The sequence below is a fragment of the Trichococcus sp. TS_SC_9 genome (assembly GCF_056156325.1).
On the sequence record NZ_CM149591.1, the window covers coordinates 2,925,909 to 3,041,251 of the forward strand.

Annotated in this window: 115 protein-coding genes and 4 other annotated features (2 of these 119 cut by a window edge); of the genes, 10 read left to right on the forward strand and 105 right to left on the reverse strand. The window is 46.4% G+C overall.

Annotated elements, in window-relative coordinates; genetic code table 11:
- From AC0J5I_RS14150 to AC0J5I_RS14235, 18 genes are all read right to left on the reverse strand, one after another.
- Positions 1 to 146 carry the start of a ribosomal-processing cysteine protease Prp gene (locus AC0J5I_RS14150; RefSeq protein ID WP_086985390.1) on the reverse strand. It extends 190 nt beyond the left edge of the window, so the window shows 146 of its 336 coding nt (coding positions 1–146); it begins with the start codon at positions 144 to 146; its stop codon lies beyond the left edge, outside the window.
- A gap of 14 nt (positions 147 to 160) precedes the next feature.
- Positions 161 to 469 carry a 50S ribosomal protein L21 gene (rplU, locus tag AC0J5I_RS14155; RefSeq protein ID WP_086628296.1) on the reverse strand — a complete coding sequence of 103 codons (309 nt, stop codon included), beginning with the start codon at positions 467 to 469 and terminating at the stop codon, positions 161 to 163.
- A 16-nt stretch (positions 470 to 485) separates the two neighbouring features.
- Positions 486 to 559: a sequence feature (ribosomal protein L21 leader region), on the reverse strand.
- Between the two features lie 191 nt (positions 560 to 750).
- On the reverse strand, positions 751 to 1,431 hold the full coding sequence (locus AC0J5I_RS14160; RefSeq protein ID WP_107995897.1) for an amino acid ABC transporter ATP-binding protein: 681 nt from the start codon (positions 1,429 to 1,431) through the stop codon (positions 751 to 753).
- A 15-nt stretch (positions 1,432 to 1,446) separates the two neighbouring features.
- Positions 1,447 to 2,082 (reverse strand): amino acid ABC transporter permease, encoded by a 636-nt coding sequence (locus tag AC0J5I_RS14165; protein ID WP_086941783.1) that lies wholly within the window; start codon positions 2,080 to 2,082, stop codon positions 1,447 to 1,449.
- 32 nt (positions 2,083 to 2,114) lie between these two features.
- Complete coding sequence (locus AC0J5I_RS14170) at positions 2,115 to 2,915, reverse strand: amino acid ABC transporter substrate-binding protein (RefSeq protein ID WP_475301218.1); 801 nt, start codon at positions 2,913 to 2,915, stop codon at positions 2,115 to 2,117.
- Between the two features lie 30 nt (positions 2,916 to 2,945).
- Positions 2,946 to 3,743, reverse strand: coding sequence for an amino acid ABC transporter substrate-binding protein (locus tag AC0J5I_RS14175; protein WP_475301222.1), 798 nt, complete (start codon positions 3,741 to 3,743; stop codon positions 2,946 to 2,948).
- Positions 3,744 to 3,847: 104 nt separating this feature from the next.
- Positions 3,848 to 4,098: a binding site (T-box leader), on the reverse strand.
- 79 nt (positions 4,099 to 4,177) lie between these two features.
- Positions 4,178 to 4,702, reverse strand: a complete 525-nt coding sequence (mreD, locus tag AC0J5I_RS14180) for a rod shape-determining protein MreD (RefSeq protein ID WP_475301226.1) — start codon at positions 4,700 to 4,702, stop codon at positions 4,178 to 4,180.
- Positions 4,702 to 5,556: a rod shape-determining protein MreC gene (mreC, locus tag AC0J5I_RS14185; RefSeq protein ID WP_475301229.1), complete on the reverse strand. Its 855-nt coding sequence runs from the start codon at positions 5,554 to 5,556 to the stop codon at positions 4,702 to 4,704. Before mreC ends, mreD begins: the two co-directional genes overlap by 1 nt.
- A 46-nt stretch (positions 5,557 to 5,602) precedes the next feature.
- Positions 5,603 to 6,616, reverse strand: coding sequence for a rod shape-determining protein (locus AC0J5I_RS14190; protein WP_107996023.1), 1,014 nt, complete (start codon positions 6,614 to 6,616; stop codon positions 5,603 to 5,605).
- Between the two features lie 336 nt (positions 6,617 to 6,952).
- Complete coding sequence (cspD, locus tag AC0J5I_RS14195; protein ID WP_086628303.1) at positions 6,953 to 7,153, reverse strand: cold-shock protein CspD; 201 nt, start codon at positions 7,151 to 7,153, stop codon at positions 6,953 to 6,955.
- Positions 7,154 to 7,343: 190 nt separating this feature from the next.
- Positions 7,344 to 8,033, reverse strand: a complete 690-nt coding sequence (radC, locus tag AC0J5I_RS14200) for a RadC family protein (RefSeq protein WP_199903007.1) — start codon at positions 8,031 to 8,033, stop codon at positions 7,344 to 7,346.
- A 60-nt stretch (positions 8,034 to 8,093) separates the two neighbouring features.
- Positions 8,094 to 8,753, reverse strand: a complete 660-nt coding sequence (locus AC0J5I_RS14205; RefSeq protein WP_086985395.1) for an HAD family hydrolase — start codon at positions 8,751 to 8,753, stop codon at positions 8,094 to 8,096.
- A 1-nt stretch (position 8,754) separates the two neighbouring features.
- A complete protein-coding gene (locus AC0J5I_RS14210) occupies positions 8,755 to 10,065 on the reverse strand; it encodes a bifunctional folylpolyglutamate synthase/dihydrofolate synthase (RefSeq protein WP_475301240.1) in 1,311 nt (436 codons plus the stop codon).
- A gap of 95 nt (positions 10,066 to 10,160) precedes the next feature.
- The gene (locus AC0J5I_RS14215; RefSeq protein WP_107995903.1) at positions 10,161 to 12,809 is read right to left on the reverse strand and encodes a valine--tRNA ligase; all 2,649 of its coding nucleotides are present in this window, start codon (positions 12,807 to 12,809) and stop codon (positions 10,161 to 10,163) included.
- A gap of 65 nt (positions 12,810 to 12,874) precedes the next feature.
- Positions 12,875 to 13,099, reverse strand: a binding site (T-box leader).
- A 44-nt stretch (positions 13,100 to 13,143) separates the two neighbouring features.
- Positions 13,144 to 13,638, reverse strand: coding sequence for a thiol peroxidase (gene tpx, locus AC0J5I_RS14220; RefSeq protein WP_475301247.1), 495 nt, complete (start codon positions 13,636 to 13,638; stop codon positions 13,144 to 13,146).
- 84 nt (positions 13,639 to 13,722) lie between these two features.
- The gene (thiI, locus tag AC0J5I_RS14225) at positions 13,723 to 14,937 is read right to left on the reverse strand and encodes a tRNA uracil 4-sulfurtransferase ThiI (protein WP_475301251.1); all 1,215 of its coding nucleotides are present in this window, start codon (positions 14,935 to 14,937) and stop codon (positions 13,723 to 13,725) included.
- A 29-nt stretch (positions 14,938 to 14,966) separates the two neighbouring features.
- Positions 14,967 to 16,103: a cysteine desulfurase family protein gene (locus AC0J5I_RS14230; protein ID WP_475301256.1), complete on the reverse strand. Its 1,137-nt coding sequence runs from the start codon at positions 16,101 to 16,103 to the stop codon at positions 14,967 to 14,969.
- A 174-nt stretch (positions 16,104 to 16,277) separates the two neighbouring features.
- Complete coding sequence (locus AC0J5I_RS14235; protein WP_107995907.1) at positions 16,278 to 17,996, reverse strand: septation ring formation regulator EzrA; 1,719 nt, start codon at positions 17,994 to 17,996, stop codon at positions 16,278 to 16,280.
- 415 nt (positions 17,997 to 18,411) lie between these two features.
- On the opposite strand from AC0J5I_RS14235, the gene rpsD reads away from it, so the two are divergent.
- Positions 18,412 to 19,023, forward strand: a complete 612-nt coding sequence (gene rpsD, locus AC0J5I_RS14240; protein WP_086985403.1) for a 30S ribosomal protein S4 — start codon at positions 18,412 to 18,414, stop codon at positions 19,021 to 19,023.
- A 126-nt stretch (positions 19,024 to 19,149) separates the two neighbouring features.
- Here rpsD and AC0J5I_RS14245 read toward each other — a convergent pair whose 3' ends face one another.
- The 10 genes from AC0J5I_RS14245 to AC0J5I_RS14290 all read right to left on the reverse strand — a co-directional run bounded on the left by AC0J5I_RS14245 (position 19,150) and on the right by AC0J5I_RS14290 (position 27,678).
- Positions 19,150 to 19,779, reverse strand: coding sequence for a DUF1054 family protein (locus AC0J5I_RS14245; protein ID WP_475301262.1), 630 nt, complete (start codon positions 19,777 to 19,779; stop codon positions 19,150 to 19,152).
- Between the two features lie 81 nt (positions 19,780 to 19,860).
- Positions 19,861 to 20,823 (reverse strand): siderophore ABC transporter substrate-binding protein, encoded by a 963-nt coding sequence (locus tag AC0J5I_RS14250; protein WP_475301266.1) that lies wholly within the window; start codon positions 20,821 to 20,823, stop codon positions 19,861 to 19,863.
- 19 nt (positions 20,824 to 20,842) lie between these two features.
- Positions 20,843 to 21,604 carry an iron ABC transporter ATP-binding protein gene (locus AC0J5I_RS14255; RefSeq protein WP_475301270.1) on the reverse strand — a complete coding sequence of 254 codons (762 nt, stop codon included), beginning with the start codon at positions 21,602 to 21,604 and terminating at the stop codon, positions 20,843 to 20,845.
- Positions 21,601 to 22,563, reverse strand: a complete 963-nt coding sequence (locus AC0J5I_RS14260) for an iron chelate uptake ABC transporter family permease subunit (RefSeq protein WP_475301273.1) — start codon at positions 22,561 to 22,563, stop codon at positions 21,601 to 21,603. Before AC0J5I_RS14260 ends, AC0J5I_RS14255 begins: the two co-directional genes overlap by 4 nt.
- Complete coding sequence (locus AC0J5I_RS14265; RefSeq protein ID WP_475301277.1) at positions 22,560 to 23,513, reverse strand: ABC transporter permease; 954 nt, start codon at positions 23,511 to 23,513, stop codon at positions 22,560 to 22,562. The genes AC0J5I_RS14260 and AC0J5I_RS14265 overlap by 4 nt, the downstream gene beginning before the upstream one ends.
- A 240-nt stretch (positions 23,514 to 23,753) precedes the next feature.
- Positions 23,754 to 25,262 (reverse strand): helicase HerA-like domain-containing protein, encoded by a 1,509-nt coding sequence (locus tag AC0J5I_RS14270; protein WP_107995913.1) that lies wholly within the window; start codon positions 25,260 to 25,262, stop codon positions 23,754 to 23,756.
- A gap of 160 nt (positions 25,263 to 25,422) precedes the next feature.
- The gene (locus AC0J5I_RS14275; protein ID WP_107995914.1) at positions 25,423 to 25,971 is read right to left on the reverse strand and encodes a cysteine hydrolase family protein; all 549 of its coding nucleotides are present in this window, start codon (positions 25,969 to 25,971) and stop codon (positions 25,423 to 25,425) included.
- Positions 25,972 to 25,982: 11 nt separating this feature from the next.
- Positions 25,983 to 26,675 carry a 5'-methylthioadenosine/adenosylhomocysteine nucleosidase gene (locus AC0J5I_RS14280; protein WP_107995915.1) on the reverse strand — a complete coding sequence of 231 codons (693 nt, stop codon included), beginning with the start codon at positions 26,673 to 26,675 and terminating at the stop codon, positions 25,983 to 25,985.
- 33 nt (positions 26,676 to 26,708) lie between these two features.
- Positions 26,709 to 27,116 carry a hypothetical protein gene (locus tag AC0J5I_RS14285; RefSeq protein WP_107995916.1) on the reverse strand — a complete coding sequence of 136 codons (408 nt, stop codon included), beginning with the start codon at positions 27,114 to 27,116 and terminating at the stop codon, positions 26,709 to 26,711.
- A gap of 1 nt (position 27,117) precedes the next feature.
- On the reverse strand, positions 27,118 to 27,678 hold the full coding sequence (locus tag AC0J5I_RS14290) for an NUDIX domain-containing protein (protein WP_107995917.1): 561 nt from the start codon (positions 27,676 to 27,678) through the stop codon (positions 27,118 to 27,120).
- A 211-nt stretch (positions 27,679 to 27,889) separates the two neighbouring features.
- Between AC0J5I_RS14290 and AC0J5I_RS14295 the strand changes: the two genes are divergently transcribed.
- The 3 genes from AC0J5I_RS14295 to AC0J5I_RS14305 all read left to right on the forward strand — a co-directional run bounded on the left by AC0J5I_RS14295 (position 27,890) and on the right by AC0J5I_RS14305 (position 30,340).
- Positions 27,890 to 28,609, forward strand: a complete 720-nt coding sequence (locus tag AC0J5I_RS14295; RefSeq protein ID WP_475301295.1) for a 5-bromo-4-chloroindolyl phosphate hydrolysis family protein — start codon at positions 27,890 to 27,892, stop codon at positions 28,607 to 28,609.
- A gap of 11 nt (positions 28,610 to 28,620) precedes the next feature.
- The gene (locus AC0J5I_RS14300) at positions 28,621 to 29,844 is read left to right on the forward strand and encodes a toxic anion resistance protein (protein ID WP_107995919.1); all 1,224 of its coding nucleotides are present in this window, start codon (positions 28,621 to 28,623) and stop codon (positions 29,842 to 29,844) included.
- 244 nt (positions 29,845 to 30,088) lie between these two features.
- Positions 30,089 to 30,340, forward strand: coding sequence for a GlsB/YeaQ/YmgE family stress response membrane protein (locus AC0J5I_RS14305; RefSeq protein WP_107995920.1), 252 nt, complete (start codon positions 30,089 to 30,091; stop codon positions 30,338 to 30,340).
- Positions 30,341 to 30,511: 171 nt separating this feature from the next.
- On the opposite strand, the gene cspD (AC0J5I_RS14310) is transcribed toward AC0J5I_RS14305, so the two are convergent.
- The 38 genes from cspD (AC0J5I_RS14310) to AC0J5I_RS14495 form a co-directional block, all read right to left on the reverse strand.
- Complete coding sequence (cspD, locus tag AC0J5I_RS14310; RefSeq protein WP_107995921.1) at positions 30,512 to 30,712, reverse strand: cold-shock protein CspD; 201 nt, start codon at positions 30,710 to 30,712, stop codon at positions 30,512 to 30,514.
- Between the two features lie 280 nt (positions 30,713 to 30,992).
- Positions 30,993 to 33,773, reverse strand: coding sequence for an isoleucine--tRNA ligase (gene ileS, locus AC0J5I_RS14315; RefSeq protein WP_475301306.1), 2,781 nt, complete (start codon positions 33,771 to 33,773; stop codon positions 30,993 to 30,995).
- A 290-nt stretch (positions 33,774 to 34,063) separates the two neighbouring features.
- Positions 34,064 to 34,726 (reverse strand): DivIVA domain-containing protein, encoded by a 663-nt coding sequence (locus AC0J5I_RS14320; protein WP_107995923.1) that lies wholly within the window; start codon positions 34,724 to 34,726, stop codon positions 34,064 to 34,066.
- 29 nt (positions 34,727 to 34,755) lie between these two features.
- The gene (locus tag AC0J5I_RS14325; protein WP_107995924.1) at positions 34,756 to 35,535 is read right to left on the reverse strand and encodes a YlmH family RNA-binding protein; all 780 of its coding nucleotides are present in this window, start codon (positions 35,533 to 35,535) and stop codon (positions 34,756 to 34,758) included.
- Positions 35,536 to 35,574: 39 nt separating this feature from the next.
- The gene (locus AC0J5I_RS14330) at positions 35,575 to 35,862 is read right to left on the reverse strand and encodes a YggT family protein (protein ID WP_086985419.1); all 288 of its coding nucleotides are present in this window, start codon (positions 35,860 to 35,862) and stop codon (positions 35,575 to 35,577) included.
- A gap of 12 nt (positions 35,863 to 35,874) precedes the next feature.
- Entirely contained in the window at positions 35,875 to 36,348 is a 474-nt protein-coding gene (locus AC0J5I_RS14335; protein ID WP_107995925.1) for a cell division protein SepF, read from the reverse strand.
- Between the two features lie 23 nt (positions 36,349 to 36,371).
- Positions 36,372 to 37,055: a YggS family pyridoxal phosphate-dependent enzyme gene (locus AC0J5I_RS14340; RefSeq protein WP_475301320.1), complete on the reverse strand. Its 684-nt coding sequence runs from the start codon at positions 37,053 to 37,055 to the stop codon at positions 36,372 to 36,374.
- Positions 37,056 to 37,057: 2 nt separating this feature from the next.
- Entirely contained in the window at positions 37,058 to 38,347 is a 1,290-nt protein-coding gene (gene ftsZ / locus AC0J5I_RS14345; protein ID WP_475301325.1) for a cell division protein FtsZ, read from the reverse strand.
- 45 nt (positions 38,348 to 38,392) lie between these two features.
- Positions 38,393 to 39,709: a cell division protein FtsA gene (ftsA, locus tag AC0J5I_RS14350; RefSeq protein WP_107995928.1), complete on the reverse strand. Its 1,317-nt coding sequence runs from the start codon at positions 39,707 to 39,709 to the stop codon at positions 38,393 to 38,395.
- Between the two features lie 254 nt (positions 39,710 to 39,963).
- Complete coding sequence (locus AC0J5I_RS14355; RefSeq protein WP_475301331.1) at positions 39,964 to 40,908, reverse strand: cell division protein FtsQ/DivIB; 945 nt, start codon at positions 40,906 to 40,908, stop codon at positions 39,964 to 39,966.
- 18 nt (positions 40,909 to 40,926) lie between these two features.
- Positions 40,927 to 42,027: an undecaprenyldiphospho-muramoylpentapeptide beta-N-acetylglucosaminyltransferase gene (gene murG / locus AC0J5I_RS14360; protein ID WP_475301335.1), complete on the reverse strand. Its 1,101-nt coding sequence runs from the start codon at positions 42,025 to 42,027 to the stop codon at positions 40,927 to 40,929.
- A 15-nt stretch (positions 42,028 to 42,042) separates the two neighbouring features.
- Positions 42,043 to 43,431: a UDP-N-acetylmuramoyl-L-alanine--D-glutamate ligase gene (gene murD / locus AC0J5I_RS14365; protein WP_475301337.1), complete on the reverse strand. Its 1,389-nt coding sequence runs from the start codon at positions 43,429 to 43,431 to the stop codon at positions 42,043 to 42,045.
- 18 nt (positions 43,432 to 43,449) lie between these two features.
- Entirely contained in the window at positions 43,450 to 44,415 is a 966-nt protein-coding gene (gene mraY, locus AC0J5I_RS14370; protein WP_107995932.1) for a phospho-N-acetylmuramoyl-pentapeptide-transferase, read from the reverse strand.
- 69 nt (positions 44,416 to 44,484) lie between these two features.
- Positions 44,485 to 46,644, reverse strand: coding sequence for a penicillin-binding protein (locus AC0J5I_RS14375; protein WP_107995933.1), 2,160 nt, complete (start codon positions 46,642 to 46,644; stop codon positions 44,485 to 44,487).
- Positions 46,641 to 47,024: a septum formation initiator family protein gene (locus AC0J5I_RS14380; RefSeq protein WP_107995934.1), complete on the reverse strand. Its 384-nt coding sequence runs from the start codon at positions 47,022 to 47,024 to the stop codon at positions 46,641 to 46,643. Before AC0J5I_RS14380 ends, AC0J5I_RS14375 begins: the two co-directional genes overlap by 4 nt.
- 95 nt (positions 47,025 to 47,119) lie before the next feature.
- Entirely contained in the window at positions 47,120 to 48,070 is a 951-nt protein-coding gene (rsmH, locus tag AC0J5I_RS14385; RefSeq protein ID WP_107995935.1) for a 16S rRNA (cytosine(1402)-N(4))-methyltransferase RsmH, read from the reverse strand.
- An 8-nt stretch (positions 48,071 to 48,078) separates the two neighbouring features.
- On the reverse strand, positions 48,079 to 48,510 hold the full coding sequence (mraZ, locus tag AC0J5I_RS14390; protein WP_086943378.1) for a division/cell wall cluster transcriptional repressor MraZ: 432 nt from the start codon (positions 48,508 to 48,510) through the stop codon (positions 48,079 to 48,081).
- 256 nt (positions 48,511 to 48,766) lie between these two features.
- On the reverse strand, positions 48,767 to 49,810 hold the full coding sequence (locus tag AC0J5I_RS14395; RefSeq protein ID WP_107995936.1) for an LTA glycolipid anchor biosynthesis glycosyltransferase, IagA/BgsA family: 1,044 nt from the start codon (positions 49,808 to 49,810) through the stop codon (positions 48,767 to 48,769).
- 32 nt (positions 49,811 to 49,842) lie between these two features.
- On the reverse strand, positions 49,843 to 50,220 hold the full coding sequence (locus AC0J5I_RS14400) for a DUF3397 family protein (RefSeq protein WP_475301351.1): 378 nt from the start codon (positions 50,218 to 50,220) through the stop codon (positions 49,843 to 49,845).
- 150 nt (positions 50,221 to 50,370) lie between these two features.
- Entirely contained in the window at positions 50,371 to 50,550 is a 180-nt protein-coding gene (gene rpmF / locus AC0J5I_RS14405; RefSeq protein ID WP_086628343.1) for a 50S ribosomal protein L32, read from the reverse strand.
- Between the two features lie 60 nt (positions 50,551 to 50,610).
- The gene (locus AC0J5I_RS14410; RefSeq protein WP_159072195.1) at positions 50,611 to 51,168 is read right to left on the reverse strand and encodes a YceD family protein; all 558 of its coding nucleotides are present in this window, start codon (positions 51,166 to 51,168) and stop codon (positions 50,611 to 50,613) included.
- Positions 51,169 to 51,262: 94 nt separating this feature from the next.
- The gene (locus tag AC0J5I_RS14415; protein ID WP_107995938.1) at positions 51,263 to 51,967 is read right to left on the reverse strand and encodes an aspartate/glutamate racemase family protein; all 705 of its coding nucleotides are present in this window, start codon (positions 51,965 to 51,967) and stop codon (positions 51,263 to 51,265) included.
- A 41-nt stretch (positions 51,968 to 52,008) separates the two neighbouring features.
- Positions 52,009 to 53,226, reverse strand: a complete 1,218-nt coding sequence (locus tag AC0J5I_RS14420; RefSeq protein ID WP_475301360.1) for a carboxylate--amine ligase — start codon at positions 53,224 to 53,226, stop codon at positions 52,009 to 52,011.
- Positions 53,227 to 53,368: 142 nt separating this feature from the next.
- Positions 53,369 to 54,586, reverse strand: coding sequence for a nucleotidyltransferase (locus AC0J5I_RS14425; protein ID WP_475301364.1), 1,218 nt, complete (start codon positions 54,584 to 54,586; stop codon positions 53,369 to 53,371).
- Positions 54,587 to 54,622: 36 nt separating this feature from the next.
- Complete coding sequence (locus tag AC0J5I_RS14430) at positions 54,623 to 55,366, reverse strand: class I SAM-dependent DNA methyltransferase (RefSeq protein WP_475301367.1); 744 nt, start codon at positions 55,364 to 55,366, stop codon at positions 54,623 to 54,625.
- Positions 55,363 to 55,728: a ribosome silencing factor gene (gene rsfS / locus AC0J5I_RS14435; protein ID WP_107995942.1), complete on the reverse strand. Its 366-nt coding sequence runs from the start codon at positions 55,726 to 55,728 to the stop codon at positions 55,363 to 55,365. Before rsfS ends, AC0J5I_RS14430 begins: the two co-directional genes overlap by 4 nt.
- Positions 55,728 to 56,342, reverse strand: a complete 615-nt coding sequence (gene yqeK / locus AC0J5I_RS14440; RefSeq protein ID WP_475301372.1) for a bis(5'-nucleosyl)-tetraphosphatase (symmetrical) YqeK — start codon at positions 56,340 to 56,342, stop codon at positions 55,728 to 55,730. The genes rsfS and yqeK overlap by 1 nt, the downstream gene beginning before the upstream one ends.
- The gene (locus AC0J5I_RS14445; RefSeq protein WP_107996025.1) at positions 56,329 to 56,955 is read right to left on the reverse strand and encodes a nicotinate-nucleotide adenylyltransferase; all 627 of its coding nucleotides are present in this window, start codon (positions 56,953 to 56,955) and stop codon (positions 56,329 to 56,331) included. The genes yqeK and AC0J5I_RS14445 overlap by 14 nt, the downstream gene beginning before the upstream one ends.
- A 77-nt stretch (positions 56,956 to 57,032) precedes the next feature.
- On the reverse strand, positions 57,033 to 57,344 hold the full coding sequence (yhbY, locus tag AC0J5I_RS14450) for a ribosome assembly RNA-binding protein YhbY (protein WP_086628351.1): 312 nt from the start codon (positions 57,342 to 57,344) through the stop codon (positions 57,033 to 57,035).
- Between the two features lie 22 nt (positions 57,345 to 57,366).
- Complete coding sequence (gene yqeH, locus AC0J5I_RS14455; protein WP_107995944.1) at positions 57,367 to 58,494, reverse strand: ribosome biogenesis GTPase YqeH; 1,128 nt, start codon at positions 58,492 to 58,494, stop codon at positions 57,367 to 57,369.
- Entirely contained in the window at positions 58,487 to 59,014 is a 528-nt protein-coding gene (locus AC0J5I_RS14460) for a YqeG family HAD IIIA-type phosphatase (RefSeq protein WP_107995945.1), read from the reverse strand. The genes yqeH and AC0J5I_RS14460 overlap by 8 nt, the downstream gene beginning before the upstream one ends.
- Positions 59,015 to 59,641: 627 nt before the next feature.
- The gene (thrB, locus tag AC0J5I_RS14465; RefSeq protein ID WP_107995946.1) at positions 59,642 to 60,511 is read right to left on the reverse strand and encodes a homoserine kinase; all 870 of its coding nucleotides are present in this window, start codon (positions 60,509 to 60,511) and stop codon (positions 59,642 to 59,644) included.
- 81 nt (positions 60,512 to 60,592) lie between these two features.
- Entirely contained in the window at positions 60,593 to 61,882 is a 1,290-nt protein-coding gene (locus tag AC0J5I_RS14470; protein WP_475301380.1) for a homoserine dehydrogenase, read from the reverse strand.
- A 190-nt stretch (positions 61,883 to 62,072) separates the two neighbouring features.
- Positions 62,073 to 62,303 (reverse strand): YkuJ family protein, encoded by a 231-nt coding sequence (locus AC0J5I_RS14475; RefSeq protein ID WP_086628356.1) that lies wholly within the window; start codon positions 62,301 to 62,303, stop codon positions 62,073 to 62,075.
- A gap of 110 nt (positions 62,304 to 62,413) precedes the next feature.
- Positions 62,414 to 63,280: an NAD(P)-dependent oxidoreductase gene (locus AC0J5I_RS14480; protein ID WP_475301384.1), complete on the reverse strand. Its 867-nt coding sequence runs from the start codon at positions 63,278 to 63,280 to the stop codon at positions 62,414 to 62,416.
- Between the two features lie 119 nt (positions 63,281 to 63,399).
- Positions 63,400 to 64,593, reverse strand: coding sequence for a glycosyltransferase (locus tag AC0J5I_RS14485; protein ID WP_234402603.1), 1,194 nt, complete (start codon positions 64,591 to 64,593; stop codon positions 63,400 to 63,402).
- A gap of 237 nt (positions 64,594 to 64,830) precedes the next feature.
- Positions 64,831 to 66,561, reverse strand: coding sequence for a phosphoenolpyruvate--protein phosphotransferase (ptsP, locus tag AC0J5I_RS14490; protein WP_107995950.1), 1,731 nt, complete (start codon positions 66,559 to 66,561; stop codon positions 64,831 to 64,833).
- 1 nt (position 66,562) lies between these two features.
- Positions 66,563 to 66,829 carry a phosphocarrier protein HPr gene (locus AC0J5I_RS14495; protein WP_068559983.1) on the reverse strand — a complete coding sequence of 89 codons (267 nt, stop codon included), beginning with the start codon at positions 66,827 to 66,829 and terminating at the stop codon, positions 66,563 to 66,565.
- A gap of 398 nt (positions 66,830 to 67,227) precedes the next feature.
- Between AC0J5I_RS14495 and AC0J5I_RS14500 the strand changes: the two genes are divergently transcribed.
- Together AC0J5I_RS14500 and AC0J5I_RS14505 are read left to right on the forward strand one after the other, a co-directional pair.
- On the forward strand, positions 67,228 to 69,426 hold the full coding sequence (locus tag AC0J5I_RS14500; protein WP_475301396.1) for an ATP-dependent Clp protease ATP-binding subunit: 2,199 nt from the start codon (positions 67,228 to 67,230) through the stop codon (positions 69,424 to 69,426).
- 155 nt (positions 69,427 to 69,581) lie between these two features.
- Entirely contained in the window at positions 69,582 to 69,857 is a 276-nt protein-coding gene (locus tag AC0J5I_RS14505) for a DUF1827 family protein (RefSeq protein WP_107995952.1), read from the forward strand.
- A 96-nt stretch (positions 69,858 to 69,953) separates the two neighbouring features.
- Here AC0J5I_RS14505 and AC0J5I_RS14510 read toward each other — a convergent pair whose 3' ends face one another.
- From AC0J5I_RS14510 to AC0J5I_RS14530, 5 genes are all read right to left on the reverse strand, one after another.
- Entirely contained in the window at positions 69,954 to 71,531 is a 1,578-nt protein-coding gene (locus AC0J5I_RS14510; protein ID WP_107995953.1) for a peptide chain release factor 3, read from the reverse strand.
- Positions 71,532 to 71,744: 213 nt separating this feature from the next.
- Positions 71,745 to 73,130 carry a hemolysin family protein gene (locus AC0J5I_RS14515; RefSeq protein WP_475301400.1) on the reverse strand — a complete coding sequence of 462 codons (1,386 nt, stop codon included), beginning with the start codon at positions 73,128 to 73,130 and terminating at the stop codon, positions 71,745 to 71,747.
- A 176-nt stretch (positions 73,131 to 73,306) separates the two neighbouring features.
- Complete coding sequence (locus AC0J5I_RS14520; RefSeq protein WP_475301404.1) at positions 73,307 to 74,665, reverse strand: FAD-dependent oxidoreductase; 1,359 nt, start codon at positions 74,663 to 74,665, stop codon at positions 73,307 to 73,309.
- Positions 74,666 to 74,845: 180 nt separating this feature from the next.
- Positions 74,846 to 75,949, reverse strand: coding sequence for an AI-2E family transporter (locus AC0J5I_RS14525; protein WP_475301408.1), 1,104 nt, complete (start codon positions 75,947 to 75,949; stop codon positions 74,846 to 74,848).
- Positions 75,937 to 77,013, reverse strand: coding sequence for a M42 family metallopeptidase (locus tag AC0J5I_RS14530; RefSeq protein ID WP_475301411.1), 1,077 nt, complete (start codon positions 77,011 to 77,013; stop codon positions 75,937 to 75,939). Before AC0J5I_RS14530 ends, AC0J5I_RS14525 begins: the two co-directional genes overlap by 13 nt.
- Positions 77,014 to 77,166: 153 nt before the next feature.
- Here AC0J5I_RS14530 and AC0J5I_RS14535 point away from each other — a divergent pair, with 153 nt between their 5' ends.
- Complete coding sequence (locus AC0J5I_RS14535; protein WP_475301415.1) at positions 77,167 to 77,604, forward strand: GNAT family N-acetyltransferase; 438 nt, start codon at positions 77,167 to 77,169, stop codon at positions 77,602 to 77,604.
- Between the two features lie 297 nt (positions 77,605 to 77,901).
- Here the strand turns inward: AC0J5I_RS14535 and mgtE are convergent, their stop codons facing one another.
- The 5 genes from mgtE to yjbM all read right to left on the reverse strand — a co-directional run bounded on the left by mgtE (position 77,902) and on the right by yjbM (position 82,895).
- Positions 77,902 to 79,272, reverse strand: a complete 1,371-nt coding sequence (gene mgtE / locus AC0J5I_RS14540; RefSeq protein WP_268811291.1) for a magnesium transporter — start codon at positions 79,270 to 79,272, stop codon at positions 77,902 to 77,904.
- Complete coding sequence (locus tag AC0J5I_RS14545) at positions 79,253 to 80,182, reverse strand: RluA family pseudouridine synthase (protein ID WP_475301421.1); 930 nt, start codon at positions 80,180 to 80,182, stop codon at positions 79,253 to 79,255. Before AC0J5I_RS14545 ends, mgtE begins: the two co-directional genes overlap by 20 nt.
- Before the next feature lie 261 nt (positions 80,183 to 80,443).
- Entirely contained in the window at positions 80,444 to 81,397 is a 954-nt protein-coding gene (locus AC0J5I_RS14550) for an NAD(P)-dependent oxidoreductase (RefSeq protein WP_475301425.1), read from the reverse strand.
- A 2-nt stretch (positions 81,398 to 81,399) separates the two neighbouring features.
- Positions 81,400 to 82,230 (reverse strand): NAD kinase, encoded by an 831-nt coding sequence (locus AC0J5I_RS14555; protein WP_475301429.1) that lies wholly within the window; start codon positions 82,228 to 82,230, stop codon positions 81,400 to 81,402.
- Between the two features lie 32 nt (positions 82,231 to 82,262).
- Positions 82,263 to 82,895 (reverse strand): GTP diphosphokinase, encoded by a 633-nt coding sequence (gene yjbM / locus AC0J5I_RS14560; protein WP_107995962.1) that lies wholly within the window; start codon positions 82,893 to 82,895, stop codon positions 82,263 to 82,265.
- 294 nt (positions 82,896 to 83,189) lie between these two features.
- Here yjbM and AC0J5I_RS14565 point away from each other — a divergent pair, with 294 nt between their 5' ends.
- Positions 83,190 to 83,783 (forward strand): CYTH domain-containing protein, encoded by a 594-nt coding sequence (locus AC0J5I_RS14565; protein ID WP_107995963.1) that lies wholly within the window; start codon positions 83,190 to 83,192, stop codon positions 83,781 to 83,783.
- Between the two features lie 363 nt (positions 83,784 to 84,146).
- A complete protein-coding gene (locus AC0J5I_RS14570) occupies positions 84,147 to 84,845 on the forward strand; it encodes a DsbA family protein (protein WP_475301439.1) in 699 nt (232 codons plus the stop codon).
- 51 nt (positions 84,846 to 84,896) lie between these two features.
- Here AC0J5I_RS14570 and pepF read toward each other — a convergent pair whose 3' ends face one another.
- The 4 genes from pepF to spxA form a co-directional block, all read right to left on the reverse strand.
- Complete coding sequence (pepF, locus tag AC0J5I_RS14575) at positions 84,897 to 86,714, reverse strand: oligoendopeptidase F (protein WP_475301442.1); 1,818 nt, start codon at positions 86,712 to 86,714, stop codon at positions 84,897 to 84,899.
- A 79-nt stretch (positions 86,715 to 86,793) separates the two neighbouring features.
- Complete coding sequence (locus AC0J5I_RS14580; RefSeq protein ID WP_475301445.1) at positions 86,794 to 87,960, reverse strand: competence protein CoiA; 1,167 nt, start codon at positions 87,958 to 87,960, stop codon at positions 86,794 to 86,796.
- 453 nt (positions 87,961 to 88,413) lie between these two features.
- A complete protein-coding gene (locus AC0J5I_RS14585) occupies positions 88,414 to 89,076 on the reverse strand; it encodes an adaptor protein MecA (RefSeq protein ID WP_234402605.1) in 663 nt (220 codons plus the stop codon).
- 218 nt (positions 89,077 to 89,294) lie between these two features.
- Positions 89,295 to 89,693: a transcriptional regulator SpxA gene (gene spxA / locus AC0J5I_RS14590; RefSeq protein ID WP_086985466.1), complete on the reverse strand. Its 399-nt coding sequence runs from the start codon at positions 89,691 to 89,693 to the stop codon at positions 89,295 to 89,297.
- Positions 89,694 to 90,082: 389 nt separating this feature from the next.
- On the opposite strand from spxA, the gene trpS reads away from it, so the two are divergent.
- A complete protein-coding gene (gene trpS / locus AC0J5I_RS14595; RefSeq protein ID WP_107995967.1) occupies positions 90,083 to 91,075 on the forward strand; it encodes a tryptophan--tRNA ligase in 993 nt (330 codons plus the stop codon).
- A gap of 81 nt (positions 91,076 to 91,156) precedes the next feature.
- On the opposite strand, the gene AC0J5I_RS14600 is transcribed toward trpS, so the two are convergent.
- The 25 genes from AC0J5I_RS14600 to pepA form a co-directional block, all read right to left on the reverse strand.
- Positions 91,157 to 92,164, reverse strand: coding sequence for a lipoate--protein ligase (locus AC0J5I_RS14600; protein ID WP_107995968.1), 1,008 nt, complete (start codon positions 92,162 to 92,164; stop codon positions 91,157 to 91,159).
- Positions 92,165 to 92,220: 56 nt separating this feature from the next.
- The gene (locus AC0J5I_RS14605; protein WP_475301458.1) at positions 92,221 to 92,961 is read right to left on the reverse strand and encodes an MBL fold metallo-hydrolase; all 741 of its coding nucleotides are present in this window, start codon (positions 92,959 to 92,961) and stop codon (positions 92,221 to 92,223) included.
- A 236-nt stretch (positions 92,962 to 93,197) separates the two neighbouring features.
- The gene (gene hemG / locus AC0J5I_RS14610) at positions 93,198 to 94,628 is read right to left on the reverse strand and encodes a protoporphyrinogen oxidase (RefSeq protein WP_475301461.1); all 1,431 of its coding nucleotides are present in this window, start codon (positions 94,626 to 94,628) and stop codon (positions 93,198 to 93,200) included.
- 118 nt (positions 94,629 to 94,746) lie between these two features.
- Positions 94,747 to 95,832 (reverse strand): M42 family metallopeptidase, encoded by a 1,086-nt coding sequence (locus AC0J5I_RS14615; protein ID WP_475301464.1) that lies wholly within the window; start codon positions 95,830 to 95,832, stop codon positions 94,747 to 94,749.
- Positions 95,833 to 95,943: 111 nt separating this feature from the next.
- Positions 95,944 to 96,303, reverse strand: coding sequence for a 50S ribosomal protein L20 (gene rplT, locus AC0J5I_RS14620; protein WP_086628381.1), 360 nt, complete (start codon positions 96,301 to 96,303; stop codon positions 95,944 to 95,946).
- Positions 96,304 to 96,357: 54 nt separating this feature from the next.
- Positions 96,358 to 96,558 (reverse strand): 50S ribosomal protein L35, encoded by a 201-nt coding sequence (rpmI, locus tag AC0J5I_RS14625; protein ID WP_086628382.1) that lies wholly within the window; start codon positions 96,556 to 96,558, stop codon positions 96,358 to 96,360.
- Positions 96,559 to 96,588: 30 nt separating this feature from the next.
- Entirely contained in the window at positions 96,589 to 97,092 is a 504-nt protein-coding gene (gene infC / locus AC0J5I_RS14630) for a translation initiation factor IF-3 (protein WP_086628383.1), read from the reverse strand.
- Between the two features lie 44 nt (positions 97,093 to 97,136).
- Positions 97,137 to 97,268: a sequence feature (ribosomal protein L20 leader region), on the reverse strand.
- Positions 97,269 to 97,353: 85 nt separating this feature from the next.
- Positions 97,354 to 97,854, reverse strand: coding sequence for a 2-amino-4-hydroxy-6-hydroxymethyldihydropteridine diphosphokinase (gene folK / locus AC0J5I_RS14635; RefSeq protein ID WP_475301470.1), 501 nt, complete (start codon positions 97,852 to 97,854; stop codon positions 97,354 to 97,356).
- Positions 97,855 to 97,858: 4 nt separating this feature from the next.
- Positions 97,859 to 98,227: a dihydroneopterin aldolase gene (folB, locus tag AC0J5I_RS14640; protein WP_107995973.1), complete on the reverse strand. Its 369-nt coding sequence runs from the start codon at positions 98,225 to 98,227 to the stop codon at positions 97,859 to 97,861.
- Positions 98,220 to 99,044 carry a dihydropteroate synthase gene (gene folP, locus AC0J5I_RS14645; protein ID WP_475305749.1) on the reverse strand — a complete coding sequence of 275 codons (825 nt, stop codon included), beginning with the start codon at positions 99,042 to 99,044 and terminating at the stop codon, positions 98,220 to 98,222. The genes folB and folP overlap by 8 nt, the downstream gene beginning before the upstream one ends.
- Before the next feature lie 40 nt (positions 99,045 to 99,084).
- Positions 99,085 to 99,642: a GTP cyclohydrolase I FolE gene (gene folE, locus AC0J5I_RS14650; protein WP_106450871.1), complete on the reverse strand. Its 558-nt coding sequence runs from the start codon at positions 99,640 to 99,642 to the stop codon at positions 99,085 to 99,087.
- 18 nt (positions 99,643 to 99,660) lie between these two features.
- On the reverse strand, positions 99,661 to 100,851 hold the full coding sequence (locus AC0J5I_RS14655; RefSeq protein WP_475301473.1) for an amidohydrolase: 1,191 nt from the start codon (positions 100,849 to 100,851) through the stop codon (positions 99,661 to 99,663).
- Between the two features lie 156 nt (positions 100,852 to 101,007).
- The gene (thrS, locus tag AC0J5I_RS14660; protein WP_107995975.1) at positions 101,008 to 102,942 is read right to left on the reverse strand and encodes a threonine--tRNA ligase; all 1,935 of its coding nucleotides are present in this window, start codon (positions 102,940 to 102,942) and stop codon (positions 101,008 to 101,010) included.
- A gap of 427 nt (positions 102,943 to 103,369) precedes the next feature.
- Positions 103,370 to 104,296, reverse strand: a complete 927-nt coding sequence (dnaI, locus tag AC0J5I_RS14665; RefSeq protein WP_475301479.1) for a primosomal protein DnaI — start codon at positions 104,294 to 104,296, stop codon at positions 103,370 to 103,372.
- The gene (locus AC0J5I_RS14670) at positions 104,296 to 105,729 is read right to left on the reverse strand and encodes a replication initiation and membrane attachment family protein (RefSeq protein WP_475301482.1); all 1,434 of its coding nucleotides are present in this window, start codon (positions 105,727 to 105,729) and stop codon (positions 104,296 to 104,298) included. Before AC0J5I_RS14670 ends, dnaI begins: the two co-directional genes overlap by 1 nt.
- Positions 105,729 to 106,271 (reverse strand): transcriptional regulator NrdR, encoded by a 543-nt coding sequence (nrdR, locus tag AC0J5I_RS14675; RefSeq protein ID WP_107995978.1) that lies wholly within the window; start codon positions 106,269 to 106,271, stop codon positions 105,729 to 105,731. The genes AC0J5I_RS14670 and nrdR overlap by 1 nt, the downstream gene beginning before the upstream one ends.
- Positions 106,272 to 106,366: 95 nt before the next feature.
- Positions 106,367 to 106,966, reverse strand: coding sequence for a dephospho-CoA kinase (coaE, locus tag AC0J5I_RS14680; protein ID WP_107995979.1), 600 nt, complete (start codon positions 106,964 to 106,966; stop codon positions 106,367 to 106,369).
- 6 nt (positions 106,967 to 106,972) lie between these two features.
- Complete coding sequence (mutM, locus tag AC0J5I_RS14685; protein ID WP_475301490.1) at positions 106,973 to 107,857, reverse strand: DNA-formamidopyrimidine glycosylase; 885 nt, start codon at positions 107,855 to 107,857, stop codon at positions 106,973 to 106,975.
- Positions 107,858 to 107,894: 37 nt separating this feature from the next.
- Positions 107,895 to 110,546, reverse strand: coding sequence for a DNA polymerase I (gene polA / locus AC0J5I_RS14690; protein ID WP_475301493.1), 2,652 nt, complete (start codon positions 110,544 to 110,546; stop codon positions 107,895 to 107,897).
- Positions 110,547 to 110,567: 21 nt separating this feature from the next.
- Positions 110,568 to 111,113: a MaoC/PaaZ C-terminal domain-containing protein gene (locus AC0J5I_RS14695; RefSeq protein WP_475301496.1), complete on the reverse strand. Its 546-nt coding sequence runs from the start codon at positions 111,111 to 111,113 to the stop codon at positions 110,568 to 110,570.
- Positions 111,114 to 111,480: 367 nt separating this feature from the next.
- Positions 111,481 to 112,812 (reverse strand): UDP-N-acetylmuramate--L-alanine ligase, encoded by a 1,332-nt coding sequence (murC, locus tag AC0J5I_RS14700; RefSeq protein ID WP_475301498.1) that lies wholly within the window; start codon positions 112,810 to 112,812, stop codon positions 111,481 to 111,483.
- 238 nt (positions 112,813 to 113,050) lie between these two features.
- Positions 113,051 to 113,746: a hypothetical protein gene (locus AC0J5I_RS14705; RefSeq protein WP_475301501.1), complete on the reverse strand. Its 696-nt coding sequence runs from the start codon at positions 113,744 to 113,746 to the stop codon at positions 113,051 to 113,053.
- A 101-nt stretch (positions 113,747 to 113,847) separates the two neighbouring features.
- Positions 113,848 to 114,462, reverse strand: a complete 615-nt coding sequence (ytpR, locus tag AC0J5I_RS14710) for a YtpR family tRNA-binding protein (RefSeq protein ID WP_475301504.1) — start codon at positions 114,460 to 114,462, stop codon at positions 113,848 to 113,850.
- Positions 114,463 to 114,515: 53 nt separating this feature from the next.
- The gene (locus AC0J5I_RS14715) at positions 114,516 to 114,827 is read right to left on the reverse strand and encodes a thioredoxin family protein (RefSeq protein ID WP_107995986.1); all 312 of its coding nucleotides are present in this window, start codon (positions 114,825 to 114,827) and stop codon (positions 114,516 to 114,518) included.
- A gap of 14 nt (positions 114,828 to 114,841) precedes the next feature.
- Positions 114,842 to 115,343 carry the 3' end of a glutamyl aminopeptidase gene (gene pepA, locus AC0J5I_RS14720; RefSeq protein WP_107995987.1) on the reverse strand. The gene runs 575 nt beyond the window's last position, so 502 of the gene's 1,077 nt are visible here — the last part of the coding sequence; the start codon falls outside the window, past its right edge; the stop codon is at positions 114,842 to 114,844.

Consider the following 115,343-nt stretch of genomic DNA (forward strand, 5'->3'; position numbering starts at 1 on the left):
TCCACGCTATTCACAGTTTCGATGGCCAGTACGGAAACAGCGGCACAGATAATATCTTCACCTGCTACTCCATACCCGGCATGTCCCGTAATCTCGAAAGAAAGCAGGTTGCCATGGTCATCTTCTTTAAATTTCACTTCAATCATGTTTATTCACACTCTTATGCTTTGATTGCGTCAATGATTACTTTTGTATAAGGTTGACGATGACCTTGCTTGCGGTGTGTATCTTTTCTTCTCTTGTATTTGAAAGTAGTTACTTTCTTTTCTTTGCCCTGTTTTTCAACAGTGCCTTCTACAGAAGCACCTGTTACGAATGGAGCGCCAATTTTGGTTTCTTCTCCACCTACAAATACGATTTCATCAAAAGTTACTTTATCACCAGCTTCAGCATCTAATTTTTCAATGTAGATCGCTTGTCCAACTTCAACTTTTAATTGTTTACCACCTGTTACGATAATTGCGTACATATTCTCTGCACCTCCTTATTTTACTTAGACTCGCCAAACGAAGTGCCCTTTAAGGTCTTATGACTCCCATTCGTGCGGTTGTAGCCGTGGTGCGCACATTTACAACATTAATAGCTTATCAAAAATCGGGCCTCAAGTCAACCTAAATCAAAACATTCGGCAAATAAGGCGCCATTTACCTCACGGAGGACCAAAAATAGTAAAAGAAACAGGGCAGCTGCCCTGTTTCCTGTTTGGACTGTCCAATTTTCTGCGGACATACCCTAGTCTTCACAATATCCTTAACGGTTCTTGACGAATTCACTTGAGGATACGATCCGGGTACCATATTGTTGCCCGAACTCGATATCATGCGTAACGATCAGGATACCGGTTCCTCCTGCTGCAATTTCCTGGATCAGCTTTCCGATGCTGTCGGAAGATTCACGATCAAGCGCAGAAGTCGGTTCGTCAAAACAAAGCACGCGCGGATTCAACATCATTGCCCGGGCGATCGCAACCCTTTGCTTCTGGCCTCCGGACAACGTCGACGGCATCGAATTCAATTTGTCTTCCAATCCCATTTGTTCCAACAATCCAGCTGCCTTCGCCGTCAACTCTTCACGGCTGCCCAATTTTTGTGCAAGCGGCGCCTCCAGCAGATTGTCCAGCACAGTAAGGTTCGGGAACAAAGCGTAATCCTGAAACACCATGCCGATTTTATTTTGGTAAAGACGCCTTTGTTTGCGGTCCGCATATTCTGCGCCCTTCAAACCTTGTTTGCACAAGACAGCATCCTCAATCGAAATGGTGCCTTGGTCTGCTTTTTCAAGATTGTTGAGCAAACGCATCAATGTTGTTTTACCAGTTCCGGAACGCCCTACAAGCACAACGATCTCATTGGAATCGATGTGGAAAGAAAAATCATCGATTACGGTTATGTCATGATAAGACTTTTTTAAATTCATCGCATTTAATAACATGATTGCCGCTCCCCCCTAAAAGTTCCCTTTGGATTCAAGTTTATTCAGCAGCACCGTAATGACAGCCGTAACGGATAGATAGACGATACCCACAGCCAAGAAAGGCACTAACGAGGCATATGTATTCGCAGCAATTTGCCCCGCGCGCAACAGTTCCCCGAGACCGATGACATAAACCAAAGATGTATCTTTTACTAGCGCAATCACTTCATTCCCTACAGATGGCAATACAATCTTAGTGACCTGCGGAATGATGATTTTGAAAAACCCTCTGACCTTACCGATACCCAACACCGAAATGGCCTCGAACTGTCCTTTCGGAACAGCAGTGATACCTCCACGGAAGATTTCCGCATAATAGGCAGCGTAGTTGATCATATATGCCAAAATTGCTGCCGAAAAACGATCCAACGTAATGCCTATCAGCGGCAAACCGAAGAAAACAAACATCAATTGCAACAGCAATGGCGTCCCTCTCATAATGAAGACATATATCTGGATCAGAAAACCCAGCCACTTCGGTCCGTAAACCCGGATGACGGCAATCAGAAATCCTAATGGAATGCTGGAGATCCCTATGATGAAGAACAACGTAAGTGTCATCTTCAAGCCGTCAAGCAATGATGGCAGTATCGTCTGTATCAAGTCCATTTCATAAACCTCTTTCTTACCCTATATTTTCGTTATTCATTATAGAACCATTTGTCGTATATTTCATCGAAGGTTCCGTCGTCCTTCATGTCGGCCAAAGCTGCATCGACACGCTCCTGCAAGTCCGTGTTATCCTTTTTGAAGGCAACCGCCATCTCGTCTTCCCCAAAGTTATCAGCCAGGACACGGTAGATGTCTTTACCGGACTGCTTCATGTAGTAACGCCCGTAGACTTCACCGACGACGATAGCATCCACGCGGCCCGATTCCAGGTCGCTGAAGGAATTGTTATTGGAAGGATAAAGCACCAGATCTCCGCCCAACTTTTCAAATATCCCTGATGCATCTTCCATGATTTTATCCACTGAGCTGGAAGATTGTTGCGTCGAAACCAACTTCCCTTCCAAGTCCGCTTTCGTTTGGATTTCGCTGTCCTTCAAGACGATGATGGATTGCGCATCCACGATGTACGGTTCGCTCAAGAGCACTTTTTCAGCCCGTTCCGGCGTGATGGCATAGCCATTCCAGATCATGTCGATGTTACCCGAATCCAATTCGGTTTCCTTCATTGCCCAATCAATCGGTTGAAAAACCATTTCGGCTCCGATCCGTTCACCGACCTCTTTCGCCAGATCGACATCGAATCCAATGATTTCATTATTGTCATCACGGAATCCCATCGGCGCAAACGTGTCATCCAAACCTACAATCAGCGTTTCCTCAGCAACAGCTTCCGAGCTGGCGGAAGCGTCATCAGCAGTACCGCCGTTGCATCCAGCCAACAACAATAAACCCGTTCCGATTAAGGCAGCTTTTTTTAGCTTATCCAACATGCGGCTTTCCTCCTTCAACAAACAATAATGTTATTCAGCGAACCAAGTTGTGTAGATTTCATCGTACGTTCCATCTTCACGCATGTCATTCAGCGCTCCGTCAATCGCTTCTTTCAGTGCGACATCTTCCTTGCGGAGACCCACACCATATTCTTCATCGCCAAAATTATCGGTAAGAACGACATACTTTTCCTCACCTTTCTGCTTCATTGTGTAACGGCCCAATACTTCATCAACGACGATTGCATCACTGCGGCCGCTTTCCAGGTCGTTGAACACGTCATTGAAGGTAGGGTACAAAATAGCCGTGCCCCCATCAAACTCAGCGCCAATTCCCGTTTCGTCGGCGTTGATGGCATCGTATGCTGCAGATCCTTGTTGCGTCGCGACGACTTTCCCAGCCAAATCGGCTTTTGTTTCGATATCACTGTCTGCCATTGTGACGATGATTTGGCTGTTGTTCAGATACGGTTCTGTGAAAAGTACTTTCTCTTTGCGCTCATCCGTGATGGTATAGCCATTCCAGATCATGTCGATGTTCCCGGAAGCCAATTCGGTTTCCTTCATTGCCCAATCAATCGGTTGGAAAGTGATTTCCACATCCAAGCGTTCAGCAACCTCTTTCGCCAAGTCGACATCGAAACCGACGATTTCGCCGCTCTCGTCTTTGAAGCCCATCGGTGCAAAAGTATCATCCAGCCCCATCACCAATGTTTCTTTGATTCCTAAAGCTTCCGATCCGGTTGCGGAAGAATCTTCAGCAGCTCCTCCACCGCATGCAGCCAATAAACTTGTAGACGCCAACAACATTAATGCTAATTTTTTCATATTCTTCTCCTCCATATATGTGTACTTTTTTATTACCGTATTTTGTGGTGGCCCCTCATCAAGCCATTTCCAATAAAAAAAGCCCTCTAACTTCCTGCTGAAAGTTAAAGGACGATTGAAGTCGTGGTTCCACCTTTTTTTGCGGCATCTTCACAGAAACCGCCTCATAACGTTCCTTTTGAAACGTCAGTGCTGTAACGGGCACAACCGAGTCAACCTACTGAGGGCAGCGGATGCTGTCTTTTCGGCATTCTTGCTCAGAGATGTGATTTCACTGATCGCTATTGTTTGCTCGCACCACCCGCAAACTCTCTGGAAATAGGCAAAAGTTACTTTTTCTCTTCATTGCATTTAGAATTTAAGACAATAATACCACAGCGTTCGTTAAATGCAAGTATTTCATTAAAAAAAGTCTCATTTATTTCTCATCCTGTTCAATCATACATCCAGGATACAAGCTTAAACAAGGGATAATAAATTACAATGAACAACACAATATTCAACACGATTGTGGGTCCCAGCCGTTCTGAAGCGAAGGTGCTGAAATCAAGCTGAGTAATGTCCATCAAGCTGTAAAAGCCAAAAACGAATGAATCTACCGCTACAATTGCCAGGATGAACAACAAGGCCAACACAAAAACATTTTCCGTCAAATATTTCTGCATTTTCTTCACGAAATACACGATCACCGCAAAAGCGACTGCGTACACGCCCAAAATCCCGCTGTAGTAACTGTCGAACAACAGCCCGAACAGAACCGCGTAGAACTGCATCGGCTGCTTTGGGAAATAGTAGGAAAAAAGCACGAACCCGAAAAGCGCCAGGTGCGGCACGAGGATATACTCTTCACTGACGAACTGGCCCGGGAAGGCGTTGATCAAAAAGCCATCCAAAATCAAAAGCAAGTAAAGCATCACAGGGATGAAATAAGTGTGATGTAAAGATCTGTTCTGCACCATCACTCACCACTCCCGCTCAGCCGTTTGATGACCGTCACGAAGCGGATATTATAAACCTCTCCGGCGGGCTCAATCGTAACTTGCTTGAACAAGCCGTAGCTGTCCATGGATACTTCTTTGACGGTTCCGATTAACAAGGCGCTTGGCGAAACGCCGCCCAAGCCTGAAGTGATCACACTGTCGCCCGGATTGATTAGCGCATCAGGGGCAATCTGGGACATGGAAAGCATCTTCGTGTTCTCATCATAGCCATTGACGATGCCATGAACGGGACCGGATTCCGTTTGGATTTCAGCAGACACCCGGTTGGTCGTATCGTTCGAAGTAGTCAACAAGAGAACTTTCGCGCTGGTTGAATTGACTTCGGATACACGGCCGATCAGACCGTTTCCGGCCATCACCGACATGTCGACCTCTACCCCATCCTGTGATCCTTTGTCGATGACGATTTGGTTCAACCAACTGTCCGGGTTGCGGGATACTACAGAAGCATTGATTTGCTCATATTCTGATAAAGTGCTTTTTAATTCAAGTTCTTCCTGCATCCGTGCATTTTCTTGCTCCAGATTATAGACTTTCACTTGCAGCTCATAAACGGTATCAATTTTACTTTTTAAAGATTGATTTTCTTCATACGTATTCATCAGGTTATCGACTGAATCAACAAAATTCGCCACTACTTCCGCCGGCTTAGAAAATATTCTCGCAATGGAGCCTGTCACATCGTTCCCTACTTGTTGCGGTATCGATGTATCTTCTCTGTTGTTCGTAAGAGAATATGCTATCAAGCTGATAAAGGTGATCACACTGATCAATAGGATGATCAATTTTTTATTGTTAAAAAACTGATTCACATTGACACCTCATTTCGTACATCACTTTCAATTACATTCATTATGCTTAATGCCTTAAATTTTTACGCTTGTACACGTTGATATTCTTCAATGTTTCGCCTGTCCCGATGGAAACACAATCCAATGGGTCGTTGGCGATAAATACAGGAACTTCTGCTTCCGCTGAAATGACTTCAGCAATGTTCTTCAACAAAGCGCCGCCGCCTGTCAGAACGATGCCATGGTCAATGACGTCAGCAGATATTTCGGGAGGGGTCTCTTCCAGCACTTCCCTCACGGAAAGGATGATGTTCTCGACCACATCATGAATCGCAACCGCTACATCCTCAGCATGGATTTCTAAAGTTTTGGGCAGGCCGTTCACCATATCCCGGCCTCTTATTTCCATGGAGCCGTAAGAAGCTGCCTGTTCGATGTCGGCACAGCCGATTGTTATTTTGATGTTTTCGGCAGTGCGCTCACCGATCAGCAGACCGTATTTTTTGCGTATGAATTGAATGATTGCCTCATCCATACGATCACCACCGGCTGTGCTTGAGCGGCTTGTAACGATTCCACCAAGGGAAATCGTCGCGACATCCGTCGTCCCGCCACCGATGTCCACCACCATATTGCCTGTAGGTGCATGCACCGGCAGTCCCGCTCCCACCGCCGCGGCGAAAGGCTCTTCTATGATGAATGCTTCTTTGGCGCCGGCTGTCCGGGTAGCATCAAGAACTGCCCGTTTCTCGACTTCCGTCACACCACTCGGTACGCAGACCATCACATATGGTTTTATGAATGCATTCCCAGTCGCTTTTTTGATGAAATACTTCATCATTGCGACAGTTGTATCGTAATCCGCAATGACGCCTTCTTTCATCGGGCGCGAAGCCACAATGGTGCCGGGCGTCCTGCCAAGCATCTGGAAAGCTTCTTCCCCAACGGAAAGAATCTCCCCCGTATGGATATTTTTTGCGACGACAGAAGGTTCTCTGATCACGATGCCCTTGCCGGCTATGAAGACGATCGTATTGGCCGTACCTAAATCAATTCCGATGTTTTTACCTTTAAAATTCAAACTTACCAAGTACTTCTCATCCTTCCGTCTGATTGACTACAAACTCTCCCACAAACAAATTCTTTTCTATTTTACCACAAACCGGAACAAGAAAAACATCAATGTAACAAACAAAAGAAAGAATTAATCTATTTGACAGGAAAGCCGTCGTTCAGTAATACTGTCGTCAAATATTCATTCCCATTGACACAATATGACTACACGATTCACAGTGAATCCGCCAGTTGGTCAGCATTCCTTGATGAACATCGGATACGCGACAAACCAATTCGCTTGGCATTTAAAAAGGGCCCGAGACAGTGTCCCGGACCCTTTGATCGTTTAAGTTAAGGAATATTAGATTTTTTCTACGTTAGAAGCTTGCGGTCCACGGTTTCCATCAACGATTTCGAATGAAACTGCTTGTCCTTCTTCTAATGATTTGAATCCGTCGCCTAAGATCGCTGAGAAATGTACGAATACATCATCGCCGCTTTCGCGTTCGATAAATCCAAAACCTTTTTCTGCGTTAAACCATTTTACTGTTCCTTTTTCCATGAAAAATTCCTCCTCGTGCAAAGCACTAAAAATGTGATTCTTGCTTTTGGTACGATAGGAATGTTCAAGACAATCTTTTCTTTACCAAACAAAAACACTAATATAATGATATATCAGGTTTTCCGATATTGCAAATTTTTTGCCATCAGATTTTCATTTTTATCTGTGGAAATACTGGCGGCAATAGAAACTAAATGATCCCGTATTCACGCAGGCTGAGATAATCATCGACCCCGATGATGAAATGATCAAGAATCTCAATACCCATCATTTCTCCGCATTCCACCATCCGGCGGGTAAACACCAAATCAGCTTCAGAGGGATCCGGATTCCCGGAAGGATGATTGTGAGCGAGGATTATACGCGCCGCGGCAAACCTTACCGCCTCACGAAAAATTTCGCGCGGATGCGCAACCGAACTGTTCAGGCTGCCGATGAATATCGTCTTCTTCTTGATGATTTCGTTCTTTGTGTTCAGATAGACAGCCACCACGTGTTCCTGCTGGAGGTCGCGCATCTCTTTCTGCAAAAGTGTTCCGGCGCTTTGCGTCGAGGTGATTGTACCGCTCTTCAATTGCGTGGCATTGGCTACACGGACTCCCAATTCGACACAGGCCTTTATTTCGATCGCTTTGGTTCGGCCGATTCCGTGGATCGAAGTCAATTCTTCCAGTGAGGCCAGCTTTAAAGAATGCAAATCCTCGAACTCATTCAGCACCCGTAAGGCCAACTGCATAACATTGCTGTCCCTGGGCCCTGTACGCAGAATGATCGCCAATAATTCATGCGTCGCTAGGGCTTTTTCTCCAAATTGATCCAATCTTTCACGCGGGCGCGAGGCTTTCGGAACCTCCATCAGCAGATTTGTTTCTTGCACCATCCTGTTTTACCCCTTTCCTTCCGTCTACTCAATAGATACGCAGGAAGGGGCGAAAACAGGTTATTTCTCTTTCAGCCAATCCATGACCGCGTGCAGGTCCGGCAAAATGGCCGTCGTTTTTGCTTTCGCTTCGTCATCCGGAACAATCAGATCGGGGATCATGATCACTTCAATGCCCGCATCATAAGCCGCACGGATGCCATTAAGCGAATCTTCCAGAATCAGACAATCCTCTTTCGGAATGCCGAGGGGTTTCCAGGCACTCAGGAAAATTTCCGGATCCGGTTTGGCGAAGGACACTTCATCCCCGCAGACTTGGTAGCGGAAATACTGCGAAATATCAGCCAATTCAAGGTAGAAGCTGACCTCCCTCCTTCGGCTGCTGGAAGCAACGACGCACACCACGCCTTCTTCCTTCAGAAAGGCCAGCAGATCATACAGGCCTTTTTTGATCGGAAGCCCCTGCTCGGAGGCGATGGTTGTCTGCCTTTTCTTCATTTTTCTCAGGAATCGCTCCGCTAGTTCAGCGTCACCGAAGTCGGAGGCCAATTCAGGCATCACATCCCTATCAGATCGTCCTACTTGTTTCAGGTAATAATCAAAGTCGAACGCTATCGGCAAAGCCAGCTCTTCAGCCAATTCACCTTGTGCCTGGTATCCCAACGTTTCCGTATCGAACATCAATCCATCCATATCAAAAATGACTGCTTTTTTACGCATCTCAAAACTCCTCATTCTTTAATAAATAATGTCTTACTTCGGAAAGAAAATACAGTGAGCCTGTGATCAATAACAGGCCTTCTTCGGATTGCTTCGCCTTCAGATCATCGATTGCAATGCGCCAATCTTCATAGGCCGCAGCTTCGGATATGCCCATCCGCTCGCACAGTTCCTTAACCGATGCAGCTCTTGGGAAATCAAAACTGGTCACGTAAAGCTTGCTGTCAGGGATTGACTTAATCAACTGGCCCATTTCCTCCAGGTCCTTATCCGCCAACGCCGCCAACAGAATGGTGATGTCCTTATCCGAAAACTTCTTCTTGATCGCTTCAGTCAGAACTTCCATAGCCGGGATATTATGCGCACCATCCAGCATGACAAATGGTTCTTGCGAAACGATCTCCATCCGAACCGGCCAAGCTGTCCCGAGAAGCCCTGCTTTGATCGTGGTTTCCGAATAGTCTAAAACGTATTTTTGGCAGAACAGCAAGAAAGCTTGCAGCGCAGTGGCCGCATTATCGACTTGATGGCCACCCATCAAGGTTATTTCCAGGTTTTCAAAAGTGCCCAACGGAGAGGTAAAGTCAAAGACCTCATGGTAATCAGAACCCTCATGCCAATTGGAGACGCTGAAATCCGGGCCGAATACATGCAAGGGCGCAGCCTTTTTTTCCGCAGTGTCACGCATCACCGACAAAGCCTCTTCAGGCAATCTTCCAATGACGACCGGTGTCCCTTTCTTGATGATGCCCGCTTTTTGAAAGGCGATTTTCTCAATGGTATTTCCAAGAATATTGCTGTGATCTTTGCCTATCGTCGTGATGAGCGACAAATCCGGCTCGGCAACATTCGTGCTGTCGTAAAGACCGCCCAGGCCGACTTCCAACAATACGACATCGCACGGATGGGAGCCAAAATAGGAGAACATCATGGCGGTCACTACTTCGAATTCCGTCAGCGGACCCATATCCGTCAGGCCGATTTCCTCATAAAGTGCGTACAGAATGTTCGCTTGTTCCAATACGTCCTCATCCGGGATGTTCGCTCCATTCACGCCGATCCTTTCATTGAAACTGACGATATGCGGCGAGGTGAAGGTTCCCACCGTACAGCCAGCCGCCTTGAACAGGCTTCTTAAGTAAGCAACATTCGACCCTTTTCCATTTGTTCCGGCAATATGGATGGATCTGAATTTACGTTCCGGGTGATCCAGTTTTTCCATCAACCATTTCATCCGGACTATTCCCGGTTTAGGACCCATGCCTTTGCGGGAATGGATCCATTCCATCGCTTCTTCATAAGTTGCAAACATATACCGCTTCACTCCATTTCCATTTAAGAAGAACCCTATCCACAAAGGCGCTTGCTAATAGGGTTCTTCCTGTTCAATTCAATTTAATTCTATGGTCAAGCCAACTGTTCTTTCAGAGCAGCGATACGTTCTTCCACAGCCACGAGTTTATCGCGGTATTCCGTTTCTTTTTGTTTCTCCCCATCAATTACAGCCTGCGGTGCTTTGCTGATGAATTTTTCGTTATTCAATTTGCTTTCCACCCGGTCGACTTCTTTGGTCAATTTCTCCGCTTCCTTTTCGAGACGGGAAATCTCATCTTCCAATTTGATCAGACCCGCTAAAGGCATGTACACTTCTCCGCCTGAGAAAACGGCGGTGACAGCGTCGCTGGCTGCCTGGATGTGTAGACCTATTTCCAGCGTATCCGGATTGCAGAAACGGAAGATGTAGGATTCGTTGGCGCGGAAAATCGCTTCGGTCGCCTCGTCATTCACTTTCAGCTGCATCGGAACTTTCTTGGACAACGGTGTGTTCATTTCTGCGCGGACATTGCGGACGCCACGGATCAATTCGATCAGTTTTTCCATCGCTTCCTCAGCTGCTTCATCGATATAGCTGTCATCCGTTTCCGGATAGGCTGCCGTTACGATAGAATCGCCTTGATGCGGTACATTCTGCCAGATTTCTTCGGTGACGAACGGCATGACCGGATGCAATAAGCGCAAGACATTATCCAAAACATACGCCAAGATGCTGCGGGTTGTGCGTTTTGCCTCTTCATTTTCCCCTTGCAGAACTTCTTTGGACATTTCGATATACCAGTCACAGTAATCATCCCAGATGAAACGGTACAACAAACGACCTGCTTCACCGAATTCAAATTTCTCGAACAGATCCGTCACTTTTGTGATGGTCTTGTTCAGGCTGGAAAGAATCCATTTATCGGCGATTGTCTTTTCCCCTGAAATGTCGATGTCGTCGAAAGTCAGATCTTCCAAATTAAGGAGCACGTAACGGCTGGCATTCCAGATTTTGTTGATGAAGTTCCAGGATGCATCCATCTTCTCATAGCTGAAGCGCACATCCTGTCCAGGTGCGGAACCGTTGGCCAAGAACCAACGCAAAGCATCCGCTCCGTATTTTTCGACAACTTCCATCGGATCGATTCCGTTTCCGAGCGATTTGCTCATCTTGCGGCCTTGCTCATCACGGATCAGACCATGGATCAGCACATTCTCAAATGGACGCTTGTCGGTGAACTCCAGACTCTGGAAGATCATTCGGCTTACCCAGAAGAAGATGATGTCATAGCCGGTAACCAACGTGCTGGTAGGGAAATAACGTTTGAAATCTTCCGCATCTTCATCCGGCCAGCCCATCGTCGAGAACGGCCAAAGTGCTGAACTGAACCACGTATCCAGAACATCCTCATCCTGCGTCCAGTTTTCGCTGTCGCTCGGAGCTTCCATGCCTACGTACATTTCGCCGGTTTCCTTATGATACCAGGCCGGGATTTGATGTCCCCACCATAATTGGCGAGAAATGACCCAGTCATGGACGTTGCCCATCCAAGTCAGGAATGTATTCTCAAATCGTTCCGGATAGAAGGAAACTTTTTCTTCTGCCGATTGATTTTCCACAGCACGCTCAGCCAACGGTTGCATTTTGACGAACCATTGCGTCGAGATGCGCGGTTCCACAATAACGTTTGTGCGTTCTGAATGTCCGACACTGTGGGTCATTTCTTCAATTTTGACCAAATAGCCCAGTTCTTCCATATCTTTTATGATCGCTTTGCGCGCCGCAAAACGGTCCATTCCTGCATATTTTCCGGCTGCTTCGTTCATCGTCGCATCATCGTTCATGACGTTCACTTGCGGCAAATCATGGCGTAATCCGACTTCAAAGTCGTTCGGGTCATGAGCGGGTGTGATCTTAACGACACCAGTCCCGAAGTCCATCTCAACATAATCATCAGCGATGACCGGGATTTCCCGATTCACCAGCGGCAATGTCACGGTCTTGCCGATGAATTGCTGATATCTTTCATCTTCCGGATGAACCGCGATGGCAGTATCGCCCAACATGGTTTCGGGACGGGTAGTCGCCAACTCCAGGTAGCCTGAACCATCCGTCATCGGATAACGGAAGTGATAGAAGGCGCCCTGAACGTCCTTGTGGATGACTTCAATATCGGATAAGGCTGTTTTCGCTTTAGGGTCCCAGTTGATGATATAGGCGCCGCGGTAGATCAAGTCTTTTTCATACAATCCAACAAAAACTTTGCGTACTGCATCCGACAAACCTTCATCGAGCGTAAATCGCTCGCGGTCATAATCAACGGAAATGCCCATTTTTCCCCATTGTTCACGGATTACGCTAGCGTAATCCTCTTTCCATTCCCAAACCTTGTCGACAAAGGCTTCTCGGCCGAGGTCATAGCGGGTAAGGCCATCCTCGGCTAATTTTGCTTCAACCTTGGCTTGGGTGGCGATGCCGGCGTGGTCCATCCCAGGCAACCACAATGTATCGAATCCTTGCATGCGTTTTTGGCGAATCAACATATCCTGCAGCGTCACATCCCAGGCATGGCCCAAGTGCAGTCTGCCGGTTACGTTCGGAGGCGGAATCACGATCGAATACGGTTTTTTGCTTTTGTCGCCGCTCGGTTTGAACAGTCCCGCTTCCACCCATTTTTGATATTTTCCTGCTTCTACTTGCTGGGGTTGATACTTTGTCGGCATTGCGTCTGCTTTAGACATTCAGCCACTTCCTCTCTCTTTTTTACATCGATTTGTTGCGAAAAAAAAACGCCCTGCATACGAATATGCAGGACGATATGAATCGCGGTACCACCTAAATTACAGGAATCAGATCCCTGTCTCTCTTTTTGATAACGGAGAATACTCCGAGCTGCGCTACCCAGTCCACAGACCTTCACACAACTTGCTCACAAGCTACTTCACTTTCCTTCCCCAAAAAAGCTCTCACCAAACGCTTTTCTCTCTTATGTGGTTCCGGGTAAGCTACTCTTCTTGATCGACGCTTATATATACTTCACTAGTTTAGCACCTTTTGATTGAAATCTCAATGCGATTAAAGTAAATTTTTTGCTGCTGCCAATGCTGCCGCTTCATCCGGCTCTGTCGCGATTTCAGGGACGATCTCCATGTAGGAAAGGACGCCTCCTTTGTCGATGACGAATACGCTGCGGGCCAACTTGTTGCCTAATTTGGGCACTTTCAGTCCATAAGCTTCCCCAAACTCGCCTGCGTCGTCATGCAACATCTGCATATCGATGCCGTTTGCCGAGCACCAGTTGATCAATTCTTCTTTTGTATTTTTCGAAACCGACAACAACGTCAAGCCTTCGATGTTTGCTGCCGTCTCGTTGAATTTGCGTGTTTGTTTGTCGCAAACGCTCGTGTTGATGTCCGGGAATACGCTGATCAAGACAACCGAACCGCGCAAATCATCCAAAGATACCTTTTCGTCTTCTGTATTGTATAACGAAAATGCCGGTGCCTTCTCCCCAACTACGGGTTGACTCCCTAAAACTTCAACAATTTCACCTTTTAATGTCACTTGCATGAAAACATTCCCCCTTATCCGATAGTACTCTCATTATACAGATAAGTGGTGATTTATGGTAAGGATACGCTTTTGCCGGGCGGGTTACAGCAAATCCGAAAAGAGCGCCTCGTCTTGGCTGGCGGTATCCTCTCGGCCGGTTATGCTCGATATGACAATGCCTGCAACTGCGCGTGCCACGAGCGGCTCGACATCAAGGATCGCTTCAAATCGTCTGGCCTTATCCAAATGCGGTTTCGTTTTGGGTGACGGTGGCGCAAAAATCGTACAGCAGTCTTCGAACGGTTGCACCGACAGATCAAAGGTATCAATTTTTTGTGCCAAATCGATGATTTCCAATTTATCCATCGTTGCGACCGGACGAATGATCGGCGTCGTTGTGACATCATTGATGGCAATCATGCTCTCCAGCGTTTGGGAAGCGACTTGGGCCAAAGATTCCCCATTAAAGATGGCCAAACCTTTGCGTTCGGCTCTGATGGCATCGGTGATGCGCAGCATCATCCGGCGCGTGATCGTCATCAGATAATCCGCAGGAATCTTCTCTTTGATTTCTTCCTGAATCTCCGTGAACGGCACTTCGATGAACTGGATTTCACCGCCGAATTTAGTCAATTTAGCAGCCAGATCCTTGGCTTTCTGCAACGCTTGCGGACTTGTGTAAGGTGGGCTGTGGAAATGCACCGCCTCGATCTTCACGCCGCGCTTCATGGCAAGATAACCGGCTACCGGTGAATCGATGCCTCCGGAAAGCATCAGCATGCCTCTACCGCTGGAACCGACAGGCAATCCGCCAGCCCCCTGATAGGTTTGTGTACTCAGCATGATGCCGTTGGTTTTGATGTCTACGCGCACAAGGATGTCCGGCTGCTTCATCTTGACTGAAATACCGGGGAAAGCATCCAGGACAGTGGCCCCCAGCTCGGCATTCATGAAGGTCGTGTCATGCTCGTAGGCGTGATCCGCGCGACGCGTAGCTATCTTGAATGTCTTTGCGGCCGTCTCCATTTTGGCAAGCAACTCCACCAAAACCCGTTTCACTTCATCGAGATCACGCGAAACCAGATAGACCGGTGAATAGTTTTGGATACCGAACACATGCTGCAGGCGCTCGATAATGATTGCCTCGTCAGCTCCGTTCAGATCCAATAACATAGAATCGTGCTCGGGTTTGATTTTGATCTGCGGATGATCCTTTGTGACCATTCTGACGTTTTGCGCCAACTGTTGGACAAAACGTTTTTTGTTTTTCCCTTTGGTCGACAGTTCGCCAAAGCGGATTTGAATGTGTGTTTCCATTTATGTTCTCTTCCAATCTGTTAGTTATTCTATTGTATCTTTTTGAACTGTTGATGCAGCGTCCGGAAATGTTCTATGAAGGCTTGCGCTTCCGACTCCGTATTCTCGCCGGAAAGGCTTATCCTGACAGCACACTGGCTCCAGGAAAGCGGTACGCCCATTGAACCTAGTGTGTATGGCGTACCCTTCTTTCTGCTTGAGCAGGCGCTGGTGGTTGAAATGAAGATGCCTATGCTTTCGAAAGCATGGACCATCACTTCTCCCCTGACGCCTTTCATAGCAAAGCAGAGGATGTGGCCGGCGCCATCTTCAGGAGAAAAAATCCGGACATCCTTATATTCCGAAAGAGCGACAACTAATTTATCCCGAACCAACTGTTCTTGTTTTCGGCTGGACGCGCTGTTTTCAAGCGTCATACGCAAAGCTTTCGCCATCGCTGCAACTCCACCAACATTCTCTGTTGTGCTGCGCATGCCCGTTTCTTGCCCGCCTCCTGTCAACAGTGGCGCAATCCGTTTACCATGTTTCTTGTAAAGGATACCCACGCCTTTGGGGCCGTGAAATTTATGAGCTGAAAGCGACAAGAGATCCACCCGGGGATGTCGGATCAGCGGTTCGCATTCACCGACAGCTTGCACGGCATCCACATGGAAATGGACCCAAGGGTAGTTTTCCAACAACTCGCCGATAGCCTCGATTGGTTGGATGCTGCCCACTTCATTGTTGATTGCCATAACGCTCAGCAGGATCGTATCTTTCCTTATCGTTTTCTCAAGCTCCTCGATGGATACGATTCCGTTCGCGTCGACAGGCACGTAGCTGATTTCAAATCCTAACTTTTCCAGTTGCTCCAACGACTTTGATACGGCAGGATGCTCAACGGAAGAAGCGATCATGTGTTTCCCTGCTGAAAATTTCTCCATCGCAGTACCTTTGATCGCCCAGTTGTCACTCTCTGTCCCACCGCTCGTGAAGAATATTTCATCCGGCTGGGCACCCAGTAATAGTGCAATCTGTTTGCGCGATTGCTGCAACAAAGCATCCGCTTCATTGCCTAATCTGTGCAGACTGGAAGGATTACCAAAAAATTGTTCATTGACCTTCCGGTATGTATCCATAGCTTCCGGATACATTTTTGTTGTTGCACTGTTGTCAAAATAAATCATCTTTATCTACACTTCCTTAATAACTTTGCACTCTCATCGGGACATCCCATCTATTATATAGAAAATGCCTGACCATTTAAAGCATACGGCTGAATTTTATTCCGTTCTCATAAAAGAGGGTCCAAAAAAGGGCCGAGACAATGTCCCGACCCCTGCGTTCTGTTTGTTCTGCATTTAATAGTAGTGACGATTTTTTTCTTCCTGATAAGACTCTTCCACTTTGCGGGCAGCCCCTGCTTCGATGCGATTCAGTGGGATTTTGACAGCCTCCAATGCACCTGCATAGTCAAATTCACGATGGAAAAGCACCAAAGCTTTGTTGATGGCATTTTCGATCTCCACATGCGAATGACGGAAACGGTTTGCGTACTGAATCATATACTCCGTCAGCATCGCATTGTCCACAATCGTTTGGGTTTGGTTATCCAACATTTCGATGTCCTCTTCGCACATCTTGGAAATGGCATCGATTTCGTCCATGTCGATCTTCACTCGGTTAAGCTTGGAAGCCAAATCCTCGATGCGATCCGTAACCGAGAAGAAAAGATCCAAATAGATTTTCGGCAATCCAGGCAGATGGTATTTCTCGATTGTCCGTTTCATGTTGCGCATGTCCAACTCGTACAAATCGATGCTGTCCTTGATTTCCTTTTCGCGGTTGCGCAAGTCACTGAGGTTGCTTACCAATTCAGACTGTTCTTTGTCGATTTCCGAAAGGCGTTGGCTGATTTTCTCATAATATTCGCGGACAACCGAGTAGGAAATTTCATGTTCCTTCATCATCTTATCGTAGTAACGCAAAGCTTCATTTTCCTTCAGCAACTGCTCTTCGAACTCTTGCGCACGGCCCAATTCATTCTTGTTCAAGAAGTAATTCTGGGAAACACGGTCGATTTCAAGTAGCACATAACGGTTGCTCTGCAGGACGTGATCCATTTTCTTTTGCAGATTCGCCGTATGACGGCCCACAAATTCCTTGGCTTCCATTTCTTTTTCCATGATGGCATAGACCGCTTCGATATCGCGTTCTACCTTATCCATCTTCTTGCCTGCTTCATTGATATCGGCAAGGGCGATGGAATCTTTTGCTTCCTGAATTTCTTTTTCAACAGCAGCTATCTCAACGGAGACATCCACACCTTCGAAAATGTACTTTTCATCCAACAAGCGTTGGTAACCGTCTTTCAAATCATTCACTTGTTCTTCATACTCTGTTTTGATTTTTTCGTTCAGCTGAGGGATCTTTTCAACGACTTCTTCCATAACAAGCAAATCCTGCTCGATACGCGATAAGATTTCTTTGGCTTCCATATGGTCGCCTTCGTTCGTCAATGAATTGAATTTCGTGAAATCCAACTCCATGTAATTCAGGTTCTTCTCCAACGTTTCGATGGCTGGACCGAATGTAAAGCTGTGCGCCAATAATTGTTTGCGGATTTTATTATAGCGTTCCTGGATTTCTTCCAACTCTTTGCGGTTTTCCTGTGCACTTTCCAATAGTTTTTCGAGTGCCTTGTTCACTTTTTCAACGCTGTTTTTCGTTTCGTCGATCAGTTGATCCGCTTGCGAAATGGCTTGCTTCGCCTTGATGAAGTTCATGCGTTGGATGTATTGTTCAGCACTGACAAGCGCCGCCTCAATTTCAGGATACTGAAAACGCGTGATGGTCTGCCATGTAGCTTGCCAACTTTCATATGTACGCTTTGTTTGCCCTGTCAAATTCATATTTTTCAATGTGAACAGGTTATCGGCCACAGGTATGGCCATCGCTTTTTGCTTCTTCTCATCGATTTCTTTGATTCGATTCGCTTGTTGCCTCGTCAAATACATGATCGCACCGTACCCGATCAACACTAATAATATTATCGCTACTAACCAGTATATAAACTCCATCAATAAATCCTCCACCTATTCCGACAATTTCGTTTATTTGATCTGAAAATTGAAAACGCCCAATATATCTCATTTTTTAGTATAACATAGAAAGAACCAATCAGAAACCAGAAAATAATAAGGGAACGGAATTCCTTTCCTTGGAACAGTGAAAGCGTTCCGCTGCCAGGCAAAGTCTGAAAAACATCACTTTTCCATTGCATTAACTTCTGTTGTTTGGTACAATAACCTTTGTGTAAAATAATGCAGCGAGAAAGAAGCACCCGCGTCAACAGTTCATCGCCATCGTTAGATGGTTCAATTGCGTACCCTTGCGGCTGCATAAGGTGAAGATTGAAGGATCAACTGCACGCATTGCTGACTTATCATTCTTATTTTACTCCAAAAATCAAACATTTATTGGAGGAATTTTATTATGTCACGTTATACAGGACCTAGCTGGAAACAGGCTCGTCGTTTAGGAATCTCCCTTTTGGGAACAGGTAAAGAATTGGAGCGTCGTCCATACGTTCCAGGTCAACACGGCCCTAACAACCGTAAAAAATTATCTGAATATGCTATGCAATTGCAAGAAAAACAAAAATTGCGTCACATGTACGGCATGAACGAACGTCAATTTGCAACTTTATTCAAAAAAGCTGGTAAAATCAAAGAAGGTAAACAAGGTGTTAACTTCATGATCTTATTGGAACAACGTTTGGATAACGTAGTTTACCGTCTAGGTTTAGCTTCTACTCGTCGTCAAGCACGTCAATTAGTTAACCACGGTCACGTAACTGTCGATGGCAAACGTGTTGATATCCCTTCATACGAAGTGGCTGTTGGCCAAGTAATCGGCTTGCGCGAAAAATCTAAAAACTTAGTAGTTGTTAAAGCTGCTGCTGAAGCTTTGTTCGGACGTCCAGACTTCATCACCTTCGACACAGAAACATTCGAAGGTTCATTGAACCGTCTGCCAGTTCGCGAAGAATTGCCAGCTGAAATCGATGAGTCATTCGTAGTAGAATACTACAACAAATTAGGCTAATCTCCCCGGGGATCAGCTTCAAGGAAACGGCAAAGCAATTTGCCGTTTTTTTTGTACAAAGAAAAGGACTGAACAGCGATCAATCCTGCTGTTCAGTCCTTTTTTGGTTTGTCTTAGGTTCCGCATTTAGCGATACTGTTCCATGCAGGCCCGGTAGATCGGCAGCAGTTCACGGAGCGTTTCCTCCATCACTGCCAGCGTGCCTACTTCCGTCGCCAAGCGCGGATCGGCTGGCGCCAACTTGCGTCCAATCAGCAATTCAGCCTTCTTCACATCCCGCAGTCGGACTAGGATAGGCGGCCAATCGACAGCCTCAATCGGCTGCACAGTCGGAACGGTATGGTCGACCGAAACGACGTAATCACGCGGCAACTGCTCCAACTCAGGAATCCGTTCCAACAAAGCGGCAGCCATCTCTTTTTCTTTGACGGGTTGATCAATCAGGCAAAGATAAAAGCTGACTCCCTCTTTCGCAATCCCAATCTGGAAATGCGGATACTTTTTGTAGCCCCTCGTGTCCCCACCGATGGCGCACCAAGTATTCTCGGGTGCATACTTCGTGCGGCGCAGGTGCTTGGCGACATGCACGGGAACCACCGATTCATCATGCTCTTCCGAAACGATGAGGCGGGCCCCCGCTGCCGCGAAATGGCGGAACTTGGGTTGGATCCGTTCGCGGATGCCTGTCATCCTTTCGTCGAGTCCCTGAATGTCAAAAACGTTGAAGTCTTCCTTGCTGAAGTGATTTTCTGCCAAACCGTGCACCTCTTTCTGATTTCCTTCCCTCATTATAGAGAAAAAACCAACATATGGACAATCTTTTGATTCCGCTTTTGATTACTGGAAATCCGCTGCGATCTCTTCGACCATCAGGTGGATTGATTCTATCCCGCCGCCGGAGAGATACCACAAGTCGGAGGACAGGTTGATGATTTTGTTATTTTTATAAGCATCCGTTTGGTAGACGAAATCATTCTCCAACAGCGCCGCGTTCTCATCGGATGCTGTCCCGATCGCCGCTGTGCGGTCGACGACAAACAAAATTTGCGGGTTGATTTCCAGCAATCCTTCGTAGCCGACGGACTGTCCATGTGTGGAATCCTCGATCGCTGCATCGACAGGAGTGAAGCCCAATGTATCGTAAATGAAGCCGAAGCGTGAGCCTGTGCTGAAAGCGGACATGCTGCCATCGTTCAGGAGCAACGTCAATGTTTTCTCGCTGATTCCCGCGGTCTTCGCTTGCACGGCCTCAATCTCTTCGTTCAAAGTAGCAATGGCTTCATCGGCTGCAGCTTCTTCGTCAAAGATAGTACCTAAAGCAGTGATGTTCTTTTGGACCGAACCCCAATAATCCGTGTAATCGACACTGAGCACGACTACGGGTGCGATTTCCTCCAATTGTTCCGCAAAGTCCACCAATCGGTTCGAAATGATGATGAGCTCCGGCGCCAAATTCGCCAACGCCTCCACATTCGGTTCCTTAAGCGTCCCTACATTCTCGAATTGATCTGCTGTATCAGCCAGATAAGCCGGCATGTTTTCGGTCGCCGTGCCGGTGACTGCATCCTCTTTACCCAATGCGATCAATGTGTCCAAATGTCCAAAATCCAAAACAGCCACGTTTTTCGGGTCTTTGGGCACTTCTACGGATCCGCGTGCATCCTCGATGGTCACCGTTGTTTCGGCTTCCGCAGTCGCTGTTGGTGAATCTGCCGCATCGGCAGCCCCCTCCTGGGCGCCGCAAGCCCCAAGTGTGAGGGTCGAAACCAAGCTTATGATTGTTTTTTGCCATTTTTTCATTTTTCCATTCTCCTCTATGTTAAATTGCTTGATAGGTGCAATGTTTTTTTCCATCCGCAGTCGTGATGACTTCCAAGGGTATTTCATATAATTCCTGCAAAACTTGTGTCCGGATGACTTCCTCGACCGTGCCGCTCTGGAACACTTTTCCGTTTTTCATGGCAATGATGTTGTCCGAAAAAACGGAAGCAAAATTGACGTCGTGGATGACGACCAGAATGGTTTTACCCAATTCATCCGCCAAATTCCGGATGGTCTGCATCGTCACGATGCTTTGTTTCAGGTCGAGATTGTTCAGCGGTTCATCCAATAAGATGTACTCTGTATCCTGCACCAGGATCATCGCGATGGCCGCCCGCTGGAGTTGCCCCCCAGACAGAGTATCCAGATAGCGGTTTGAGAATTCCCCCAGGTTCAGATAGCCCAGAACCTTATCGATCATGGCATGATCCTCCTCGTTCAGCCTGCCCTTCGTATAAGGGAACCTGCCGAACGAAACCAATTCGCGGACCGTCATGCGCACTTGGTAGGCATTCTGTTGTTTCAGGATCGAAAGCTCCCGCGCCAGTTCATCGGATTGCCATGCCTCAATTTCTTTCCCGTGTATCGTCAATATCCCCTCGTCCTTTGTCAACAGACGGCTGATGACCGAAAGGAGTGTGCTTTTGCCTGCCCCGTTTGGACCGATGAAAGCCGTGATTTTTCCTTTCTCGATCGCCAGAGAGATGTCATCCAATACTTTTTCATCCTCATAGGCTTTGCTGACATGACTGATTTTCATAACTTGCTCCTTTCCTTCCATAATAACCAAAAGAAGTAGATTCCCCCGAACAGTTCGACGAGAATGCTCAAATTCGTCTGCAGCTTGAAGACTTCCTCTGCCAGGAATTGTCCGGCCACGACCATCACAAAACTGAGCAGACTCGCACCAGGCAACAGGTAGTTCAGGCAATACGTCCTGAACAGACGATAAGCGATGTTCGCCGCCACAAACCCGAGGAACATCATCGGTCCGACGAGCGCTGTGGAGACTGTCATCAGCAGGATGACATGCATGAAGGTGAGCTTGGTCTCTTTTTCGACGGCAACCCCTAAATTTTTGGCCATTTGTGTCCCCAGCCCCAAAACTTCCAATACCTTGCGCTTACGCCACAAACTAATGATCGAAAACACGGCAATCGGAACAGCCAAAATAAGTACGGAATCATTGATATTCTGAAAACTGGCATACAACTTCGTCTGCAGTTTGTCATACTCATTCGGGTCCATCAGCACTTGCATGAAGGAACTGATGCTGTTGAAGAAGGTACCCATGATGAGCCCAATCATCAGGATCACCTGCATATCGTAATTTTTCCGGTTCCAAGAAAGCCGGTACAGCAAAAAGTAACTGCCAAGCATCAGGAACAACAGAAAAATGAACTGCCATTCAGCATTCAATTGGTTGCCCAGCAGCGAAAAGCTGAAGAACATCAACACTGTCTGCAGGAGGCGATAGAAGGATTCAACCCCGAGGATGCTGGGGGTCAAAAAATTGCTATGCACGACCGTCTGAAAGCTGACTGTTGCAAAGGCAGTGCTGATGCTGATGACCGCAAACGTCAAAAGCTTCGTGCTCCGCAACTTCATAATGAATACATTTCCGTTGCCTTGGTTCCAAAAGAAATAAAGGAAAGCCAACGCCACCGCCAGGATAGCCAACCGTTTCATGATGATGCGGTTGTTCAACACGTTTTTCATGCGGGTCGCCCTCCCTTCAGCAACAACCAGAGGAACAAGCCGCCGCCGAAAACACCCAATACCGTTTCCACCGGTATTTCGTATGGAGGAATGACCGATCGGGCGAACACATCACAAAGCAACAAGAAAATCGCTCCGAACAGCGCAACCTTGCCATGTGTATTGCGGATATTATCGCCGAAGCGCAACGAGACGAGATTCGGGATGATGACTCCCAAAAATGGCAGATTGCCGACCGTACTAAGGATGACGGCGACCGCCAAGGAGACGAACAGAGTCCCGATGAACAAGACGGCTTCAAAAGGCAGACCCAGGTTTTTGGCCGCGTCTTTCCCTAAGCGCGCAATCGTAAAATGATCGGCAAAAAAATAAAGTGCCAAAAATAACAGGAAAATGAGGTACATCCCCTCATATTGTCCTTTGATGACCAAAGAAAAATCCCCTTGCATCCAAGCGGAAAGATTTTGGGTGACGTTGAAGCGGAAGGCAAAAAAATTGGCGATCCCTCCCAAAATATTTCCGTACATCAGACCCAGCAAAGGGATCGTCATCTGGCTCTTGAAAGGCAAGCGATTCACGACCACCAAAAACAGGAAGGTTCCTGCCGCTGCAAAGAGGAAGGAAAGAGTCATTTTCCCCACAACGGATAAGCCCGGAAAGAAAATCATGCCGCACAGCATGCCCACTCTCGCCGCATCCACCGTACCGACTGTATCGGGAGCGGCAAATCGGTTCTGCGTCAATGATTGCATAATCAGCCCGGATAAGGACAATCCTGCTCCAGCCAAGAGAACCGTAATCGTCCTAGGCAGCCGTGACGACAACAGTATCAAACGGTCTGTGTTGCTCCCGACCAGAAACTGTTCCACCGAAAATGCAGCAGTCCCCACACCCAGGGACAGCACCATCGCTCCTACCAATGCCAGAACGAGCAGCATTTTTCTCAACATCTATTCACCATCTTCCAAAAACAACTCCTTAATGATAACGATTCTAATTGAGAATCATTCTCAATTGACGGTATAGGTGCTATTCTACTGGATACTGAAATAAAACACAATACCAAACATGAGATTTCCATGAAAAAAAGTAAGCAACTTTAAGGGGAACGTTTTCATCTCTCGGGTTCATCCGAAAAAAGGAAAACGAAAAGACCAGCCCTTGTGTGGACTGGTCTTATTGAACTGTATTCATTTTTTTAGGATGCCCAAAATACCGCGGGAGATGACGCGGCCCACTTCCCTGCCTACTTGCGACATCAAATTTTTCGTGAATCTGTCCATCGTCGAATCACGGGAACTGCTCGCCCGTTTTTGTTGGGTTTGTTCTTTTTGGCGCCCTTTTTCAAGTTGCTTCACCTGTTCGGCTTTTCCCCTGTCCCTTGCGGCAAGCTCTTCATTTTCCTCCAACTCAATCGCTTTGATTTCCGATAGTCGCTGCAGTTGTTCGTAAGAGGACTCTCTGTCGATTGTATCGCTGTATTTATAATACAACAAGGAGCGGTTGATTTTTTCTTCTTTGACAAGCGGATCCAGGATGCCCATTTTGCTCTCCGGCGGATAAATCATGACTTGCTGAACATAGCCGGGAATTCCTTCCGGATCGAGAAAGGAGACCAACGCTTCACCGACCTTCAGTTCCGTCAATTTCTTGTCCAATTCTTCCCCCTCTAGCTGCCGGAATGTTTCGGCGACCGCCTTGACGGTCTTCTGCTCCCTAGGGGTAAAGGCTCGCAAAGCATGTTGAATTTTGTTGCCTAATTGGCTAAGAATAGCATTCGGAAGGTCGGTGGGATTTTGCGTCACAAAATAAACACCAACTCCTTTGGAACGGATTAGCCGGACAATGAGTTCGATTTTTTCCTCAAGAACATCCGGAACGTCTTGGAAAAGGACATGCGCTTCATCAAAAAAGAAGACAATTTTGGGTTTATCAAGATCGCCGACTTCCGGTAATTGCTCATACAGCTCAGAAAGGAACCACAGAAGGAATGTCGAGTAGAGTTTTGGAGACATAAACAGGCGATTCGCCATCAAAATGTTTACATAACCGCGTCCGGCTGGATCTGTTTTCAATAAATCCTGGATATCGAACATCGGCTCCCCAAAGAATAAATCCCCGCCTTGTTCCTCGATCACCAATAAACCTCTTAAGATTGCGCCGATCGATTGCTTTGAAATATTTCCGTATTCCCGGCGTAATTCTGTGGCGTTGTCTCCGACAAAATTCAGGATCGCCCGCAAATCTTTGATGTCGATGAGCAAGAGTTGTTTCTCATCCGCCACTTTGAACGCAATGTTCATGATTCCTTCCTGCGTTTCATTGAGCCCCAACAGACGCGACAACAGGATCGGCCCCATATCGGAAATGGTTGTCCGAACCGGCACACCGTTCGATCCAAAGATATCCAAAAGCTCAACGGGGTAAGCGCGCGGCTCAAAATCCTCTGGCTGCAGTTTCGTTACTCGCTCCATTATTTTTCCGCTCAATTCACCCGGTTCCGCAATGCTTGCCAAATCACCTTTGATGTCCGCAAGGAATACCGGAATCCCCGCTTTGCTCAATTGTTCCGCTATCACTTTCAAAGTTACCGTTTTCCCCGTACCGGTCGCTCCAGCGATCAAGCCGTGGCGATTCAGCTTGTCCAAATGGATGATTGCCGGTTTGTCCCCTTTCCCGATCACCAGTTCGTGGCGCATCCAAAACCCCTCCTTAGCCTGACATCTCATCCTTATTGTACAATATTTTGAAAAACCCTTACAAACATAAAGCACTTCCTTTTCTGAAATAATAGCGTCCTAAAGTGCCGCAGACAGCAAAAACCACTCCCCCATTTTCGGTTGAGTGGTTCAGGCCTGCTTAATTGATGATTTCAGCTCCCAAAGAACCGGCAAAATGCCGCAATGCCCATTCGTGTCCGATTGGATCGAAACTTGCGACAGCTTTCTCATGGATGACAATTTTGTATCCGAGATTGTACGCATCCACAGCTGTATGCAGGATGCAGATGTCAGTACAGACACCCGTCAGATGGATTTCGGTAATGCCGCGTTCCCTGAGACGGATGTCCAAATCCGTAACGCTGAATGCGGAATAGTGGCGCTTGTCGATCCAATGAACGGTTCGGCTCTCTTTATGCGCATCATAAAGTGCTGCCAAAGACCCATACAGTGTCCTTCCATCGGTTCCCACAAGATTATGCGGGGGGAAAAGATTATTCTCAGGATGGTAAACGTCCTCTAGATCATGACAATCAATAGCAAAAACGACAAAATCACCGTTCTCGATAAAGGCCTGCGTGATTGCAACCAACTCCGATTCGATGAGCTGGCCATCCGCTCCAGTCGTCAAGGCCCCGTCTGTCGCAACAAAATCATTCGTATAATCGATCGACAACAATGCTCGCATGAACGTCTCCCCTATTCTTCGCTATTTTTCAGTAATTCGATGACCATTTCCGCGGATTTCTTTCCGGCTTCGACGATGAACTCGTCGAACGTCAGCGCCGCACCCTCGCTCGCTCCGTCCGAAATGGCACGGATGATCGCGAAGGGTGTGCCCAATACATAGCAAGCCTGGGCAATTGATGCGCCCTCCATTTCGGTCGCATAGGCGTCAGGAAAATGTTCCTTGATGCGGTTTGTGCCGCTTTCGGAAGCGATAAAAGAATCGCTGGAAACAATCGTCCCTTGCACGGCATGCAAACCGACTTTTTCAGCTGCCCGCGTAATCTTTTCGACGATTTTTTTATCAGCTGTATAATAATGGGGCATCTGAGGCACTTGTCCCACAGAATAACCGAATGCCGTAGCATCCACATCATGATAAGCAACTTTATCCGCTACAACGACGTCCCCCACATGCAAGTCTGTGTTTAATCCTCCAGCCGAACCGGTATTGATGACGAAATCGGGACGATAACGATCAATGATGAAGGCGGTCGCTATGGCTGAGTTGACTTTACCGATGCCTGACTGCACCAATACTACATCCTGATTTTCGATCTTGCCTCGTGTAAAGGCGAGATGAAAATGTACTTCCTCTATCTTTTCAGTCATATTTTCCAACAAAATACGGTTTTCTTCTTCCATTGCTCCAATAATTCCGATCATGAGTGTTTCCTTCCTTGTAGCTGCATTGTTAAATCATAAGACGAAGGCTATCACAAAAACCAAGATGATCAACAAGATGACAATCAGGATGGCTTTGTTCAGATAGTTGTCCAGTTTTCTGCCTCTTTCTTTGTCCGTCAGACGCTGCACCTTAGTTGAAGCTGCAGGTTTGTCTGCTTTTCGGAACAGCTTCGCCTTTGGCTTGGCAGTCTTAGCTTTATTACCGTTCTCCGACCTTTTCTTTTCGGTTGGAACACTGCTATTCTCTCCCGCAGAAACAGTTTGCTGCTTATTGTTCTTTTCCGTTGCCGGAGCGGAACGCTCTGTATCTTTTACCCGCGGAGCGACTTTCTTTTCATCTGTCCCCGGTTTTGTTGTTTGGTCCCTTTTGTACTGACGATAGCGTTCCCGGGTGATCAGCGGTTTTTTTGGTTCTGACATACTATCCCTCTATTCTTTCACGCAAAAGACGCATCTCCCAGTACAGCATGGCATAGATTGTTTTCGAATCGCAGATTTCTCCGGACTCCTGCAAGACTTTCGCTTCGTCGTATGTCAATTCCAAGATCTCAATGAATTCATCCTCATCCATCGGCAAAGAATTATCGACTTTCGTCAAGCCTTCCGCCAGATAGATTGTGATCCGCTCATCCAAATAAGCCGGTGTCGGATAAAAAACCGTCAATTCGGACCATTTTTCCGCACGATAATCTGTTTCTTCCTCTAGCTCACGGATCGCTGCCAGCAAAGGTTCAGCATCGGATGTCTCCAATTTACCTGCCGGGATTTCGACAACGGTCCGATCCAATGGTTTGCGGAACTGTCTGACCATGACCATTTTCCCGTCGGAAGTGAAGGGTATCATCGCTACAGCTCCCGGATGCCTGATCATCTCTCTGACTGAAGTTTTTCCGTTCGGCAACAATACTTCTTCCCTCACCAAATGCAACAAGACACCGTCAAATATTCTTTCACTTTTCAATGTTTTTTCTTCAAATTCCATTTTATGTTCCTCCCAATCTACTATCCGAATCATGTATTATCATAACCTATCTTTTCCGCTATTTACAAGAGCCGCGAGAGATTCAGCGCAAATGGGTGTTGACGTTGAAAATCATCCTTTCGGCCGATAGGTGCTTAATAGGCTTTTATGCTAAAATAATAGCATAAGCACAGACGAAGTGAACAGCACGTTATTAAAGGAGGAAAAATTTATGTGGAGCAACATCAAGGATATATTGAAATATACGTTTTCCAGCGTAATTTGCCTGATTGCATTAGTGATATTCTTTTTCATCTTCGAATTCGATTTCTGGACTTCAATCGGGATGACCATCGGCTTGGGCATCTTTCTATATTACGTCCAAAACGGCGGAAGCATGCAATGGTCACGGAAGACCAAGCAACAAAGAGGCGCACTGGGAAAAGTGAGCACCGAAAAAGAAGCCTTCTACCATTCAAAAGGGATGACGAAGGAACAGATTGCCTATTTCCGCAACACGATGGATCAAGCCAAAAATACGATCCAAGACATCGAATCGAATCTGCAGCAGCGATCAAAATTGAAAGCTATCGCGGCACGCAACGATACGGTGGACATACTGAAGGATTTCTTCAAAAATATCGTCAATCAGCCTAACCGACTGCACGAAGTCGATAAATTCCTATACACCAATCTCCCCAACCTGAAAGAGCTGACAGAAAAATATATCGCAATCGATGGCCACGTTTCCAAGACGAAAGAGACCTACACAGCCTTGGATAACTGCTCCAAAACAATCGATGATATGTGTCGTCTGATCGCTGAAGATTACGTGCGCTTCATGTCCAATGATATCGAAGATATGGATATCGAGTTGGAACTTGCCAAGCAAGTTTTGAAAAGGGATAATGAAGGAAAAGGCAGCGAAAATGCTTTGGACGAAGAGATATAGGGGGAATACTGATGGACCAATTTGATGCTACCGGACTAAACAAACAAACAGACAGCAAGGATGTCAATCAAGAATTGGACGATTTGCTGGCCAATCCTTTTTCAGATCCATTTGCGCAACCAATAGCGGTTGCCGACAAAACTACAGTTGCGGCCGAGGTGATCAACCCGGACCGGCTGATCGACCGGTTGCCGGAAGAAAGACAAAAACAAGCGATGGCATTAGCCGGCCAAATCGATGAGAACAATATGCAAGCCATCATCAGCTATGGCGCTGCGGCTCAAAAGCAATTGGGGGAATTCTCCCATTCGATGCTGGACCATGTGCAGAACCAGGACACTGGTGAAATCGGCGATTCCTTGAACGACCTGATGTACAGGCTTAACGAAGCCAAACCGGAAGACCTGCGGGCCGAGGACAACAATGTCTTCCGCAAAATCTTCGGCAAGGTAAAGCAGTCTGCCTATGAAATGACGGCAAAATACCAGAAGATAGGCGCCCAAATCGACAAAATCGCAATCAAACTGGATAAAGAAAAGAATGGCCTCCTGAACGACAACGTTACGTTGGAACAGCTTTACCAAAAAAACAAAGATTATTTCGAGGCCTTAAACATCTATATCGCGGCCGGTGAAGTGAAAATGGAGGACCTCCAGAAAAAAGCGATCCCGAAAGCGATCCAGACTGCGGAGGTTTCTCAAAGTCAAATGGATGTGCAGATCGTCAACGATCTGAAACAGTTCCTTGACCGTCTCGAAAAACGGACCCATGACTTGCGCTTGACCAGACAGATGACGATCCAACAAGCGCCACAGATCCGTTTGATCCAAAATACAAACCAGGCATTGGCGGAAAAAATCCAATCTTCGATCCACACTGCCATTCCCTTATGGAAAAACCAAGTGGCCATCGCCCTTACCCTTCTGCGCCAAAAAGATGCAGTAACGGCTCAAAGGCAGGTATCTCAGACCACGAATGATCTGATGCGCAAGAACTCCGAAATGTTGAAAATATCAGCCATCGAAACCGCTAAAGAAAATGAACGGGGTGTGATCGATATCGAAACGCTCAAACAGACACAGCAGGATTTGATCGAAACCTTGGAAGAGACGCTGAAGATCCAGCAAGAAGGCCGAATCAAACGCAGAGAAGCCGAAAAGGAACTATCGCTGATGGAGAACGATCTCAAAGTCAAACTGTTGAATATCCACCAACAGGAACAACAAATCAACTAATATTACAGGGCCGTCTCGAAAATTGAGGCGGCCTTTGATTTTCTCCTTAATGCAACCTCGTATGGTGGAACTTCCCCTTTTTCGAAATCAAATTTAACAAACTATTCCTTCTATTTTCAGAAACCCTCTCATCTCGAGGGCATATTATTTGTAATGTGACTCATTTTATATATAATAAGAGTATAGTTAATTGGAAATAACTATATTGTTACCGCACTTGTAATTAGAAAGAGGAGGAAAAAAAATGGGCTTAATTTGGTCTTTAATTGTTGGTGGTATCCTAGGCGCTTTAGCAGGATCGTTCATGGGTAAAGATATTCCAGGCGGCATTATCGGAAATATCATTGCTGGTTTCATCGGTTCATGGTTAGGAACAACTTTATTTGGAGCATGGGGTCCTGAAATCGGAGGATTCTACATCGTTCCTGCATTAGTCGGAGCAGTCATCCTGATTTTCATCGTATCCTTCGTTATGAGAAGCACGAGAAGAAAGTAACCTCTCCCTAGCGAGCTTACGCAGACTGATGTCTGTTATCTGATAAAAGCGTTGTTTTACGATCCTGAAAAGGATTGTCGAAACAACGCTTTTTTTTGCATGTGAAAAGCGCACCGGGAGTAATAAAACACCCGATACGCTTTGAATTCGCTAATGTTAAAAAGAATACGATTATAATTTTACAACGTTAGCTGCTTGAGGACCACGGTTGCCATCAACGATTTCGAATTCAACATCTTGGCCTTCTTCTAAAGATTTGAAACCTTCGCCTTGGATAGCTGAGAAATGCACGAATACATCGTCTTTTCCGTCAACTTCGATAAAACCAAAACCTTTTTCGCCATTAAACCATTTTACTTTGCCTTGTTCCATAATCGTGTAATACCTCCAAAATTTTCATTGGTAAAATGCTAATACAAATATTTACTATCATATTAGTACAAGTTACTAATATAATTATAACGAATATCTTGCGCGATTTCAAGAGAAAGTTATGCGCTTTCTTTGGAAAATGAATCAACCGTGGACAAAAGCTGCTCCTTCGGCCTAAAATCAACAGAAGCACACAAGAATGACGTCAAATGACGTCCGCTTGCGTGCTCCTTACTTATTGTTTGCATAATTTCAACGTTTTTTTTCAAGCTGAGGTAGTTTATGCTTCTTCCTGCACGAGTGCTTCTGGAAATTCAGATCTCACAATATCTGCACAGCGTTCGCATAAGGATGTTGCATCCTCGATTGTTCCGACCTCTTCTTTGATGGCACGGCATCTTTCGCAGGTTTCCCCCTGTGCATGCTCCACAAGAATGGCAAGATTATCGAACGGCATCGCTTCAGCTGGAGCAGCTGCCAATTCTTTGATGTCAAGCTGTGAAACGATGAATAATTGTTCCAGGTTCGCATTAAGAGACGCGAACAATGCTTTTGTATCTTCATCAACAAACAAGGTCAGATGCGCTTCAAAAGATTTTCCGATCGTCTTTTCATTACGCGCTACTTCCAATGCTTTCAATGCAGCATTGCGGATATCCATGAATTTCTCCCATTGGCCTAAAATCGCTGCTTGGTCTTCACGGACGCTGCTTTCCGGCAATTCAGCCAGTTGGGCATATTGTTCCTCTTCCTTCAGGAAACTCCAAATTTCTTCGGTTGTGTGCGGGATGATCGGCGTCAAAAGTTTTGCCAACTTAACCAATACTTCGTAAAATACGGTCTGCATGGCGCGTCTTTCTAGATTATCCTCTTTTTCGATATAAACGACATCTTTCGCAAAATCAAGATAGAATGCCGATAAATCAACTGTACAGAAGTTCATGATCGTTTGGTAGATGGTCGAGAACTCATATTCTTTGTAGGCTGTCACACATGTTTCAACTACTTGATCTAAGCGCGCCATCATGTATTGATCGACACTGCGCAGATCAGCATAAGCCACTGAATGTTCTTTTGGTTGGAAATCTTCCGTATTTCCGATCAGGAAACGCATGGTGTTGCGGATTTTGCGGTACGTTTCGGAAACCTGTTTCAGGATTTCGTCGCTGATTCTGACATCGGATTCGTAGTCGACACTGGATACCCAGAGACGGACGATGTCTGCGCCCATATTTTTGACGACTTTTTCCGGCAGGACAGTATTACCCAATGATTTGCTCATTTTGCGGCCTTCCCCATCCAAAACAAAACCTTGGGAAAGGACTGTTTTGTAAGGTGCTACTCCGTTGATCGCAACGCTAGTCGTAATGCTTGAATTGAACCAACCACGGTATTGATCGGAGCCTTCCAAGTACATATCAGCAGGGAATGTCAAATCTTCCCTTGCGCGTAGCACAGCTTCATGTGAGGAGCCGGAATCGAACCAAACGTCCATGATGTCCATTTCCTTCGTAAATGTGCCGTTCGGGCTGCCTGGGTGCGTGAACCCTTCAGGAAGCAAGTCTTTCGCTTCTCTTTCGAACCAGACGTTCGATCCGAATTCACCGATCAATGTCGCAGCGTGGTCGATTGTTTCCGGCGTGATGACAGGTTCTCCATTTTCCGCATAGAAGATTGGCAACGGAACGCCCCAAACGCGTTGACGGGAAATGACCCAATCCCCACGATCGCGGATCATGTTGAACAAGCGGACTTTGCCGGATGGATGCAGCCACTCAACATTTTCGATTTCGTCAAGGATGTCCTGACGGAATTTGTCGATGGATGCGAACCATTGTGGCGTTGCGCGGTAGATGACTGGTTTCTTTGTGCGCCAGTCATGCGGATAGCTGTGGACGAAGAAGTCCAGTTTCAGCAATGCGCCTTTTTCAGCCAACAATTCGGTGATCAGCTTATTGGCTTTGTCGTAGAACACGCCTTCGAAACCTGGCGCTTCAGCCGTATAGCAACCTTTGTTGTCGACCGGTGATAATACTTCCAGACCATATTTTTTGCTGACAATGTAGTCATCCTCACCGTGTCCTGGAGCGGTATGGACCAACCCGGTACCTGCTTCAAGCGTTACGTGCTCCCCTACCATGATCAATGATTCGCGATCATAGAACGGATGCTGGACTGTCATGTACTCCAACTCCGAGCCTTTCAGTTCCTTCAGGATTTCCACCGATTCCCATCCGATGGCTTCCTTGACTGTGCCCAGCAATTCTTTTGCGACCACAAATTTTCTTCCGTCAGCGGAAACAACCACATATTCGAAATCAGCATTAGCGGAGATGCCTAAATTTGCCGGTAAAGTCCACGGCGTAGTTGTCCAGATGACGAATGCAGTATCGTTATCCAACAAGCCTTTGCCGTCTTTGACCTGGAAAGCCACATAGATGGAAGCAGACTTCACATCTTTGTACTCGATTTCGGCTTCCGCCAGCGAAGACTCGCTTGAAGGCGACCAGTAGATCGGCTTCAGGCCTTTATAGATGTAGCCTTTTTCAGCCATTTTTCCGAACACACGGATTTCGGCTTCTTCATATTTCGGCAACAAAGTCACGTATGGATTTTCCCAGTCGCCTGCGATACCCAAACGTTTGAAGACGGTTCGTTGCCCGTCGATTTGATTCCAAGCATAATCTTCACACAATTTACGGAAATCGGCCAAGCTCATCGCTTTGCGGTTCACGCCTGTATTCGTTAAGGCTTGTTCAATCGGCAGACCATGCGTATCCCAACCCGGGACAAATGGCGAGCGGAAGCCGGACATGGATTTTGAGCGGACGATGATGTCCTTGCTGATTTTGTTCAAGGCGTGGCCCATGTGGACAGCACCGTTGGCATATGGCGGGCCATCGTGAAGGACAAATGTCGGTTTATGCGCATTTTTTTCTTGTCGTTTTGCATAAATATCTTTTTCTTCCCAATCCTTTTGCCATTCCAGTTCACGGACAGGCAGGTTGGCTTTCATAGGGAAAGACGTTTTCCCCAGGTGCAGCGTTTCTTTCATTTTCATTGTCGGAAGCTCCCTTATCATTAATTTTTTCTACAAAAAAAGACCCGTCTCCAAAAGGGACGAAGTCTTCGTGGTACCACCCAAATTTAAAGCGACAACGGCCGGAACAGGCTGTCATGCTTCCTCATTCAAACCGTTAACGCTGTTCAGGCGACCTTTTTTACTTGTGTTTGTTCAAAAAGATTCTCATGGAGGATCCTTAAAATAGAGGGACTTATTGGCCTTTCACCATTTGCCAATTCGCTGGAAGTTTCTTTTTTTCGGGTGTTCCATTCTTCAATACATAGATTTTACTTGTTTTCTTCTGGAATTTCAATAGCCTCTACTGCAGCTTCCTCAAGTTTCTCTTCAGCTCTGGCTTCTTCGGCCAATCTTCCGCCGATTTCGAATTCGGCAGCATCTTCCGAATTGGCGACCAATTCGTCGATGATGCGTGTGCGATTGGATAATACTTCATTCAAGGTAGGGGTTGAAACTTGCCCTTCCGGTGAAGCATTCAACAAGTTGTTCCATTCATCATTCATGATGAGGTTCAATTGCGACTCAACCAAAAGTTGCAGTTTCTGTTTGAAGTTGCGGCTTTCCTTGCGGACTCCGTCAGTTTCTTCATTGATTTTTGTCGCTTTTCCAGCTGCTTCATGCAACAAGCGATCCGCACTCTTTTCGGCTTCGAACAAAATAATCTCGGCTTCTTTGCGCGAATTTTCTTTCAGTCTGTCGGCAGCATCCTGCGCCACTACGATAGACTTGTTCAAAGCATCCTGCAAGTTGCTGAAATACTGAAGTTTTTCTTCGGCAAATTTCAGTTGCTTTTGCAGATCTTTATTTTGTTTGATGACTTCTTCAAATTCTTTTGTGACAGTATCCAAAAAGTCATTGACTTGTTCTTTATCGTACCCTTTTATTTTGACAGGGAATTCCTTGTGTTGAATATCTAATGGAGTCAAGCTCATCTTATACACACCTTTCGTTCTTGTCATTCTTATTTGTACAATACGCCGAATTCGACGCGCCATTTGTCTTTCTTGGACTTTCCTTCTATAGCCTTTATCTGAATCCGGCCATAACCGCGGATGGACACGATATCCAACAGCCCTAATTCGAAATCGGGACGTTCAAATGCGGCCCAGTTCAATTTCACTTTTCCGCTGCTCACCAATTCTTTTGCACGTTGTCTCGATATGTTGTAGATGGCTGCGATCACTGTATCCAACCGTAGCGAGCTGACCGTGTCATGTACAATCGTCCAATCATCGATAGGAGTGATCAGATCAGTGTAGGTCCGGTTTTCCAGGCGGACACTGACCTTCCCTATCTTAGTGACCTGCGAATGCACATAGCTTGCTATATTCGACGCCAACAGAAACTGCCAGCGTGTGCCATCAGACAGGATATCGCCGAAAAGTTCCCTTTTCATGCCGGTTCCGATCAGCGTCCCCAGTATTTTCCCATGGGTCAGACTGGCAAATTTCGATGGGTACACAACTTCAGTAAGCTCCATTTCAAAATCGCTTTGCGTCGGACTGAAATACTCGGGGCAAATGATTGCCCGCTTGCGTTCAGCCGCTTCGTAGCCCCCATAGAATTGGACATGGATTTCACCTTTTTTCCCGACCATCATCTCAAGGATGTATTGCTGTCTCGGATCCAAGAAATCCGTCAAATACGGTGAATAGGTTTCCTCCGCTTGCGTAATCCAAGATTGGGCACTGTCAATGAATGGTTGCTCTTCCTTGCGAAAATGTTGATAAACTTCTTGCATACGTATCCCTCACTTTTTCGTTTGATGAAAAAATGTCCGTCAATTCAGCATTCTGATCAGGAACAGGATAACGACCTGCGCTCCATACTCCACCAAATTCAGGAACAGGATGCCCGCCACTACACTGAAGCTCATCATGCCTACAGATGGGATCAATCTTCTGAATATATCCAGGTAAGGCTCCACAATGCTGGAGATAAAATAGCCGAATTTGGAACTTCTGGCTCCCGGCAACCAACTCATCAATGCGTATACAAGCAGGACGGTTGAATAGGCCGATATGCCCCAACGGATAATCTGTAAAAGCCAAATCAATATTTGTGTCATTTTGTTTCCTTTCTAGTAGAACGAACGCTCTTCCTCCAGTGTTTCGTCCAGTGCGCCTTCGACTCCGACTGAAGCGGGGGTGCATAAAAAGATTTCATCGCCAACGCGTTGGATTTCTCCCCCAATCGCATATACCGTTCCGGTCAGAAAATCCACGATCCGTTTTGCTTGTTCCGCATCTATCCTTTTGAAATTAAGGAGGACTGCTTGGTTCTTCAGCAGATTATCGGCAATCTTCTCCACCTCGGAATAGACTCTCGGCTCCACGACATGGATGCTGGCTTTTTCGGTCATTGCTTGTTGGTTCATAGGAATTACCTTTGCTTTCGTCGATCTTTTTTGGGTGCTCCGTTGAGATGGAGCACCTTCTTCATTGCGCTCGGACCTGCGGACTGGAACGACTGTCGATGGTTCCTCGACTTCCTCAAATCCGTCTTCCTCGTCTTCAATGACAAAGTACTTTCGGAATAAATCTTTCAGACCCATAAGACCCCTCGCTTCTTCTTCGTCTATGCTTCTGTTTCAGCAAAGAACGCCGAGCCGACGCGTACGAAGGTCGCACCTTCGGCAATCGCTACCGGATAATCTTGGCTCATGCCCATGCTCGTCTCCGTGCATGGGGCATAAGCCAAGTTCAACGCCGCTACTTGCTCTTGCATTATTTTCAGATCTTTAAAGCATTGACGCAACTCCACGTCTGTCGCATCAATGGGTGCCATCGTCATCAATCCGACAACGATGATGTTCGGAAAACTTTCCAGACTCTGGATGAAAGGCACTGCCTCGGATGCGGAAAGCCCATGTTTTGAACTTTCACCTGTAACATTGACCTGCACGAAGCAAGAAACAGGCTGCTCCGCCCGCTCATTGATTTCCTTTGCCAATGACGGACGATCCAGTGCGTGGAAGTAGGCGATGCGATTGATCACCTGCTTCACTTTCCTTGTCTGTAAAGTACCGATGTAATGCCAGCTGATATCTTCTTGCGGAAGAGCTTCTTGCTTTTCGAGCAGACCTTCGAGGCGATTTTCTGCAAAGTGGCGGTAGCCCAAGCGGTACAATTCTTCCACTTGCTCCACAGGTTTCGTCTTCGTGACGGCGACCACCGTCACATCTTCGCGTTTGCGTCCGGCTTTCAAGCAGGCTGCTTCCACAGTTGACTCCACTTCCCGGCAATTTTGCTCAATATTCATTCTTATCTGCGTCTCTTGCGGAAGAAAGGTGGTGTATCCAATGAATCCTCTCCACCGTTTTTATCTTCTTTATTTTCGTGATAACGTGGATAATTATTTTCTGTTTGTTTTACAGGGTATTCTTCTGGCTCAGGTTGAACCGATTGGGGTGCCTGTTCCCTTACGTTTGTGTCTCTGCGGATATCCCAGTCGCCGAATAGGTCTTTGGCTGGTTTTTCTTCTGCTCTTTCAGTCGGAACTTGTTTCTCCGGGTTTGCAGCAGGTGCGTTCCCTACTTCTTTACGTCCCTTAAAAGCACTGCCGCCGCGATTAGCGGTTTTTTTTTCATCTTTTTTTTTGTCGTCGATCCCTGTAGCGATTACTGTAACGATAACTTCGTCGCCCAAGTTTTCATTGATGGAAGTACCGAAGATGATGTTCACTTCGGATGATGAAGCTTGTGCTACGATATCACTTGCATCTTGTGCTTCGAACAACGTCAAGTCTGAACCACCCGTGATGTTCAACAAAATCTGCTCGGCGCCATCGATGGAAACTTCCAACAATGGGGAAGAGATAGCTTTTTTGGTTGCTTCTGCCGTACGGTTTTCACCCGAAGCGATACCGATACCCATCAAAGCAGAACCTTGATCTTTCATGACGGTCTTCACATCAGCAAAGTCCAAGTTGACATATCCTGGAGCAGTGATCAAGTCTGAGATCCCTTGAACGCCTTGACGCAATACATTATCGGCTTCGCGGAAGGCTTCCAGCATAGGCGTCTTTTTGTCGACGATTTCCAACAGACGGTTATTTGAGATGATGACCAATGTATCAACGTTTGCTTTTAAATCAGCGATACCCTCTGCAGCATAACGTCCTCTTTTAGGTCCTTCAAAAGTGAACGGACGCGTCACCACACCGACAGTCAATGCGCCGAGATCTTTGGCGATTCTGGCTACGATAGGGGCTGCACCAGTACCGGTACCGCCGCCCATTCCGCATGTGACAAAGATCATATCTGCACCAGCCAAGGCTTCAGAGATTTGTTGTTCACTCTCTTCTGCAGCTTTGCGGCCGACTTCAGGAACTGAGCCTGCGCCCAATCCTTTCGTCAATTTAGGCCCGAGTTGAATTCTTGTCTCCGCACTTGATGCATTCAAGGCTTGTGTGTCCGTATTGGCCACGATGAATTCAACACCTTTAACGCCTTCTTCGATCATACGGTTAACGGCGTTGCTACCTGCCCCACCGACACCGATAACTTTAATTTTTGCTCCATCACTCATGCTTGAATCGAATTCCAATTCCATTTCATTTCCTCCTATTTCATAACATTCTTTTTATGTTCAGCGTGATTATTCAAATAGATTATTGAACCAACGTTTTAATTTCCCGACTAAGCTTTCTTCGTAATGATCCTCATCGGCATATGTCTCATTTTCATAGACAGGTTCTTCGATGACTGTCGGTTGTTTCGCAGTTTTGGATTGCAAAGGGATCACTTTACCTGTCACTTGCACTTTTCCTTTGGCAACACGGTAAATGTCATCCAGACCCGCCACATACTTAATTAGGCCGATGCTCGTTGCATAGATGGGGTTGCGCATCCCCATCTGCTCCGGAATGTACAATTTGACATTGATTTCGAAGATTTCTTTTGCCAAATCGACGACGCCCGGCAAAGCCGCTGCGCCTCCAGTCAGAACGATACCGCCCGGGAGGTCGCGAGCTTCAACTTTATCCAAGGCACGTTTGATGTTTTCGAAAATCTGCGCAAGACGCGCTTCGATGATTTCGGACAGATATTTCTCATCCACTTTTACTGGTTCTTCTTTACCAATCGTTTCGACAGGGAAAAATTCCTCATCGGAGGTATCTTCGGAAATGGCATAGCCATATTCACGTTTTGCGCGCTCCGCGTTTTCCAAGGTCGTGTTCAAGATGATGGAAATGTCTTTGGTAACAAGATCGCCGCCCTCAGGATCAACAAATGAAAATTTCAATTGATCGTCGTGCATGACAGAGGCGCTTGTTTGGCCGCCACCCATGTCGATAAGGATGGTCCCGAAATCCCGCTCGCCCTTATTCATGGCTACGCTTGAAATGGCCAATGGTTGTACAACCATATCTTCGATTTGAAGACCTGCTTTTTCTACACAACGTTTGATGTTATGGATGATTGTTTTCGGACCAGTGATCATGCTTGCGTACAATTCAAGACGTACGCCGATCATGCCTCTTGGGTCTCTGATGCCATCGAACCCATCTACGATGAACTCTTCCGGGATGACGGAAATGATTTCTCTTTCTGGCGGAACGGAACGGACTTTTGCCGCAGCAAAAACGTTCTGGACGTCCTTGTCAGTGATTTCCTTGTTTTCGCTTGCGACTGCATACATCCCATGGCAAGGTTCGATGCTGATTTGATTGCTTGGTATGCCTACGATGACGTTTGATATCTGAATATTCGCTTTTCTTTCAGCTTGACTGACTGCACTGCGGATCGATTCGACCGTTTCATCGATATCAACGATGACGCCACGGCTGAGACCTTTGGAAATTTCATTACCGACTCCAATAATGTTCATTTGATCTTTCACATATTCTGCGACTACAACTTTTATTGAAGTGGTTCCAATATCTAGACTGACGTATATTCCTGAATTCTTCATGGTTTTATTGAAACCTCCGTTTGACATAATGGCTTGTGTAAACATCCGCATTGTTCCGAAAAAAATTATCGGTTACTGATACGTGATGCCAGAAAGCTATACCTTATCATTTTATCATAATAATTCTTCATTTACGAAGATTTTTACAAATAATTCTATCAGAAGGAAGTCTGACAAAAGTTCTTCAATCCCTCAACAATGATATCGATCATTGTTCAAGGATTGACTGCAAGTCAATCCTAATCTCTTTCAGCTCATTCGACTGGAGTGGCGGAATCTGCCGAAGCCGCCGCTTCCTCTTCCGTCGTTTGCGCAAAGGGCGTAAAGTAGACACCCACTTCAAGATCGATGGTCCCTTTCGCCTCGCCTAATTGGCTCACGATGTCAGGGTAGTATAAGATCTTCTCGGCAAAAGATGGCAAGATCGCCTTCACTTCATTGCCGTCATTCATATATACCGTGATTGCATATGGATTTTCTTCCGTTCCGGTATATTTGATTTCAGAGATGCTGTTCTGGACACTGTCAGTCAATTGCGTATATTGTTCGAGCAGGTCTTCCAGATTCTGGTTCATTTCAAAGCTTGTGATGATCGGGTTATTCCCGATCGGAACCTTTAATTCCGTGTCCGCCACAGTGCCATTCTCCAGAACATTATAGTAGCTGCCGCCCGAATAAACGTAGGCAATGGTTTCGTGTTCCGTAACATGGATCGTGACATCGTTCATGCCGCGCAACGTCACTTCCGCTGTTTTGACCACGGGCAAAGTATTAGTGATGTAAGCATCGATTTTTTCGTCATTCCAGACGACACCCAAGGCGGTCAGCTTCCCCGTAATGTGGCTGGCATCGATGATACTTTGTTCCGGAACATCTTCGGCCCCTTCCACATAGATGTCCTTGACTTTACCGTAAGGAGAAATCAGAAAACTGCTGCCGATGGCCCCAATCAAGAAAATGCTGTACCATCCAAGATACCCTGGCCGCTTGTCTGTTTTTGTGGTTTCGGGAAGGTGTTTTCTTGATTTGAACTTTTCTTTTTTCTCTTCCAGAAAACAATGCATGCGGCCGTTTATGGTGATTTTCTGCTTTAACTGTGTCTTATTTTGCTTTTCCGATTCAGCAGTTGCGCGCTGCCAGGGAGTCACTTCCGACGAACGCTTACTGTTCAGCTTCTGACGGATTTTTCCAAAAATCATCTGGCCCCCCTCCCTTTCTCATTTCTTCAAAGTCAAGATGACATCGATGATCCTGTCTGATGCATCGGTTATACCCATCTGCTTGGCTTGGAATGCCATTTCTTTGCGTGCTGTTACATTAGTCATCAGATTATCGATGGCTTCAAATAATGATTGTGCCTGCAGGTCTTTCTCGAGAATCATTTCGGCTGCCCCATTTTTCACTAGGCTTTCCGCATTTTTTTGCTGATGGTTGTTTGTGACATAGGGACTGGGGATCAGGATACTCGGCAAGCCCAAAGCCATCACTTCCGTCAATGTGGTCGCTCCGCTACGCGATACGATTAAGTCGGTACGCTTAAACAATTTCGGCATATCATGGATGTACGGCACAATACGGATGTTATCCAAACGGTCCGTCAACGTATTGATTTCTTGCTCCACCGCATTGTAGTGGATTTCTCCGGTTGCCAACAGAACTTGATACGGCCTGTTTTTGAAGAGCGGGTAGGCGGCTACGAAAGAGTCATTCAGTTTTCTGGCTCCGCGGCTGCCGCCAAATATCAAAACAGTCGGCAACTCTTCCTTCAATCCGTAGTCCTTCAGATCAGCACTTTCTTTCAAGGAGGCTACTTCCTGCGCCCGGGGATTCCCGGTGAAAACAATCTTCTCTGGATAGGCGGAGAAGTCTCCGCGGGCATCCTCAAAACAAATGCAGATGCGATCCACAACTCGGCTCAAAAATTTATTGGTGACGCCTGCTACTGAATTTTGCTCATGAATGATGGTTGGCACGCTCAGTTTGGATGCGGCATACAGGACGGGGGCGCAAACATAACCACCCGTCCCGATAACGACATCCGGCTGGAAATCCTTAATAATTTTCTTTGAGTCCGAAATGCTCTTGATCATCAAGTAGACTGTCTTCAGGTTCTGAAGCGATAAACTTCGGCGCAGACCTTGGATTTTGACCGATTTGAAGGCAACGCCCGCCTTCGGTACGATTGTGCTTTCCAAACCGCGGTCTGTTCCCACGTAAAGGAACTCGCTGTCCGGATATTTTTCTTTGATTCGGTTCATCAGGGCTAAAGCCGGGTAGATGTGCCCGCCTGTTCCCCCACCGGATAATACTATTTTCATAAGCACATAGGTTCTTTAGAAAGAACCATCCTCCTCACTCGTGGCTTTGACCAAGGAATGGACAGCATCTGTGAATGTTTTGCCGCGCACTTCAAAATTTTTGTACTGATCCCAACTCGCGCAGGCCGGAGACAACAGAATCGTTTCGCCTTCTTCACTGTACTGGTAACTGATTGGAACCGCACTGGCGACATGATCCGTCACGACGATTTCTTTGATTCCGGCTTTTTCTCCCGCATCCTTGAGTTTCTCGGCAGTTTCCCCGAAGACGATCAGCGTTTTCACGTTTTCAAGAAAGGGAACGAGCTCATCGAAGGTATTCCCACGGTCCAATCCTCCCGCCAACAGGATGATTGGTGCCCGGAAACTGCTCAGAGCCGTTTTGGTTGCGAGGATGTTGGTCGCTTTCGAGTCATTGTAGAATTTTCTTCCGTTGAGCTCGGCTACGAATTGGATCCGGTGCTCTACGCCATAAAAGAGGTGGAAGGCTGATACGATAGCGACATTGGCCACACCCGACAGTTTCGCTACAGCGATCGCAGCAAGTGCATTTTCGACATTGTGTTCGCCAGGAACCCTCAAATCGGAAATATCCATCACTTTTTCGCCCTTGAAATACAGTGAACCTTCTAATGCATAGGCGCCATCATTCAGAACCTGCGTGCGTGAAAAAGGAACGATTTGCGCTTTTGAAAGCTGAGACATTTCACGCAATTCCGCTTGATCCCAATTCAAAACAAGATAATCATCCGCGGTTTGGTTCTCGGTTATACGCCACTTCGCTTTGACGTATTCTTTGCGGTCCCCATGATAATCCAGATGGGCTTCCGTGATATTGGTGATGACGGCGATGGCAGGACGCATCGCTTCGATACCCATCAATTGGAAGCTGGACAGTTCCATCACGACATCGTCGTCTGCAGTCGCCACACGCGCCACTGCGGATGCAGGCACGCCGATATTGCCGGCTTTATAGGCTTTCCCTATTTTTCTGCCTGCATTCAAGAGGTCAGCGATCATCGTCGTGGTAGTGGTCTTTCCGTTCGTGCCTGTCACACCGATCAGGCGGCCTTCGAGAATTTCTGCTGCCAACTCGACCTCTGTCAACACTGGGATTCCCAATTCAAGAGCACGTTTGACCATCGGATTGTTGTAAGGGATGCCCGGATTCTTGACCATGAACGAGAAAGATTCATCCAATAACTCGATTGGATGGGATCCAGCGATGACTTTGATTCCGGATGAAATCAACTCCTTCGCATCCGGATTGTCGTTCAATTCCTTTGCGTCATTGACTGTGACCATTGCACCCAGTTCCAAGAGCAGTTTGGCCGCATTCATCCCGCTGAGCGCCAAGCCCAGCACCAATACTTTTTTGTTTTCAAATCGATTATTTGTTTTCATGTCTTTTTCTCCTTTCGCTTAGACAAGCAGCCACAAGGCTAAGATTGCAGAAACTAGACCGACCGCCCAGAAAGTCAAGACGACGCGCCATTCGCTCCACCCACTCATTTCGAAATGATGATGGATCGGAGACATCTTGAAGATGCGTTTGCCGCGCAATTTGAAGGAGCCTACCTGCAGCATGACGCTGGCCGTTTCAATGACGAAAACAAGGCCAATCAGCAACAAGGACCATTCCAGATGCAACGCCAAGGAAACAACAGCGAGTCCGGCACCCAATGCCAACGAGCCGACGTCGCCCATAAAAATCTTAGCTGGTTTTTTGTTGAAAAAGAAGAAACCGATCAGGCCGCCTACAATCGCGATACAAAACAGTAGTACTTCCAATTGTCCTTGGCGGTATGCCAATATGCCGTATGCAGTATAGGCGATGCCTGCTGTGCCGGCAACCAATCCGTCCAATCCATCGGTCAGATTCACAGCATTCGAAAAACCTGTGATCCAGATAATCGTGAATGCAGCGAACACGAACCAGTTATGGATCTGTCCCAAGAAGGGAATGGTGATCAGAGGATCTGAGCCCGACAAGAAGAACAGCGCGACGAAGACGAAAGACCCGACCAATTGCGAAATGAACTTTTGTTTGGAAGTCAGCCCTTCATTTTGTTTTTTGAATATTTTCAGGAAATCATCCAAAAAACCGATAGCTGCAAAAAACAACAGAACAAACAGCAACATAGCCAATTTTACGGTGAGGACATCTTTCCAGATTGCTGTCCCGATAACGGTAAGGATTGCAGCAATGATGAATACGACTCCGCCCATCGTCGGTGTGCCACTTTTCACTTGATGCCATTTCGGACCTTCTTCCCTGGTGATCTGTCCGAATTGTTTCAATTTAAAATAGCCGATGAAAATTGGCATCATGCTGATTGTAAGGGCAAAGCTGATCGATAATGGCAACAGCATTTCTGTCCAATGCATATGATTTCCTCCTAATAGGTGTTTTACATTTTTTGATTGATTAATTTTATGAGTGTTGCTTCTGAACGCTTATTCCAAAATGATCTTGACTTCCGTGGCAGCGTTCAAGATGGATCCCGTCTCCAGACTCTGAAAAACCACATAGCCTTCCCCTTCAAAAGTAAAGTTTATGCCAGCGATTTCTGATACTTTCAAGACATCGTCTTTTGACCAACCGTAAACATCAGGCATCGTCATCGCCCCTTCAGTCATAAGGATCGCCTTCTGGTTCGTGATAGTTTGTGTCCCGGCGTATGGGTATTGTTGCACGATTCGGCTACCGCTGCCGATGATTGCTGTATCATTATATCCGACAGCAGTCAGTGCCGCCAAAGCTTCATCTTTGGATAATGTTGTCACTTCCGGCATCGAAGCCTGGTTGACGTCCCCCGTCACTTCCGTATTCAGGTTGTCGTACTCGATTGCTCTTGTCATGAATGGATTGAATATTTCCGACAGATACTTGGAGCCATTCAGGCTGTCCAAGTTTGCAGGTCGTTTCATTGTCAAATACAGGATATAGCTGGGATCATCCGCTGGCGCGAATCCGACCACTGAGTAAAGATAATTGGAATAGCCAGTGTAATATGCGCCAGTTGTGGAATTCACCACTTCCGCCGTACCCGTTTTGGCAGCGATCTCTGTCCCTTCGATCTTGTAAGCCTGTCCGGATCCATTCTCGTTGTAGACGACTTCTTTCAGATAGGTCAGGACTGTTTGAGCGGTTTCCGCCTTGATCGGAGATCCGACTTCTTCCGGTTCATTAACGGTAACCTTGCCCGTATTCGGATCTTCTGTGCGATCCAAATAGTTCAGTTTCATCATGGTGCCATCATTTGCGATTGCCGTAAAAGCTTGCATCAATTGGAAAGGCGTAACGGTTACCCCTTGTCCGAAAGCCGTATTCGCTTTTTCCAGCGGATACGTATAGCTGTAATTCCCAGTTGCTTCATTTTCCAGTCCCGAATCGGTTGATTGTCCGATTCCAAATGCCTTCATATAGGACTCCCAAACATCGTAACCCATTGTTTGCACCAGTTTCACGAAGGCCACGTTGCTTGAGCGGGCCAATCCCTCGAGATAGGTGATATTGCCCCAACCATCCTTATTGTAGTCACGGATGGTTCCTCCTTCCACTTCCACACTACCGGAAGTATATGTTGCAAATGGGCTGAATACTCCCTCGTTCACAGCTGCCGCCAAAGTCAAAATTTTGAAAGTGGAACCCGGTTCGTAGGTATCCTCCACCAACAGATTCTGCCATTGCGCATCAATGCCATCTTTGGTCGTGGCGTTGAAGGTGGGACGCTGGGAAGCCGCAAGAATCGCACCGGTATCCGGATCAACCAACATAGCTGTCATCGATTCCGGTTCAGCCTCTGCATACACTTGCGACATCAGGCTTTCCAGATAGATCTGCAGGCGACTGTCGAGCGTCAGATAAAGATTATTCCCTTCAACTGGCTCCTTTTCCTGAATCTGCGTTCCGGGAATCAGGTAACCATTGGAATCTTCTTGATAGGTAACTTCACCATCACTGCCATCCAACTCATTATCGTACAGGGATTCTATTCCCATCATGCCGACCAATTTCTTCTCTTCGTTTGTGTCTGCTTCTTCTTCGCTGGCTGAACTTTGCGCAAAGCCGACAAGATGAGACGCAAAAATCCCGTTTGGATAAAGTCTTGAAGGTGTTTCCTCGAACGTAATCCCCGGAAGTTCTTCTGCTTCAATGCTGGATTTGGTCGCATAATTCAGGTTGGTTCCTGCGCTTCCGAATTCGACTTGCTTCAAACCCTCTTGGTTCAGAGTGGTCAGAATCTCTTCTTTGCTCATGCTGATATATTGTGCCAGAGCTTCAGCAGTTTTTTCCTTGTCGACGATATGATTCGGAGCTTCTTTATCTTCGCTCCATTCATCGGTCAAAACGGCAACCAACGAATAAGAAGTAGCATCCAAGGCAATGGGATTACCACCTATGTCATAGATGGTACCTCTTTTTGCGGCAAGGATACTACTTCTGGTATATAAGTTATTAACATGCTCGCTTAAATTCTCGCCATTTACCTTCTTGGTGATCATGATCATAGAAAAACGAAAAATAAATACAAGAAATAGTAAACCTGTTAAACCAACCATGATGCGAGTCATTTTTTTTCGGTTTTTTTGAGGATTAGCTGTTTTTTTCATCGCGTAACATTCCTAACGTTTGCTTCATTCATTTCCAGACCAAGTTCTTTTGCTATCTCGATGATGCGGTCGTATCTTGAAAGTTCTTGGACTTCTTGCTCCAAGTTTTGATTTTCTAAACCGATTGCAACGCTATCATTTTGTAAGTCCTGCAACGCTCTGTTCTGATTGGAGAGGGTCACTTGTGTAGCCAGTGATAACAGCAATACGACCAATGCACTTAACAGCGTGATGGTGATGGCAAATTTTTCAAGTTTGACATATTTATCTCTAACGGCCTTGTAGCCTTTCGGTTCAGGTTGGCCTTTTATGGGTTCTGTCTGTTCTTTAGGCAGCTTCGGTTGTGGTGCTATTGCCGCTCTATATTCAGGTAATGCCACTTAATCCTCTCCTCCCCCGCAATGAATCGTGCAGCTCAGGCACGCTTCATTGTTTCCGACTGATGATCTTTAGTTACAGAGCTGCTGTGCTCCTGTTATATCTTGACTCTTTCGATGACACGCAATTTTGCACTTTGAGAACGCGAATTTTCACTTAATTCCGCCTCGTTGGGCATGATTGGTTTTCGGCTGATCAGTTTGTAGTCCGCTTCATACTCCACGGGAAGAATAGGCAAAAGCGGCAAGGTGTCCTCTTTCGAGCTGGCTTCTTTGAAAAGAACTTTAACGATCCGGTCCTCCAATGATTGGAAGGAAATCACGCTCATGCGCCCTCCGACGTTCAGCATCTTCAAGCCATCTTCTATCGAATCTTCAATAGCGGATAATTCGTCGTTGACGGCGATGCGCAAAGCTTGGAAAATACGCTTAGCCGGGTGTCCACCTTTTCTTCTGGCAGGTGCAGGGATGCAGTCCTTGATGATTTCAACCAATTCGCCAGTCGTCTCAATCGGTTGGGTTTCTCTGATTTTTTCGATTTTACGGGCAATCTGCTTTGAAAATTTTTCTTCGCCATAACGATAAAAAATCTTCACTAACTCAGCAAAAGACCACTCATTCACAATGACGCGGGCCGTCAATTCCTGTTCTTGGTCCATGCGCATGTCGAGCGGCGCATCATAGCGGTAACTGAACCCTCGTTCTGCTTGGTCCAATTGTGGGGAAGACACTCCCAAATCATACAGGATGCCATCCACGCCAAACACATCACGGTCTTCCAGTTCTTCTTTGATATTCCGAAAATTGGCCTTGATGAGTGTCACCATGCCTTTTTCGATATAACTCGCCAACGTTGCTTCTGCATTTTCGATAGCGATACGGTCTTGGTCAAAGGCATACAGATGCCCATTTTCATTCAATTTTGATAAAATCACGCTGCTGTGTCCGGCACCACCCAAAGTGCAATCGACATAAATGCCATCTGGTTTGATGTTCAAACCATCGATGGACTCATTTAACAACACGCTATAATGTTCAAATTTTTCCATTTTTACACCTACAATCCAAAGTCGATCATCGTTTCAGCAATATCTTCGAAGTTTTCGGCAGCCTCATCAGCAAATTCTTCCCACTTCTCGTTGCTCCATATTTCAATACGGTCGGCTACTCCGACAATACGACATTCTTTTTCAATTTTCGCATAATCCAATAAGGTTTGAGGGATATTGATGCGCCCTTGTTTATCCAATTCAGCTTCCATAGCGGCTGAATAGAAGAAACGGGTAAAAGCACGCGCATCTTTTTTGGCAAGGGGCAGCTGTTTCAATTTCTCTTGCAGCAGCTCCCATTGGCTTAACGGATAGCCGAACAAACAGCCGTCCAATCCACGGGTGATGATGAACGTATCGCCTAATTCCTCACGGAATTTTGCGGGCATGATCAATCTGCCTTTAGCATCTATATTGTGTTTGAATTCGCCCATCAACATAAAGACACTCGCCCCCACCTTCAAATATGTTTTCAGTCTACCACATCCCCCCACTTTCTACCACATTTTCCCGAACAATTCATAAAAAAAACAAATTGATTTCGACAAATAATCGAAATCAATTTGTTTTCAGTTATCATCTATCATTTTGCTCGGCGCAAGGATGGGACACCACCAGTGCCACGCAGATAAAGCTTGGCTCAGACTAGCGGTTTCCGAAAAATTTATCGAATGTGGGGATTTTTCCCACAAAAAATCATTTTGTTTGCGGGACCGAGATTGGGCTTTTGTCGGACTTATTCAACTGGATCGCAGTTTCGTAAGCACTTCTCAATTCCGAACCGATGTAGCTGAGGTCTTTCTGGCGTATATGATCTTGGCCTGCAGCCTTCAAAGAAGGCAGGTCCCCTTCCAATATGCCGCTGATCAACCTTCGGAAATCATCATTCGTTTTGCCTTTGTAGACGTGTTTGCCATCGACGAAATCGTCCTCATAAATCGGTATATCCCGGATCAGGACCTCCTGTCCCATGGCGAGTGCCTCCAGAAGGACGATTCCTTCCGTTTCTTCGTAAGTTGGAAAGAAAAACAAATCAGCACCACAGTATGCATTCCGGAGCTCATCAGGAGCCACATAACCGGCAAATTGCAGATTGGGCAATTTTGTCTCTACCGCTTCGCGGATTTCCCGTGGAACTTGGTGGAGGTTCAAGTATCCAAACCAGATGAACTGGTAAGCAGGCATCGCTTTGGCTAAAGCGACAAAATCAAGGATCCCTTTCCGCTTGATGTAAAGGCCAACAGACATAATAACCTTGTCTGTTGCAGTATACCCATATTTCTGGCGGAAGGACGCACCCATTTCCGCAGTCGCTTGGTAAAACGACAAATCGATTCCGTTCGAAATCGGGATGATCGGTTGTTGCAACCCCGCCTGCAGCAGCAATTTTTTGGAATAGGGGGTAGGCGTCAAGACCACATCGCCATGGCTGTAGCAGTGCAGAATCCATTTACTGAACAAAGGCGCAGCCGCATTGGAGAATATAAAAGAATTCCGGAAGTCCTCCTTTGTGGAGTGGGCATGATAAACGATTGGTTTCCCTTGTTTTTTGACTTTATGCAACAGACGATAGGATTGTCCGAAGTAGGTATTGATGTGCATCAGATCAAAATCGTCTCTGTAGTCTGTCGTAAAAGATATCCCTTCCAGTGTGAGAGCTTTTTTCTGATGCTCGATTGCTCTTCCCAAACCGGATTTCCCGATGTATTTCATACCTTCAGAGTACAATAATACTTTCATGATTTCGTGCCACCTCATTCTTTAATTTTCGGCTATCCTCTTACAAGGAAATAAATGCGCAACAGCACCAACATGTAATAAAAAAGCAGTGCCATCAAAAACAGTATTTTTATGAAATAACGATAAAACCGCTTCGGCTGATGGATCTTTTTGCGTTTGTCGAAATACAGCGTCTGGAGCAGGCCGACGACGCAAGACGCAAGCAGAAAGTGCGGCAAGAGCGAATAAGTCAAACTGTAGACACTCAGCAGATGAATGCCTACGAACAAAAACGGCAACACAACGTCCGCAACCGTCAATTGGATAATTTGTTTGTACCTGAGATACGGCCTAAAAAATTTGTTGATCAGAATGATTTCTAAAATCGGAAAAACATACAACAGAATTTCAAAATAGTGGAAGTTTTGCATCCCAACGCTCCTTTGCGAAAATATGGCGTCCATGCCGCATAGATACATTTTACCTCATTCTGGAAAATTATGCTTCCTTGAAAAAAGGGAACAAAAAAAGCCAGCAGAAAATTCATTCTGCTGGCTGGAATTGCGGATGGCATTTCAGGATTAGCTTTGTTTTTCGATAACTACTTCTCCATCATAGTGACCGCATGATGCACAAACGTGGTGGCTCTTTTTCAATTCGCCACAATTAGGGCATGCGTTCAAGCCTGGAATTGATAACTTGAAGTGCGTACGTCTTTTTGCTTTTCTTGCTTTAGATGTTCTTCTTTTAGGTACTGCCATTTCCTTACACCTCCCTGTATTAATCGCTGTATTTATTTAAAAAGATCAGCGTCAAAAATTTCACTCTGTTTTTTCTTCGTCTTCTAACAGGGCCTTCAGACCAGCTAATCGCGGATCAATCTGGTCGGTTTTTTCTTCTTGTCTCTTTCTTGCGAAAGATTCTTCGGAAACAACTTCCCATTCAGCGCCACTAGGCATGTCCTCGGACTCCATCTCTTCCGGCGTGAAGACTTGTAGAGGTAGATTCAGCAGAATGTTGTCCTCGATAGCGGGGACCAGATTCACTTCATCACCTTCAAGCGGCAACACGACTTCCGCAGGATTGTCCTGCTCGAGGTAGAGCGATTCACTCTCAGTGTACACTTCTTCGATTGCTAATTGCAAGGGTACATCAACTAATTCCAACGACCTTGACGAAGGCAGGGTAATCGTTAAATCGATTCGGAAATTGGCAAGCACAGAATGATTTTCGTATAATAAGAAACCTTCCGCCTTAATCGGCGACACTGCTTTGATTTCATTATTTCTTTGCATCAATGAACTTTCCCGGTCTATCATCCGAGAGAAATAGTACGGTTCACCACGATGTTCTTGTAATTCTTTTAATGGCCATTGCATTTCCATCACCCCTAAAATAACAAATTGAATTATACTAGTGAAAAAAAACTTTGTCAATGTATTTTCCTTTACATCTAAAAAGGAAAACGTTTTTTTATGCTTTTAATTCTTTGGCCAACGCGATTGTTTTGTCCAAAAGCACCTTTTCCGCGTCGACGATCGGATAGCGTTGCTCTTCATCCTCACTGTTCATCAAGGAAACTTCCGTGCAACCCAACAGCACAATATCCGCACCGCAATTTTTGAAGTCTTCCAAAATTTCGTAATACAAAGGGAAAAATAAATGCGATCTCTCTTTGATGTAATAATAAATCATTTTATTGATCTTGTTTTGTAATTCTCTGTCCGGCAATACAACTTGGTAACCTTTCTCAACAAGCCGATTTTCGTAGATGCGGCTCTGATGCGTTCCCTCTGTGGCAAATAATCCGACTTTTTCTGCGCCCTCATAATGTTCCGCAATATAGTCGACCGTAAGATCGATCATATTCAAAATCGGAATATCCGTTTCCTTTTGAATATCATCGAAGAAATAATGGATAGTATTGCAGGGCATGATGATGAATTCTGGCTGAAGAAGATTCAACATATGAACATCTTCTATCACTGCGTCCACCGGATTCGGTTTGGTCGGATCCAAAATATATTCCGTACGATCCGGAATATCAGCGTGGTTCATCAGAACGTAATTGAAATAATCCTGGTCGTTTTCGGGGAAATGACGTTTATTCATTTCAACAAGAAAGTTGGTCGTCGCCAGCGTTCCCATTCCCCCAAGAATACCAAAAAATTTTTTCATACTTTCTCATCCCTCGTTTCCCGTTTGTTTCTTGATTCAGCTTATTCCTCTGGCGGATACTCTCTGAATTTTTTGTAATAATTGAATTTGGAAGCCAACACATAGAATTTCCTTTTCGGGCTGACTTCAAAAGGCGCATCCAACGGGTGCACTACTTTGCCATCCTTGTACAGCTCTTTTACTTTTTTCCGCAACACGTCGGACTTGACATACTTCAGCAAAAGGCTCTTTGGTGTCATAGTGAACAAGGTTTCATTCGTATTGATCGTAACACCAAGTTTTTTCTTGGCTATGTAATCTTCAACATAGTATTTCGCGACATTGTTGCCGCTGGCAGTGACATAATAGTTACTGACGCCAAGACGCCCGTTCAATTCAAAGAAAACATAGTCATCTTTGCGCTCATCATACTTCACGTCAAAATTGGAGAAACCATAAAACTCGGTTTCCGCAACCAGTTTTTGGACGGAAGCAACAATCTTCTGCTCTTCTCTTGCCCAAATCGTCAGGTGGTTTCCGATGGCGGATGGCGTATGGTCTTCCAAAAGGATGTGGCCGAACGCGATCAGCTTGATTTCCTTGTCCCTAGGCGATGTGTAGACCGTTACGACACCGAGGTAAGTGTCATCGCCGGGCACATACTCCTGCAGGATTAGGTTGTCTGTATAGCCATTGTCGCGCACTAAATGATAGATGCGTTCAAGATCTTTTTCATCCCGTCCTATGAAGACTTTTTCTTTCCCTTCAAAATGCAGTCCCTGATACATGATGGCATTCGAAGGCTTGATGATGATCGGAAATTCAAACGGCAAGTTCAGTGAAAATTCATCCATAACTACAGTCTTCGGATAAGGAACCCCTGCTTTTTCACAGATGGCGTAAAAACTTTCCTTATTTGTCGCCCGCAGGAATACATCTTCATCCACGTACGGAATGATCCAATCATCACTGAAGCGGTCCTTCGTTCGGATCAACAGTTCTGCATAGCGATCGTCTGCCCCAAAGATGATTTTTTTCATATTCGGATAGTCACGGCCGATTTGTTGAATAGTCTCAAAAAAATGATCCAGGTCATCGATTCCCGGTTGGATGTAATGCTTGATGATGCGGGAATTGCCGATAGGACCTATGATCATCGGGCTGATGAGATTCGTTTTAACTTGATACGCTTCATAGAAAGCTCTCGCCAAACTATAGGCTCCTCTGTTCCCCCCCACGATTACGGGAACGAAACTGACGGAGTTGGCTTCTTCGCTCATTTGATTGTCCTCCTTAGTGCCTAAAACCGAATATTCAAGGCTCTAGCATCTATTAACCTATCCATTATATTTCTTTGGTTGTGGTCAGTCAAACGCTTCTTGCATTTTTTCATTAAAGTTTTCATAAATTTCCTTAAAAAACCTAGCTCTGATTCCTTGGCTCGTTACGGATATAAATGGGTGCCCGGGTGAAATTCTGCTCCTCCAAAACCGGAATGGCTCCCAACCGATAGATGCGATCGCTCCGGATTTCCAGCTGCAAGTCCGAGGTATGTGGCTCACGCAATTTCGTGACGATCGGGGTTTCCGTGTTTTTTTTCAAAGTGTTCAGATAGCGTCTTCCTGCCTCCGTAAATCCGAGCAACCGGATGGAATCCGCTTTTTCCCGGAAAGAATTCGCTTCTGCTTTGGTTATCCCCAACAAAATATAGGTGCAGACCCGCTGAAGCCTGGCCCATGTCCAGCGCTTGGTCTTCACACGCCGAATGAAGGCCGTAAAATCAGCTGCGTCCTCGGCTTCCTTTTTCAGCCTGTATTCGATACCTTCTTCAACCTGATAGATGTTCTGGAGTTCCGTATGCGAAAGCAACAGGAGCTGATATTGCAACATTCCCCAGTAAGGGGCCCAATCAAGCAGAGGACGCCTCTCCAGCGCTTCTAACGTCTCTTGCGGCACAAACCTGCCAATGTCCTTCCTTTCGGTTTCTTTCCCGTGGTGGAGTGACCATTCGCGAATGGCGGTCCCACTTGCAAATTCTTGTCCGAAAGCGTCACTGTCGTTGTGTCCGGCACCGCGCCTAAGCACGATGGCCGTTTCCATCGGTTCAGGGAATTGTTCATTTTCTTTGACATATGCCAATCCGAGCTGATTATTGGGCGTTGAAAAGGAAATAGCAGAACCTTGTGGGCGCAAGATGTCGGCAATGGCCGTTTCCAGTTGCGCAGCATAGGTTCTGCCATCATTTCGGTAAGTCTGAAAAATCCGATTGATTTCCGATTCGTGTTCGCGCAAGAAGCGGCTGTGCGAAATGAAATCTTCCGCTGTGCCTTCTTCAGCACCGAATGCAAAGGCATCGCACTGCATCGCCTGCAGCAAACGGATGCCTGCACTTGCGAACAGATCCGCGGCCTGGACACTTCCCAACACGGGCATCTCCACGACTATATCAGCACCGTTCCGCAACGCGATTTCCGCACGCGTCCATTTATCCAACAAAGCGGGCGCGCCCCTTTGGACAAAATTGCCGCTCATGGCGACAATCATGACATCGCTCTTGGTCATCCGACGTGCTTCCGACAGTTGATAGCGGTGTCCGTTGTGAAAAGGATTATATTCTGCGATTACACCACAAGCTTTCATCGAAGCGCCCCCCTTTGGTTTCATTAGTATGGTTGCTTAAGCTTTTTTGCAGGCAAAAAACCAGCGCGGACTGTCATCACTCACATCAGTTTCACCGAATTCGGCTGTAGCCGCAACATCGGTGAAGCCGGCTTCTTTAAGGATCCGCTTATAGACTTCCAGCGGATACGTGCGTTCGCGATGATATTCCGAATGGCGTTCAAACAATTCCGGATTCTTCTGGGATCCCATGAAGAAAGTCAAATCATGCTCGACACTATTCGCAGCATCGCCGGTAAAACTTTCCCAAAGGAAGGCTCCCGCTTCATCCTGATAGATGTATTGATATCCCGGAAAAACGTTATTCACTTGATGCATCGAGTGGACGTCGAACAAAAAAACACCGCCAGGTCCGAGATTGCGGATGACGCTCTGAAAGACTTCCGCCACTTCAGCTTCATCCGTCATGTAGCAAAGTGAATCAGAGAAGCACGTCACGACGTCAAAATCCCCCATCGGCTCCAGCGAACGCATGTCTCCCACTGCCAACGAAAGCGTAACGCCTTCTTCCTGCATCCGATTATAGGCAAGCGAAAGCATTTCGTCGGAGAGGTCGACCCCTGTTACCCGATGGCCTTTTTTCGCCAATTCCACTGCAATCTTCCCTGTCCCGCATGCCAATTCCATGATGTCCAGACCGGATTTCCCGGCTGTATATTTTTCAACATAAAGAAGCCAGCTGTCGTAGACAGACTGGTCCATTATTTCATCATAGTAATGGGCAAAGATGTCGTAACTCATTGCTCAGTGACCATCCCCGAGATGTCGACCATAGGCGCATCACTCCATAATTTTTCGATGTTGTAGTAGCCGCGTTCCTCATGGTTGAATACGTGCACGATAAGGTCGTTCAGATCGATCAATGTCCATTTGCCCGAATCTTTGCCTTCAACATTTTTGACTTCGCCTTTGTTTTTGTGCACGCTCTCCACGATCGCTTCCACGATTGCAGCGACTTGCTTTTCGTTACGGCCGTTCATGACAACAAAGTAATCACCGATCGATGTCAAACCGCGTACATCCAATGCCATGATATCCTGAGCCAATTTGTCATCTGCTGCTTTAACCACTAATTCCAATAATTCTTCACTTGTTAATTTCATTATGATTTCCCCACTTTTCTTTGGATCCAACTGTTGTAGACATAGATTGTGCCGGGATAAATCGGCAGTTCTTTCTTCACCAGATGGATGATTGTTTTTTCTATTTTAAAATAAGCTGCCTCATCCAGGCTGATTTCAGCCAGTCTTCTGGCTTCGTCTACGCCCTTGAATGCGCGTCCCGATTCGATGTAATCGGCAACGAAGAGGACTTTCCCGATCAGGGTCATTGTCTCACCACCGATTGTATGCTGGCGGATTGCGTCAAGGATAGCCTCATCCGTGATTCTGAATACCATTTCGGCATAATAAGCGCCGACAGGTCCATGCATGATTTCGCTGCCGTAATCGGTCATTTCGCTGTCCATCCCTTCGGACAGGACGATTTCCTTCATGCTTTCCGCGTCATGTTCTTTCGCAAAGTCATGCAGGAGAGCGGCCAACGAGCAGGCTTCCATGGATGCGCCGTATTTTTCCGCCAATTGGATGGAACAGGCTTCAACCCGCAGCACATGCTGGAAACGCGATGGCTTCATCTGTTTTTCCACTTCCGCCAAAACGGCTTCCCGCGTCCAATCCGTATAGATTCCTGTGTATGCAAGCTCAGTCTTCGTCATCGAGATAGAGTCCTTCTTTCAAAATGTAATCTTTGACGTCCTCTTTCACCAAATAACGGATCGAGCGGCCGGTTTTGACCATCTTGCGGATTTCCGTCGAACTGATGTCGATCAATGGCGCATCGACCCAGATGATTGGATAGATGCTTTCCCTTCCATATCCCAGCCTGGCGACGCCGACGAACTGCACAAGTTGTACCAGTTCATCGATGCGTTCCCACTTCGGCAAGTATTCCACCATGTCTCCGCCGATGATGAAATAATAATCAGTGTCCGGATGCATGGAAGTCAACAATTTCATCGTATCGATCGTAAAGCTCTTACCGCCCCGCTCCAACTCGATCGTTTCGATATCGAACAACGGATTGCCCGCAATGGACAACCGCACCATCGATTCGCGATGATTCGCTGGAATTGATTCTTTTTCATCAACATGTGGGGGCTCGGCATCGGGCATGAAATAAATCTTATCCAAGCCAAGTTGTTCCCCAACCTGTTGCGCTACGATCAGATGGCCTAAATGGGGCGGACTGAATGTCCCTCCCATAATGCCGATGCGTTTCCGGTCCTGGAAAGCGATCTGCGTCTCGACCTCGGTTTCTTCGATGATCATATAATCCGTTTGTCCGATCAAATTTAAAGTTGTGATCAATTTTTTCTCACCTCAATAAAATATGGATTGGCCTGCCTTTAGATTTTTTCAACGACAGTCGAATAACGACGATTCTTTTCTTTGGTTGATGGTTTGAACAACACAAGCGTGCGTCCGATCTGTTGTACGACTTTCGCTTGCAGTTTTTCTTCGATAACTGCAGCGACATCTTCTGTTTCTTCATCCGTGTTCTGCAGAAGAGCGATCTTCAGCAATTCTCTTTTCTCCAACGCTTCCCCAATTTGGTAAAGCATCTCTTCGTTCAATCCACCTTTACCCACTTGGAAGAGCGGATTCATATGGTGTGCTTCTTTTTTTAAATATTGTTTTTGTTTGCCTCTTAATTCCATTTGACACCTCAGTCTTTTATTATTAAATGATCGGTTTGCGCATTACTGTGTCCACGCCTTGTGGGACCCATGCTGCGACTTTGCCTGGTTTGCGGACAGTTATCCATCCCAATCCGGAAAATACGATATCGGACGGTACTTTGACATTGAATTCACGTCTGACCAACGGCGGAAAATTTTCCGCGTCTTCCGCAGACGGCGGCTGAAGAAGGGTCCCCAGATGTTTTGCATAGAATTCATCCGCTTTTTCCAATTTGGTTCGGTGAATTTTTAAATCATTCGCGAAATAGCAAGTGAAGGATGATTTTTCCCCACTGATGAAATCAAAACGCGATGCGCCACCCAAGAACAACGTCTGTTCCGGGTTCAATTGATAAGTAATCGGTTTGATTTCGTGTTGCGGCGCTACGAGCTTCAATTCTTTCGGGCTCAACACATGCGCCATTTGGTGGTGATGGATGATCCCTGGCGTATCGATTAGGAAATGCCCATCGTCCAAAGGAATACGGATCTGATCCAACGTTGTGCCAGGGAATTGGGAAGTCGTGATGACATCTTCCTTGTTGCCTGTAGCCGCACGGATGATCTGGTTCATGACAGTGGATTTACCTACGTTCGTGACGCCCACGACATAAACATCTTTGCCATCCCGATGTTCTTCGATGGTTTCCAACAGATCATCGATGGACGTCGCTTTCTTGCCGCTTACCAGCATGACGTCAACCGGACGCAAACCTACTGACTGCACCTGCTCCGTCAACCATTGCTTCACACGGGACAGTTTGACCGACTTGGGCAAAACATCCACTTTATTTCCGACCACCAACACTTTATTATTGCCCGCAAAGCGATGCAATCCAGGGATCATGCTGCCGTATACGTCGAACAGGTCGATGACGTTGACGATCAAGGCATCTTCCATCGAGATGGTGTTCAGCATCGCCAAAAATTCATCATCCGTGACGGACACTTTTTCCATCTGATTGTAGTGTCGCAGACGGAAACAGCGTTGGCAGTATAATTGCCCGGAATCCAATCCCTTTTGCAGAGCGGCCGCCGGGGTATACCCTCGTTCGGTCGGATCATCGGTCTGGATTTTCGCCCCACAGCCGATGCAATAGAGATCTTCTGTTAATTCTTCTTTAGTCAAGTGATTTCCTCCATATCATTCCTGGATCATTTTTCAACAAACGTTTCAGCAGTTTTCTTTCAAAGAATCGGTTTATGCGCGTATTCCATCCGTCCGAATTGATGATTGGCATTACCCACACACTCTTGACTCCCGCTCGAGTCGCGCCAAAAACATCCGTAAGCAATTGGTCCCCAACCATCAGGCATTGGTCCAACGGAAGCTGCAGCTGTTCAGCTGCCTTGATGTACCCACGGCGAGAAGGCTTCATCGACCTTGGCACATAAGACAATTGCAACTTATCCGCGATTATCTTGACGCGCTTATCGCTATTGTTGGAAATGATGACGACGGGTATCGCATTTTCTTTCATCAAGGCGATCCAATCCTTCAATTCCTGTGTTCCTTCCGGATTGTTCCAGGCGATCAAGGTATTGTCCAGATCGGTCAATACACCTTTGATGTTGTTCTTTTCAAGTTGTTCCGGAGTGATGTGATAGATGGACTCCACCATCCATGTCGGTTTGAATTTATTTAACATAATGTCTCCTCATCAAAAAAATAAGAGGACGGGAAAAAGCAACAACGTCACTTTTCAAGCAGAACCCGAGAGAACTTCCCCAAGTCGCGCCCCAAAACCAAAAAACTGCACGGCACACAATCCGAAACAAGCATCCTGTACCCCACAAAAAAGTTTTGACCCAGCCTCACTACTATCCAATTGTATATTATAACCCCATTCCAGTAACATTATAAAGCATAAACCAAAAAATACAAGAGCACGATGCTATGCGGGAGAGTGTGATGGATTCCGGGTAGAAATCGAGCACTAAGAGGACTAACACTAAACGGACGCTTTTTGTCCGTGTGTGGTAGTCAGCTTAGGCACAGATTTCTGGGATTCAGAACACGTTTGATATGGCGCTATGTCCCTAGGCAGCTTGTCAGCTTAAGCGGAACCCCCTGCAGGCCAGAGCGCGTCTAAGAGGAGCGCGATGATTTGCGCTCAGACACCCGGACGCTGCGCTCGGGCCTGGAAAGATGGATAACTTTCCGATATCCATCTTTTCCGCCCGCGTTCGGCCTAACGCCTGCGAACACTACCCCAAAATACAAAAACCCAAGGATTTCTCCTCGGGCCCGTTGTTATTTGATTATTATTTGACTATCATTTGATTACTTGCACGCCATTTTTTTCAACATGCAGCAACTTGACTTCACTGTTTTTGACGGCGGCTCTAGCCGCAGCTACGAATGCTGCTGCCTTTTCAGGATGGATCATCGTAAGGATCGTCGTGCCTGCACCACTTAGGTAAGTACCGTACGCTCCCATCTCATGTCCCAATTCCCGGACTTGACTCAACTCCGGAACCAATGCGCCCCGATAAGGCTCATGGAAAACATCCTGTTCCATCAATGCGCCCGCTTTTTCAATGTCACCCGAAAAAACAGCCGCCACCAACATATTCGAGATGCTGCTGCCTTTGACAGCTTCCTTAAACGGAAGCGAATCCGGCAAAACGGCCCTGCTTGCCTTCGTCAACAATTCCTTTTCCGGAATCGTCACTACCAAGGCAACCTCAGGGAAACTTGCTTTTGTCCAATATACTTTTGAATCCAGAACGGTTCCAACAGTGAAGTCCCCCGTGATGGCAGGCGTCACATTGTCAGGATGGCCTTCGATGCGTGTCGCGATTTGAATTTTATCATCAATGCTCAATCGCAGATTTGCACATTGATTAGCCAACTCGATTCCTGCAACGATGGCGGCGGAACTACTGCCCAAACCTCTGGCAGCAGGCACTTCACTCGTCATCGTGATTTTCCGTGGTACCATGTTCGGCGCCAAAGACAACGCCGTCTCAATAATCAGATTTGTTTTATCAGTCGGAATCCCCGCTCCCAAATCATGGAGAATTTCCCACTCGTCGGCCTCTTCTTTTACAGTCAACGTCAAATATAATGATACAGCCAATCCAAGGGAATCAAAGCCTGGTCCCAAATTGGCGGAAGTTGCCGGTACACGGATATCAAACATCCTACTAATCAACCCTTTCCAAAGAACGATGGTCCATCAATTCTTAATCTTTACTGTGTTCGAAATACGAAAGAAATCCGATCAGTGTTCCAACACTTTAAAATGGACTTTCAATTTCATATCATCATTATCTTCCATCGCTTGGATGATTTCATTTTCTTGCGCTTTCGACATCGGATGCGTAACGATGACAATGATCGCTTTACCGTTTGCCAATGGCTCTTGGATGATCTTATCAAAGCTTACTTCTGCAGTAGCGAAGATTTTCGCCAATTCCAAAAATTGTCCTGCACGATCGGTAACTTCCAAACGCATGAATACAGGATTGATGACCTGCTCAGGTTTCGCAATCAAGGTCTCTACTTCATACTCGTTAAAGATGTTTCCAGTTGTTCCCAAAAGGATATTTTTAGCGATATTCATCACATCACTGACGACGGCTGTTGCAGTAGGCAATTCTCCTGCTCCGGCGCCGTAGAACATCGTTTCCCCAAGAGCTTCCCCCGCCACAAAGACAGCGTTCATTTCATTGTTGACACTGGCCAAAGGATGCGATTCCGGAACAAATACCGGTCCGACTTCCACGTTGACGCTGTCGTCGATTTTTTCGGCAGTACCGATCAACTTGATTTTATAGCCTAAACGATTCGCCAACTTGATGTCGTTGATGGAAACATTGCGGATACCCGTCACTGCAACATCATCCAAAGTCACATCATTCGTTCCGAAGGCAAGACGAGCCAAAATGACCATTTTGCGCGCTGCATCCAACCCATCGACATCGCTTGTCGGATTTTTTTCAGCAAAGCCCAATTCCTGTGCCAATGCCAAGGCTTCATCGTAAGAGTAGCCTTCTTTGTCCATTTTCGTCATCATGAAGTTTGTCGTACCGTTCACGATCCCCATGACTTTTTGAATATTGTCTGAAGCGAAACTTTCTGTGATCGCACGTAAGATCGGAACACCTCCAGCAACAGCTGCTTCATACAAGAAATCGCATTTGTTTGCTTTCGCCAGAGTGACCAATTCTTTCCCATGCAAAGCCACAAGATCTTTATTTGCTGAAACAACATGCTTTCCAGCCGCCAAAGCTTTAGAAATGTAATCTTTTGCTACCGGAACATATCCAATTAATTCTACAATAATCGAAATTTCTTCGTCATTCAAAATTTCATCAAAATTATCTGTGCAATAAACAGCCTCACCAAAGAAAGTTTTGCATTTATCAATATCGCGGTCCAAAACCGTTTTGATGACTACTTCCTGTCCGACCACTTGATTGATTTTATTCTGGTGGCCACTGATGATGCGGGCAACGCCAGTCCCTATCGTTCCTAGTCCTAATAAACCTACGTAAATCTTGTTTGCCATTATTCCACCTCTTCAATTATTTCCTTATTACACAGTATACTGAATGTTGCGGAATTACTCTACATAAAAATTAAAAAATTTTAATGATTGCCACTTTATTCCCATGAAAATGGAATGGGCAAAAAAAGGCAGCGGGAAAATGAGGCCTACTCATTTTCCCGCTGCCTTAGTTCATGCAAGGATGGATGAATTAATCTTGTAATAATTCGTAAATTTCGATGGCAACTAAATCAAGATCATCAAATTGATAAGTTTGGTTTGAATCGTGTTCTTCCAATTCAAAACTTTCCGTATCGCGATTGTATTTAACGACGCAACGTTCTACGCCTGCTTTTTCAAAACGACGGATTTCGACATCACCATTGTCTTCCATCATTACTTCTAGGCGACGAAGGATCGCTGAGAGCTGTGAAGGTTTCATGATATTTCCCCTTTCAAGACTAACTTCTTATTTATTCTAGCATTTTTTTTCTGACTACGCATCAATTTACTGTAATTTATCCAAGAAAATCAATATTTGAGTATTGCGCCTTATTCGCCCCACCAAAGCTTCACCAATGCTTGCGTACCCTCATCAGCGAAACCTTTGCCCGCTAATTGTTCGTAAAGCACCGCTGCCTGTCTTGTGGCCGGCAAGTCGATGCCCATCTTATCTGCTTCATCCAGTGCGATCTTAAGATCTTTTACAAAATGTTTGACGAAGAATCCAGCTGTGTAATCTTGCTTCAGGATTCGAGGGGCATAGTTCGTCAAAGACCAGTTCGCGGCACTACCGGAACCGACTTGTTCGACTACGCGTTGCAAATCCAATCCGGCCGCTTTCGAATAAACAAGCAACTCGGTCATACCGGTCATCGTACCGGCCACCATGATCTGGTTGGCCATTTTTGTGTGCTGACCACTGCCGGCTGGCCCTTGCAACATCACCTTGCTGGAAAAAACGGACAAGACTTCTTTTGCGGCCTCAAATGTTCCTTCATCTCCACCGACCATCGTTGTCAGCGTTCCGTTTTGCGCGCCCTTGTCTCCCCCTGATACCGGGGCATCCAGAGTCCGGATCCCTTTTGATTTCCCGAAATCATCTATTTTTTCTGCCAGAGTTGGGGTACTAGTGGTCATATCAATGAGAATATGGTGGTTATCCGCTTTCGAAAAGATGCCGTTCTCCCCAAAATAGGTCTCTTCAACGTCTTTCGGATAGCCTACTATCGTGATGACGATATCTGATTGCGCCGTCACATCAGCAGGCGTATCGCACCATTTTGCACCTTCAGCGATAACCGCATCCGCCTTGCTTTTCGTCCGATTAAAAACACGGACAGGATAACCCGCATTCAAGAGATGCCTGATCATGGACGAGCCCATGACACCCGTTCCGATAAATCCAATATTTTCCATTTATAAATCCGCCCCTTCTAAAAGCTATGTTAACAGTATACCCTACGCTCTGCGCAGATAAAAATAAAAAAGCGCCGAGCAACAGATTATCCAAGCAATCTGTTTCCCGGCGTTCCGGCTCAACGTTTGATTTTTTCCAAGAGATTCACTCTTAATTTCACTTCTTCGCGCGGCTGCGAGTCATAAATGTCGATACTTGTTTGATAATAGCTCAATACGGCCTCCGCAAATGCTTTTGAAGAAATTTTCTGCATCAGCTCATCCCACACTTCTTGGTTTGTCGCAACATCGGAGCTGTGATAAAAATCCGCATAAGCGATGATGGTCTTACCAATTTTGTCATCCTCGTCGAACAACATCCCTAGGCTATCCTCTGTTATCAGACCGGATAAGTAGTCGTTCCGTTTAGCGATGACCGGACACCCGTTTACGATCGATTCCAAGTAGGTCAAGCCTTGCGTTTCTGATTCGGAAGCATTGATATAAATGTCCGCCATTTGGTAATATTCGCTCACATCTTCATTTCTGACTTCGCCCACGAAGATCACGTTAGGGGTCAAATTCATTTCCGATACCAGCATCTCTAACTCATGGCGCATCGGTCCATCCCCGACGAACACAAGTTTTGCGGACGGGCAGGCTTCGACAACTTCAGGAAAGGCATGGACAAGCTTGTCCAAATTTTTTTCTGAAGACAACCTGCTGAGGGAGAGTAGCACCAATTCGGAATCCGAAATGCCCAACTCTTCGCGCTTGCGGGATTTGATTCCGACAATCTGTGCGGGTATCTTGACACCCGTTGGAATGACGCGAATTTCCTTATAAATATTGTAGGATGCCAATTTCTCCTTCATTTGCTCGCTTGGAGCAATGATGCCCATCGTACTGTTGCAGAAATAACGGGAGGCTATCTTAACCGCACGGGGTTTCACAACTTTCCCTTTAGCGATGTAGTGCAGATATTTTTCGTACATGGTGTGATAAGTATGCACCGTCGGAATCTCCAGCATGTACCCGACAAATTTACCCGTCAAGCCCAAGCTGAACTCCGTATGCGTGTGCACGATATCTATTCTCTGCCTCTTCGCTTCCTTCAATGCTTTGTTCATCCCTTTGACCGCAACCCTACGATCTTTGAAAGATAAGAACGGGATGCTGGTCAAACGGATTATATTTTTTTCAGATTCGTCAGCTTTCGGGTCGGTTGTGGTAAAAATGATGACCTCATGACCTTCTGCCTCCAATTCCTCTTTCAAGGTGCGGATTGAAGTGGAAACCCCGCTCACTTGAGGAAAATACGAATCTGTAAACATGCCTATTCTCATGATTTCACCTCGAAAAAATCCCATCAAATTTATTATGACTCAATATGTTCAGTATATAGAACATTTTGATATTTGTCACTCATCCGTCAGACCTACTTTTAAAATATATTCGCCCGAAACGGAATGCCCAAATAACAGAGGCTGCATCCTTGATCGGTTTCAACTCGGAGGCACACAAAAAGGCCAGGCATGCAAGCATGCCTGGCCTTTTTAACCTGAATCGGCTTAGTCTAATTTAGCTTTCATTTCTTCAACCAATGCAATGACTTCTTCAACAGTCGTACATTCATTGATTGCTTTGTCCGCTAATGTTTCCATTTCTTTGGAATCCAAGCGTTTCATCAAGCTGCGTGTTTTCAGGACGCTGGATGCGCTCATTGAGAACTCATCCAAACCAAGACCTACCAACAACGGAACCGCTGTTTGGTCGCCGGCCATCTCGCCACACATACCAGTCCATTTACCTTCCGCATGAGAAGCATCAATAACATGCTTGATCAGCGTAAGGATAGCTGGGTTGTAAGGTTGATACAAGTAAGAAACTTGTTGGTTCATGCGATCTGCCGCCATTGTGTATTGGATCAAGTCATTTGTTCCGATACTGAAGAAATCTACTTCTTTAGCGAATTGATGAGCTAATACAGCAGCCGCTGGGATTTCAATCATGATACCTACTTGGATATCATCAGCAACTTCTACGCCATCGGCCAATAGATTCGCTTTTTCTTCATCCAACATCGCTTTTGCAGCTCTGAATTCGTTCAGTGTTGCAATCATTGGGAACATGATGCGTAATTTACCGTAAACGGAAGCACGCAATAATGCACGCAATTGTGTACGGAACATCTCTGGTTCAGCCAAGCAAATACGGATTGCACGGTAACCCAAGAATGGGTTCATTTCTTTCGGCAATTCCAAATAAGGCAATTCTTTGTCCCCACCGATGTCCATTGTACGAACAACGACAGGTTTGCCTTCCATGCCTTCCAAAACAGCTTTATAAGCATCGAATTGCTCATCTTCTGTCGGGAAGTCCGAAGAGTCCATGTACAGGAATTCAGTACGGTATAGACCTATTGCTTCAGCACCGTTAGCGACAACGCCTTCCAAATCTTTAGGCGTTCCGATATTGGCAGCCAATTCGATATGTTTACCGTCTGCTGTCATTGTATCTGCATTCTTCAGTTTGTGCCATTCAGCTTGCATCGCAGAAAACTCTTCAGCTTTCTTCTTGTATGCAGCTAATGTTTCTTCATCTGGATTGATGTAGACGTCGCCGTCCAAACCATCCAAAATGATGATATCGCCATCTTTGACGATTTGAGTGATCTCTTTTGAACCTACAATTGCAGGAATTTCCAAAGAACGGGCCATGATTGCGCTATGGGAAGTGCGTCCACCGATATCGGTAACGAATCCTTTAACATAATCACGGTTCAATTGAGCCGTATCACTAGGAGTCAAATCTTTGGCAACGACGATCACTTCTTCTGTGATTGTCGATGGATTAGGGATTTTGACACCCAACAAGTGGCTCAATACACGCTCGGTAACGTCGCGGATATCCGCTGCACGTTCTTGCATGTATGGATTGTCTTCCATCGCTTCGAACATACCGATGAACATGCCGGCAACATCAGAAAGTGCTGATTCAGCATTCACACCGTTGTCGCGGATGTTTGAATTCATTGATCCAATCATTTCTGGATCGGATAATACCATTAAATGTGCATCAAAAACTTGTGCTTCTTCTTCGCCAAGTGATACTGCCGCTTTGTCTCTGATTGCACTTACCTCTGATTTAGCGGTTTCAAAGCTTTGCAAAAGGCGAGCAATTTCGCCTTCTGAATCTTCCACTTTACGCTTCTCAAAGGATAGATCCGGTTCGGTAAGCAAATATGCTTTCGCAATTGCAATACCGTCACTAGCTGCTATTCCTTGTAAGTGGTTTTTCATATTACTCTGCTAGCCCTTCTTTTACCATTGTTTCAGTAATTCCAGCCATAGCGTCTGCTTCGTCCGGACCTTCTGCAGTGATGACAACATCAGCGCCTTGGCCTACGCCTAATGACATTACACCCATAATGGATTTTAAGTTAACTGATTTACCTTTGTATTCTAAATTGATGTCTGAATTAAATTTGCTTGCAGTTTGCACCAATAAAGTTGCTGGACGTGCGTGAATCCCTGTTTCTGCGATTACGTGATATTCTTTTCTTTCCATGTCATAAACCCCTTTTGAGATGTATTTATTTAAGGTACTTTTAATACGTTTCCATTATAACAGAAAAATGGGAAACCGGATTAAAAATAACCCTTTCATTGAATAAGATTACCATCTTTCGCTTTATACTACAACTGTTTTAACTAGATTCGTTCAAATTTTTGTCATAATTGCTGAAATGTCACTAATTTAATACAACCTTCCCATTTGGCTGAAAGCCGTCCCGCGAAGAAAAATTTTGCTTTGTACAGGTCAAACCACTTGAAAGTCAAAATAGGTCAATGTATAATGGGCTCATAAGGTCAGAGTTGGTCAGGAAACCTTCTCACGAGAATTCCTTAGCCGTTACTACTATAATATACATGTAGCTATGATCCATAATAGAAAGGAAGATTGCCATGCTTTGTCAAAATTGCGAAAAGAACCAAGCTTCCATTCATCTGTATGCCAGTGTGAATGGACAAAGACGCCAAATCGACTTATGCCAGAGCTGCTATCAAGAATTCAAAGCCGCTCAATCGCAACAAAACAATCCGAATCCAAGATCCCAAGGCCCAGTAGACCCTTTTTCTTTCGGTAATCTGGATTCCTTCTTCAAAAAAATGCAGCAAAACCAAGAACAGAATTACCAACAGCCGCCTGCCCCTGAAGCTGCCCGCGGAGGAAAAGGCGGTGGAAAAGGCGGTTTGCTGGATGAATACGGCATAAACCTGACGCAATTGGCCCGTGATGGTGGTATCGACCCAGTAATCGGTAGAGACAGTGAAATCGCACGCGTCATCGAAATCCTGAATCGCCGCACGAAAAATAACCCCGTACTCACAGGGGAAGCCGGTGTCGGCAAAACAGCCGTAGTTGAAGGTCTTGCCCAAAAAATCGTGGACGGCGATGTCCCTCAAAAATTGTTGGAAAAAGAAGTTATCCGCTTGGATGTCGTCTCGCTCGTTCAAGGCACCGGCATCCGTGGTCAGTTCGAAGAACGGATGCAAAAACTGATGGATGAAATTCGCGCGAACAAACAGATCATCCTCTTCATCGATGAAATCCATGAAATCGTCGGGGCAGGAAACGCTGAGGGAAGTATGGATGCAGGCAATATCCTGAAGCCCGCCCTTGCGAGAGGCGAACTGCAACTGGTCGGAGCCACAACGCTGAATGAATACCGCAGAATCGAGAAAGACGCCGCACTGGAACGCCGATTCCAGCCCGTCCGTGTGAATGAACCAACACCTGAACAGACGCTGATCATACTTCAAGGTATCCGTCCGAAATACGAAGATTATCACCACGTTAAATATTCGGATAAGGCACTGGAAGCGGCAGTCAAATTGTCGCACCGCTATATCCAGGATCGTTTCCTTCCCGACAAAGCCATTGACTTGCTTGACGAGTCCGGTTCCAAAAAGAATCTGACAATCAAAGCCATCGATCCGCAACAAATCGAGGAGCGCATCGAAGCGGCCGAAAAAGAAAAACAAGCTGCCCTCCATGCAGAAGATTACGAGAAAGCTGCTTACTATCGCGATCAGATCACAAATCTGAACAAGATGAAACTAAATCCGACACCAGCCGATGGCGATCCCATCGTAACGGAACAGGATATCCAAAAAATCATTGAAATCAAAACAAATATACCAGTCGGTGAATTGCTTGAAAAAGAGCAAACACAATTGAAGAATCTTGACAGCGACCTGAAGAAAAATGTCATCGGACAGGACGAAGCTATCGACAAAGTGTCAAAAGCAATCCGCAGAAACCGGATCGGACTAAGCCGCAAAAACCGCCCGATCGGTTCCTTCCTGTTCGTGGGACCTACCGGTGTCGGCAAGACCGAGTTGGCCAAACAGTTGGCAATCGAAATGTTCGGGACCGAAGATGCGATCATCCGCTTCGACATGAGCGAGTACATGGAAAAACATGCCGTCTCCAAATTGATAGGTTCGCCGCCTGGGTACATCGGCTACGACGAAGCCGGACAATTGACCGAACGTGTCCGCCGCAGCCCTTACAGCATCCTGCTTTTGGATGAAGTCGAAAAAGCCCACCCAGATGTTATGCATCTCTTCCTGCAGATCCTTGACGATGGCCGCCTGACGGATTCCCAAGGCAGAACTGTCAGCTTCAAAGACACCATCATCATCATGACCAGCAATGCCGGCTCAGGCGTTCAGGAAGCAAGCGTAGGATTCGGCGCAGCCATGAAAGGCAAGACGCATTCCATCTTGAACCGTTTGAGCGATTACTTCAAACCTGAATTCATCAATCGCTTCGATGCGATTGTCGAGTTCAATCAATTGTCCAAAGAAAATTTGAGCAGCATCGTCACGCTTATGTTGGACGACGTCAACGCATTGTTGAAGGATAAGGAAATCAGCGTTACCGTCTCGCAGAAAGCAAAAGATCGTCTTATCGATCTGGGATATGACCCAAGCATGGGAGCACGCCCGCTCCGCCGCGTCATTCAGGATCAAATTGAGGACCAGGTAGCTGAATTTTACTTGGATAATCCAAAAATAAAAGATTTGTTTGTCGACGCAGATGAAGAAGGCAATCTGATGGTCGTCAGCAAAGTCGAGCGCACAGAGACAAAAGACTGAACATCAGGGGGCAAGAGTTGTCATTGACTTCTCTTGCCTTTTTCTTTTGGAAAGCCAATGAAAATTGTTCATTTATTTCTTTACCCTTTAAATAAATGAACAGTTGTTATATAATTATTCTATAAACAGCCAACCTAAGTTAGGGGTGTTCGTCTATGAAATTGATCGATGTTACAAATAGCCATGCTGATCTTGTACGTGAGCAATTGGCCAACACCGATGCGCAATTTGTCAAAGTGTATTCTTTGGGACAAACTACAGTCATCTTTACCGGTGCCGTAACACATGAGGATGTCATCATCCTCAACAAAAACCGTCGCGTGAAGCAAAGCGAAATCGACTTTGTGCTGACGAAATTGTTGCACCTTACCGTTGCCGATGTGGAAGTTATGCCTGGTCATAACTTCGTGGAGCTATCTCATCTGAAATGATTGACATTTTCTGCACTCGAAAAAAACTCTTTTTAATGCAAAACGCACACTGTTTTTCGGCAATGTGCGTTTTTTGTTTTGTTTTTTTGATTTGAATTAAAGCAAAGCTTTCAATTTGACTTCCGGATATTTATCCTCGAACCAGCGCATAGCAAATTGGTTTTCGAAAAGGAATACGGGATTGCCGAAACGGTCGCGGCACAACAAGTTACGGCTTGAAGACATGTTCGGATCCAAATCTTCCGAATCGATCCATCGCGCAATCTTGGAGCCCATCGGCATCATTTCGACTTCCGCATTGTATTCGTGCAGCAAACGGTACTGGAACACTTCAAACTGCAATTGGCCGACCGCACCCAGGATGTAATCCTCTGTATGGTACGTTTTGTACAACTGGATGGCCCCTTCTTGAACCAACTGTTGCACACCTTTATGGAAGGATTTCTGCTTCATGACGTTTTTCGGAGTGACTTTCATGAACAGTTCCGGTGTAAATTGCGGCAACGCTTCGAACTCAAGGCCTTTTTTGCCTTCATAGATCGTATCGCCGATCTGGAAGTTACCAGTGTCGTACAATCCGATGATGTCGCCTGCAACAGCCGTTTGGACTTGCTCACGGGAATCGGCCATGAACTGCGTCGTATGAGCCAGTTTGATTTTTTTGCCGGTGCGCTGAACATAGACGTCCATTCCGGGTTTGAATTCACCAGAGCAGACCCGCACGAAGGCAATCCTGTCTCGGTGAGCCGGATTCATATTCGCTTGGATCTTGAAGATGAAGCCGGTAAAGTTTTCGTCTGTAGGTTCAACAATCTCTTCCGCTACGGTCACATGCTCACTTGGGCTCGGAGCAAAATCCACAAAGGCATCAAGAAACGTCTGGACGCCGAAGCCAGTCAAAGCTGATCCGAAGAAGACAGGCGTCAATTTCCCGGCTGCGATTGCTTCTTCCGAAAAGACGTTGCCCGCCTCTTTCAGCAATTGGACATCTTCAACCGCTTGGGTATAGATGGTTGATTGCGTGACTTGATAATCGCCTTCGATTTCGCCATCTTCATTCAGCGGCAGGAAATCGTTGTCTTCATTCTCTTCGGGATGAGTCAATTCCACGCGATTATTGTAGATGTCATACAGACCCAATAAATTTTTACCCATGCCCATTGGCCAGTTCATGGGATAGGCTTCGATCCCCAAAACTTCTTCCAATTCCGCAATCAGATCCATCGGCTCGCGGCCATCACGGTCCAATTTATTGATGAAGGTGAAGATCGGAATCCCTCGCATGCTGCAGACCTTGAATAATTTCTTTGTCTGAGGCTCAATCCCCTTCCCGCTGTCGATGACCATCACTGCACTATCCACAGCCATCAAAGTACGGTATGTATCTTCCGAGAAATCCTCATGCCCGGGTGTATCCAAAATATTGATCTGTTTGCCATCATAATCGACCTGCATGACCGAACTAGTTACCGAAATACCCCTTTGTTTTTCAATATCCATCCAATCCGATTTGGCAAATCTGCCTGATTTTTTCCCTTTTACTGTTCCTGCTTGGCGGATTGCGCCCCCGAACAACAATAACTGCTCCGTGATGGTCGTTTTACCCGCATCCGGATGGGAAATGATGGCAAATGTTCTTCTTGCTTTTACTTTATCTGCTAATGTTTGAGTCATATTGTTCTCCTTTTTCGAATATCTCTATCGTGAATGCTATCCAAACAAAAAGATAGCATGAGCAATATGCACACGCTAACCCACGACAATGCCTTTGTTATTATACAAGAAATCCGAGCATTCCACAAGATTGTCCTTGCAACAGTATGGGGACCAAAAAAAGCAGTTTCACCCTGACCGACTATTATCGATCCAGGCAAAACTACTCATCATTCATTCTGTTTCTTTTTTTACATCGGCAGCTTCTTTAACCTCGTCCTCTTTAAAACGTTCTTTTGCGGGTCGGTCATTCTCGTTCATATAAGACACTCCGACTTTCAAAAGACGGCGATTGTCGAACGCCAACGTTTTTATGATCAATCCGTTCTCTTCGATGGACGCTTCCTCATTTTCTTCCGGAAACTCACCCAACTCAGTCAACAGATAACCGGCGATCGTATCGACATCCGCCGATTCAAGTTGCGTGCCAAAATAATCATTGAAGCGATGCAATGGCGTGGCTCCATCCGCTTCGTAGACATTATCGCCGATCCGCTCGATAAGGACATAGCTTTCATCGTATTCATCCTCGATATCGCCAACAATTTCTTCGAGGATATCCTCCAAGGTTACAATCCCCACCATGCCGCCATATTCGTCATGGAGCAACGCCAATTGGTTATGGCTTTTCTTCAGGTAGGACATCAATTCATCGGTCATGATCGTTTCCGGAACAAACAGAGGCTCATTCATGATTTTTCGAAGATCAATCAGATTTATAGGGGTATTCTTGGATTCCTTCAATAAATTTTTCAGATGCAATACACCTATGATATTGTCCTTATCATCTTCATAGATTGGTATGCGGGTATAAGGGGAATCCAATGCTGCTTCTATATTAGCATCGACATCATCGTTCACATTCAGCATGAAGGTGTCCGTCCGCGGTACCATGACCTCACGGGCCATTTTGTTATCCATGGAAAGCACCCCCTTCAGCATGTTGAATTCCATCCGTTCGATGGTCCCTTCATCGCTACTCTTTTCCAACAGGTCCCGTACTTCTTCGCGCGAAAACATATCGTTGCCGCTCGTGAACGTGATTGGTGTCATTTTTTCCAAAACACTGGTGGAAAAGGATAAGAACCAGACGAAGGGTTTCATCAGCTTTTGGACGACAGTGATGAAGCCCGCACCTGCCCGCGCCACTTCTTCAGGGCGTTGCAGTCCCAACTGTTTCGGATACAGTTCACCAAAGACTAGGGAAATGTAGGAGAGCGCTAACGTCACGATCAGAATGGCAGCCTGTTCCGCTCCGGGTATATTGCTCAAATAGGGATCGAGTCTGGCTGCGAATGTATTGGCAGCCGAAGCACTGGAAAGGAATCCCGCGAAAGTAATAGCAACTTGGATAGTCGCCAAAAAATCATCAGAATGATCTAAAAGCGCCAAAATTTTACGCGCTTTTTCATCCCCTTTGATGGCTTGATTTGCCACCCTATTTTTGTTCAATGAAACAAATGCGATTTCGGATGCCGCAAAAAATGCGTTCACCAATGTCAATACCGCAATCAGCAGCAGTTGCCAAAGCAAGGTCTGATTACTGGGGTCTGTGGTCATAGATTGTTTCTCCTTCGTTTTTTTATCTCTTTGAAAGTTTATCGTTATCGTTCATTATCTAATGACCCAGCAAAAAATACAAGTGTTTTATCCGGAAACCCTATCTATTCCACAAAGAACCCCTCTGTTAATCAACGGATTGATTAACAGAGGGGTTACAAAGTAACGTGTTTAAATTATTTGGCAGCTAATTCTGCTTCTTGTTCCAAAGCTTTTTGTGCCAACAAGTTCAAGTAGTTCCAAGGACGGTCAAAATGAGGTTGGAAGAAGAAGTCGACCAAAGCCAGATCTTCAATCGTCATTTTGTTTTGAATAGCCAATGATAAAGTATTGGCTGATTGTGTGATGTCATACTTGGACATCAGCTGTCCGCCGACGATGCGGTTGGTGCCTACTTCGTAGACAAGTTTCATCAGCACTTTTTCATTTGATGGCATGAATTCCGGACGGTAGAAGTCTTCCAGAACTACGGAGCGTGTTTCAAGTCCGAAAGCTTCAGCACTTGCATCGTTCACACCGGTAGAACCGATAGTGAAGCCATTCAAATACAATCCGGAAGTGGATTGTGTTCCACGGTATTTCATTTTAGGTCCGTTGATGTTTTTACCGACCAATAATCCCATCCGCACAGCGTTTGTTGCCAAGGGAATATATGCATGTCCGCCGTTCGGATTGTAGTTTACAGCACAGCTGTCTCCTGCTGCATAAACGTCAGGCAAGCTTGTTTGCATGTAATCATTCACGATAATCGCACCGTTCTTCATCATATCCACTTGGCCTTTGACAAGGTCCGTATTCGGTCGGAACCCTACGCATAAGATGACCATTTCAGCTTCGTATTCTCCGCCTGTTGTAACTACTGTAGTGATGTCTCCAGCTTCGTTCTCTTTGAAGCCTTTAACCATTTCATTCAATTGTACTTTTACGCCATGTGCGCGCAAGTCATCTTCAAGGATGTCCGTGAATTCAGAATCCAAATATTTATTCAAAATGCGATCCAAACCATCAACCAATGTAACTTCTTTACCGTCGTTAGCAAAAGCTTCCACCAACTCGATACCGATGTAGCCGCCGCCGACAACGACGATTTTCTTTTTGTCATCCTTGCGTGCGATGATTTCTTTCGCTTGGTTGTAGTTTTTGCAAAGCAAAACATTTTTGCTCTGGATGCCATCGATTGGCGGGATAATTGGCCATGATCCAATCGTTAAAACTAACTTATCATATGTATCTTGGAATTCTTCGCCAGTAACTAAGTTTTTCACAGAAACAGTTTTTGCAGCTGTATCAACGCTTGTTACATCATGTTGCATATTTACGTTTGCGCCTAGTGAAGCAAGCTCCTCAGGGTTAGAATAGAATAATCCTTGTGGATCTTTAACGACACCGCCGACGTAAAGCGCAATCCCGCATGACAAGAATGAAACGTTGTCGTTTCTTTCGTATACTGTTAATTCAGTACCTGGATTCTCCTTCAAAATTGTCTTCACTGCTGACGTTCCGGCATGTGTACATCCCACTACGATTACTTTCATTATACTTCCTCCTAAATTTTCCGCATTAATATATTTTGCACAAACCAATCGCCGTCATTCTCATAATTCATAATAAAAACTGCACAAATTGATTCGTTATGCCCTTAACACTTTTTACATAATAAAGGATTCCAAAGGTAAAAAGCAATCAATAACCCTTGGAATCCCTATTATTTTTTATTATTGTTTATGCAACACTTTTTCCCTTCTGTTTTTAACGTAACGGTGGACATATTGAACAACGGTTTTCACCACGGCATACGTGGGAATCGCCAATATCATTCCCAGTACACCGGATATTTTGCCTACAGCCAACAGCAAAAACAAGATCGTCAGCGGATGCATATCCAGCGTTTTGCCTAAGACATTGGGGGAGATGATGTTCGATTCCACTTGCTGGACCACCAACACAACGACACAGACCAGCAGCGCCTTTGAAGGAGCGACAGTCAACCCGATTATAGCGGCCGGAATTAAGCCGATGTATGGTCCAAGATAAGGAATGATGTTCGTGATGGCTGCTGTGACCCCAAGCAGGAAGGCATACGGCAGTCCAATCAGCAGATAGCCGATGAAGGTGAATGTCCCTACGAATAAACAGACAAGCGCCTGCCCACTGATATACTTGGCGATTGTTTTGTTGATTTCCTTCAGCAACGCAAGCACATCTGAAGAATATTCATGCGGCAGCAATTGGGCGACCGCTACAGGAAACTTATGTCCGTCCTTCAACATGTAGAAAAAAATCAGCGGAATGATGATGACGAGCAAGGCTACGTTCGCTACGGCCGACAGCACAGAACCGATGCTGCCCGTCAGATCATTCAGGAAGGCGCTGATGCTGGTTTGGACATTTCCGCTCATCTGAGACAATTGGGTAGGGATATCCAGACGCTCCACCCATTCCTGTGCAATGACTTGTTGATAAAGTTTATTCAGGGAACGGACTACGTTAGGCAAATTCGTCAATAACTCTCCGATTTGGCTTACGAGATTCGGAATGAGTCCCAGAAAAGAGAAAATGACCATGCCTATCATAAGAACCATGACGATGAGGATGCCTATCGGTCGTTTGATGTTCAGCCTATTCTCAAGCATTTCGATGAACGGTGTGAAAATATAATACAGAAATCCCGCCACAAGCACTGGCGTGAAGATTGTCGAGATGAAGGCACCGATCGGATAAAAAATAAAATCAATTTTGGTGGACACCCATATCAGGCACGCCATCACCAAAAGCCACACACTCCAATAGAGCAGATTTGTTTTCCTTAATTTTTCCATTCAATATCCCCTTGTTTCCCAGGCTGTTTGCCGATCATTGGAGCGGACAGGTACGCTTCCAAAAGTTTGGAGCAAGCTTCCAAGGATTTCCGATGGGTACGCTCATAGGCATGGCTTGCATCGATTCCCGGCCCGATCAAAGCATGGCGGACATCCCAACCCGCTTTCATGGCTGCTGATGCATCACTGCCGTAAAACGGATAGATGTCCAGTTTAAAAGGAATTGCCTGGGATTCGCATAATCCGACCAACTGCTGCCGAAGACCAAAGTGGTAAGGACCCGATCCATCCTTCACGCAGATGGACACGGTATACTCGTCAGTCTGCTGGTCGTCGCCCATCGCGCCCATATCGACAGCCAAATATTCCACCGTATGCTCCGGCATATTCGAGTTGCCGCCGTAGCCGATTTCCTCATTGTTCGAAAAAAAGAAGCAGGTCGTATAAGGCAGCGTCAAGTTTTCATCAACGATACGGTGCAAGAACTGCAGCAGGATTGCCGCGCTGGCTTTATCGTCCAAATGTCTTGATTTGATGTACCCGGTCGGAGTAATCTCTGTCCGAGGCGCAAAGCTGATGAAATCCCCTACGCCGATGCCAAGAGCAGAGACATCTTTGGCGGTTTGCGCTTCTGCATCCAGACGGATTTCCATATTATCCTGGTTTCGTTCGGCCGTGCGCGCATCTTTATAGACGTGAACGCTCGTTTGGTGCAATAATATCGTCCCCGTCCAGTCTTTCCCTGTGGCTGCACTATGGACCGTACAGTATTCACCATCTATGGAATGGTAGGTAAAGCCGCCGATCAGGTCGATTTTCAGTCTCCCATCCGGTTTGATTGCGCGTACCATCGCCCCAAGTGTATCGATATGCGCGGTCACGAAGCGCCGGCTTTGATCTTCGGTGCCTTTAACAGTCACCATCAAGCTGCCTTTGTGATTTCTTTCAGGTTCGTACCCCTTCCGTTTCAGGTTTTCATCCAAAAAGTCGATGATTTCGGCAGTATATCCTGTCGGCGACGGGATGTTTGTCAATTGTTGGATTGTTTCAATTATGTCTAGCATACTTTTCCTCCTCTTGCTGATTAGATAAGTATAGCAAAAGAACACGGGTAAATGAGGTAAAAGTAATTAATTCAGACAAAAAATGCCGATTCAGGTAAAATAAGAAAAGAGGTTTCTACAAACCCAACAAATTTTGAAAGCGAGGTATACGCATTGTTGCATTTTGAATGGACACAAGATTTACAATCAAAAACCTATCGGGATGCCTTGGCCATCCGCAAAGAAGTATTCGTGGAGGAGCAACAGGTCCCGGTCTCCATTGAAATTGATAATTTGGAAGATAAAACCTTGCATCTCGTCGGATACGAAGAAGCCATCCCTGTCGCCACCGCCCGCATCTACCCGATGGAAAACGGCAAACACAAGGTGCAGCGTGTCGCCATCCGCAAAGCTGTAAGGGAAAAGAAATACGGCAGCATCCTGATGCAGGAAATCGAAAGGCACGTCCGCGAAATCGGCGGTAAGCGTCTGTTCCTCGGAGCCCAAAACCACGCCATCGGTTTTTACGAAAAAGCCGGCTACAGCATCTGCGGCGAAGAATACGAAGAAGCCGGAATACAACACCACGACATGGATAAAATGATAGAGTAGAAAGATGCACTGTGGTCGTAAACGACCAAGCCCTCTGATGTCACAGGGCGACATCAGAGGGCCTTACTTCAAATTGTGTAACAAGCAAAATGATGCACCCTGATGCGATTAAAATCGCAAGAGCCATGACAAATCGCGGGTAGAAATCGAGCACTAAGAGGACTAACACTAAGCGAAACGGTAGTGGTGTCTGCGAATCAGAACGCGTTTGAGTATAGCGTGACAGCTCTTCGCAACAAAACAGGCAATGGACAAGCAGCCGCTTCGGCTGCTTGTCCATTGCCTGTTTTGTTGCACCTACATGAGTGTGGTGATGAAATGTTTCGCGATGTTGAAATAGATCAAAACGGAAGTCAAATCGCTGAATGTCGAGATGAACGGTCCGCTTGCGACAGCAGGATCAAAGCCAAGACGATCCATCAATACCGGAATCAAGCTACCGGCCAGATTCGCCACCGTGATGGCAACCAACATGGAAATGCCGATGATCCCACCCAAGATGAAGTTATGTTTCCAAACACCGATGACAAGCGCAATCGTGACCCCAGTCACCAACCCGGAAATCAATCCGGTCGCCAACTCGGATAAAATGGTACGGAACAAATTTTTCTCCTCATCATCCTGCATGCCGATCTTTCGCACGGCAACGGCAAGCGATTGTGTCCCCGCATTACCGGATGTTCCGGTGATCAAGGTGACAAACACTGAAAGGATTGATGCTTCCGAAATCAAACCCTCATATTGGCTGATCAAAGTGGACGTACCCATACCCAAGAACAATAGCGTAATCAACCACGGCAACCGCTTGGATGCAGCCACAAAGGGGTTTTCTGATTGCTCCTCAACGTCGACCCCGGCCAAACCGGAGAAGTCACTGACAGCTTCCTCATCGATGACGTCGATGATGTCATCGACGGTGATGATCCCCAGCAATACATTGTTTTCGTCGACTACCGGAACAGCGAGGAAGTCATAGTCCCTGATTTTATGGGCAACATCTTCTTGCCCTTCTTTTACGTTCACCGATACGATACGCTCACTCATGATGTCGCTGATCATCATATCTTCATCGTTCACGATCAGATCTCTCAAGGAAATGACACCGACCAGCACATTATCCACATTGACGACGTAGATATAGTAAATTGTCTCAGCATCCGGGGCCTTACTCTTAAGGATGGCCATCGCGGATCGGACCGTCTGATTGGCTACGATAGAGACAAATTCAGGCGTCATGATGGCCCCGGCAGTCTCATCTTCATAACTCAATAAGGCCCGAATCTCTTTCGCCGCCTCTATGGGCATCAAACGCAGATAAAGCCAAATCCGTTCATCCTTCAGTTGCTTCAGCATATCCACCGCATTATCGGCATACATGTTTGCCAACATATCGGCTGCGTATTGATTGTTCATCTCCAAAAGATACTCTTCGATCGACTCCACATCTTCTTCGATGATTTCGAACATGTCCGCCATCTCATTAGCGGAGAGATAATTGTACACCGTTATGCGCTCTTCAGGGGACAAAGCCAGATAGATCTGGGCTTGATCGTAGAGGTGATAGTCCAAAAAATCGGAACGGAATCTTTCCATATCCTCTCCCTGGAGCGATTCGCGGATTTTCGCCAACGCTTCGTCTAGTTCAAATTCATATTGTGGTTCCAACACGGATATCAGCCTCCTTATTGATCTGTCTGCTTTCCCACTTGATGAAATCATCTGGCAATGGTGCTTCAATCTTTAAAGGTTCTCCGCTGATCGGATGCACAAATGCCAATGACTCGCAATGCAGGGCTTGCCGCAACATGTCTGGGTCAGCTTTCCCTCCATAAAGGTCATCCCCAAGCAAAGGCGCACCGATTGAGGTGAAATGCACCCGAATTTGATGGGTCCTGCCCGTATGCAACTTGATTTTCACAGTCTGTCCGTCCGGATAGGACTTGTCCAACCAGTATTCCGTCAGCGCTTGTTTCCCGTCTTCCCGGACCATTCGCGTTATGATTGAATCCTCTGTCCTGCCGATGGGGGCATCGATGAATCCATGCGTTTCTGTCAGCACTGGTTCGGATAAGACAGCCCGGTACGTTTTGTCGACTTCCTTGTTGCGCAACAGCGTATCCATCAGAGCATGCGCGTATCCATGCCTTGCAAAAAGCATGACGCCGGTCGTATCACGATCCAGACGCGTAACAATATGAATAACTTGGTCCACATAGCCCTGCTGTTGATAGTAGCCTTTCACGCGATTCGCCATGGAAAGACGCGGGTGCACCTTCGATGGGATGGAAGCAGCACCAAACGGTTTGTTCACAACCAAAAAGTGCTCGTCCTCAAACAAAATATCCAATGGCATGTCCACCCCGACAGTCGTTTCATGTTCCCCTTCATCCGGTATGCGGATCATCACTTTATCGCCTTTTTCCAAGGTCGCCAATACCGTTCTTTCCTTGCCGTTCAGCCAGATACAGCCTCCATCGAATTTGATGGTGGCCAACAGACTTTTTGATACGCCCTTGGAACGTAAAAAAGTCTTCATCAGTGTCGTCTCTTCTTTTTCATATATCCAGCTAAAAATCACTTTACACTACCCCTACTCTATACCGAATCTCTGTGTGCGGGCCCTCCGCCTTGGTTTGTTCCAAGCTATTTCAGATTTGGAACAGGTTGCCCAATCAACCCGATGGTCTTGAGACCTTCAGGCGTCTGGTCGGCAACATACATTCCTATTCTAACCAAAACGAGGGTATTCTACAACTCATGCCCCGTCATCAAGCAAAAAAAAATTGTCCGCAAAAAGGGCTGCACCATCTGACTCGCTGGCGCAGCCCTACTTTATTTGTTAATACTTTTTTTCAAAATCGATCAGGTTGCGGCTTGGTTTGCCGTCTTTTTTAAAACTCGCTGCATTTTCTAAGACAACTTCGAACAGATTGTCCCGGAAATGCTCAACCACACCGGAAAAATGCGGTGTAATCAGTACCTTTTCATGATTCCACAAAGGGCTGGCAGCAGGCAACGGTTCCTCATCGAACACATCCAAAGCCGCATAAGCCACTGTTCCATCGTCCAATGCCTTGATGAGGCTGGCAGTGTCCACTGTGACGCCGCGCCCAACGTTCACAAAGAGAACGCCTTTTTTCATGCGCGAGAAAAGAGCATCATCAAAAACACGGTAGGTTTCATCCGTTTGGGGGAGGATGTCCACGACAACATCCGCAAAGTCGATGACCGTGCCAATGTTATCCATTTTGACCGTCACATCCAACCCTGGTATGTCCTTGCCGCTGCGATTGACAGCGATGACCTTCATTCCGAACGCTTTAGCCAATTCCCCCAGGCGATTGCCGATGTGGCCTGCCCCTACGATCATCATCGTCTTGCCTTTCAGCTCCTGGAGTTCCGTGGTCTGTTCCCATTTCCGTTGCGGCTGATTCAGGATCGCAGTCCGCAATCCGCGCATATGCGAAAGCAGCACGCCGATGACATATTCAGCAATCGGTTCGCTGTGGATGCCGCTCGCATTCGTCAAATAGATTCCCTGTCTTTCAAAGGTTGCCAAGGGAAGGCTGTTCACGCCCGCCGAAATCGCTTGGACCCATCTTAATGAAGGCAACTGTCCTTCCTCCAATAGATCCGTCAATCTGTCGTTCCAGCCGACAGTCCACTCGACATCACTGAACGCTTCGGTTTCCGCGTCATTGGTAATCATTTCGTAATCCGGATAGAGTTCTTTTAGCTTTTCGACGTGCTGTTCCTTCAAATTTGTCTTCAGCAGCCACTTTTTAGTCGCCATATTCACTGCTCCTTTGTCCGTTCATTCCTGTCGTTTTTCTTTACGCCGATGAATGCATCTTCGACCCGATCCCAGAAATGCGTGTGACGATAACGTGCAAAATGCACACGCTCTTGGGCAATCCGATACACCAGTCGTTCGATGCTTCTTTTCTTGAAGGTCAAATGATCTACAGACAAAATCAAGCGGTCTTCCTTGTGCGGATAGATTACGATCCATTCGTCTTTCGCGATGATCATGGGTGAGCTCAGCGTCCGATAGATGCGGTTATTCACTGAGGCCATCTCCGTCAGCTGGATAGCTTCCGTTCGGGGATGGATAACAGCTCCGCCAAGCGATTTACTGAAACCTGTCGAACCTGTAGGCGTGGAAACACAAAGACCATCGCCCCGGAATGTCTCGAACAGCTCATCCTTCACATAGATATCGCAAACCATCGTTCCATCCATTTTCTTCAGACTCGCCTCATTCAAAGCGATATAGCGGGTTTCTTCCTCCTCATCCGCATACTTGACGCGGACATCGAGCAAGGGATAGCTCACGCTTTCCCCTTTATCATGCTTTAGGCTTTCGATAAGCTCCGGCAGTTCATAGGTCCGCCAATCTGTATAAAAGCCCAGGTGCCCGGTATGGATCCCCACAAAACGCACTTGGCTCAATTGGTCTTCGTACTTATGGAAAGCTGACAGCAAGGTACCGTCGCCCCCAATCGACACCACAAGATCCGGATGGTCCGTGACAATTTCGATTTTTTCAGAGAGGCACATCTCTTTGAATTTCGCCGCGACCGATAAAGTCTCTGGCGTCTGGTTATGGACCAGTGCAATTTTCATATTTGAACTCCTCTCGACCAACCTTGTCTTCTTTATTCTTTTTTATCGGAAAAATAGCGCTGTGCATCTTTGATTTCTTCGCGTATTTCCGACATCTCTTCGTCAAGTCGGAAGGCTGCTTCCGCCGCGCGTATTAGGCGGTCATGCAATTCTTCCGGATATTCGCCCCGATATTTGTAGTTCAATGAATGTTCGATCGTTGCCCAGAAATTCATGGCAAGTGTCCTGATCTGAATTTCGACAAGTATTTTCTTCTCTTCGAAAATGCGTTGGACCGGATATTCGATCACCATATGGTATGAGCGATAACCGCTCTCTTTTTTATGTGTAACATAATCCCGTTCTATGATGATCTTAAAGTCTTTTCTTGCGCGCAAAAGGCGCACAACTTCGTGTATATCCTCTACAAATTGGCACATGATCCGCAAGCCGGCAATATCCTGCACATCTTGTTCCAGTCTGGTCAAGTCAATGTCCCGGACTTCCGCCTTTTCCAATATGCTTTCCTTCGTTTTGACGCGGCCCGTGATGAATTCAATGGGCGCGTGCGCATTCTCATCGCGGTATTGCTTACGGATCCCCTTCAGCTTAACTTTTAATTCCTCTACCGCTTGTTCGTACGGCGCTAAAAATGAATCCCAGTTTTCAACTTCCTTATTTTCCATAGAACGACACCCTATCATATAGTATATGCTACTTTATTTTATCACAATTATTTATGATTCTATACAATTCTTGTCGAAAAGGACCGAATTCATTTTTTCTTCAAATATACACGGTATGCTATGTGCACTAGCAGCTCCGAATAATCAACTCCGCAAAACTTATGATACAATAAGAATAAGATTTCGCATCGCCTGCTAGTATATATGCTGATGAACGGACTGTAACGAAGGTTCGGATTTTTGAACAGCTGTTGCAATCAAAATGAACCTCATAACCGAAAGGAAATAATGACGATGAGCCAAAATATCGAAAAAGAATTCAAAAACCTATTGAATAAAGAAGAATACGAAGCGTTGCTTACTGCCTTCAACCTTGATGAAACAGACCCCATCAAACAAACCAACGTCTATTTCGATACACCTGACTATAAACTCAAAGGCCTGAATAGCGGACTGCGCATCCGCATGTATGAAGATAAAGGTGAAATCACTTTGAAGACGCCGATTCAGGAAAATGAAAAATTGGAAACGACCGACGCTTTGACCCTTGAAGAAGCAAGAGCATTGGTCGATTCCCACCAGATCAAAGCGTCAGGAAATGTAGCCGAAAAACTGAAGGAGTTAGGCATTGAGACAGGAGACCTTGGGATCATCGGCCAGCTCTCTACCATCCGCTATGATTTTCCCGGTGACAAAGGGACCTACTTCTTGGACAAAAGCTTCTACCAAGATCAAATGGATTACGAATTAGAATTCGAGTCCGAATCTTTGGACGAAGGAGCTCTTGCATTCCAAAATTTCCTGAAGCTTCACGACATCAAAGTCCGTAAAGCGAAACAGAAAATTGAACGCATGCTGGCCTATCCCAATTCGACGACACACCAATAGCCGGTAACCAGCAACAGCCCATACAGACAGGTCCATTCTGCGGAAATCCAAGCGGAGAATGGGTCTTTTTGCTTATTACCTTCCGAGAAAACAGACAAAAACGTGAATTCCTTCTATTTGAATCGGATTCTAGGCCATACAAGATGAAAAAAATCAGTCGATTTAGTTGCAAAATTGTTAATTGTCTCGTAAAATACACCTTGAGAATAAAACAGAAGATACTGAACAAGAAAAAATGAAGGTTTCACGGAAGAATCAGAGCCTATCTCCAAAGGCAGCCCTTCGATAAGCCTTATTGCTACTTGTTTAGGCTTTTTTTTGGTAAACTTAAAGTAAGCAAAATAGGAAAGAGGGAGGGATAAAATGTATAGGTCAAAACAGAATACCGCTGATTCTATCTCTTCTCCTCAACAGATTTTTGAACTTTATCTATTCGTGAATCCGATCGGCCACAAATGCTACCGTACGGAACAAGAAGTCCTGAAATTCATGAGTTCGTTGGATGGACCTAAAGTCCACTTCCGCTTCATCACGTTCCATAATTTCAATACCGTCACACAGTATATGAAGAGATTAAATTTGCCGGAAAAAGACCTAACCTTACGCAACCAAATATACAGTTCAATCTATGATGCCTCATTGGCATATAAAGCTGCCTTGATGCAAGGTAAAAAACGCGGCCGCAACTTTTTGCTTCATCTGCAGAAATCACTTGCGGACGGCAACACCACCTACTCCAAAGAATTATTGGCGGTGGTGGCTGCCAAAGCCAATCTGGATGTCGACATGTTCTTTGAGGATAAAGAATCGCCTTTCGTAAAAAGCAGCTACGAAGCAGATCAGCACATCGCCCAGGAAATGAACATCAAAACGAATCCGTCGCTTGTCATCTTTGACAATCTTAATTATCAATACGGCCTTTTGTTAGAGGACAACATCACTGCCGAAGTACTCCATGAAGTGATCAAGGACTGCTCGGTCGAGTGTGGACAAAAGCATGCCAACCTGAAAAAAACGAACATCACGACAATCGGAAAAAACTACCAACGCATCACCCACTGATAAGCAAAAAGCTTCGTGGTCCTCAACGGACCGCGAAGCTTTTATTGTTTATTACGCTTGTTGCGCTGCAATCAATTGTTCCAGTTCATCCAGACGTTCCTCGAACACTTTCATGGCATCCTCGATGTAAGCGGACTGGGTCATATCCACGCCAGCTTTTTTCATCACTTCAATCGGATAGTCGCTATTCCCTGATTTCAGATAGGAAAGGTACTTCTCCAACGCCCCTTCTTCTCCCTCAACGATGCGTTTTGCCAACGCCGTTGCAGCCGAAAAGCCGGTAGCGTATTGGTAAACGTAATAATTATAGTAGAAATGCGGAATGCGGGTCCATTCGATGCCGATCTCAGGGTCCTTCTCGACGGTCGGACCATAATATTTGGCATTCAGCTCTGCATAATAAGAAGTCATGAAATCTTGCGTCAACGGCACACCTGCCAAAGCTTGCTGGTGGATGTAGTGCTCGAATTCAGCAAATTGGGTTTGGCGGAAAATCGTTCCTTTGAAGCCATCCAGGTAATGATTCAAAATATAGATACGGACCTTTGGATCAGTCTGGGTCTTCAGCAAATAATCAGTCAAAATATTTTCGTTCGTTGTCGAAGCGATTTCGGCCAGGAAGATCGAATAATCGCCGTATACATATGGCTGATTCTTTCTTGTCAGATAGCTGTGCACACTATGACCCAATTCATGGACCAAGGTATACAGTTGATTTAATGAATCTTGCCAATTCATCAGGATATACGGATTCGTGTCGTATGCGCCTGAAGAATAAGCCCCGCTACGTTTGCCTTCATTCTCAAGCCAGTCGATCCATCGATTTCCGAATGCTTCCTGGAGGATAGTCAGATACTCCGCTCCAAGCGGCTGAAGTCCTTTCAAGGTTTCTTCCGTCGCCGCCTCGATGCTGTATTTGATCGGGGCTTCCCCTGTCAGAGGCGTATACATATCGTACATATGCAACTCCTCTACACCCAACAACTCCTTGCGCAAGTCCACATAGCGATGCAGCAAAGGCAGGTGCTCATTGACTACCTGGAGCAACGTATCATAAACCGCTTCCGGAATGTGATTGTTTGCCAACGCCGCTGCACGGGCGGATTCATATTTATGCACTTTGGCTTTGAAATTGTGCGCCTTCACGTTCGTGGATAAGGTGGTCGCAAACGTATTTTTCAGACCCTCATACGTTTGGTAGAGCGCCTTGAAGGCACCTTCGCGCACTTCCCGATCCGGACTTTCCATCAACTGCCCATACAAACCGTGAGTCAGTTGGACATCTTGGCCCTCCTCGTTCTTGACTGTCGGGAAGGTGATGTCTGCATTATTGAGAACCGAGAAAGTTTTGCTTGGCGCAGCAAAAATTTCCCCAGCCCCCGCCAATAGCTCTTCTTCTCTGGCGGTCAGCACATGCTCACGAGCAGAAGTTAGGCTATCCAAGAGATGCGCATACGGCTGCAGCTTTTCGTTTTCTGCCAAGTATTTCTCCAGTTCGTCCTCCGGAATCTCCAGTATTTCCGGTTCGAACCAAGAGGTAGCTTCACTGACGCTCGTCAAGATCGACAAGGCTTTATCATGCAGGTTTTGATATAGGCTATCCGCTGTATCCTGATCATTCTTCAGATGGGAGTAAACATAGACCCTTTCCAATTTCTGGTTGATTTTGAGGACTTCTTCAATCCCTTTCAACAAGGCGTGACTGCTCGAGCCGACGGTTCCTTGCAACGCACGCACGAACGGCACTGCACCTGCTAATTCATCCAACGCTTTCCCGAAAGCTTCGTCTGTCGCAAAGATTGCTGTCAAATCCCATGTGGATGCCTCCGGGACTTCCGCTCTCTTCAATTGTTTATCTGTGTTTGTCATCCGAGTTCCCCCTCTAATTTTCAATAGTATAATTTTAGCATACCTTGTGACCGAAAGGGTACTTAGAGTTGAACACGTTCTAACCCAAGCAAGAATGATGACCCTCAGTTTGCCTATCCAACGGCGTGGAAATCAGGACCCATTCTTCCCTGCCGATGGCTGCGGCATGCCCATCCTCGACCAGCCGCATCATAAATTGGAGCAATGGTTCCCATAAATTCGCCTCCTCAGCTTCCATCGACGTCCTTGTCCGGATTATGTTCATGTGTATGCATTTTGACAGCCAATCCAGCAACTGTTTTTTCGTGAGCGGATTGGCCATTTCCGGTTTACTGAAATCCCTGAGCAAATAATACCGCCAAATATATGCCGGCGTACGGATACCTAATGTTTTGCAAGGCAATTCGAACAGGAATGCCGGTAAATGATACAGGTCCTTCCGATCGAGATAGACCGCCAACAGAAATTTCCGGTGCTCCGGATCGGTGCGGTACCGTAATAGGTTGATATCCTTCGCCTGCATATGCTTTCGCTGAGCAGTTTTCCCGGTAGATTGGGGCATCAGATCGGTATCGTTAGGCAAACTCCCCTTCCTATAGATATTCTCTAAGTAAGCAATTGTGAGCTTATCCCAAGGAATCGCCGTCTTCACAAAATAGAAACGATCATCACCGCCCAACTTAAGGTGGTGATGGATAAGCATTTCTTCCGCCTGGGTATCCAGAATCCCAATCCAACTGCCAAGTGCGACGGAATGCTTCAAGAATTGATAGACAGATTGCGTCATTTTGATGCCACCAGGTTGATAATTCATCCCACAAATCCACCATACTTCGTAGCCGAATCGTCGGTATCCCTTTGTCCGTTCCGACAAATCGGCAGCAGAAATCGGACTGCACTGGTACTCCACGGCAATTTTCTTTCCATCCGCAAAAACAAGCAAGAGATCCGGGCGCTGCTGCAATTCAGGCAGCCAACACTCCAACGTGACTTCAAAGCCTTCACTCTTGAACTTATCCAGAAGCAGCTGTTTCCCTTTCAGATGGGGAAGCGTTTCGCCTTCCGAAAAAGCGGCACAATCCGAATGTTGGTGATGGGCAAAATGGGCAATCATGATGTTTCCTTTTTTCAGCACCAACTTCCCTTTGCACGCCGGACAATGATATTCTTCAACATTCTTCCTTTTTTCTTTTGAGGCTTGATAAGCCTGAACCAGTTCTCCATTAGCATTTCTAGCGATCAACATAAGCAACCGCCCTTTCTGTCTCTTTCCCATAATATCCGCAGAAGAATTAGAAAAGCGTTCCAAGCCCGAACTGCTTCGAAAGAAATTTAGGAAATCGTGCCTTGCAACGTTCCCTACGGTCACCTTGTACTGGGAGTCTTAGAGCGCAATATTCTGAGAGACTTCCGAAACAAAGGAATCAACGTGACCGTACCGGTCAGTTGTATCGTGTTTCTAAGGCATCAAGATGACAAGAACTATTGCCTTGTCGAATAGTATCCTTGGCTCGTAGAGACAAGGGGTTCCTTTATTCCTTTTCCGAGAGGCAGCCTTGGAACGCTAGACATCGGTTGGAGATGCAGAATATTGTTGCAAATGTATAAAACGCTTGTGGTGATGCAATTTTCAATTAAATTAGTCAACCTCGTTGAAGTATAAAAAAATCCGACCCTTTTCGGGGTCGGATCAGATTAGTTATTTAAAGTAGTGTCTGGCTGATTCCAATGCGTTGTCTTGGATGACCAACTTACCGTATTCGCCCAATATCTCAACAGCAATATCAGATTCCTCCGCAAATTCCAAGGCCTTCAAAATTTCATTGTCGATATTCGTTTCCGTCATCTCATCTATGAAGTAGACAACCGTCAAATAGTATTGATTATCATAATAGTAAAGCGAAGATACGCCGCTCTCCAAAAACATCCGTTTCGCCAGCTCCAAGAAGTCATCAAAACTCTGGAATTTAAATACGACTTCTAAAGGTGCCATATCATCTTCTTCAGATTCAGCATCCGTTTTATCACGTGCGTTGAAACTCTTTGTCTGTTTTTTGATGTAATCCACTACATGCTCCAATTGATTGGAGCCATTCGCCATGTCGAAGTCGTCTTCATTGTTCATCCCTTTACTGATGAATAACTCTAAACCATTCCCATTAGGCAGCACTTGGAAAGTAATTGCATCTGATTCATGAAATTGATTATCAACATCGACCTCCTCGAGGATGCTGTAGAAAAAGCTCTCGATTTGCTTTTGATTTCCTAATAAATCCAGAAAGGTGATGCCTCTTTCCTCTAAATCAGAATTCTCAATCAAAACGCGAATTGTGTTTTCGTTGATGTTTTCCATTTCCATCATGCTTCACCCCACTTTTCTTTCCCTATTTTTCTTATACCCATTGTAAATCAAATCGCAAAAATGTAAAGCCAAAAGCACAAAATCTTTTAACTTCTCATTTGTTTTCTCATCTAAGTGTTTCTGTCGTTGTAAAATATCGAAGTTCAGCGGTCAAAAAAGACAAGTACAGCCGTCTGTCCGGTGCACTTGTCTGTTGATTCCTGTTTAGTTGCGGTTGACTAGAAGTTTGCCAATCTTTGCGCTTTTTGTAATTCCAACGCGCGGACTTCCCTCGGCAAGAAACGACGGATTTCATCTTCGTTGTATCCCACTTGCAAACGCTTCTCATCCAAAATGATCGGACGACGCAACAGGCCGGGATTATCCTCGATCAAAGTGAATAATGTATTTAAAGGTAATTCGTCTAAGTCGATGTTCAGTTCTTGGAATGCTTTGGATCGAGTGGAAATAATTTCTTCAGTGCCTTCTTCAGTCATTTTCAGGATACTTTTGATTTCAATTTCTGTCAAAGGTTCGGAGAATATATTCCTTTCAGTGTAAGGGATGTTATTGTCTTCTAGCCATGCACGTGCCTTGCGACATGAAGTACAACTTGGGGAAGTATATAATGTTACCATCTCTGATCTCTCCTTTATTCGTAAGCTTTATTTGTGAACCACTTACAACTATTATTATAAACCAAGCCACGCACAATAGCTATCCTTTTTTTTGGGGTTCTACACACTTCCGTCACATTTACGACACAATTACACTTTTCAATAGTCAGTAAAAAGTTTGTGAAAACCTTATTTAAAGGCGTTTCCAGTCAACATATCTCAATTCTGAAATTTTACAATTTATAATAAATATCGTTTGATAATTATTTTTTTCCGAATTCAGTCTAAATTTTAAAAACGCTTCCATTCCATCCACAATCATCCAACTTTATGCATTCGATTTAAATCGTGAATACAAGCTCAATTTGCGTTATAATAAATAATGACGTATTTAACCTAGGAGGCTTTTTATGAAAAAGAAAATATTTTCCGGCGTTCAGCCCAGCGGTATCCCGACAATCGGGAACTATATCGGAGCTATGAAACAATTCGTGCAGCGGCAAGAAGAGTATGACTGCACCTACTGCATCGTAAACCAACATGCAATCACCGTTCCGCAAGATCCAGCCACTTTGACCGAACGGACACGTGGATTGGCGGCTCTTTATTTGGCGCTTGGAATCGATCCGAACAAATCGACCATCTTCATCCAATCGGAAGTCCCTGCTCATGCTCAAGCTGCGTGGATCGTCCAATGCAACACTTACCTGGGCGAATTGGAGAGAATGACCCAATTCAAAGATAAATCCTCCAAACAAGAGACGGTTTCGGCCGGATTACTGACCTATCCGCCTTTGATGGTAGCGGATATCGTCCTCTACAATACGGATTTTGTCCCTGTCGGCGAAGATCAGAAACAGCACATGGAATTGACAAGGGATTTTGTGCAGCGTTTCAACAACAAGTATGGAAAAGGCAAAAAAATCCTCTCCATGCCGGAACCTATGATTCCCGAAGACGGCGGCCGAATCATGAGCATCCAGGACCCTACCAGCAAAATGAGCAAATCCGACAAGAACACCAAAGGGTACATTTCTTTGCTGGATGAACCAAAAGTCATCCGCAAAAAAATTAAGAGTGCCGTCACCGACTCAAGCGGCATCATTGAATACGATAAGGAAAACAAGCCGGGTATTTCGAACTTGTTGACGATTTTCTCGGCCTTTACCGATCAACCGATTGATCAATTGGTAAATGAATTTGCCGGCTCCGGCTACGGCAATTTCAAAGAAAAATTAGCGGATGCCATCATCGCTGAATTGGAACCGATGCAGAATCGTTATTATGAATTGTTGAGTTCCAAAGAATTGGATGACATTTTGGATGCAGGTGCGAAACAAGCGAATGCAATTGCCTCCGAAACTTTGAAACGCATGGAAACAGCAATCGGCCTCCACAGATAGAACAGAAATGCTGAACGGGTTCGTTCAGCCCTACAGATGCAAAAGAGAAGCTCCGCTAATTGCGGGGCTTCTCTTTCATTATCAGTACAATTCTTCAAGCAATTCTTCTGCGGTCACATTACCGAAGTATTTTTTGATGTCAAGTTCATTCAATTTAGCCAGCATATCCTCTTTGGCATATTTGACGCCGATGAAAGCATCTTCAACATCCTTGATTTCCCCCAAGCCAAAGAAATCTCCGAAAACTTTCAGCTGTTGGATATGCCCATCTTCAACGTTCATGCGGACTTCAATGGATCCGATCGGAAAACGATGATGTTTTTGGATTTCGAATTTAGGTGATTTACCATAATTCCAATCCCAGTTGCCGAAGTACTCTTCGCGGATTTCATATACGCGTTTCCAATCTTCCTCGGTTAAATGGTACTCTTTTACTTCCTCACGCGTTTCGACATCAAAAATCGACAACAACATCAAATCACGGAATTCTTCCGTAGTCAGGTTTTGATAAGCCTCATCAACAAAAGGTTTGATGTTGGTCACGCGGCTGCGGATCGACTTGATGCCTTTCGATTCGATTTTCTCTTTGCGTGGTTTCAACGCGCCGGTTACGGCATCCAGATCGGAGTCGAATAGGATCGTTCCATGGGCGGTCATCCTTCCGTTTGTCGCATACATGGCATTCCCTGAGAATTTTTTCTCCCCGATCACCAAATCGTTTCTTCCTTTTAGCTCAGCTTCTTTGACGCCTACGCTGTGCAAAAAGGAAATGACTGGCTTTGTGAATTTCCCGAAATCGCGGAATGAATCACCATCATCCTTGGTGATGAAGCAGAAAGAGAAGTTCCCCAAATCGTGGTACACTGCGCCGCCCCCGGACATACGGCGGACAATGTGTATCTTATTCGCTTCGACATAGTCCGCATTGATTTCTTCAATCGTATTCTGGTTGCGTCCGATGATGATCGACGGCTCATTGATATAGAACAACAGGATCGGTTCATCCAAGATTTTTTCTTTCAATAAAAATGTCTCCAACGCAATATTTACGCTAGGATCCAACTGTCCTTGATTATCCACAAAATACATATGTTTATACCTCTCCCATTCTTCATTCAATTTGTTGTTCTGGTTGCTGGACGCGATTAGATTGTGATTATCCGGTCCTTTTTGGCAAGCGTGACGGATACGGAAGGTGCTGCTTCCTTCGCTTGATCCAGCAGCACGGATAGCGCGCCTTTTTGAGGCAAATGCGTCAGAATCAGCTGTTTGACTGCCGCTTCTTCAGCTATCGCTCCGACTTCGCCTGCAGTCATATGCGCATGGTGCCGCTCATTGCCGTTGAACAGGTTTGCATCAGCCAAGAATAGGTCAGCAGCCTTCACAAAAGGCACAAATGTCGCCAAATAGGCTGAATCCGCACCGAACACGAAGACTTTCCCGGTGGCTATCTCTTCGATCCGCAACGCATAGCACGCAACCGGATGGATGGTTTTCAGAAATCGGATCCGGAATGGCCCCAATTTCAACGTTTCCTCCGGCGCATAGGCAATCCCTTCACTCACTCCTGGCATTTCCAACAAGCGGAAAAATTCCGATTCAGTATGACCGTATATCGGCAGTATTTTTTTTGACTTGCCTTCAGCAGGCTCTTTCAGCTGAAAAGTATATTGCAGAACACCCAAGTCCGCAATATGGTCTGCGTGATAGTGCGTCAGGATGACCGCATCCAAATCCAACGGGTCCAGATGATGCTCCAGCGACAGCAAAGCGTTGCTGCCGACGTCGATCAATAGTTTGAAATCATCGGATGTCAGCAGATACGCCGTCGTCCCGACATCTTTTGTGGGATAGCCACCCATGCAGCCCAAAATAGTCAATTCCATTAAACGTCCCCCAATCCAATATTTGATAATCAAAGAATCCTATTCAGATTATAGCATGCCTCTAGCCATCCTCAATGGCAAACTCTTTCACAGGCACGAAAAGAAACAGTCCTGACACTAAAAAAAACAGCTTAATATCGTTGGGTTCATTATAGCACCAAACAAAAACAAACACTATATGAAATTAAAAACAGTCCACCTTAATCTGTAAAAACACAGATTTGCGGACTGTTTCATTATGTATTCGGACTGTCATTCTTTTCCAGTTTTTTCATGTAACGGATCGCCTCGTGGGCTAAGCGTTTTCCCTCAATGACGGCATTTTCCAAACCATAACCAGTGATTCCATTTCCCCCTACAAAAACACCTCTTTTTGCATACTCTCTCCGAACTGGATATACTTCTTCCAACATCTCTTGTCTTTGCTGCAAACTGAAATGAGGGACGGCTTTTTCCCAGCGATAAAAAGTGGACTGCAAAGGTTCCTCTGTCAAAGCCAAAATTTCCTTCACTTCATTTTTGATAATATCCATCACGAGATCATCGGCTAATTCTATCAAGGTTTCTTCTAGACGTCTGCCGAATTCCACAAGCACATAATAATAATCTGCTTGTTCAAAAAGTGGCCATTTGTTGTTCAAAACGACAACCTTCGTGCTATGAAAGGAACTTTTCCGCGGAATCACAAACCCTTGCCCTTCAGGTAGGTTATTGACTGATTTTTTATTTATTTTGAAAAAAACGGTACCGACACTCGTGCTTTGGGCCTTCGGGAAATCATTCTCCTTAGCGAAGCCCTCCAAAAAACCAAGGGATTCTTGGGGGTTGGTTGTGATGACAACACTCCCAGCACGCATGGATTCACGTCCGTTCAATTCAATCATAAGCAGGTCTTCTGACACATTGATCAACGATTTAACTTTCTGATTCACGTATAGATGGCCTTCCGTATGTTGGGCCAGACGTTTGATTAAGCTTGACAAACCTCCCTTGAAGGTATATTCCTGACCGGAGCCATCCGCGTAGCGCATCAGCTGCTCTTTTTTGCCTTTTCCGATGTGCGCCTTCCCATAGATCGTCACCAAATTTCCGTCAAATAATTTCACTGGCATCAGTTCCATGGAGCCATAGACGTTATCCGGATAGTAGGGTTCAGCCATATAGTCGACCACTTCCCGTCCCAAACGGAATTCCAAAAAGTTGTCGGTTGAATATTCTGGGTTCTCATGTAAGCTTTTGGACAGAAAAACGCTATTCATGAACGCCCGGAGCTTTGCATCCAAAGTCAATCCGTTGGCCTGCCAAATGTCATTCAGAAAGAGCGGCATACCATGGTAAGTAGGCATAACGTCATCGATGACCGCATTTCCATCGAACAACACCAGTTTCCCCCCTCGGCTGAATTGTTTTTCATCTTCCAAACCTAATTCCTGCAGAAAACCGGAAATGTCCGCGCGTCTCGAATCGAAAGCCGAAGCCCCTACATCAATCGCATAACCATCCATATCTATCGTATGGATCATGCCGCCGACCGAGGCTCGATCCTCAAGAATGACATACTCAAACGGGAGGTTCTGTTCCCGGATGGCTTTATCGATTTCGTAAGCGGCTGTCAACCCTCTCAGTCCGCCGCCAATGATCGCGATACGTCTTTTCATCTTCTCCATCCTGTCATCCCCTCCTCTTGCTTTATTGACACCCACTTTTTCATTATCTATATCTTACTCTATCCACCAACGAAAATATGTGGATACTTTTCGACAGATATTCATGCTGTTTTTATTTTTAGACGTTTTCGCGGATATGTTTGACCGCTTCGCCATCCAAGCGTTTGACTAATTCCGTGACCAATTTAACCGCATTCAGATAGTCATCTTCATGGATTATGGACGTGTGCGAATGCAGATAACGTACCGGCACCGTGATCGCAAAGGAGGGAATGCCATCCAAACTCTGATGTTGGGCACCGGCATCCGTACCGCCGCCTGTGATGACTGTGTACTGGAATGGAATTTCGCATTCTTCGGCAACGCCGACAATGAAGTCGCGCAAGCCACGATGCGGAATCATCGACGCATCATAAATCAATAACTGCGGCCCTTTTCCTAATTCGGAATCCGCTTCTTGAGGCGTCATTCCTGGAGTATCCCCTGCCGTGCCAGTATCCAAAGCAAATGCGATATCCGGACGAATCATGTGCGTGGCCGTCTTCGCTCCGCGCAGACCCACTTCCTCCTGGACATTCCCACCGCTGAAGATTACATTCGGGTGCCCGGCTTTGGCGACATTTTCCAACACTTTGAGCGCAACGGCCAGTCCGATGCGGTTATCCCAAGCTTTCGCTAGCAGGAATTTGGAATCGTTCATGCGTTTGAAGGAAATGTAAGGTGTAATCATATCGCCGGGCTTGATGCCCCATTCCGTTACTTGCTCTTTCGAACAAGCACCGATGTCGATGAACATATCTTTGATTTCATATGGCTTTTTGCGGGCTTCCGGCGTCAGCACATGCGGTGGTTTGCAGCCGATGACCCCGTGGCGGCGCTCGCCTTTCGAGTTGGTAATCTCCACTTGTTGCGCCAGCATGACCTGATTCCACCAACCTCCCAAAGTTTGGAATTTGATGAATCCCTTCTCGGTTATGGTCGTCACCATGAATCCCACTTCATCCAAATGCCCCGCCAACAAAATGGTGGGGCCCTCTTCCTTACCGGCATGTTTGGCAAAGAGACCGCCCAATCCGTCCTGCGAAAAGCTTTCGGCGAAAGGTTCGGCATATCGTCTGAAGACTTCACGTACCTCCCCTTCATTGCCCGGAACGCCTCTTGCATCCGTCAAATCGATCAACATTTGTAATTCTTTCTCTTCCAAAATAATACCCCCATTGATTTAGCGACATAATATCAGTATAGCATTTACTCTAAGAAAAACAAAAAATCGCTGCACTCCCGATACAAGACCGGAGAGGCAACGATTCAAAAATTATTTAGCTAATGCAGCTTTAGCTTGTTCAGCCACTGCAGTGAAAGCTGCAGCGTCCGTAACAGCCAAGTCAGCCAACATTTTACGGTTCATTTCGATACCAGCAAGTTTCAATCCGTGGATCAAAGTGCTGTAGCTCATGCCGTTGATGCGAGCAGCCGCGTTGATACGAGTGACCCATAATCTACGGAAGTCACGTTTCTTTTGACGACGGTCTCTGTAAGCATAAGTATAAGATTTCATTACTTGTTCTTTAGCTGTTTTGAATAATGTATGTTTTGAACCGTAATAACCTTTAGATAATTTAATAATCTTTTTGCGGCGTTTACGGGTTACTGTCCCACCTTTTACACGTGGCATAGTGATTTCCTCCTTATTAGAACCAAAGTTCTATCTCGTATTGTTGTTTTAGAATTATTTCATTTGTGATAATTGTTGGCTGATGCGTTTCATATCAGATGCGCTAACCATTGAAGCTTGACGCAATTGACGTCTTTGTTTCTTCGTTTTTCCGTGGAATCTATGGCTTGTAAAAGCGCTCCAACGTTTTAGTCCGCCGTTACCAGTTCTTTTGAAACGTTTAGCTGAACCACGGTGAGTTTTTTGTTTTGGCATTTGTCTTTCCTCCTAAATTAAGTTACAAATTTATTTATCGGCTTTTGGTGCCAACATCAAGAACATGCTTCTTCCGTCCATTTTAGGATGAGATTCAATCGTCGAAACGTCAGTAAGCTCAGATGCAAGGCGATCAAGGACCCTTTGTCCGATTTCTTTGTGGGTGATTGCACGTCCTTTGAATCGGATGGATGCTTTCACTTTGTCACCTTTTTCCAAGAATTTGCGAGCATTCCGCATTTTCGTTTGAAAATCATTTTCGTCGATGGAAGGACTCAAGCGCACTTCTTTAAGGCTTACCACTTTTTGGTTTTTACGGGCTTCACGTTCGCGTTTTTGTTGATCGAAACGGAACTTGCCGTAATCCATAATACGGGCAACGGGCGGGTTTGCATTTGGCGATACCAAAACTAAATCTAAATTTGCTGCCTCTGCAATCTGCAATGCATCACTTTTCGATTTGACTCCTAGTTGCTCGCCGTCACTACCTATAATGCGTAGTTCGCGGGCACGGATGCCGTCGTTAACCATCATATCTTTTGCTATGGTCGTTCACCTCCATGATATTTGAGAGAAAGAACGCAGAAAAAAGTCGGCGGGTCATAATAACCCGCCGACAATACTTGCATTGCTGCAAGTTACTTGTACATATCTGGCCCAGGGACGCAATTGTCCACTTAGGCGAGAAGCGGGTGCTTCTGCTTAATTTCTCAACTTTTATAGTATACCTTGTTGCAATGAAAACGTCAAGCGCATTTCTCTAAAAATATTCTTTTTCAAGATATGCTCAGACATTCAGGATTCCGGGGCGTATTTCCAGATTTCTTCAAGATCATTCGCTGGCAATTCCGCCACCAATTCATTGACTGTCTTGTTCCATTTCGGAACGATTAATTCGGGATTCAGTTCCTGCAAAGGCAACAGCACGAAAGCGCGCTCCTGCATCCTCGGATGCGGCACGATCAACCGTTCTTCTTCAATAATTTCCGCTCTGTACAAAACAATGTCGACATCCAGCGTGCGCGGTCCGAAGCGGATGGTCCGCACTCTGCCAAGCTCCTCTTCGATGCTTTGGCATCTGTCCAGCAGGTCCACGGGCAGCAGATCCGTTTCCGCTTCGAACACAAGGTTCAGGAAATCCGGTTGATCGAGGTAGCCGACGGGTTTCGATTCATAAATGGAGGATACGCGTTTCACTTCCACATCCGGCAAGGAGCGGAAGAGCTCCAAAGCTTTTTCAAGATGGGCTGCGCGAGGTTCCAGATTCGTACCTAAGGCGATGAACACGACAGGCATGCGCTTAGCTCCCTTCCCTTTCGCGGTAGATTTCAACCGCAACGGAATCATAATGGCCGACGATCGGCGGATCCGGTTTGATCACTTTCACTTGGCAAGACTGCAGCCCGTCGAAGCGCGCAAACAAAGCGATGGCGATATGCTCCGCCAAAGCTTCGATCAGGTTGAAGTTTTCGCCCTCCACTACCGCTTTGACGGCCTTGTAGGCATGTCCGTAATGGATCGAATCCTCCATTTTGTCGCTGTAGCCGGCTTTTTTTGTATCGGTGTGCAGCACAACATCTACGTTGAAGCGTTGTCCCAACACCTTTTCTTCCGCATTCAATCCATGAAAAGCATAGAACTGCAGATTATTCAAATAGATTTTATCCAATTGGGCCCTCTCCTTTTTTCAACATGATATCCATCATCCGTGCCATTTCCGCATTGGCCTTCACATTGTGCACGCGGAAAAGCTGGGCCCCGTTCACGATGCCCAAAGCAGTCGTTGCGGCTGTCCCCAGATCTCGCTCCTTGAAAGGGAGATCCCCAAGTGCCGTTCCGATGAACCGTTTCCGGGACGTTCCCAAGAGCACTGGGTAACCTAGCTCCGTAAACCGCTTCAGATGATGGACAACATTCAGATTGTCTTCATAGGTTTTTCCGAATCCGCAACCGGGATCCAGAATGATGTTTTGCCTTTTGACGCCTGCTGACACTGCGATCCGCACGCTCTCGGCCAAATCAGCCAACATATCTTCGATCAAAAAGGCATAATCCGGCTTTTCCCGATTATGCATCAAAATGATCGGTACATCAAATGCCGCGGCCACCGCTGCGATCTCGGGATCGTACTTGCAGCCCCAGATGTCGTTGATGATGTCGATGCCGGCTTCACAAGCCGCACGGGCGACCGCTGACTTGTAGGTATCAATCGAAAGTGGCACATCGATCGCCTTTTTGAGCGCTTCAATGATAGGCACTACGCGGGCAATTTCCTCTTCATCAGAAATCTGAGTATGGCCCGGGCGTGTCGATTCCCCGCCGATGTCGATGATGTCGGCCCCATCCGCAACCATTTCGAGGGCGTGGGCGACGGCTTTTTCGACCGTGTTCCATTCCCCTCCATCGGAGAACGAATCGGGTGTAACATTCAGTATCCCCATGATATGGCTGCGCTGCGACAGATCATATACTTTTGTGTTTGTCATTAATTTCAAGGTTCATTCTCCTCGTCAGCGTGCAATGTGTCTACAGTTTGATCAATTCCAGCACTTCGCTTCTGGATTTGAATGATTGTTTGAATGCGCCACGGACTGCGGATGTCACGGTCTTGCTGCCCGGCTTTTTAACGCCTCGCATTGTCATGCACATATGCTCGGCTTCCAAAACCACCATAACTCCCTGCGGTTGCAGATGCTCCATCAGGATATCCGCAACCGTCGTCGTGATCCGTTCCTGGATCTGCGGTTTTTTGCTGACCTCATCCAAGATACGCGCCAGCTTGCTCAAACCGATCACCTGTCCATCCTTCGGCATATAAGCGATATGTCCCACACCGAAAAACGGAACCAGATGATGTTCGCAAGTGGAATAAAATGGAATGTCCTTCACTAATACGATTTCGTCGGTATCTTCATGGAAGACCACTTTAGCGTGATCGGCAGGGTCTTTCTCGACACCGGAAAAAATTTCCGCATACATGCGCGCCACCCGCTTCGGCGTATCCTGCAACCCTGAGCGGTTCGGGTCCTCCCCGATCGCCTCCAAAATCATTTGGACGGCGGTTTCTATCTTTTCTAAATCCATTTTTATCCTCCTAAACGCTCATTCCCCGGCTAACGCCGCAAGGGTGATATCAGCGACTGTTTTAGCCGCGACCAATAGAGCTTTTTCATTGATGTCAAATTTCGGGTGATGATTATTGAAAACTTCTGCCTGATCCGGGCGAGCACCGACATTCAAGAAAGCGCCGGGGATCTTCAACAGATACTGTCCGAAATCCTCCGCTCCGGTATTGGCAGAAGTTGCGATGACCTGTTTCAAGTAAGACCCGACACCATTTTTTTCCAGAACAGCAGCGGCTTTCGCAGTCTCTTTCGGATGATTGTACAAAGGCGGGTAATCGGAGTTGTAGTCGATATCCACTTTCACGTCATACATCTCTTCAAGACCGCGGCCGATCCGGTGGAAATGCTCCTCGATGACTTTTCCGACTTCAAGATCCATGTAACGGGCATCTCCACGCAGAATCAGGCTGTCCTTTATGACATTGCTGCTGCCGACCGCCTCGAAGGAGCCGATCGTCACGACAGCCATATCATACGGGTTGATGCGCCGGGAAACAATGGTCTGCAGATTCATCACGAAGCTCGATGCCGCCACGATTGTATCGTTGGAGCGGTGCGGTTGCGAACCATGCCCGCCCGTCCCCTGAATCGTGACTTTGATGTCACTGCAACCGGCGTAGGCGAAGCCGCTCGTGTAAAAGACGGTGCCCACTTCATAGTCCGGATAGAAATGGATGCCGTAGATTTCGTCGGCATCGTCGAGCAAGCCGGATTCCACGATGCTCTTGGCGCCGGCGGGGGCCATCTCTTCGGCATGCTGATGCACGATTTTGACGGTCCCTTGCCATTGGTCCCGCAGACGGATCAGGCAATCAGCCAAGACCATCAGATAGGCGGTGTGTCCGTCATGTCCGCAGGCGTGCATGACGCCTGGATTTTTGGATGCGAACGGCAGACCGGTCTGTTCCTCGATCTGGAGCGCATCGAAATCCGCCCGCAACGCGATGGTGCGGCCGGGTTGTTTCCCATTGATCGTGACGACGATGCCATAGCCGTTCCCGACATTCGTCTGCACATCAATCGGTTTATCTTCATAGAAACGGGCGATGAACGCAGCCGTTTCATTCTCATCGAATGACAGTTCAGGATGCTCATGGAAATGACGGCGCAGAGAAATCATGTCATCTTCGCGGCCATCCAACATTTTCATCAATTCATCTCTTAACATCTTCTCATCATCCCCCATTAAGCGAATTATATAAAGACGAAGGCCCGGAACACAAACCGCCATGTTCCGGGCCTTCATCAAGCTAACAGAATCAAAGCTACATCACTGAAACTTATTGTATCATGATTTGCTCAGAAAGATGTGGATTTGATAAGATTATTTGAAGTTTTTGATTTCAGATTGAACCTCAGCCAAGAAATCATCCATGCTGAAAGTAACCATTTCTTTCGAGCCATAACGGCGGACAGTTACGGTTCCGTTCAGTAATTCCTGATCGCCGATGACCAATTGGTAAGGGATTTTTTGAGTCTGGGAAGCACGGATTTTGTAACCCATCTTCTCGTTGCGATCATCGACTTCGACGCGCATACCCAACTGTTCCATTACGGCTTTCAGTTCAAATGCTTGATCGGCATGCAGATCAAGGTTGACAGGGATGATCGTTGCTTGGACAGGAGCCAACCATACCGGGAATGCGCCTTTGTACTCTTCAATCAGATACGCTACAAAACGCTCCATTGTGGAGATGACGCCACGGTGGATGACGACCGGACGGTGGTTGTTTTCGCCGTCTTCGCCGACATAAGTCAGGTCGAAGCGCTCAGGCAACAGGAAGTCCAATTGGATAGTGGACATCGTTTCTTCCAAGCCCATCGCTGTCTTGAACTGCACATCCAATTTAGGGCCGTAAAAAGCAGCTTCGCCGATGGCTTCGTAGTATTCCAAACCGAATTCGTCCATCGCTTCTTTCAGCATCGCTTCCGCGCGGTCCCACATAGCGTCGTCATCAAAGTACTTCACTTTGTCTTCCGGATCGCGGTAGCTCAGACGGAAACGGTAATCGCTGATCTGGAAATCTGCATAAACATCCATGACCAACTGCAACACACGTTTGAACTCGTCCTTGATCTGATCCGGACGGACAAATGCGTGAGCATCATTCAGAGTCATTTCACGCACGCGCTGCAGACCTGACAAAGCACCGCTCTTTTCGTAACGGTGCATCATGCCCAACTCAGCGATGCGGATCGGCAATTCGCGGTAGCTGTGGATGTCGTTCTTGTAGACCATCATGTGGTGCGGACAGTTCATCGGACGCAACACCAACATTTCGCCATCGCCCATATCCATCGGCGGGAACATATCCTCATGGTAGTGGTCCCAATGGCCGGAAGTTTTGTACAATTCCACGTTCGCCATGATCGGCGTGTAGACGTGCTGGTACCCCAGGCTCACTTCTTTGTCGACGATGTAACGCTCAAGCGTGCGACGGATCGTAGCGCCTTTAGGCAACCAGAAAGGCAAACCGGAACCGACTTCAGGGGAAATCATGAACAAGTCCAGTTCTTTGCCCAATTTGCGGTGATCGCGCTCTTTTGCTTCTTCGCGCATCTTGATGAATTCAGCCAAGGCTTTCTTGTCGAAGAAGGCTGTTCCGTAAACACGTTGCATCATTTTGTTGTTCGAGTTCCCTCTCCAATAGGCACCCGCCAACGACAACAACTTGAAGACTTGGATTTTGCCTGTTGCCGGCACGTGGACGCCGCGGCAAAGGTCCGTGAAGTCATCTTGCGTATAGACAGTGATGATATCACCTTCAGGCAATGCTGTGATCAATTCGACTTTGTATGGGTCATTAGCGAAGATTTCCAACGCTTCCGCACGACTGACTTCACGTCTGACGATCGGATAATTAGCCTTCACAATGTTCATCATTTCCGCTTCGACTTTCGACAAGTCCTCTTCGGCAAGCTGTACTTCCATATCGGTATCATAGTAGAACCCAGTTTCGATCGCTGGCCCGACTCCAAAATGGATTTCAGGGAACAGGCGCGTCAAGGCATGCGCCATCAAGTGGGCAGTCGAGTGACGCAGGACACCCAATCCGTCTGCGTGATCCGGTGTCACGATTTCAAGTGAACCATCCGTCTCCAATTGGCGTGTGAAGTCGACCAATTCCCCGTTGAATTTTCCGGCCAAAGCCTTTTTAGCCAGGCTGTTGCTGATGCTTTTTGCTACTTCTTCCACTGTTACGCCGGCTTCGAATACTTTTACGGCGCCATCAGGAAAAGTGATTTTGATTTCTGACATGCTGATTCCTCCAATTAATTAAGTTCTGTACCTTAGTGATACTGACAAAAAGGCAATAAAAAAAGCCCATTCCCAGCTTATGCCGGAAATGGGACGTGTCTACGTGGTTCCACCCAAATTCAAAGAGTGCGACAGGCATCCGCTTAAGATTCTGTCTCATCCTTACTTGAACGCGATAACGAGCGTACCGTTTCCCCCTACTGTAGTTTCAGGGAATCTCTCGAAAGGGGTCAATATATGATTGATTAGGATGTTTCACCAAGCCATCCCTCGCTAAAAATCAGATCATCCATCGGTGTCTTTCTCATCGATTTGTCTTTCGTTTCATCTGTAGTCCATTTAAACACAAAAAATAGTTGTTTTCAAGTTTAAAATAAGAAAAGCTGAACGGGTTAGCTTATCCCTTCGGAAATGAGATAAATCGTGCCTATTGCTCGAAACGGCGGTTTTTCCCAGTCATCGGAATCTCGCGCGATAAGAAGCGGATCCGCTCCATCAGACGTTTCGCCTTCATCGGCTCGTCATCGCCCCGGTTGCCCATGCGCAAATGCTCCTCCAACTGTTGCATCGTAAAGTTAGAACTGAAGAATGTCGGCAAGTCTTCTTGCATGCGGTACTGGAGGATGACACCGAGCACTTCATCGCGGATCCAGGTGGAATTGGCTTCTGCTCCGATATCATCCAACATCAGAATCTCCGCTTTCTTCACGGCATCAATCTTTTCGTTGACCGTATTGCTCTGGATCGCCTGCTTCATCTCCATCGTGAAGGTCGGGTAATGCATCAGTGTCGTCAGATGGCCGCCCATCGCCAATTCATGCGCAATCGCACCCAGAAGATAGGATTTCCCTACCCCGAATGGACCATAGAAATAAAGTGCTTGGTGATGCACTTTCGGATTCCCATTGAATGAATCAATAAAATTCAACGATTCCAGAATGGCCGGCATCCGCTCGTTTGATTGGACAAACCGATCCAATGTCGCCGTGCGGACATCCTTCGGCATCGACATCGAATGGACGCGACTCCGCAATTCCTTTTCTTTTTCCCTCGCCATCGTCTCATTGGTCGGTGTATAGACGACATCAATGTAACCGGCATTCAATACAAGATTCGGCTCATAACCGGGATTCTGTGATTCTTTCCCAACACGGATTTTCTCTTTTTCCTGCACATATTCGTGCAACTTGGAATAACTTCTCTCGACGATTTCCCGCGTCAGGCGCTCTTCGTGTTTCTGGAAGAAGGCCTGGACATCGGCATCCTTCATGATTGTGTCGATCATGCCTTTGTAGCGTTGGCTGATTTCGGGATTATTCATATATTTGTAAAATGCTCTTCCGATATGATCCATCACTCATCCCCTGCCTTTCCGCTACTTTTTAATTTTTTGATGCGCTCATTCAATTTTTGTTGCGCTTCCGGCGTCAGCGGTGTTTCCACAACCGATTTATGTTCCTCTTTAGCCCAATCCGGCAAGTTTTCCTTCTTGCGCGCCACCGTTTTCCCGTAATTCTTTGCGGTTGTCCGGCTGGCTGCCCGCTTCTCAGCTTTCGCTTTCATCTCGCCGGCGAATTGCTTCGCCTTCGCCAACGCTTTTTCGGGCGAATCGACACCGTCCTGCAGCCAATCGTTTGCGATGGCTTCCACATAGGCCTTGGAAAGATGCGGATTGTTGAGGATGACCAACACATAGTGCGTCAATACATTGAGCACACTCGGTTTGAAATCAGCCTTTTCCATCAGCGTACGCAGCAGTTGCGTCTCCGAAGCGGTCACGATGCCGCCTTTCTGCTTTTTGATGCTCGTCAAAAATTGATGCGGCGTCAATTGTTCGCACGCCTTGATGAACGAAATCTCTTCACTGGAAAAGCGTGCCTGAATCAATTTTTGTTCCCGGCCTTTTTCAGTATCTTTAGCCAATTGGATGCTCTGGGTGACTTTATCCTTAACTTCCAAACGGGTGCTGTGTCTCTGCTCATAGGCATCGGATACAATTTTTTTGAGCGCTTCTCCGTCTACTTTGCCCGATTCGATATCGGCGGCCTCCAGAATGAATTGAGCCATCTGCAGTTCGTCGCAACCATACAGCGTGTAGAGGATAGTGATTGTGTGCTCCAATTCCTTTGTGATGGAATCACGCTTGACGAATTGTTTGTTCAACAGCTGCCGGAAAAATGCGAAGTCAAACCCCTCATTCTCGATCACGGGCAGGCTTCCCGCGTTATCGCCCAACAACGAGTTGTCGTTCTGCCTCATCCGCGCTTGCTCCGTAAAGGCGCTTTCCGAGAAAGAAAAAACATCCAAAAAGGACTTGGTGATATTTTCCGCATTTTTTACGTCGCGGACTTGTCGGCTGAACCGTTGCTGCAAGTCGCGGTATTTCCGTTCGCCGACTTTTTCATACAACAGCAACCCCATCAGGTCATCACTGAAAAAAGCATGACTGGACAGCGGTTGCTGCAATTCGTATAGGTACTGCTTCTCTGGCTCATTTACGAGAAATGTCTTCAGTAAACCGATCCCTTCCAATTTCACCCGTGCTTGATAGAACTCCTGGATCCCGCTATTCGATAAAGCCAATAATTCGGTGTGAAGCAGATCTTTGCTCCAATAGCTCTCTTGCGGAATCTCCGCAAGCAGCGTCAAATAAAGACTGAATGCTTGTGGACCGATGATGGGCTGATACAATTGCGTCAGGATTTTGCGGTCCACATCGGAAATCAAGCTTGTCTGGCTTGCTCTGAAAGGATCCTTAGGGCTTATGTTTTGCCATGGATAGCTCATTATTCATTGTCTTCCTTTCCGGGGGCTGCCTCATGGGGAGGAGCATCGGATGGTTGGATGTCTGAAGATTCAGCAGCCGTTTGTTGGGCTTTTTTCTTCTCCATGTTCTTCAATTCATCAAGGAAGGTTTTCCGGTCCGAAAATTGGCGGTAAACACTTGCGAAACGGATGTAGGCGACGTCGTCTATTTTGGATAGCTTATCCATGACGAACTCTCCGATGACGATGCTGGATACTTCATTTTCTCCAAGCGCTCGGATTTCGGCTTCCACCTCATTGACGACAGTCTCCAGTTGTTCGAGGGCGATCGGCCGTTTTTCGCAGGAGCGGATCAATCCCCGCAACAACTTTTCACGGCTGAATTCTTCGCGTGCGCCATTTTTTTTGATGACAAGCAATGGCGTTTGCTCGATCCTTTCGAATGTAGTGAAACGGAAATGGCATTGTTCGCATTCGCGACGGCGGCGGATGGCTTTCCCGTCATCAGCCGGACGACTATCGACAACACGCGATCCGTGATAGTGACATTTTGGGCATTGCATCGGCTTTCCCCCTTTTCTTTCCTTTATTATCACTTCATTATAACATACTTGGGGCTCAAAAACCTTGAAAAGATGGTCTTTCCGGCGCCAACGCACTAGACTGAAAGACGGCCGTGCAGCCATTCGTTGACTTGTTTTTCGGTTTCTTCGATTGTCCCGGAATTGTCGATGACAAAGTCCGCCAGCTCTTTTTTCTTTTCGATCGAAAGCTGGCTTTGCATCCTCCGGGCGGCTTCCTCCGCATCCAAATGGTTGCGGCTCATTAGCCGTTGAAATTGCAGCGCTTCCGGAACGTAGACGACCATCACGGCATCGCAGCTGTCCTCATACCCGCCTTCGTACAGCAACGGGATATCCAGCACGATCAAATTGTGCCCTTCCGAAATATAACGCTCTTTTTCTGCCTGTATCCAATCATTGATGCGCTCCTTCAGTAACGCATCCAGTTCTTTACGCTTCTCCCTGTCCGAAAAGATCAGCGCTCCCAAGCGCTTGCGATCCAGTGTGCCATCCGGCAGCAGATAGGCTTCACCGAAATGTTCGATGATGTCCGCTAATCCCGGTGCACCCGGAAGAACGACAGCCCTTGCTCCCAAGTCCGCATCGACAACCGGTATGCCCGCAGACAAAAACAGCTTCGCTACAGTCGATTTCCCTGTAGCGATGCTTCCTGTAAGACCCAGTATATAACTCATGTTCTTCTACCTCGCCCCTTTGTACACAATGTCAGTGATGCCTGCTGTCTTCGAACGCGTCTTTGGCAGTTGTTGACAATGCGGGCAATAATGCGTTCCTCGCTGTGCTACCCTTATCTTTTCGATTGGATGGCCGCAGTTCGGACAAGGCTGTCCGGTCTGACCGTAAACGGCAAGAGAGACTTGGAATTTCCCGGCTTCCCCCAACGTGTTTTTGTAGGTCCGGATTGTCGACCCTCCGGCTTCCACTGATCTGCTGATCACATCAATGATGGCTTCGTGCAATCTTTTGGCTGCTGCCGGTCCGATTGTGTCGGCAGATTGCATAGGATGGATCCGGGCTTGGAAAAGTGACTCATCCGCATATATATTTCCGACGCCGGCAACAATGTTCTGGTCGAGGATGACCGCTTTGATTGCCCGATGCGACTTGGCAAGATCTTTTTTAAATTTACTCAATTTGAAGAAATCCGCGGTTGGTTCCGGCCCCATTTTTTTGAAAGGTTCATATTCATCCCGCTTTTCGATCGGCAACAACGTGAATTTACCGAACTTGCGCACATCAAGGTACCGCAATTGGCGTCCATCGGCGAGATAAAAAATGACGTGGGTATGCTTCTTGATCGGTTCACCGGATGCGCTGACCTCATACTTCCCCTCCATCCGCAGATGGGAAATCATCGCCCAGTGGTCCAATAAGAAGATCAGGTACTTGCCGCGGCGTTCGATGGTGTGGATCTGTTCCCCCCGCAGGACCGTCTTGAAACGCTCCGTGGAAAAAGGCGGCGTGATCATCCGATCCCAAAAGACAGCTACATCTATAATGATGGCTCCTCCGACAAGGTTGATGAGCCCCTTGCGGATGGTTTCTACTTCTGGCAATTCCGGCATAAGCAAACCCCCTTTCTTTTATCGGTTTGTTCCTTGTTTATTTCGCTTCATACCAGCTGTCTCCGAAGTTACTGTCCACTTTAAGCGGCACAGCCAAGGAGACGGCATGCTCCATGATTTCCGGGACCAATTTTTCCAATACTGGAATTTCTTCTTCCGGGCACTCGAAGATCAATTCATCGTGCACCTGCAACAGCATGTTTGCTTGAAGGCCTTTTTCCTTAAGGACTTTATCCATCCGGACCATCGCCACTTTGATGATATCGGCGGCAGTGCCTTGGATCGGCGAATTGATGGCCGTCCGTTCCGCAAAGGAGCGCAGGTTGAAGTTGCGGTTATGGATATCAGGTAGGTAGCGGCGTCTGTGGAATAACGTTTCGACATAACCGTTCTCCTTCGCCTCTTTGACGATGTCCTCCATAAATTGCTTCACGCCTGGATATTTTTCGAAATAACGGTCAATGAATTCCTGAGCGGCTTTTCGGGTGATGTTCAGGTTTTGGGACAAACCATAGTCGCTGATTCCGTAAACAACCCCAAAATTGACGGCCTTCGCTTGTCGGCGCAGGTTGGCGGTGACGTCTTCCGGATTCTCTATGCCAAACACGCGCATCGCGGTCGAGGTATGGATATCCTGCCCTTCCAGGAAGGCTTCCTGCAGATGTTCATCCCCGGAAATATGCGCCAATACACGCAATTCGATCTGTGAGTAGTCGGAAGCGAACAGCTTCCAGCCTGCTTGTTGAGGAACGAAGGCTTGTCTGATTTTCCGGCCTTCCTCCATCCGGATCGGGATGTTCTGCAGGTTCGGATCGACGGAACTCAAACGGCCGGTCTGCGTCAACGTCTGTTGATAACGGGTATGGATCTTGCCGGTTTCCGGTTTGATGAATTTCAGGAGTCCTTCCACGTAGGTCGATTGCAGTTTTGCCAACTGTCGGTAATTCAGGATGTGCTCCACTATCGGCGCTTGCGCTTGCAGTTTTTCCAGCACATCGACCGCTGTCGAATAGCCGGTTTTCGTCTTTTTGATGGCGGGCAAGCCCATCTTCTCGAACAGGATGACGCCCAGCTGCTTCGGTGAGTTGATGTTGAACTCTTCCCCCGCTTCGGCATAGATGGTCTTCTCGATTTCCAGCAAACGGCCGGCAAATTCCTCTTTCATGGTCAACAGACGCTGCGGTTCCACTTTGATCCCTTGGATTTCCATGTGCGCCAATACAAATGACAACGGCAGTTCCATTTCGTAATACAGATCTTTTTGCACATTGCTTTCCAGCTCCAGGTTCAATTGGGCAAACAGCGCTTGGATCGCTTTCACTTTGCGCGCCAAATGATCGTGCAGCACGGCGTCTTCGGGAACGGCCGTTTTAGCGCCTTTCCCGTAAATGGCCTCATCAAAGGAGACATCGTTGTAGCCATATTCCTGAGCGACTTGTGCAAGGTCTTTGCTGTTGTCCTTCGCATTCAGGATGTAGGAAGCCAACAGGATGTCAAAATCGATGCCAGCCAGCGCGATGCCGGCATAATGCAGCATGACCATCGTCCTTTTGCCGTCGTACACGATTTTATTGGCTTCGGCATTTTCAGCCCAATCCTTGAAGGATGGACTTGCTTTCACTGATTCCAATGAAGCTGTATAAATCTTTTCATCCGTACCCCAGCTGACCGCGAGGATTTTCCCGTCGTGGTAGTTGTCTTCAAGCATCTCCACATACAGTGCCATCCGCTCCGCAAAATGTTCGGGACGGATCTCGTTCAGGACTTCGAAGTGGATGTCCTCGAAGGATTCCGAGCGGTCTTCCGAAGCCACGCCCAGTCTGTCCAAGAAGCCATTGAAATCCATTTCGCGATAGAAATCGGTCAATTTGTCGATCTGTTTGCCTTCAACCGCAAGGTCATCGAGCTTCAATGTCACCGGCGAGTCCAGATCGATCGTAGCCAACGTTCTGCTCATGAATGCATTTTCTTTGTCATTGATGAGATTCTCTTTCATCTTGCTTTTCTTCAGTTCATCGACATGTTCGTAAAGGTTTTCGATGGAGCCATATTCGATAAGGAGCTTCAAAGCAGTCTTTTCGCCGACTTTGGTGACGCCCGGATAATTATCCGAAGAGTCCCCCATCAGACCTTTCATGTCGATGATCTGTTTCGGTTCGATGCCGTATTCTTCACGGATGACTTCCGGGGTGTAGGATTTCAATTCCGACACGCCTTTCACGGTGATGTCGACCCGGATATTATCTGTCGTCAGTTGGATCATATCTTTATCGCCTGAAATGATGACGACATCATAGCCGGCCTGATCGGCCATCCGCGAGTAGGTTCCGATGATGTCATCGGCTTCATAATTGACCAATTCATAGGTCTTGCCTCCGAAAGCATGGACCAATACGCTGAAATAGGGCCATTGTTCGGACAACTCCGACGGCATGCTGGCACGCCCGCCTTTGTAATCATCATAAAGGGCATTACGGAAAGTCGTTTTCCCTGAATCGAATGCCACCAACAGATGCGTAGGCTCTTCTGTCTGGAAGATGCGTTCCAATATATTATTGAAGGCGTAGAGCGCGTTCGTATGCAATCCGTTCTTGTTGCGGAACCCATCCAGATTCGGCAATCCGAAAAAGGATCTGAAAGCCACACTGCTGCCATCCACCAATAGTAATTTTTTCTTTTTATCAGTCATTTGGTTACATCCTAACTCTGCTTATTCTGAATCGTCTTCTGTCATGGATACGGAATCCGCTCCCGAATCGACAGCTTCCTCGACTTCAGTTCGCTCGTTCATGATCACGTTCTCTTGCTCATCAAAAATCAACTTGCGAGGCGTCTCTACAATCAATTCAGCATCCAATACACGTTCGTTTTCCATATTCGTTCCGACCACACTGATCGTCACTTGTTCACGGCGTTCATCCACGCGTTCCACTTCAAAATTGAACGTGATCGTGCTGTTGTGGTATATCGGTTCAATCACATTCAAAGAAACGTCCACAATATGTGAACCCGGACCCGGCAAATGTTTGGAAACGTTGCTCGTCAAAATCCCCACCAACAAAACGGTTGGCACAATCGGTTTATGGAACCGAGTCGTCTGCGAATAATCATGTTGAATATAGAGCGGGTTCCCGTCATTCGTCAACCCAAGATACAGCAAAATATCTTTGTCTTCGATGATTTCGGTGACAGTCAACGAATCCCCCTCTTGAATTTCATCAATCGATTTCCCAAGCTTTATATCTTTCAGACCCATTTTCACTTTTCCTTTCTTTGAACACATATATGTCTATCATATCAAAAACGCCGTTCCGATAAAAGCCGTTTAGCTGTTTGAAACCATTTAATGCAAAAAGCGATCCAAGCCGTTCCCTTGTTTGCATCAAAAAAGCCCAGGAAGCAATCCCTGGACTAATAGTGTGTGATGAATCCTGTGCTCAGAGTTTGAGCTCTAACGAGGTTCAGGACCAAGCAGCCCGGTTTTGGCTGAGTGGGCCTGAACAGCGTTAGGCACTCAAACGTCACAGTGCGACGTTTGAGGTCTTTGGCCTTCTAAGTACTGAGACCGTTGATGCACTTTTTACTAAGGATTCAGAAACGTTCTAAAATAGTGTGTGATGAAATTAATTTGTTGTCGGTATGCTGTGACTCAACAGTTCTTCATAAGCCAGTTCAAATTTCTGAACATCCCCAGCACCCATGAAGATGGCGACTGCATCATGGAACTGCAGCAACGGGGACATGTTGTTGACGTTCAATACCGTTGCGCCTTTTTCGATTTTATCGGCCAAATCGCCGATTGAAACCTGTCCGTTCTTTTCGCGGGCAGATCCGAAAATATCGCAAAGGAAGACCTGATCAGCCAATTCCAACGACTCAGCGAACTCACTAAGCAGAGCAACCGTACGCGTGAAGGTATGCGGTTGGAAAATCGCAATGATTTCCTTCGTAGGGTATTTCTGTCTGGCCGCATCGAGGGTGGCACGGATTTCGGATGGATGATGGGCATAATCATCAATGACGACCATATCCGAAATGTATTTCTCGCTGAAGCGACGTTTTACGCCTGAGAAAGTCTTCAGCTGCGCAGCGACCTTGTCATTATCCAAGCCTTCCAACCAGCAGAATGTGATGATAGCCAATGAGTTAAGGATGTTATGCGTGCCGAATGATGGGATTTCAAAATGACCATACATTGAGCCATTAATCTCCACATCGAACTGACTGCCGGTTGTGTCCTTCGTGACATTTTTGGCGACAACATCATTGTCTTCAGCAAAGCCATAAAATGTGACCGGATATTTGCCTTTCAATTCACGAACATAAGCATCTTCGCCGCAAGCGATGACACCTTTTTTCACTTGGGAAGCAAAAGAATCAAAAGCGCTGTAAACATCATTGATGTCTTTGTAGTAATCCGGGTGATCGAAATCGATGTTCGTGATGATGGCATAGTCCGGTGAATAAGCCAAGAAATGACGTCTGTATTCGCAAGCTTCCAATACGAAATACTTCGCATCTTCCCGACCGAAACCAGTGCCATCGCCGATCAGATAGCTTGTCGGCGCAATCCCGTCCAACACATGGGACAACAAACCGGTCGTGCTCGTCTTGCCATGTGAACCGGTAATGGCGACACTTGTATAGTTCTTGATCAAGTCGCCTATGAAATCATGGTAGCGGATGACCGTCAACCCGAGTTCTTTCGCTTTCGCGATTTCCTCATGGGAGTCAGGAAAAGCATTCCCTGCGATGACAGTCAAACCCGGTGTGATGTTTGCTTCGCTGAATGGCATGATTGTGATGCCAGCATCATCCAAACCTTTTTGTGTAAAGAAATAAGTTTCGACATCCGATCCTTGGACGCGATAGCCTTTTCCATGCAGGATCAATGCCAACGCACTCATCCCAGAACCTTTGATGCCGACAAAATGATAAATCGTTTCCGTTTCCATAATTACCTCCAAGTGAATAAGAAAGGTTAGTCTTTCGGCTACCTTCTGATGTTTGTGTCTCAAAACAGTCGTTTAGGACCCGATGACTTGCTGTCCATTTATTGAATCGGAACCAGTATAGCACGCACAGATTAAGAAAATACTTAAAATTATTTAAAATTTGAGGTCAAACATGTCAATAATTTCATTGCATCATTCTCCGCAGCCCACAAATCAACCTAATGTTACGATGCGATGACTAAAAATAAGAGTGGTTTACAGAATCGGCAGGCTCCTGAACGAATTTTCCGGCCACCTCATAAGAGCGTTCTTGCTCCATGATGCCCAACAGCGAGCGGTTCATTGCCCGTTTGGATTTGCCTTCCAACGGTTGCAACTCACTTCTTTCCTCGCTGTCTTCCTCCAGAGCCACATCGTCTTCAACAGGCGACCCAAGTTCGAAAATAAGCAGTTCTGAGCTGTTTTTCTTCAATAATGCTGCAATCGCGCGATAATCGATTTTCTTTTCTTTCAGGTTTTCCCAGCCTTTCAAAGGTTCCGGTACTTCTGTCAGTTGGAAAGGTCTTCTGCTTTTATAAGAAGCGAAAGGGTGCATTCCCAATTCCGTGCGGCGTTCCTTCTGCTTTTCGTCCTTCAGTCTTTTTTTCTCGACCGCAAAAACATCTTCAGCAGGCTTCACAGCTTGATCCCTGAAGGATACAAAAGCCTCCTTGTTGTGGCGGATATACGGGACCGTGTCCATCGGATGCAGCAAATCTTGCGAAATATAGGAGGACGGTTGTGCAGAATCGCCTTTTTCTTCCAGGATACCATGCCCTTCGTCCTCTTTTTTCAGGTAATTCGGAAAATCATACTTATTTGTTGCAGGATGACTTCCTTCCACCCCTGAACGATGGTCATGCCGAAAAAAACTTGGTCCATCATAGCGACTCATCCAGTCAACTCCTCTCTTATTTTGCTTCCGGTAATGCTATGCCCGGTCTCAATGGAATTCCTTTATTATAGTACTTCTTTTTCAGTAAAAATTCTATAGCGTTATTTGGAAAAAGCTGCGCCTATTGTATAGCTGTCATCCAAGACGAGGATGCCTTTTTTAGGGCTTGCGTTTTCCAGTTGCAATTCTTTGGCTGAACATATCATGCCATGGCTGGCTACGCCGCGCAATTCACCCGGCCAGATGATCAAACCGCTAGGCATGACAGCGCCCGGTTTGGCTACGACGACGCGTTGCCCTTTTTTGATGTTGGCTGCACCACAGACGATCTGCAGCACTGCTCCGTTGTCCACTTCCGTTTGCGTAACGGACAGATGGTCGGAGTCTTCATGCGGCACGCATTCCTTGACGTAGCCTACAACAAATTTAGGCGAGCGATCGACAACGACAGCGTCATTGAAGCCCGCAGCTTGGATCAAAGCATTCACTTTTGCCACTTCTTCATCGGATAACAGCACTTGTCCGTTTGCATCCAACGTAAGCGTCTCTGAAATCGAGAACAGATTGTAGCCCATCGTTTCATTTGTACGGTTGTTGAAAATGCGCGTCACATTCCCTTTTGATTCGCAGGATTGTTCTTGGCGGACAGCGATATCCCCTTTCGTCAACATTAATGTATCCCCGACTGCTTCACGATTATAAAAACTTAACCACATTTTGTATTTGCTCCTTTATGCTTCTTCATTTATTTTTCCCAAACGAAATAGTATCACAATTGTTCCAAAAAGGCTTCAATCTCTTTTTGCGTCTTCCGGTTGCGGGAAACGAAACGTCCCAGAAGTTCTCCTTTATCATAGGCGACAAAGCTCGGGATTCCGGAAATTTGCAAAACTTCCCCCAGCGAACTGAAATCATCGCGGTCTATTTCTACGAAACGAAAATCCGCGAACTTGCTTTCCACCTCGGGCATGAATGGGCGGATGTAATGGCAATCCGGGCACCAGCCGGTCATGAAGACGAATACCGTTTTCCCCGAATCGCGCAGTTCTTTGAATTGATCCAAATCTTTCAGTTTATCCATAATCCCATTCCTCCTTAGTTCATGTCCAAGATGGTTTCATAAGTGCTCTTGTCCAGTGTTTTGATGACTTGCGCGACCATTTCCTTAGCCGCAGCGTAGTCATCGATGTGGAACATCGTCTGATGCGTGTGGATGTAGCGGGCGCAGACGCCGATGACTGCGCTCGGCACCCCGTCGTTCATGACATGGGCGGCACCCGCATCCGTTCCGCCTTTGGAAACGAAATACTGATAAGGGATATCGTGCGTTTCCGCCGTATCCAACAAAAATTCGCGCATCCCTTTCAAGGTGATCATGCCTGGATCCTGGATCCGCAAAAGGAAACCTTCCCCCAGATGGCCGAACGTATCCTTGGTCGTCGTCAGATCGTCCGCAGCCGAGCAGTCCACCGCGAAGAACAGATCCGGCTTGAACTTGTGTACGGCCCCTTTTGTCCCCCGCAATCCGACTTCTTCCTGGACGTTGGCGCCGGCGATCAGTGTGTTCGGCAACTTTTCATTTTTCAATGCTTCCAGC

What these genes read in the sequence shown, in the direction of transcription:
- AC0J5I_RS14410 (WP_159072195.1), bottom strand. Translation starts at nt 51,168, where the DNA reads ATGCAATGGCCATTAAAAGAATTACAAGAACATCGTGGTGAACCGTAC.
- AC0J5I_RS14655 (WP_475301473.1), bottom strand. Translation starts at nt 100,851, where the DNA reads ATGTTAAGAGATGAATTGATGAAAATGTTGGATGGCCGCGAAGATGAC.
- AC0J5I_RS14230 (WP_475301256.1), bottom strand. Translation starts at nt 16,103, where the DNA reads ATGATTTATTTTGACAACAGTGCAACAACAAAAATGTATCCGGAAGCT.
- AC0J5I_RS14475 (WP_086628356.1), bottom strand. Translation starts at nt 62,303, where the DNA reads ATGAAACCTTCACAGCTCTCAGCGATCCTTCGTCGCCTAGAAGTAATG.
- tpx (WP_475301247.1), bottom strand. Translation starts at nt 13,638, where the DNA reads ATGCAAGTGACATTAAAAGGTGAAATTGTTGAAGTTTTAGGGAGTCAA.
- yjbM (WP_107995962.1), bottom strand. Translation starts at nt 82,895, where the DNA reads ATGGAAAATAAGGAAGTTGAAAACTGGGATTCATTTTTAGCGCCGTAC.
- AC0J5I_RS14320 (WP_107995923.1), bottom strand. Translation starts at nt 34,726, where the DNA reads ATGAGCTTGACTCCATTAGATATTCAACACAAGGAATTCCCTGTCAAA.
- ftsZ (WP_475301325.1), bottom strand. Translation starts at nt 38,347, where the DNA reads ATGGAATTGGAATTCGATTCAAGCATGAGTGATGGAGCAAAAATTAAA.
- rsfS (WP_107995942.1), bottom strand. Translation starts at nt 55,728, where the DNA reads ATGAAATTAACAAGTGAAGAATTATTGGAATTAGTGGTTAAAGCAGCA.
- folP (WP_475305749.1), bottom strand. Translation starts at nt 99,044, where the DNA reads ATGACAAACACAAAAGTATATGATCTGTCGCAGCGCAGCCATATCATG.
- folE (WP_106450871.1), bottom strand. Translation starts at nt 99,642, where the DNA reads ATGGATTTAGAAAAGATAGAAACCGCCGTCCAAATGATTTTGGAGGCG.
- AC0J5I_RS14335 (WP_107995925.1), bottom strand. Translation starts at nt 36,348, where the DNA reads ATGGGTCTGAAAGATTTATTCCGAAAGTACTTTGTCATTGAAGACGAG.
- AC0J5I_RS14705 (WP_475301501.1), bottom strand. Translation starts at nt 113,746, where the DNA reads ATGAGTCGCTATGATGGACCAAGTTTTTTTCGGCATGACCATCGTTCA.
- AC0J5I_RS14470 (WP_475301380.1), bottom strand. Translation starts at nt 61,882, where the DNA reads ATGGCAAACAAGATTTACGTAGGTTTATTAGGACTAGGAACGATAGGG.
- AC0J5I_RS14280 (WP_107995915.1), bottom strand. Translation starts at nt 26,675, where the DNA reads ATGATCGGAATTATTGGAGCAATGGAAGAAGAAAACCGTATTTTGTTG.
- rplT (WP_086628381.1), bottom strand. Translation starts at nt 96,303, where the DNA reads ATGCCACGTGTAAAAGGTGGGACAGTAACCCGTAAACGCCGCAAAAAG.
- coaE (WP_107995979.1), bottom strand. Translation starts at nt 106,966, where the DNA reads ATGAGTTATATACTGGGTCTTACAGGAAGCATCGCTACAGGGAAATCG.
- murD (WP_475301337.1), bottom strand. Translation starts at nt 43,431, where the DNA reads ATGAAAACAAATAATCGATTTGAAAACAAAAAAGTATTGGTGCTGGGC.
- AC0J5I_RS14325 (WP_107995924.1), bottom strand. Translation starts at nt 35,535, where the DNA reads ATGCAAGAAGTTTATCAACATTTTCGCAAGGAAGAGCAACCATTCATT.
- AC0J5I_RS14235 (WP_107995907.1), bottom strand. Translation starts at nt 17,996, where the DNA reads ATGGAGTTTATATACTGGTTAGTAGCGATAATATTATTAGTGTTGATC.
- infC (WP_086628383.1), bottom strand. Translation starts at nt 97,092, where the DNA reads ATGATGGTTAACGACGGCATCCGTGCCCGCGAACTACGCATTATAGGT.
- AC0J5I_RS14580 (WP_475301445.1), bottom strand. Translation starts at nt 87,960, where the DNA reads ATGTTGATCGCTAGAAATGCTAATGGAGAACTGGTTCAGGCTTATCAA.
- folK (WP_475301470.1), bottom strand. Translation starts at nt 97,854, where the DNA reads ATGCCTGTCGTGTTCATCGCCTTAGGTACGAATCTGGAACCTCGCGCA.
- murC (WP_475301498.1), bottom strand. Translation starts at nt 112,812, where the DNA reads ATGGAAACGGAAACGATTTATCATTTTGTCGGCATCAAAGGTTCTGGG.
- thrB (WP_107995946.1), bottom strand. Translation starts at nt 60,511, where the DNA reads ATGTTTGATATCCGTGTACCGGCAACTTCCGCCAATTTGGGACCAGGC.
- AC0J5I_RS14670 (WP_475301482.1), bottom strand. Translation starts at nt 105,729, where the DNA reads ATGAGCTATCCATGGCAAAACATAAGCCCTAAGGATCCTTTCAGAGCA.
- ytpR (WP_475301504.1), bottom strand. Translation starts at nt 114,462, where the DNA reads ATGTGGTTAAGTTTTTATAATCGTGAAGCAGTCGGGGATACATTAATG.
- AC0J5I_RS14305 (WP_107995920.1), top strand. Translation starts at nt 30,089, where the DNA reads ATGGGCTTAATTTGGTCTTTAATTGTTGGTGGTATCCTAGGCGCTTTA.
- AC0J5I_RS14260 (WP_475301273.1), bottom strand. Translation starts at nt 22,563, where the DNA reads ATGAAAAACGTGTTGAACAACCGCATCATCATGAAACGGTTGGCTATC.
- rpmI (WP_086628382.1), bottom strand. Translation starts at nt 96,558, where the DNA reads ATGCCAAAACAAAAAACTCACCGTGGTTCAGCTAAACGTTTCAAAAGA.
- AC0J5I_RS14495 (WP_068559983.1), bottom strand. Translation starts at nt 66,829, where the DNA reads ATGGAAAGAAAAGAATATCACGTAATCGCAGAAACAGGGATTCACGCA.
- AC0J5I_RS14605 (WP_475301458.1), bottom strand. Translation starts at nt 92,961, where the DNA reads ATGGAATTGACTATTTTGGGCTGCATGGGTGGCTATCCCACAAAAGAT.
- AC0J5I_RS14270 (WP_107995913.1), bottom strand. Translation starts at nt 25,262, where the DNA reads ATGCGCCACGAACTGGTGATCGGGAAAGGGGACAAACCGGCAATCATC.
- AC0J5I_RS14460 (WP_107995945.1), bottom strand. Translation starts at nt 59,014, where the DNA reads ATGTTAAATAAATTCAAACCGACATGGATGGTGGAGTCCATCTATCAC.
- rpmF (WP_086628343.1), bottom strand. Translation starts at nt 50,550, where the DNA reads ATGGCAGTACCTAAAAGAAGAACATCTAAAGCAAGAAAAGCAAAAAGA.
- radC (WP_199903007.1), bottom strand. Translation starts at nt 8,033, where the DNA reads ATGGTGCAAGAAACAAATCTGCTGATGGAGGTTCCGAAAGCCTCGCGC.
- AC0J5I_RS14205 (WP_086985395.1), bottom strand. Translation starts at nt 8,753, where the DNA reads ATGCGTAAAAAAGCAGTCATTTTTGATATGGATGGATTGATGTTCGAT.
- AC0J5I_RS14340 (WP_475301320.1), bottom strand. Translation starts at nt 37,055, where the DNA reads ATGAATATTGAGCAAAATTGCCGGGAAGTGGAGTCAACTGTGGAAGCA.
- AC0J5I_RS14425 (WP_475301364.1), bottom strand. Translation starts at nt 54,586, where the DNA reads ATGAAAGCTTGTGGTGTAATCGCAGAATATAATCCTTTTCACAACGGA.
- AC0J5I_RS14480 (WP_475301384.1), bottom strand. Translation starts at nt 63,280, where the DNA reads ATGGAAAATATTGGATTTATCGGAACGGGTGTCATGGGCTCGTCCATG.
- murG (WP_475301335.1), bottom strand. Translation starts at nt 42,027, where the DNA reads ATGAAAATAGTATTATCCGGTGGGGGAACAGGCGGGCACATCTACCCG.
- AC0J5I_RS14505 (WP_107995952.1), top strand. Translation starts at nt 69,582, where the DNA reads ATGAAATTGATCGATGTTACAAATAGCCATGCTGATCTTGTACGTGAG.
- rplU (WP_086628296.1), bottom strand. Translation starts at nt 469, where the DNA reads ATGTACGCAATTATCGTAACAGGTGGTAAACAATTAAAAGTTGAAGTT.
- AC0J5I_RS14445 (WP_107996025.1), bottom strand. Translation starts at nt 56,955, where the DNA reads ATGATCATCGAAGAAACCGAGGTCGAGACGCAGATCGCTTTCCAGGAC.
- mraZ (WP_086943378.1), bottom strand. Translation starts at nt 48,510, where the DNA reads ATGTTGATGGGCGAATTCAAACACAATATAGATGCTAAAGGCAGATTG.
- AC0J5I_RS14175 (WP_475301222.1), bottom strand. Translation starts at nt 3,743, where the DNA reads ATGAAAAAATTAGCATTAATGTTGTTGGCGTCTACAAGTTTATTGGCT.
- AC0J5I_RS14250 (WP_475301266.1), bottom strand. Translation starts at nt 20,823, where the DNA reads ATGAAAAAATGGCAAAAAACAATCATAAGCTTGGTTTCGACCCTCACA.
- nrdR (WP_107995978.1), bottom strand. Translation starts at nt 106,271, where the DNA reads ATGCAATGCCCAAAATGTCACTATCACGGATCGCGTGTTGTCGATAGT.
- AC0J5I_RS14550 (WP_475301425.1), bottom strand. Translation starts at nt 81,397, where the DNA reads ATGGCGACTAAAAAGTGGCTGCTGAAGACAAATTTGAAGGAACAGCAC.
- mraY (WP_107995932.1), bottom strand. Translation starts at nt 44,415, where the DNA reads ATGCATTGGACAGAAATGCTGTTGCCATTATCGATCAGCTTTGCCCTT.
- yqeK (WP_475301372.1), bottom strand. Translation starts at nt 56,342, where the DNA reads ATGACGAAGACTGAGCTTGCATACACAGGAATCTATACGGATTGGACG.
- AC0J5I_RS14420 (WP_475301360.1), bottom strand. Translation starts at nt 53,226, where the DNA reads ATGAGCGAAGAAGCCAACTCCGTCAGTTTCGTTCCCGTAATCGTGGGG.
- AC0J5I_RS14275 (WP_107995914.1), bottom strand. Translation starts at nt 25,971, where the DNA reads ATGCGAGCATTGTTGTCGATCGATTATACGAATGATTTTGTTGCGACA.
- AC0J5I_RS14210 (WP_475301240.1), bottom strand. Translation starts at nt 10,065, where the DNA reads ATGTTTGCAACTTATGAAGAAGCGATGGAATGGATCCATTCCCGCAAA.
- AC0J5I_RS14165 (WP_086941783.1), bottom strand. Translation starts at nt 2,082, where the DNA reads ATGGACTTGATACAGACGATACTGCCATCATTGCTTGACGGCTTGAAG.
- AC0J5I_RS14520 (WP_475301404.1), bottom strand. Translation starts at nt 74,665, where the DNA reads ATGAAAGTAATCGTAGTGGGATGTACACATGCCGGAACGTCAGCAGTG.
- pepF (WP_475301442.1), bottom strand. Translation starts at nt 86,714, where the DNA reads ATGACAAACACAGATAAACAATTGAAGAGAGCGGAAGTCCCGGAGGCA.
- AC0J5I_RS14600 (WP_107995968.1), bottom strand. Translation starts at nt 92,164, where the DNA reads ATGTATTTTGTGGATAATCAAGGACAGTTGGATCCTAGCGTAAATATT.
- AC0J5I_RS14695 (WP_475301496.1), bottom strand. Translation starts at nt 111,113, where the DNA reads ATGGGTCTGAAAGATATAAAGCTTGGGAAATCGATTGATGAAATTCAA.
- AC0J5I_RS14375 (WP_107995933.1), bottom strand. Translation starts at nt 46,644, where the DNA reads ATGAAAAAAACAGCTAATCCTCAAAAAAACCGAAAAAAAATGACTCGC.
- AC0J5I_RS14255 (WP_475301270.1), bottom strand. Translation starts at nt 21,604, where the DNA reads ATGAAAATCAGTCATGTCAGCAAAGCCTATGAGGATGAAAAAGTATTG.
- cspD (WP_086628303.1), bottom strand. Translation starts at nt 7,153, where the DNA reads ATGGAAAAAGGAACAGTAAAATGGTTTAACGCAGAAAAAGGTTTTGGA.
- dnaI (WP_475301479.1), bottom strand. Translation starts at nt 104,296, where the DNA reads ATGGATCATATCGGAAGAGCATTTTACAAATATATGAATAATCCCGAA.
- AC0J5I_RS14395 (WP_107995936.1), bottom strand. Translation starts at nt 49,810, where the DNA reads ATGAAAGTATTATTGTACTCTGAAGGTATGAAATACATCGGGAAATCC.
- AC0J5I_RS14285 (WP_107995916.1), bottom strand. Translation starts at nt 27,116, where the DNA reads ATGTCAGAACCAAAAAAACCGCTGATCACCCGGGAACGCTATCGTCAG.
- AC0J5I_RS14415 (WP_107995938.1), bottom strand. Translation starts at nt 51,967, where the DNA reads ATGAAAAAATTTTTTGGTATTCTTGGGGGAATGGGAACGCTGGCGACG.
- rpsD (WP_086985403.1), top strand. Translation starts at nt 18,412, where the DNA reads ATGTCACGTTATACAGGACCTAGCTGGAAACAGGCTCGTCGTTTAGGA.
- spxA (WP_086985466.1), bottom strand. Translation starts at nt 89,693, where the DNA reads ATGGTAACATTATATACTTCCCCAAGTTGTACTTCATGTCGCAAGGCA.
- AC0J5I_RS14500 (WP_475301396.1), top strand. Translation starts at nt 67,228, where the DNA reads ATGCTTTGTCAAAATTGCGAAAAGAACCAAGCTTCCATTCATCTGTAT.
- AC0J5I_RS14355 (WP_475301331.1), bottom strand. Translation starts at nt 40,908, where the DNA reads ATGATTTTTGGAAAAATCCGTCAGAAGCTGAACAGTAAGCGTTCGTCG.
- mreD (WP_475301226.1), bottom strand. Translation starts at nt 4,702, where the DNA reads ATGGTGCAGAACAGATCTTTACATCACACTTATTTCATCCCTGTGATG.
- yhbY (WP_086628351.1), bottom strand. Translation starts at nt 57,344, where the DNA reads ATGGAATTAAGAGGCAAACAAAAACAATATTTAAAAAAAGAAGCACAC.
- cspD (WP_107995921.1), bottom strand. Translation starts at nt 30,712, where the DNA reads ATGGAACAAGGCAAAGTAAAATGGTTTAATGGCGAAAAAGGTTTTGGT.
- rsmH (WP_107995935.1), bottom strand. Translation starts at nt 48,070, where the DNA reads ATGGAAAAATTTGAACATTATAGCGTGTTGTTAAATGAGTCCATCGAT.
- AC0J5I_RS14565 (WP_107995963.1), top strand. Translation starts at nt 83,190, where the DNA reads ATGAGCCAAAATATCGAAAAAGAATTCAAAAACCTATTGAATAAAGAA.
- AC0J5I_RS14215 (WP_107995903.1), bottom strand. Translation starts at nt 12,809, where the DNA reads ATGTCTAAAGCAGACGCAATGCCGACAAAGTATCAACCCCAGCAAGTA.
- AC0J5I_RS14265 (WP_475301277.1), bottom strand. Translation starts at nt 23,513, where the DNA reads ATGTTGAGAAAAATGCTGCTCGTTCTGGCATTGGTAGGAGCGATGGTG.
- AC0J5I_RS14715 (WP_107995986.1), bottom strand. Translation starts at nt 114,827, where the DNA reads ATGGATAAACTGAAAGATTTGGATCAATTCAAAGAACTGCGCGATTCG.
- mutM (WP_475301490.1), bottom strand. Translation starts at nt 107,857, where the DNA reads ATGCCGGAATTGCCAGAAGTAGAAACCATCCGCAAGGGGCTCATCAAC.
- AC0J5I_RS14585 (WP_234402605.1), bottom strand. Translation starts at nt 89,076, where the DNA reads ATGATGGAAATGGAAAACATCAACGAAAACACAATTCGCGTTTTGATT.
- AC0J5I_RS14160 (WP_107995897.1), bottom strand. Translation starts at nt 1,431, where the DNA reads ATGTTATTAAATGCGATGAATTTAAAAAAGTCTTATCATGACATAACC.
- AC0J5I_RS14485 (WP_234402603.1), bottom strand. Translation starts at nt 64,593, where the DNA reads ATGTTTACAGATTCGTATTTTCCTCAAGTGAGCGGGGTTTCCACTTCA.
- AC0J5I_RS14290 (WP_107995917.1), bottom strand. Translation starts at nt 27,678, where the DNA reads ATGGAATTTGAAGAAAAAACATTGAAAAGTGAAAGAATATTTGACGGT.
- AC0J5I_RS14430 (WP_475301367.1), bottom strand. Translation starts at nt 55,366, where the DNA reads ATGAGTTACGACATCTTTGCCCATTACTATGATGAAATAATGGACCAG.
- hemG (WP_475301461.1), bottom strand. Translation starts at nt 94,628, where the DNA reads ATGGAGAAGATGAAAAGACGTATCGCGATCATTGGCGGCGGACTGAGA.
- ftsA (WP_107995928.1), bottom strand. Translation starts at nt 39,709, where the DNA reads ATGAAGAATTCAGGAATATACGTCAGTCTAGATATTGGAACCACTTCA.
- polA (WP_475301493.1), bottom strand. Translation starts at nt 110,546, where the DNA reads ATGACTGATAAAAAGAAAAAATTACTATTGGTGGATGGCAGCAGTGTG.
- trpS (WP_107995967.1), top strand. Translation starts at nt 90,083, where the DNA reads ATGAAAAAGAAAATATTTTCCGGCGTTCAGCCCAGCGGTATCCCGACA.
- AC0J5I_RS14295 (WP_475301295.1), top strand. Translation starts at nt 27,890, where the DNA reads ATGTGGAGCAACATCAAGGATATATTGAAATATACGTTTTCCAGCGTA.
- thrS (WP_107995975.1), bottom strand. Translation starts at nt 102,942, where the DNA reads ATGTCAGAAATCAAAATCACTTTTCCTGATGGCGCCGTAAAAGTATTC.
- AC0J5I_RS14525 (WP_475301408.1), bottom strand. Translation starts at nt 75,949, where the DNA reads ATGGAAAAATTAAGGAAAACAAATCTGCTCTATTGGAGTGTGTGGCTT.
- AC0J5I_RS14330 (WP_086985419.1), bottom strand. Translation starts at nt 35,862, where the DNA reads ATGACACAAATATTGATTTGGCTTTTACAGATTATCCGTTGGGGCATA.
- AC0J5I_RS14400 (WP_475301351.1), bottom strand. Translation starts at nt 50,220, where the DNA reads ATGCAAAACTTCCACTATTTTGAAATTCTGTTGTATGTTTTTCCGATT.
- ptsP (WP_107995950.1), bottom strand. Translation starts at nt 66,561, where the DNA reads ATGAAAAACCACTTACAAGGAATAGCAGCTAGTGACGGTATTGCAATT.
- AC0J5I_RS14570 (WP_475301439.1), top strand. Translation starts at nt 84,147, where the DNA reads ATGTATAGGTCAAAACAGAATACCGCTGATTCTATCTCTTCTCCTCAA.
- AC0J5I_RS14555 (WP_475301429.1), bottom strand. Translation starts at nt 82,230, where the DNA reads ATGAAAATTGCACTGGTCCATAACCAGACGCCAGAGACTTTATCGGTC.
- ileS (WP_475301306.1), bottom strand. Translation starts at nt 33,773, where the DNA reads ATGAAAATGAAAGAAACGCTGCACCTGGGGAAAACGTCTTTCCCTATG.
- AC0J5I_RS14530 (WP_475301411.1), bottom strand. Translation starts at nt 77,013, where the DNA reads ATGCTAGACATAATTGAAACAATCCAACAATTGACAAACATCCCGTCG.
- AC0J5I_RS14300 (WP_107995919.1), top strand. Translation starts at nt 28,621, where the DNA reads ATGGACCAATTTGATGCTACCGGACTAAACAAACAAACAGACAGCAAG.
- AC0J5I_RS14510 (WP_107995953.1), bottom strand. Translation starts at nt 71,531, where the DNA reads ATGACTCAAACATTAGCAGATAAAGTAAAAGCAAGAAGAACATTTGCC.
- thiI (WP_475301251.1), bottom strand. Translation starts at nt 14,937, where the DNA reads ATGGAAACACACATTCAAATCCGCTTTGGCGAACTGTCGACCAAAGGG.
- AC0J5I_RS14515 (WP_475301400.1), bottom strand. Translation starts at nt 73,130, where the DNA reads ATGACCACAGACCCCAGTAATCAGACCTTGCTTTGGCAACTGCTGCTG.
- AC0J5I_RS14170 (WP_475301218.1), bottom strand. Translation starts at nt 2,915, where the DNA reads ATGTTGGATAAGCTAAAAAAAGCTGCCTTAATCGGAACGGGTTTATTG.